The 101,967-nt window shown below is 60.7% G+C and carries 105 protein-coding genes, 2 tRNA genes and 1 other RNA gene; 61 read left to right on the forward strand and 47 right to left on the reverse strand.

Features of this window, described 5'->3' with window-relative positions:
- Positions 1-294: 294 nt before the first annotated feature.
- The gene (locus NW855_RS05180) at positions 295-1,845 is read left to right on the forward strand and encodes a TolC family protein (protein ID WP_099812091.1); all 1,551 of its coding nucleotides are present in this window, start codon (positions 295-297) and stop codon (positions 1,843-1,845) included.
- A gap of 242 nt (positions 1,846-2,087) precedes the next feature.
- On the opposite strand, the gene rpsD is transcribed toward NW855_RS05180, so the two are convergent.
- The 3 genes from rpsD to NW855_RS05195 all read right to left on the reverse strand — a co-directional run bounded on the left by rpsD (position 2,088) and on the right by NW855_RS05195 (position 5,508).
- Positions 2,088-2,699 (reverse strand): 30S ribosomal protein S4, encoded by a 612-nt coding sequence (rpsD, locus tag NW855_RS05185; RefSeq protein WP_011430362.1) that lies wholly within the window; start codon positions 2,697-2,699, stop codon positions 2,088-2,090.
- Between the two features lie 164 nt (positions 2,700-2,863).
- On the reverse strand, positions 2,864-4,000 hold the full coding sequence (gene gmd / locus NW855_RS05190; RefSeq protein ID WP_011430363.1) for a GDP-mannose 4,6-dehydratase: 1,137 nt from the start codon (positions 3,998-4,000) through the stop codon (positions 2,864-2,866).
- A 146-nt stretch (positions 4,001-4,146) separates the two neighbouring features.
- Entirely contained in the window at positions 4,147-5,508 is a 1,362-nt protein-coding gene (locus tag NW855_RS05195; protein WP_011430364.1) for a nicotinate phosphoribosyltransferase, read from the reverse strand.
- 152 nt (positions 5,509-5,660) lie between these two features.
- On the opposite strand from NW855_RS05195, the gene NW855_RS05200 reads away from it, so the two are divergent.
- Both NW855_RS05200 and NW855_RS05205 read left to right on the forward strand, forming a co-directional pair.
- Positions 5,661-6,737, forward strand: a complete 1,077-nt coding sequence (locus tag NW855_RS05200) for an isochorismatase (protein WP_099812090.1) — start codon at positions 5,661-5,663, stop codon at positions 6,735-6,737.
- A gap of 53 nt (positions 6,738-6,790) precedes the next feature.
- Positions 6,791-8,050 (forward strand): ATP phosphoribosyltransferase regulatory subunit, encoded by a 1,260-nt coding sequence (locus NW855_RS05205; protein WP_414402349.1) that lies wholly within the window; start codon positions 6,791-6,793, stop codon positions 8,048-8,050.
- Here the strand turns inward: NW855_RS05205 and gyrB are convergent.
- The 3 genes from gyrB to NW855_RS05220 all read right to left on the reverse strand — a co-directional run bounded on the left by gyrB (position 8,001) and on the right by NW855_RS05220 (position 11,651).
- The gene (gene gyrB / locus NW855_RS05210; RefSeq protein WP_414402348.1) at positions 8,001-9,929 is read right to left on the reverse strand and encodes a DNA topoisomerase (ATP-hydrolyzing) subunit B; all 1,929 of its coding nucleotides are present in this window, start codon (positions 9,927-9,929) and stop codon (positions 8,001-8,003) included. The genes NW855_RS05205 and gyrB overlap by 50 nt on opposite strands.
- 181 nt (positions 9,930-10,110) lie before the next feature.
- Positions 10,111-10,671 carry a ribosome maturation factor RimM gene (gene rimM / locus NW855_RS05215; RefSeq protein ID WP_011430368.1) on the reverse strand — a complete coding sequence of 187 codons (561 nt, stop codon included), beginning with the start codon at positions 10,669-10,671 and terminating at the stop codon, positions 10,111-10,113.
- A gap of 11 nt (positions 10,672-10,682) precedes the next feature.
- Positions 10,683-11,651: an SPFH domain-containing protein gene (locus NW855_RS05220; protein ID WP_414402347.1), complete on the reverse strand. Its 969-nt coding sequence runs from the start codon at positions 11,649-11,651 to the stop codon at positions 10,683-10,685.
- A gap of 204 nt (positions 11,652-11,855) precedes the next feature.
- Between NW855_RS05220 and NW855_RS05225 the strand changes: the two genes are divergently transcribed.
- The 3 genes from NW855_RS05225 to NW855_RS05235 all read left to right on the forward strand — a co-directional run bounded on the left by NW855_RS05225 (position 11,856) and on the right by NW855_RS05235 (position 14,754).
- The gene (locus NW855_RS05225) at positions 11,856-12,848 is read left to right on the forward strand and encodes an NAD(P)/FAD-dependent oxidoreductase (RefSeq protein WP_011430371.1); all 993 of its coding nucleotides are present in this window, start codon (positions 11,856-11,858) and stop codon (positions 12,846-12,848) included.
- Positions 12,849-12,927: 79 nt separating this feature from the next.
- Positions 12,928-14,016, forward strand: a complete 1,089-nt coding sequence (locus NW855_RS05230) for a polysaccharide deacetylase family protein (RefSeq protein WP_414402346.1) — start codon at positions 12,928-12,930, stop codon at positions 14,014-14,016.
- A 72-nt stretch (positions 14,017-14,088) separates the two neighbouring features.
- Positions 14,089-14,754, forward strand: a complete 666-nt coding sequence (locus NW855_RS05235; RefSeq protein WP_011430373.1) for a hypothetical protein — start codon at positions 14,089-14,091, stop codon at positions 14,752-14,754.
- A gap of 166 nt (positions 14,755-14,920) precedes the next feature.
- Here the strand turns inward: NW855_RS05235 and NW855_RS05240 are convergent, their stop codons facing one another.
- Positions 14,921-15,721 carry a peptidoglycan DD-metalloendopeptidase family protein gene (locus NW855_RS05240; protein WP_414508503.1) on the reverse strand — a complete coding sequence of 267 codons (801 nt, stop codon included), beginning with the start codon at positions 15,719-15,721 and terminating at the stop codon, positions 14,921-14,923.
- 337 nt (positions 15,722-16,058) lie between these two features.
- Between NW855_RS05240 and NW855_RS05245 the strand changes: the two genes are divergently transcribed.
- Positions 16,059-16,934 (forward strand): carotenoid biosynthesis protein, encoded by an 876-nt coding sequence (locus NW855_RS05245; RefSeq protein ID WP_414508504.1) that lies wholly within the window; start codon positions 16,059-16,061, stop codon positions 16,932-16,934.
- A gap of 5 nt (positions 16,935-16,939) precedes the next feature.
- Here NW855_RS05245 and lspA read toward each other — a convergent pair whose 3' ends face one another.
- From lspA to cysC, 3 genes are all read right to left on the reverse strand, one after another.
- On the reverse strand, positions 16,940-17,410 hold the full coding sequence (gene lspA / locus NW855_RS05250) for a signal peptidase II (RefSeq protein WP_011430376.1): 471 nt from the start codon (positions 17,408-17,410) through the stop codon (positions 16,940-16,942).
- Between the two features lie 237 nt (positions 17,411-17,647).
- Positions 17,648-17,872 (reverse strand): hypothetical protein, encoded by a 225-nt coding sequence (locus tag NW855_RS05255; protein WP_011430377.1) that lies wholly within the window; start codon positions 17,870-17,872, stop codon positions 17,648-17,650.
- Positions 17,873-17,949: 77 nt separating this feature from the next.
- Positions 17,950-18,480, reverse strand: coding sequence for an adenylyl-sulfate kinase (gene cysC, locus NW855_RS05260; RefSeq protein WP_414402343.1), 531 nt, complete (start codon positions 18,478-18,480; stop codon positions 17,950-17,952).
- A 90-nt stretch (positions 18,481-18,570) separates the two neighbouring features.
- Between cysC and NW855_RS05265 the strand changes: the two genes are divergently transcribed.
- Positions 18,571-19,827 carry an aspartate aminotransferase family protein gene (locus NW855_RS05265; RefSeq protein ID WP_099812087.1) on the forward strand — a complete coding sequence of 419 codons (1,257 nt, stop codon included), beginning with the start codon at positions 18,571-18,573 and terminating at the stop codon, positions 19,825-19,827.
- On the opposite strand, the gene NW855_RS05270 is transcribed toward NW855_RS05265, so the two are convergent.
- Positions 19,824-20,108, reverse strand: coding sequence for a hypothetical protein (locus tag NW855_RS05270; RefSeq protein ID WP_240527364.1), 285 nt, complete (start codon positions 20,106-20,108; stop codon positions 19,824-19,826). The two genes, NW855_RS05265 and NW855_RS05270, sit on opposite strands and share 4 nt — an antisense overlap.
- A 283-nt stretch (positions 20,109-20,391) precedes the next feature.
- Here NW855_RS05270 and NW855_RS05275 point away from each other — a divergent pair, with 283 nt between their 5' ends.
- From NW855_RS05275 to NW855_RS05285, 3 genes are all read left to right on the forward strand, one after another.
- On the forward strand, positions 20,392-21,216 hold the full coding sequence (locus NW855_RS05275) for a creatininase family protein (protein ID WP_011430381.1): 825 nt from the start codon (positions 20,392-20,394) through the stop codon (positions 21,214-21,216).
- 126 nt (positions 21,217-21,342) lie between these two features.
- Complete coding sequence (locus tag NW855_RS05280) at positions 21,343-22,005, forward strand: Uma2 family endonuclease (protein ID WP_414508505.1); 663 nt, start codon at positions 21,343-21,345, stop codon at positions 22,003-22,005.
- Positions 22,006-22,028: 23 nt separating this feature from the next.
- Positions 22,029-22,694, forward strand: coding sequence for a Uma2 family endonuclease (locus NW855_RS05285; RefSeq protein WP_414508506.1), 666 nt, complete (start codon positions 22,029-22,031; stop codon positions 22,692-22,694).
- Positions 22,695-22,699: 5 nt separating this feature from the next.
- On the opposite strand, the gene NW855_RS05290 is transcribed toward NW855_RS05285, so the two are convergent.
- The gene (locus NW855_RS05290; RefSeq protein ID WP_414402341.1) at positions 22,700-23,338 is read right to left on the reverse strand and encodes a Crp/Fnr family transcriptional regulator; all 639 of its coding nucleotides are present in this window, start codon (positions 23,336-23,338) and stop codon (positions 22,700-22,702) included.
- A gap of 257 nt (positions 23,339-23,595) precedes the next feature.
- Between NW855_RS05290 and atpC the strand changes: the two genes are divergently transcribed.
- Both atpC and NW855_RS05300 read left to right on the forward strand, forming a co-directional pair.
- The gene (gene atpC / locus NW855_RS05295; RefSeq protein WP_011430385.1) at positions 23,596-24,003 is read left to right on the forward strand and encodes an ATP synthase F1 subunit epsilon; all 408 of its coding nucleotides are present in this window, start codon (positions 23,596-23,598) and stop codon (positions 24,001-24,003) included.
- 82 nt (positions 24,004-24,085) lie between these two features.
- Complete coding sequence (locus NW855_RS05300) at positions 24,086-24,592, forward strand: heavy metal-responsive transcriptional regulator (RefSeq protein ID WP_206336901.1); 507 nt, start codon at positions 24,086-24,088, stop codon at positions 24,590-24,592.
- On the opposite strand, the gene glmS is transcribed toward NW855_RS05300, so the two are convergent.
- The 8 genes from glmS to rplI form a co-directional block, all read right to left on the reverse strand.
- Entirely contained in the window at positions 24,553-26,400 is a 1,848-nt protein-coding gene (glmS, locus tag NW855_RS05305) for a glutamine--fructose-6-phosphate transaminase (isomerizing) (RefSeq protein ID WP_414402340.1), read from the reverse strand. The two genes, NW855_RS05300 and glmS, sit on opposite strands and share 40 nt — an antisense overlap.
- 73 nt (positions 26,401-26,473) lie before the next feature.
- Complete coding sequence (locus NW855_RS05310) at positions 26,474-27,718, reverse strand: MlaD family protein (RefSeq protein ID WP_414402339.1); 1,245 nt, start codon at positions 27,716-27,718, stop codon at positions 26,474-26,476.
- Positions 27,718-28,455, reverse strand: a complete 738-nt coding sequence (locus tag NW855_RS05315) for an ABC transporter ATP-binding protein (RefSeq protein ID WP_240527653.1) — start codon at positions 28,453-28,455, stop codon at positions 27,718-27,720. Before NW855_RS05315 ends, NW855_RS05310 begins: the two co-directional genes overlap by 1 nt.
- Before the next feature lie 310 nt (positions 28,456-28,765).
- Complete coding sequence (locus tag NW855_RS05320; protein WP_228375215.1) at positions 28,766-29,587, reverse strand: TerC family protein; 822 nt, start codon at positions 29,585-29,587, stop codon at positions 28,766-28,768.
- 252 nt (positions 29,588-29,839) lie between these two features.
- The gene (gene larB, locus NW855_RS05325; RefSeq protein ID WP_099887115.1) at positions 29,840-30,646 is read right to left on the reverse strand and encodes a nickel pincer cofactor biosynthesis protein LarB; all 807 of its coding nucleotides are present in this window, start codon (positions 30,644-30,646) and stop codon (positions 29,840-29,842) included.
- A 23-nt stretch (positions 30,647-30,669) separates the two neighbouring features.
- Positions 30,670-31,563, reverse strand: a complete 894-nt coding sequence (locus NW855_RS05330) for a universal stress protein (protein ID WP_414395103.1) — start codon at positions 31,561-31,563, stop codon at positions 30,670-30,672.
- 143 nt (positions 31,564-31,706) lie between these two features.
- On the reverse strand, positions 31,707-33,464 hold the full coding sequence (dnaB, locus tag NW855_RS05335) for a replicative DNA helicase (protein WP_414402351.1): 1,758 nt from the start codon (positions 33,462-33,464) through the stop codon (positions 31,707-31,709).
- Positions 33,465-33,592: 128 nt separating this feature from the next.
- Complete coding sequence (gene rplI / locus NW855_RS05340) at positions 33,593-34,054, reverse strand: 50S ribosomal protein L9 (protein ID WP_011430393.1); 462 nt, start codon at positions 34,052-34,054, stop codon at positions 33,593-33,595.
- Positions 34,055-34,413: 359 nt separating this feature from the next.
- Here rplI and pstS point away from each other — a divergent pair, with 359 nt between their 5' ends.
- The 7 genes from pstS (at position 34,414) to NW855_RS05375 (ending at position 40,123) form a co-directional block, all read left to right on the forward strand.
- Positions 34,414-35,493, forward strand: a complete 1,080-nt coding sequence (pstS, locus tag NW855_RS05345; protein ID WP_414402338.1) for a phosphate ABC transporter substrate-binding protein PstS — start codon at positions 34,414-34,416, stop codon at positions 35,491-35,493.
- Between the two features lie 24 nt (positions 35,494-35,517).
- A complete protein-coding gene (gene pstC, locus NW855_RS05350; protein ID WP_414402337.1) occupies positions 35,518-36,510 on the forward strand; it encodes a phosphate ABC transporter permease subunit PstC in 993 nt (330 codons plus the stop codon).
- Positions 36,511-36,516: 6 nt separating this feature from the next.
- Positions 36,517-37,416 carry a phosphate ABC transporter permease PstA gene (pstA, locus tag NW855_RS05355; protein ID WP_414402336.1) on the forward strand — a complete coding sequence of 300 codons (900 nt, stop codon included), beginning with the start codon at positions 36,517-36,519 and terminating at the stop codon, positions 37,414-37,416.
- A gap of 36 nt (positions 37,417-37,452) precedes the next feature.
- Positions 37,453-38,280 (forward strand): phosphate ABC transporter ATP-binding protein PstB, encoded by an 828-nt coding sequence (gene pstB, locus NW855_RS05360; protein ID WP_414402335.1) that lies wholly within the window; start codon positions 37,453-37,455, stop codon positions 38,278-38,280.
- A 65-nt stretch (positions 38,281-38,345) separates the two neighbouring features.
- Entirely contained in the window at positions 38,346-39,173 is an 828-nt protein-coding gene (locus NW855_RS05365) for a TlyA family RNA methyltransferase (RefSeq protein WP_099887110.1), read from the forward strand.
- A 43-nt stretch (positions 39,174-39,216) separates the two neighbouring features.
- The gene (locus NW855_RS05370) at positions 39,217-39,651 is read left to right on the forward strand and encodes a hypothetical protein (RefSeq protein WP_011430399.1); all 435 of its coding nucleotides are present in this window, start codon (positions 39,217-39,219) and stop codon (positions 39,649-39,651) included.
- A gap of 295 nt (positions 39,652-39,946) precedes the next feature.
- Positions 39,947-40,123: a hypothetical protein gene (locus tag NW855_RS05375; RefSeq protein WP_168173350.1), complete on the forward strand. Its 177-nt coding sequence runs from the start codon at positions 39,947-39,949 to the stop codon at positions 40,121-40,123.
- Between the two features lie 298 nt (positions 40,124-40,421).
- Here the strand turns inward: NW855_RS05375 and sat are convergent, their stop codons facing one another.
- The 3 genes from sat to NW855_RS05390 all read right to left on the reverse strand — a co-directional run bounded on the left by sat (position 40,422) and on the right by NW855_RS05390 (position 42,999).
- Complete coding sequence (gene sat / locus NW855_RS05380; protein WP_168173349.1) at positions 40,422-41,603, reverse strand: sulfate adenylyltransferase; 1,182 nt, start codon at positions 41,601-41,603, stop codon at positions 40,422-40,424.
- Between the two features lie 113 nt (positions 41,604-41,716).
- The gene (locus NW855_RS05385; protein ID WP_011430402.1) at positions 41,717-42,088 is read right to left on the reverse strand and encodes a hypothetical protein; all 372 of its coding nucleotides are present in this window, start codon (positions 42,086-42,088) and stop codon (positions 41,717-41,719) included.
- Positions 42,089-42,216: 128 nt separating this feature from the next.
- Positions 42,217-42,999 (reverse strand): ParA family protein, encoded by a 783-nt coding sequence (locus NW855_RS05390; RefSeq protein ID WP_011430403.1) that lies wholly within the window; start codon positions 42,997-42,999, stop codon positions 42,217-42,219.
- A gap of 117 nt (positions 43,000-43,116) precedes the next feature.
- Between NW855_RS05390 and NW855_RS05395 the strand changes: the two genes are divergently transcribed.
- The 5 genes from NW855_RS05395 to NW855_RS05415 all read left to right on the forward strand — a co-directional run bounded on the left by NW855_RS05395 (position 43,117) and on the right by NW855_RS05415 (position 48,597).
- A complete protein-coding gene (locus tag NW855_RS05395) occupies positions 43,117-44,403 on the forward strand; it encodes a glucose-1-phosphate adenylyltransferase (RefSeq protein ID WP_011430404.1) in 1,287 nt (428 codons plus the stop codon).
- Between the two features lie 152 nt (positions 44,404-44,555).
- On the forward strand, positions 44,556-46,328 hold the full coding sequence (locus tag NW855_RS05400; RefSeq protein ID WP_011430405.1) for an ABC1 kinase family protein: 1,773 nt from the start codon (positions 44,556-44,558) through the stop codon (positions 46,326-46,328).
- Positions 46,329-46,370: 42 nt separating this feature from the next.
- Positions 46,371-46,745: a hypothetical protein gene (locus NW855_RS05405; RefSeq protein WP_011430406.1), complete on the forward strand. Its 375-nt coding sequence runs from the start codon at positions 46,371-46,373 to the stop codon at positions 46,743-46,745.
- A gap of 162 nt (positions 46,746-46,907) precedes the next feature.
- Positions 46,908-47,237 (forward strand): YggT family protein, encoded by a 330-nt coding sequence (locus NW855_RS05410; protein ID WP_011430407.1) that lies wholly within the window; start codon positions 46,908-46,910, stop codon positions 47,235-47,237.
- Complete coding sequence (locus NW855_RS05415) at positions 47,230-48,597, forward strand: cytosine deaminase (RefSeq protein WP_414402334.1); 1,368 nt, start codon at positions 47,230-47,232, stop codon at positions 48,595-48,597. The genes NW855_RS05410 and NW855_RS05415 overlap by 8 nt, the downstream gene beginning before the upstream one ends.
- Here the strand turns inward: NW855_RS05415 and NW855_RS05420 are convergent.
- Complete coding sequence (locus NW855_RS05420; RefSeq protein ID WP_011430409.1) at positions 48,594-49,763, reverse strand: lipid-A-disaccharide synthase-related protein; 1,170 nt, start codon at positions 49,761-49,763, stop codon at positions 48,594-48,596. The two genes, NW855_RS05415 and NW855_RS05420, sit on opposite strands and share 4 nt — an antisense overlap.
- Before the next feature lie 127 nt (positions 49,764-49,890).
- On the opposite strand from NW855_RS05420, the gene NW855_RS05425 reads away from it, so the two are divergent.
- The 8 genes from NW855_RS05425 to NW855_RS05460 all read left to right on the forward strand — a co-directional run bounded on the left by NW855_RS05425 (position 49,891) and on the right by NW855_RS05460 (position 57,678).
- On the forward strand, positions 49,891-50,196 hold the full coding sequence (locus tag NW855_RS05425) for a hypothetical protein (RefSeq protein ID WP_011430410.1): 306 nt from the start codon (positions 49,891-49,893) through the stop codon (positions 50,194-50,196).
- 67 nt (positions 50,197-50,263) lie between these two features.
- A complete protein-coding gene (locus NW855_RS05430) occupies positions 50,264-51,310 on the forward strand; it encodes a thiamine phosphate synthase (RefSeq protein ID WP_414508507.1) in 1,047 nt (348 codons plus the stop codon).
- 154 nt (positions 51,311-51,464) lie between these two features.
- Positions 51,465-52,988, forward strand: coding sequence for an AAA family ATPase (locus NW855_RS05435; protein WP_414402350.1), 1,524 nt, complete (start codon positions 51,465-51,467; stop codon positions 52,986-52,988).
- A gap of 171 nt (positions 52,989-53,159) precedes the next feature.
- Positions 53,160-55,268 (forward strand): NAD(P)/FAD-dependent oxidoreductase, encoded by a 2,109-nt coding sequence (locus tag NW855_RS05440; RefSeq protein WP_049749753.1) that lies wholly within the window; start codon positions 53,160-53,162, stop codon positions 55,266-55,268.
- A gap of 401 nt (positions 55,269-55,669) precedes the next feature.
- Positions 55,670-56,008: a hypothetical protein gene (locus tag NW855_RS05445; protein ID WP_011430414.1), complete on the forward strand. Its 339-nt coding sequence runs from the start codon at positions 55,670-55,672 to the stop codon at positions 56,006-56,008.
- A 48-nt stretch (positions 56,009-56,056) separates the two neighbouring features.
- Positions 56,057-56,398, forward strand: coding sequence for a histidine triad nucleotide-binding protein (locus tag NW855_RS05450; RefSeq protein ID WP_011430415.1), 342 nt, complete (start codon positions 56,057-56,059; stop codon positions 56,396-56,398).
- A gap of 81 nt (positions 56,399-56,479) precedes the next feature.
- A complete protein-coding gene (locus tag NW855_RS05455; protein WP_011430416.1) occupies positions 56,480-57,130 on the forward strand; it encodes a precorrin-8X methylmutase in 651 nt (216 codons plus the stop codon).
- Between the two features lie 173 nt (positions 57,131-57,303).
- Positions 57,304-57,678, forward strand: coding sequence for a hypothetical protein (locus tag NW855_RS05460; protein ID WP_041438360.1), 375 nt, complete (start codon positions 57,304-57,306; stop codon positions 57,676-57,678).
- A gap of 80 nt (positions 57,679-57,758) precedes the next feature.
- Here NW855_RS05460 and NW855_RS05465 read toward each other — a convergent pair whose 3' ends face one another.
- Positions 57,759-59,489: a diflavin flavoprotein gene (locus tag NW855_RS05465; RefSeq protein WP_099812067.1), complete on the reverse strand. Its 1,731-nt coding sequence runs from the start codon at positions 59,487-59,489 to the stop codon at positions 57,759-57,761.
- 114 nt (positions 59,490-59,603) lie between these two features.
- Positions 59,604-61,346, reverse strand: coding sequence for a GTPase HflX (gene hflX, locus NW855_RS05470; RefSeq protein WP_414402333.1), 1,743 nt, complete (start codon positions 61,344-61,346; stop codon positions 59,604-59,606).
- A 146-nt stretch (positions 61,347-61,492) separates the two neighbouring features.
- Here hflX and NW855_RS05475 point away from each other — a divergent pair, with 146 nt between their 5' ends.
- Positions 61,493-62,767, forward strand: coding sequence for an amidohydrolase family protein (locus tag NW855_RS05475; protein ID WP_414402332.1), 1,275 nt, complete (start codon positions 61,493-61,495; stop codon positions 62,765-62,767).
- On the opposite strand, the gene NW855_RS05480 is transcribed toward NW855_RS05475, so the two are convergent.
- The 4 genes from NW855_RS05480 to NW855_RS05495 form a co-directional block, all read right to left on the reverse strand.
- Complete coding sequence (locus NW855_RS05480) at positions 62,764-63,204, reverse strand: FxLYD domain-containing protein (RefSeq protein WP_011430429.1); 441 nt, start codon at positions 63,202-63,204, stop codon at positions 62,764-62,766. The two genes, NW855_RS05475 and NW855_RS05480, sit on opposite strands and share 4 nt — an antisense overlap.
- Positions 63,205-63,229: 25 nt before the next feature.
- The gene (locus NW855_RS05485) at positions 63,230-63,808 is read right to left on the reverse strand and encodes a 5-formyltetrahydrofolate cyclo-ligase (RefSeq protein ID WP_240527650.1); all 579 of its coding nucleotides are present in this window, start codon (positions 63,806-63,808) and stop codon (positions 63,230-63,232) included.
- A 108-nt stretch (positions 63,809-63,916) separates the two neighbouring features.
- Positions 63,917-64,381 carry an FKBP-type peptidyl-prolyl cis-trans isomerase gene (locus tag NW855_RS05490; protein WP_041438366.1) on the reverse strand — a complete coding sequence of 155 codons (465 nt, stop codon included), beginning with the start codon at positions 64,379-64,381 and terminating at the stop codon, positions 63,917-63,919.
- A 58-nt stretch (positions 64,382-64,439) separates the two neighbouring features.
- Entirely contained in the window at positions 64,440-65,081 is a 642-nt protein-coding gene (locus NW855_RS05495) for a hypothetical protein (RefSeq protein ID WP_011430432.1), read from the reverse strand.
- A gap of 55 nt (positions 65,082-65,136) precedes the next feature.
- Here NW855_RS05495 and cobJ point away from each other — a divergent pair, with 55 nt between their 5' ends.
- Positions 65,137-67,005 (forward strand): precorrin-3B C(17)-methyltransferase, encoded by a 1,869-nt coding sequence (cobJ, locus tag NW855_RS05500; RefSeq protein ID WP_099812059.1) that lies wholly within the window; start codon positions 65,137-65,139, stop codon positions 67,003-67,005.
- A gap of 31 nt (positions 67,006-67,036) precedes the next feature.
- Here the strand turns inward: cobJ and NW855_RS05505 are convergent, their stop codons facing one another.
- Positions 67,037-67,177: a hypothetical protein gene (locus tag NW855_RS05505; protein ID WP_414401526.1), complete on the reverse strand. Its 141-nt coding sequence runs from the start codon at positions 67,175-67,177 to the stop codon at positions 67,037-67,039.
- Positions 67,178-67,432: 255 nt separating this feature from the next.
- On the opposite strand from NW855_RS05505, the gene NW855_RS05510 reads away from it, so the two are divergent.
- From NW855_RS05510 to NW855_RS05535, 6 genes are all read left to right on the forward strand, one after another.
- Positions 67,433-69,292 (forward strand): NAD(P)H-quinone oxidoreductase subunit F, encoded by a 1,860-nt coding sequence (locus NW855_RS05510; protein ID WP_011430435.1) that lies wholly within the window; start codon positions 67,433-67,435, stop codon positions 69,290-69,292.
- A 13-nt stretch (positions 69,293-69,305) separates the two neighbouring features.
- Complete coding sequence (locus NW855_RS05515) at positions 69,306-70,823, forward strand: NADH-quinone oxidoreductase subunit M (RefSeq protein WP_414402331.1); 1,518 nt, start codon at positions 69,306-69,308, stop codon at positions 70,821-70,823.
- 53 nt (positions 70,824-70,876) lie between these two features.
- Positions 70,877-72,136: a CO2 hydration protein gene (locus NW855_RS05520; protein ID WP_414402330.1), complete on the forward strand. Its 1,260-nt coding sequence runs from the start codon at positions 70,877-70,879 to the stop codon at positions 72,134-72,136.
- Positions 72,137-72,414: 278 nt separating this feature from the next.
- A tRNA-Cys gene (locus tag NW855_RS05525) sits at positions 72,415-72,486 on the forward strand.
- Between the two features lie 30 nt (positions 72,487-72,516).
- Positions 72,517-73,677 carry a pyridoxal-phosphate-dependent aminotransferase family protein gene (locus NW855_RS05530; RefSeq protein ID WP_011430438.1) on the forward strand — a complete coding sequence of 387 codons (1,161 nt, stop codon included), beginning with the start codon at positions 72,517-72,519 and terminating at the stop codon, positions 73,675-73,677.
- A gap of 142 nt (positions 73,678-73,819) precedes the next feature.
- Positions 73,820-74,488, forward strand: coding sequence for a PHP domain-containing protein (locus tag NW855_RS05535; protein ID WP_011430439.1), 669 nt, complete (start codon positions 73,820-73,822; stop codon positions 74,486-74,488).
- Between the two features lie 18 nt (positions 74,489-74,506).
- Here NW855_RS05535 and NW855_RS05540 read toward each other — a convergent pair whose 3' ends face one another.
- Positions 74,507-75,556, reverse strand: coding sequence for a potassium channel family protein (locus NW855_RS05540; protein ID WP_011430440.1), 1,050 nt, complete (start codon positions 75,554-75,556; stop codon positions 74,507-74,509).
- A gap of 88 nt (positions 75,557-75,644) precedes the next feature.
- Between NW855_RS05540 and NW855_RS05545 the strand changes: the two genes are divergently transcribed.
- A complete protein-coding gene (locus tag NW855_RS05545; protein ID WP_011430441.1) occupies positions 75,645-75,857 on the forward strand; it encodes a DUF2997 domain-containing protein in 213 nt (70 codons plus the stop codon).
- A 39-nt stretch (positions 75,858-75,896) separates the two neighbouring features.
- Here NW855_RS05545 and NW855_RS05550 read toward each other — a convergent pair whose 3' ends face one another.
- The 3 genes from NW855_RS05550 to NW855_RS05560 form a co-directional block, all read right to left on the reverse strand.
- Positions 75,897-76,127 (reverse strand): hypothetical protein, encoded by a 231-nt coding sequence (locus NW855_RS05550; RefSeq protein ID WP_011430442.1) that lies wholly within the window; start codon positions 76,125-76,127, stop codon positions 75,897-75,899.
- 151 nt (positions 76,128-76,278) lie between these two features.
- Positions 76,279-76,689: a plastocyanin gene (gene petE / locus NW855_RS05555; RefSeq protein ID WP_011430443.1), complete on the reverse strand. Its 411-nt coding sequence runs from the start codon at positions 76,687-76,689 to the stop codon at positions 76,279-76,281.
- Positions 76,690-77,510: 821 nt separating this feature from the next.
- Complete coding sequence (locus NW855_RS05560) at positions 77,511-77,678, reverse strand: hypothetical protein (RefSeq protein ID WP_414508508.1); 168 nt, start codon at positions 77,676-77,678, stop codon at positions 77,511-77,513.
- A 402-nt stretch (positions 77,679-78,080) separates the two neighbouring features.
- Here NW855_RS05560 and NW855_RS05565 point away from each other — a divergent pair, with 402 nt between their 5' ends.
- The 12 genes from NW855_RS05565 (at position 78,081) to NW855_RS05620 (ending at position 86,155) form a co-directional block, all read left to right on the forward strand.
- Complete coding sequence (locus NW855_RS05565; protein WP_011430445.1) at positions 78,081-78,467, forward strand: hypothetical protein; 387 nt, start codon at positions 78,081-78,083, stop codon at positions 78,465-78,467.
- Between the two features lie 54 nt (positions 78,468-78,521).
- The gene (gene ndhO, locus NW855_RS05570) at positions 78,522-78,740 is read left to right on the forward strand and encodes an NAD(P)H-quinone oxidoreductase subunit O (protein WP_011430446.1); all 219 of its coding nucleotides are present in this window, start codon (positions 78,522-78,524) and stop codon (positions 78,738-78,740) included.
- Between the two features lie 42 nt (positions 78,741-78,782).
- Positions 78,783-79,622, forward strand: a complete 840-nt coding sequence (locus tag NW855_RS05575) for a cell division protein FtsQ/DivIB (RefSeq protein ID WP_011430447.1) — start codon at positions 78,783-78,785, stop codon at positions 79,620-79,622.
- A 21-nt stretch (positions 79,623-79,643) separates the two neighbouring features.
- Positions 79,644-80,369 carry an energy-coupling factor ABC transporter ATP-binding protein gene (locus tag NW855_RS05580; protein ID WP_011430448.1) on the forward strand — a complete coding sequence of 242 codons (726 nt, stop codon included), beginning with the start codon at positions 79,644-79,646 and terminating at the stop codon, positions 80,367-80,369.
- Positions 80,370-80,900: 531 nt separating this feature from the next.
- Positions 80,901-81,209, forward strand: coding sequence for a carbon dioxide-concentrating mechanism protein CcmK (locus tag NW855_RS05585; RefSeq protein ID WP_011430450.1), 309 nt, complete (start codon positions 80,901-80,903; stop codon positions 81,207-81,209).
- 91 nt (positions 81,210-81,300) lie between these two features.
- Entirely contained in the window at positions 81,301-81,642 is a 342-nt protein-coding gene (locus NW855_RS05590; protein ID WP_011430451.1) for a carbon dioxide-concentrating mechanism protein CcmK, read from the forward strand.
- Positions 81,643-81,942 (forward strand): EutN/CcmL family microcompartment protein, encoded by a 300-nt coding sequence (locus tag NW855_RS05595; RefSeq protein WP_011430452.1) that lies wholly within the window; start codon positions 81,643-81,645, stop codon positions 81,940-81,942. It abuts the gene before it with no gap.
- A 48-nt stretch (positions 81,943-81,990) separates the two neighbouring features.
- Positions 81,991-83,955, forward strand: a complete 1,965-nt coding sequence (locus tag NW855_RS05600; RefSeq protein WP_414508509.1) for a ribulose bisphosphate carboxylase small subunit — start codon at positions 81,991-81,993, stop codon at positions 83,953-83,955.
- A gap of 74 nt (positions 83,956-84,029) precedes the next feature.
- Positions 84,030-84,725: a hypothetical protein gene (locus tag NW855_RS05605; protein WP_228375217.1), complete on the forward strand. Its 696-nt coding sequence runs from the start codon at positions 84,030-84,032 to the stop codon at positions 84,723-84,725.
- Between the two features lie 31 nt (positions 84,726-84,756).
- Positions 84,757-85,473 carry a BMC domain-containing protein gene (locus NW855_RS05610; protein WP_099812055.1) on the forward strand — a complete coding sequence of 239 codons (717 nt, stop codon included), beginning with the start codon at positions 84,757-84,759 and terminating at the stop codon, positions 85,471-85,473.
- 129 nt (positions 85,474-85,602) lie between these two features.
- An RNA gene (gene ffs, locus NW855_RS05615) (signal recognition particle sRNA small type) lies at positions 85,603-85,700 on the forward strand.
- A 41-nt stretch (positions 85,701-85,741) separates the two neighbouring features.
- Positions 85,742-86,155, forward strand: a complete 414-nt coding sequence (locus NW855_RS05620; protein ID WP_011430456.1) for a hypothetical protein — start codon at positions 85,742-85,744, stop codon at positions 86,153-86,155.
- 261 nt (positions 86,156-86,416) lie between these two features.
- Here NW855_RS05620 and NW855_RS05625 read toward each other — a convergent pair.
- Both NW855_RS05625 and rplS read right to left on the reverse strand, forming a co-directional pair.
- Positions 86,417-86,489 (reverse strand) — tRNA-Trp (locus tag NW855_RS05625).
- 62 nt (positions 86,490-86,551) lie between these two features.
- Entirely contained in the window at positions 86,552-86,935 is a 384-nt protein-coding gene (gene rplS, locus NW855_RS05630) for a 50S ribosomal protein L19 (protein WP_011430457.1), read from the reverse strand.
- A 171-nt stretch (positions 86,936-87,106) separates the two neighbouring features.
- On the opposite strand from rplS, the gene NW855_RS05635 reads away from it, so the two are divergent.
- The 3 genes from NW855_RS05635 to thrB all read left to right on the forward strand — a co-directional run bounded on the left by NW855_RS05635 (position 87,107) and on the right by thrB (position 90,705).
- Complete coding sequence (locus tag NW855_RS05635) at positions 87,107-88,504, forward strand: efflux RND transporter periplasmic adaptor subunit (RefSeq protein ID WP_011430458.1); 1,398 nt, start codon at positions 87,107-87,109, stop codon at positions 88,502-88,504.
- Positions 88,501-89,712: an ABC transporter permease gene (locus tag NW855_RS05640; RefSeq protein ID WP_011430459.1), complete on the forward strand. Its 1,212-nt coding sequence runs from the start codon at positions 88,501-88,503 to the stop codon at positions 89,710-89,712. The genes NW855_RS05635 and NW855_RS05640 overlap by 4 nt, the downstream gene beginning before the upstream one ends.
- 72 nt (positions 89,713-89,784) lie before the next feature.
- The gene (gene thrB, locus NW855_RS05645) at positions 89,785-90,705 is read left to right on the forward strand and encodes a homoserine kinase (protein WP_011430460.1); all 921 of its coding nucleotides are present in this window, start codon (positions 89,785-89,787) and stop codon (positions 90,703-90,705) included.
- A 228-nt stretch (positions 90,706-90,933) separates the two neighbouring features.
- Here the strand turns inward: thrB and NW855_RS05650 are convergent, their stop codons facing one another.
- From NW855_RS05650 to NW855_RS05660, 3 genes are all read right to left on the reverse strand, one after another.
- Entirely contained in the window at positions 90,934-91,476 is a 543-nt protein-coding gene (locus NW855_RS05650) for a diacylglycerol kinase family protein (RefSeq protein ID WP_099812054.1), read from the reverse strand.
- The gene (gene ybeY, locus NW855_RS05655) at positions 91,460-91,951 is read right to left on the reverse strand and encodes an rRNA maturation RNase YbeY (protein WP_041438372.1); all 492 of its coding nucleotides are present in this window, start codon (positions 91,949-91,951) and stop codon (positions 91,460-91,462) included. The genes NW855_RS05650 and ybeY overlap by 17 nt, the downstream gene beginning before the upstream one ends.
- Positions 91,952-92,336: 385 nt before the next feature.
- Entirely contained in the window at positions 92,337-93,077 is a 741-nt protein-coding gene (locus NW855_RS05660; RefSeq protein WP_011430463.1) for a bifunctional 4-hydroxy-2-oxoglutarate aldolase/2-dehydro-3-deoxy-phosphogluconate aldolase, read from the reverse strand.
- An 814-nt stretch (positions 93,078-93,891) separates the two neighbouring features.
- On the opposite strand from NW855_RS05660, the gene NW855_RS05665 reads away from it, so the two are divergent.
- Positions 93,892-95,025: a murein hydrolase activator EnvC family protein gene (locus NW855_RS05665; RefSeq protein ID WP_071813517.1), complete on the forward strand. Its 1,134-nt coding sequence runs from the start codon at positions 93,892-93,894 to the stop codon at positions 95,023-95,025.
- Here NW855_RS05665 and NW855_RS05670 read toward each other — a convergent pair.
- Both NW855_RS05670 and NW855_RS05675 read right to left on the reverse strand, forming a co-directional pair.
- Positions 95,016-95,666 carry an ABC transporter ATP-binding protein gene (locus NW855_RS05670; RefSeq protein WP_011430465.1) on the reverse strand — a complete coding sequence of 217 codons (651 nt, stop codon included), beginning with the start codon at positions 95,664-95,666 and terminating at the stop codon, positions 95,016-95,018. The genes NW855_RS05665 and NW855_RS05670 overlap by 10 nt on opposite strands.
- 58 nt (positions 95,667-95,724) lie before the next feature.
- Entirely contained in the window at positions 95,725-95,973 is a 249-nt protein-coding gene (locus NW855_RS05675) for a hypothetical protein (protein ID WP_011430466.1), read from the reverse strand.
- A 151-nt stretch (positions 95,974-96,124) separates the two neighbouring features.
- On the opposite strand from NW855_RS05675, the gene NW855_RS05680 reads away from it, so the two are divergent.
- On the forward strand, positions 96,125-96,625 hold the full coding sequence (locus NW855_RS05680; protein WP_011430467.1) for a low molecular weight protein-tyrosine-phosphatase: 501 nt from the start codon (positions 96,125-96,127) through the stop codon (positions 96,623-96,625).
- Between the two features lie 22 nt (positions 96,626-96,647).
- On the opposite strand, the gene nuoK is transcribed toward NW855_RS05680, so the two are convergent.
- The 5 genes from nuoK to NW855_RS05705 all read right to left on the reverse strand — a co-directional run bounded on the left by nuoK (position 96,648) and on the right by NW855_RS05705 (position 100,556).
- Positions 96,648-96,953, reverse strand: a complete 306-nt coding sequence (nuoK, locus tag NW855_RS05685; protein WP_041439067.1) for an NADH-quinone oxidoreductase subunit NuoK — start codon at positions 96,951-96,953, stop codon at positions 96,648-96,650.
- A gap of 79 nt (positions 96,954-97,032) precedes the next feature.
- Entirely contained in the window at positions 97,033-97,641 is a 609-nt protein-coding gene (locus tag NW855_RS05690) for an NADH-quinone oxidoreductase subunit J (RefSeq protein ID WP_414347733.1), read from the reverse strand.
- Between the two features lie 105 nt (positions 97,642-97,746).
- Positions 97,747-99,075: a TPM domain-containing protein gene (locus tag NW855_RS05695; RefSeq protein ID WP_414508510.1), complete on the reverse strand. Its 1,329-nt coding sequence runs from the start codon at positions 99,073-99,075 to the stop codon at positions 97,747-97,749.
- 282 nt (positions 99,076-99,357) lie between these two features.
- Positions 99,358-100,089: a lipoyl protein ligase domain-containing protein gene (locus tag NW855_RS05700; RefSeq protein ID WP_099883913.1), complete on the reverse strand. Its 732-nt coding sequence runs from the start codon at positions 100,087-100,089 to the stop codon at positions 99,358-99,360.
- The gene (locus NW855_RS05705) at positions 100,089-100,556 is read right to left on the reverse strand and encodes a YbjN domain-containing protein (RefSeq protein WP_011430472.1); all 468 of its coding nucleotides are present in this window, start codon (positions 100,554-100,556) and stop codon (positions 100,089-100,091) included. Before NW855_RS05705 ends, NW855_RS05700 begins: the two co-directional genes overlap by 1 nt.
- A 123-nt stretch (positions 100,557-100,679) precedes the next feature.
- On the opposite strand from NW855_RS05705, the gene NW855_RS05710 reads away from it, so the two are divergent.
- Both NW855_RS05710 and NW855_RS05715 read left to right on the forward strand, forming a co-directional pair.
- Positions 100,680-101,027: a (2Fe-2S)-binding protein gene (locus NW855_RS05710; RefSeq protein WP_099812050.1), complete on the forward strand. Its 348-nt coding sequence runs from the start codon at positions 100,680-100,682 to the stop codon at positions 101,025-101,027.
- 28 nt (positions 101,028-101,055) lie between these two features.
- Positions 101,056-101,808: a 5'-methylthioadenosine/adenosylhomocysteine nucleosidase gene (locus NW855_RS05715; protein WP_099812049.1), complete on the forward strand. Its 753-nt coding sequence runs from the start codon at positions 101,056-101,058 to the stop codon at positions 101,806-101,808.
- The last annotated feature ends 159 nt before the right edge of the window (positions 101,809-101,967 follow it).

A 101,967-nucleotide genomic window follows, 5' to 3' on the forward strand; every position in this document is an offset into this window, starting at 1 on the left:
CTATGAAACTATATCAACGACCCCCATCATGGGTAAGCGACCAAAGTCGCTAGCGGGCTTTTCCGGCGCGCACTCAAGTGCGGGGCTACCAAGCTATCCTTTTGTGTCTCGAGACCTGTTGGGGCTGGTAAAGAGGGGCCCTGATGGCGCAGAAGATTTTCCTGCGGGCTGTCTGAAGGTTCGGCTTCCTGCCACCGGCCCAAACAGAGCGGCAATCAAGCCTGTGGAAAACCGTCTTATCTTCGTCCCTTCCTTTGCGATACTGCTAGAGGTGATGTTGAGAGTGATAACGCGATGGCGATGCAGCATCTAGCCAGGGGCCAGCTTCGACGTCCTCAACGACAGCCAAGCTCGGCGGGATCCCGGTCGTCCCTTAGCCGGTTTGCCCCCTGCGGCCTCCTGTTCAGCCTGCTCTGGGCTGTGCCTGCCTTTGCCCAAGAAACGAAAGCGCCTGATCCTGCCGCCTTGGTTCTCCCAGATAGCCGAGCCATCCGCACCCCCAACCTGCCTCCCACCCTGTCGATCCCGCCCGAGGCCCGCCCTGCCACTCCTGCCCCGGTCTCGCAGGGGGCTGCTAGGGCCGAAGAACTGGTGGTGCCTCAATCCCCTTTGGAGGTGCGCATCGAGCGGACGGAGGGCTTGTCCTTACAAGAAGCCCTGGAGATTGCTGTTGCCCAAAACCCAGCGGTGCAGCAGGCAAGGCTGGCTGTAGAACGGGCTGAGGCTGGGGTTGCCCTGGCGCAGGCAGCTTTTGCCCCCACCCTCTCCACTCGAGCCAGTTACCAATACAGCGAACCTCCCTCGCCTGGTGGCAGGCCAAGCCGCGAAGTTCACACTCTCTCAGCTAGCGTGGTGCGGGTGGACTACACCGCTTTCGACAACGGGATCAGAGAACAAAACCTAAGACTGGCCCAAGAAGCTCTGCGCGTCGCCCAACTGCAACTGGAGCAAACCCTGCAGACAGTGAAACAAGCTGTGGCCAACGCCTACTACGATCTGCAGAGCGCCGATGCCCGAGTGGCCATCAGCCAGGCTGCCGTTGCAAGTTCTGAAGCCACCCTGCGGGATGCCCAAGCCCGAGAGCGGGCTGGGGTGGGTACCCGCTTCGAGATTCTCCAGGCGGAGACCGAATTGGCCAACAATCGACAAACCCTACTGGTGGCCCAAAACACCCAACAACTGAGCCGCCGCCGCCTGGCCGAGCTGCTGAACTTTCCCAGTCCCACTGATGTGCTGGCCAGGGATCCCATCGAGCCTGTGGGAGAGTGGGACCTGAGCCTAGAAGAGACTATTGTTGCCGCTTTTGCCCAAAGGCAAGAGCTGGAGCGCCAACGCCGAGAGTTGGAACAAGCCCAAGCTCGTGTGCGCCTGGCGCAAGCCAGCAACGGTCCCCAGATTGGTTTGTTCGCCACCCTCGATGCGGTTAACGATTTCAAGGCCAGCCGCGACAGCTTCGATATCGGCTACTCGGTCGGCGCCAATTTCAGTTTGACTTGGCTGGACGGGGGTAAGGCGGCCGCCCAGGCTCGCCAAGCCGAGATCGACGGGCAGGTGGCCGTGAACAATTTCATCGGCAGCCGTAACGAAATCCGGCGCAGTGTGGAAGAGGCTTTCCTCACGCTCAGCTCCAGCCGCGAACAGATCGACTCAGCCAAGGTAGCGATTGCCTCGGCAGAGGAGAGCCTGCGCCTGGCGCGGCTGCGCCTTCAGGCCGGGGTGGGCACGCAAACAGAGGTGATCAACGCCGAAACTGCCCTCACCACCGTCCGTGGCAACCTCTCCAATGCTGTAATCGCCTACAACCGCGCCCTGGTACAACTGCAGCGGGCCGTCGGCAGGCTTTGATCTCTGCTCGGTTCTTTCTCCCTCACCCCCAACCCCTCTCCCTCTGGGAGAGGGGAGCTAGGGCAGCTCGTTCGCGACAGCGTTGCGTAGTAATAAGGATGTGGAGAAACGTTTCGAAATAGCCATGGTGCCAAGTACCGCTGGCGCCAGCAGAAGAAACGCGACGAACTGAGAAAAATCGCCCCCTCTGGGCTTAGCCCCTGAGGTTTCCTCACGATCCGCAATGACGGCAAAAGAGAGGCCTAGAGTTTACGGGAATAGAACTCGACAACCAGCAGCTCGTTCACTGGTGCGCAGATCTGCTCTCGGGGAGGCAGTTCTTTGATACGCCCGCGCAGCTTCTCTTTGTCAAATTCCAGGTAATCGGGCAGGAACAGCCCCGGATACTCAGCGTAGGCGGCCACCAATTTGCGAGAAGACTCCTTGTTCCTTACCGTGATCACATCCCCAACTTTGCAGCCATAGCTGGGGATGGTGACTTTGCGGCCGTTGACTTCGATGTGGCCGTGGCTTACCAACTGCCGAGCCGCCGGAATGGTTGGAGCCATGCCGAGGCGAAAGACGATGCAATCCAGCCGCATCTCCAGCATCTGCAGCAAGGCTAGCCCGGTGGATCCCTTGGAGCGCCGCGCCTTGCGCATGTAGCGGAGCATCTGGCGCTCGCTCACCCCGTAGTTGAGGCGCACCTTCTGCTTCTCTTCTAGGCGGATGGCATACTCGGATTTTTTCTTGCGCTCGGCCCCGTGCATACCAGGTGGATTGGTATTTTTGGGGCGCTTGCGCGTCAAACCGGGCAGATCAAGTCCCCCGAAGCGACGAATGATCTTGAGGCGGGGACCTGTGTAGCGGGACATGCGGGCGTTTCTCCGAAATCGGCAAAGATACTCAGCAGAAGAGCACAGGCGAAAACATTGGCCGTGCGCCAAAAGAATTGGCGATCTCCTATATTAAGGTCTTAGCCCGGCCTTTAAGCAAGGGGTGAGAGCCGTTTTTTAGCTGACTTTGGGGAGCGGTGCCATTAGTCGTAGCGAACCCCCAGTTGGGTGCGGATGAAGGCGCGATCCTCGCTCAGCAGGCCGTTGAGGGTGCGCCGCTCCCCCAGGATGGGATCCGGATCCAAGCCGATGGCCTCCAGATCCGCCAGCACCATCAGCTCCACCAGTTGGGCAAAGGTCACCTTGGGCTGCCACCCCAGTACCCGCTTGGCCTTGGAGGCGTCCCCCAAGAGCAGATCCACCTCCGTGGGGCGGTAGTAGCGGGGATCGATCTCGATCAGCACGCGATCTTTGTAGAGTCCCTGTTCTTCCAGTCCGGATCCCCGCCAGGTAATGGGCATGCCCACCAAAGCAAAAGCGCGTTCGGCAAACTCCCGCACGCTGTGGGTTTCGCCAGTAGCCAGCACGTAGTCGTCCGGCTGGGGTTGTTGCAGCATCATCCACATCCCCTCGACGTAGTCCTTGGCGTAGCCCCAGTCCCGCTTGGCATCCAGGTTGCCCAGGTAGAGCTTGTCCTGCTTGCCGGCCACGATGCGGCTGACGGCGCGGGTGATCTTGCGGGTAACAAAGGTTTCTCCTCGCCGTGGGCTCTCGTGGTTGAACAAAATGCCGTTGCAGGCAAAGAGGTTGTAGGCTTCGCGGTAGTTGACTGTTTGCCAGTAGGCGTACACCTTGGCGCAGGCGTAGGGGCTGCGGGGGTAGAAGGGGGTGGTCTCCTTTTGCGGGATCTCCTGCACCAGGCCGAACATCTCCGAGGATCCCGCCTGGTAAAACTTCACCCGGATCCCCGTGCGCTGCTGGTAGTCGCGGATGGCCTCCAGGAGGCGTAGGGTGCCCATAGCCACCGCATCGACGGTGTATTCTGGCGCCTCAAAGCTGACCCGCACGTGGGATTGGGCCCCCAGGTTATACACCTCCGTCGGCTGCACCTGTTCCAGGATCTTGCGCAGGGTGGTGCCATCGGTGAGATCCCCATAGTGGAGAAACAGCCGGGCGTTGGGATCGTGGGCATCCACATAGATGTGGTCGATGCGGTCGGTATTGAAGGTGCTGGCGCGGCGGACAATGCCGTGGACTTCATAGTTTTTTTGCAACAGCAGCTCGGCCAGGTAAGAGCCATCCTGGCCGGTGATGCCGGTAATTAAGGCACGTTGGGTCATAGAGCTGGAGGCGAAAACAAGCACTTGTAAGACTTCAGCCAGAGCGGGGACTTCAGCGCCTTGCCAAGCACAAACTCGCAAAGCTGAAACCCCAAAGCCAGAATATTATAGAGCAGCGGGAACCCCTTCTCTGGGGTTCTGCTTGCTTAGGAAGAGCCCAGGTGACGATCCTTAACCTGCTGCAGGGCAGGGGTCAGGGCCATAGGCCAGGGAGCCGGCTGGCGCAGTTGCCGCACTGCCTGGGGCAGGCGCAGGACCGAGGCACGGCTGGTGCGGGCAATCGCCTCCAGATCCGGCAGGGGCTCCAACAGCACACCCTTGCGCAGGATCGGGCGCAGCAGCGGCTGGTAGCCAGGGGGCGGGCTCTCGTCGGCCTGGCCGAGCAAGTCCCCTGTGGGACCGCGGAAGATCTGCTTGCGCCCCGGCAGGGTGGCTTTGGCAAAGGAGGCCTTGGCCACTGGGATCCCGTTAATCTCCACCAATTTGTACACTCCGTTCACGCCCTCGCCGGTCACCAGCCGCGTCCCCACTCCATAGCCGCTGATAGGGGCTTGGGAGCGGTGCAGCCGTTCGATCTCGTACTCGTCCAAATCGCCGCTGACAAAGACCGGCGCCCCCTGGGGCAGGATGGCCTTGACCTGGTGGGAGAGGGCCTCCAGGTCCCCGGAGTCGATGCGCACGCCGCCGATCTCGCCTTGGGATCCCAGTTGATCCGGATGGGTGGCTGCAAAGAGCTGGGCCGCTGTGCGCGCTCCCTGGATGGGATCGTAGGTATCGATGAGCAGAACCGCCTGGGGAAAGTAGCGCCGGAAGGCTTGAAAAGCGCGGGTCTCATCGCCGGAGAGGGCGGCAATGGCCATCACCAGAGAATGGGCCATCGTGCCTGCCGGCTTGCGCCCCAGCTTGAGAGCTGCCAAGACGTTGGAGGTGGCGTTGAACCCCGCCGCCAGCGCTGCCCGCGCTGCCCACAGGCCCGCCTGGGGGCTAAAGGCTCGCCGCGTGCCGAACTCCAACAAAATGGCCTCATCCCCGGCAGCATCCCGCATGCGGGCCGCCTTGGTGGCAATCAGGGTTTGGTAGTTGAAGGTGGTCAGCAAGTAGGTTTCCACCAGTTGCGCCTGCCACAGAGGAGCCTCTACCCGCAGCAGCGGCTCGTTGGCGAAAACGGCCGTTCCTTCCGGCACTGCCCACACATCCCCCTCGAAGCGGCAGCTAGCCAGCAGCTCCCAGAAGCGTTGCGGTGCCTCGGCAAAAATGCCCGTCTCCCGCAGCGCCTGCAAGGCTTGCGGCGGAAAGTGCAACTGCTGCAGGTATTCCACCGCTTGGGCCAGCCCCATGGCGATGAGGTAGCCATAGTCGCTAGGCAAGCGCCGCACAAACAGCTCAAAGGCCGCCGGCTGATTCTCCAGCCCCTCCCCCACATAGCAGGCAGCCATTGTGAACTGGTAGAGATCCGTCAACAGGCCGTAGTCCTGGGGCTGCAGGGAGGAGAAGTCTGAATTCACCATGGAAACCTCAAGGGACAAGCCGCTGAAAAGCTAGGGGAGCGGGCAAAGAAGTCCTTGCCAAAGTTGGAGCTACTATGGTAACAGGTTTGGCCTGCCAGGGATCCCGGCGAGGTGGCCCCAGCGATAAGAGCTTGACTGCACTCTAAAAAGCCATGAACACCACTGTCCAGGGAGTAACGACTCAAGCTCCGCCGACACTTCCCTTGCCTGTTCATTTTGATCCCGAGCGGGTGGGGGAGATTTGGCGGGTGCCCTACCAACAGCGGGCCCTAGAGGCGGAGCAGTGGGCCCAAGAGCACCGCATCCCATCGGCAGAATCCGACCAGGTGCGGGTAGGCTTGTTGCTCATCGATGTGCAAAATACCTTCTGCATTCCTGGCTTTGAGCTGTTTGTGGGTGGTTCTAGCGGCCTGGGGGCGGTGGAGGATAACCGGCGTCTGTGTCAATTTATCTACCGCCACCTCGCCCACATCACCCAGATCGTGGCTACCCTGGACACCCACACCGCCATGCAGATCTTCCACCCCATCTTCTGGGTGGACGCCCAGGGATCCCATCCCGAGCCAGCTACAGCCATTTCTGCCGCCGAGATCCGCTCCGGGCGCTGGCGGGTCAACCCCGCGGTGGCCGCCAACCTCACCCAAGGGGATCTGACGCGGCTGCAGGTCTACGCCCTCCACTATGCCGAGCAATTGGAGAAAGGGGGGAAATATCCTCTCATTGTCTGGCCCTACCATTCCATGCTAGGTGGGATTGGCCATGCCCTGGTGCCGGCGGTGGAGGAGGCGATCTTCTTCCACACCATTGCCCGCTGCAGCCAGCCCAGCTTGCAGCTCAAGGGGGCCAACCCCCTGACGGAAAACTACTCCGCCCTCAGCCCGGAAGTCTTGACCGGCCCGGAAGGGGATCCCATCGACGAGAAAAATGAATCCCTTATCGGCCACCTACTGGAATTCGATGCCCTGATCGTGGCTGGCCAAGCCAAAAGCCACTGCGTCGCCTGGACGGTAAGCGACCTGCTGCAGGAGATCCAGTCCAGGGATCCCGCCCTGGCCAAGAAGATTTACCTTCTGGAAGATTGCACCTCGCCGGTGGTGATCCCCGGCGTAGTCGATTTTAGCGAGCAGGCGGAGGCGGCCTTTGCCCGCTTTGCCGCCGCGGGGATGCACCGGGTGCGCTCCACCGATCCCCTCTGGACGTGGCCTGGCTTTCCGTGGCGGAAGACTTGATCTCCTCTACCCCAGTGCTAGGATGCGGCAGGACAGGCTGTGGGAGTTTGCCTGTGGACGATCGTCCTGGCGGTGCAGATTTGCTTTGGGAAACCAGTTCCCTGCGCCCTCCCACTGGCGCCCGCGACTTTTTGCCGCGGGAAGTCCAGCGGCGGGAAAGGCTAGAGGCGCAGCTAACCCAGGTTTTTCGCCGTTACGGCTACCAACGTATCATCACGCCCACCCTGGAACGGCTAGAGACGCTACTGGCTGGGGGATCCATCCGCGCCGAGGCAGTGCTGCAGTTGCGGGACGGGGAAGGGACAATGCTGGGGTTGCGCCCGGAATTCACCGCTTCCATCGTGCGGGCAGCAGCCACGCGTCTGGCCAGCGGGCCCCTGCCGCTGCGGCTTTACTACCACGGCAACGTGTTCCGCAATAGCCGGCGGGAGGAGGGCTCCTACAGCAGCCAGGAGTTTTTCCAGTCAGGGGTGGAGCTCATCGGCGCGGGCGGATGGCTAGCCGACGCTGAGATCTTGCTGCTTTTGGCCGATTGCGTGCGCGCTGTCGGCCTCAGCAACTGGACGTTACTTTTGGGAGATGTGGGCTTGACCGAGAGCCTGCTCAACCCTGTTGCTCCCAAGGCCCAGGCGGCAGTGCGCCGCGCCATAGCCCAGCTTGACTACGTCTACCTGGAGTCCGCCCCTTTGCCAGAAGCAGCCCGCCAAATTGGCTTGCAGATTCTGGGGCTGCGCGGCCAGCCTGACCAGGTTCTACCCCAGCTTGCCCAGCTTCCGGTGCCGTCGGAGCGGCTGCGAGATCTGCGGCAGTTGTGCCAGATTCTGGAAGCCCAGCAAGTGCGGGTGGTGTTGGATCTGAGCTTGCTGCAAACCTTGGCCTACTACACCGGCATTGTCTTCCAAGCAGTGGTGGGGGGAGAAATCATCGCCTTAGGCGGGCGCTACGACCGGCTCTATGCCCTCTATAGCCCACAGCAACTGGAGCAGCCAGGGATCGGCTTTACCCTCCTGCCGGATACCCTGCTGCGGCTTTTGCCCCCCACTCCCCAGGACGAGGCAACGGGGTGCAAGCGGTTGGTGGTGCCACTGGTGCCGGCAGGGATCCCGGCGGCGCTGGCCTTGGCCGCCCGCTGGCGCGAGTCAGAGGCGGTGGAGCTGGAATTGCTGGACCGCTCCCCCGAAGAAATCGAGGCCTACGCCCGCCGCTGCCGGATCCCGGAGATTGCCTGGGTGCAGGCCGATGGCAGCTACCACATCTCCCCCGTCAAATATCCAGAGCCGCCAGATCCAACTGGGCACTGTGGGCCTCGATGAACTCCCGACGCGGCCCGACGGCATCCCCCATCAGGATGGTGAAAATGCGATCGGCTTCGGCTGCGTCTTCGATGGTGATCTGCTTGAGGACGCGCGTTGCCGGGTTCATGGTGGTTTCCCAAAGCTGCTCCGGCATCATTTCCCCCAAGCCCTTGAAGCGCTGGATGGTGTACTTGGCGTTGGCCGGCAGGCTGCGCAGAACTTGCTCCTTTTCCGCCTCGTTGTAGCAGTAGCGCACATTGTTGCGGCCCCACTCAATCTTGTAGAGGGGCGGACAGGCAATGTAGACGTAGCCCTGCTCCAAGAGCGCCTTCTGATAGCGGTAAAAGAAGGTGAGCAGCAGGGTGCGGATGTGGCTGCCGTCCACGTCGGCGTCGGTCATGAGGATGATGCGGTGGTAGCGCAGTTGGCTGGGATCGAACTCCTCGCCCTTGACCCCCAGGCCCAGCGCTGTGATCATGGCCTGAATCTCGGCGTTTTTGTAGATCTTGGCGGGATCCGCCTTCTCGATGTTGAGGATCTTGCCCCGCAAAGGCAGCACCGCCTGAAACTGGCGATCCCGTCCCTGCTTGGCGCTGCCCCCTGCCGAGTCGCCCTCCACCAAGTACACCTCCGACTCCGCCGGATCCCGGCAACTGCAGTCGGCCAGTTTCCCCGGCAGGGTGGAAGATTCCAGGGCAGACTTACGGCGCACCAGCTCCCGGGCCCGACGGGCCGCCTCGGCCGCGTTGAAGGACTGGATGGCCTTCTCGACGATCCCCCTGGCCACGTTGGGGTTGAACTCTAGGTATTCTGTAAGGGCTTCCGAGACAAGGGTCTGGACAATGCCCCGCACCTCGGTGTTGCCCAGCTTGGTTTTGGTCTGCCCCTCAAACTCAGGGTTGGGCACCTTGACTGCAAGGATGGCGGTCAGCCCCTCCCGCACATTTTCTCCCGCCAGGTTGCTGTCGGAGTCCTTGAGTTTGTTGAGCTTGCGGGCTTGGCTGTTGATGGTGAGGGTAAGGGCGGTCTTCAATCCCTCCAAGTGGGTGCCCCCCTCAGTGGTGCGGATGTTGTTGGCAAAGCCAATCAAGGTATCGGTGTAGACATCCGCGCACCACTGCAATGCCGCTTCTACCTCGACGCCATCCCGCTCCCCGCGCACATAGATAATATCGGGGTGGATGGGGGTTTTTTCGTGGTTGATGAAGGCCACATATTCCTTAATGCCGCCGGCAAATTGATAGACTTCGCGGTGAGGCGGATCCCGCCGCAGATCGCTGAAGATGATTTTCAAGCCGGCATTGAGGTAGGCCAGCTCGCGCAAGCGGGCCGCCAACAGGCTGTAGTCAAACTCCCGCTCCGGGAAGATGAGCTCATCCGGCTTAAAGCGCACCTCCGTGCCCCGCCGCTGGGCACCGGCAGGCTGCGGCTCGGACTGAAGGGATCCCACCACCGCCCCTCGCTCGAAGCGCTGGAAGTAAACCTTGCCCTCCCGCCAGACTCTGGCCTCCAACCACTCGGAGAGGGCATTCACCACCGATACCCCAACGCCGTGCAGCCCCCCGGAGACCTTGTAGCCGCCGCCGCCGAATTTGCCGCCAGCGTGCAACACAGTCATGACCGTCACCAGCGCCGACTGCCCGGTCTTGGGGTGGATGTCTACCGGGATGCCGCGGCCATTGTCCAGCACCGATACCGAGCCATCGGGGTGGAGAGTAACCTCAATTTCGTTGCAGTAGCCAGCCAGAGCTTCATCGACGGAGTTGTCCACCACCTCGTACACCAGGTGGTGCAATCCCTTCGGCCCAGTGGAGCCAATGTACATGCCAGGCCGCCTGCGCACAGCCTCCAAGCCTTCCAAAACTTGGATCTGCTCTGCACCGTAGTTCTCCGTCATTCGTAACTCCAATCCCGAAGAGAGATCCCGGCCCCCGCCGACCTAAACCCAGAGAAATTGACGCCAGAAGCCAGAGATAATCCAAATGCCAAAAACCTGCCCCCATAATAGCACAAAAGGCTAAAACGGCCACACAGCCGCTTCTGAGGGCAAACTTTGGCAGGGGATGCAGGGATGGAGATCAGTTTCTTGCCCGATCCTGGCCGAGAAAGCTCTCCACCAATCCCGGTGGCGGCTGCACCTGCAGCTCACCTTTTTCCAAATCCACAACCGGCACCAGAGCCTTCACAAAGGGGATCAACACCTGCCGCTTGTCGGGGGTGGCGATCTCCAGCACATCTTGGCCAGCGGCCCAGATGGCCGAGACATGCCCCAGCAGCCGCCCTTGATGGTAAACGGCCAGGCCGATGAGATCGGAGTAGTGGTACTCCTCCGGCTCGAGGGGCAGGCGCTGGGAAGCCGGCACCAACACCTTAGCTCCCACCCAAGCCTCTGCCGCCGTCCGATCGGGAATTCCTTCCAGCCGCACCAGGTATAGGCCCTTGGCGGGAAAAAACTGCCCCTCGATCAAAGGATGCAACAGAGGCTCCGGATCGCTATCCCGCTGCAGCCAGCGCGGCCCTGGCTCGGTAAGGCGCTCCGGAAAATCCGACCAGCACTTAACCCGCAGCCAGCCCCGCAGTCCATGAGCAGCCACCACCTGCCCCACCAGCAGCCAAGCGGTATCCCTTGAAGCTACCATAGCTGTCGCTGCTAGTCGAGCTGAGGAAAGTTCACCTCGGTCGGGAAAGCTGTGGAGCTGCCCAACTTTTGGGAAGCCCCGGAAGCGCGGGATCCCTGTTCTCCCTTGGCCACATCCACCATAGAGAGCAACCCTTGCAGGGTAGCGGGGATGGAATTGGGATCCATAAAGATCACCTTCGAGCTGGGGCTACTGCCCACCTTGAGACCCATATCGATGTAGTTTTGCGCCATCAAGTATTGCAGCGCGTTGGCTGCCTCTGGGTTTTCCTGCAAAGTGGCGGCAATGGTTTTGATGGCCTCAGCCGTGCCCTCGGCTAGGAGCAGCCGCTCGCGCTTCTCAGCTTCTGCTCGCAACAACTGCGCCTTGGCAGCCCCCGCCGCTTGGTTGATGCTGGCCTGCTGCTCCCCCTCGGATTTGAGAATGGCCGCTCGCTTCTCCCGCTCGGCAGCCATCTGCTTTTCCATCGAGTCCTGCACGGTTTTGGAGGGCTGAATCTCTCGAACTTCCACGCGGGTGATCTTGATCCCCCAGGGATCGGTGGCCTCGTCCAGTTCTGTCAAAAGGCGGGCGTTGATCTCGGCGCGGGAGGAGAAGGTCTGATCTAGATCCATGCGGCCAATTTCGGCCCGCAGGGCCGTCAGCACCAAGTTCACCAAAGCCCGCTGTACATCCTCTACTGCATAGCGAGCCTTGATCATATCCGTAATGCGCCAATAGACCACCGCATCCGCCATCAAAGAAACGTTGTCGCTGGTGATGCACTGCTGCGGCGGCACGTCCAACACCTTCTCGCGAATGGTTTCCTGGAACACAATCCTGTCGATGGGAGGAAAAATGACGTGCAGCCCGGGTGTTAGCTTGCGGTGAAACCGGCCCAGACGTTCTACCAGCGCCTCATAGCCCTGGCTGATGATCTTGACGGAGTTAAACAGGTAACCGAGGAAGATCAGGGCGATTGCCGCTAAGATGCCTGGCATAAGACGTCTCTCCTGAGTGGGAGCTTTGCCTCTTATCTTAGACGATTGTTCTCTGGGCTTGTCGGCCTTGACCTCGAGGCCCCTGAAGGCGGAGACTCTTTCTGGCTTTTTCCTAAAATTTTAAGGTTTGATGTCTTGACCCATACCTCATTGACCGGTGGGGGCAACCGGAAAGACTGAAAAGCACCTAAAGGGAGTCTGTCTATGAAACTAAACAGCAAGAACCTAGAAGTTGGCTTGAACAAAACCTACGACGTCATTGTCGCCGGTGGCGGCGCAGGGGGGCTGTCGGCGGCAATCTATCTGGCTCGCTATGGCTTGAGTTGTCTGGTGGTGGAAAAAGGCAAAGGCCGATCTTTTTGGATGCAGGATCTGCGCAATTATCTGGGCCTGCCGCCAAACACGCCAGGACGAGAGCTGTTGCGACAGGGAAGGGAGCACGCCCTCAGCTTGGGGGTGGACTATCTATGGGGCTATGTGGAAAATGTGAAGGATGAGGGAGACCTTTTTGCCGTCAAGGTCAAGGTGGGAAAAGTCAACAGCCTCTACCCCGTTTTTCGCAGCAAGTATTTGATCGCGGCAACAGGCATCATCGATCATCTGCCGCAATTGCCGGACATGCAAAATGTTTACGACTATGCCGGCTATTCATTGCATGTCTGTATGATTTGCGATGGCTACGAAATGCGGGATCAAAAGGCAGTTTTAATCGTCGGCTCAGAGGCTCAAATCAACACTGCCTTTGTCCTCAACTGGTTTACGCCTTATATCTCGGTGTTGACTCACGGCCTCTGCTCGGTCGGCCCTGAAATGCGCCAAAAACTGGCCGAGCACGGCTATCCCCTTTACGAATCTCCCATCCGCCGCTTTCTGGGCGAGAACCACCAGATGCGCGGTGTAGAGCTCGCGGATGGCACCTACATCGAGGCAACTACCGGCCTGGTGGCCATGGGAGCCAAGTACCACAACGACTATTTGAAAGGGATCCCCAACTTGCAGTGGCAGGGCGAAAACCTCGTGACCGACGAGTGGTGCCGCACCACCCATCCGCGGCTGTTCGCGGTAGGAGATTTGAAGCAAGGCCTCAATCAGGTGGCGATTGCGGTTGCTGACGGAGCGCTGGCGGCCACAGCCATTTGGCGGGACATCCGCCGAGCCTCCCCTGCTCGTCAATGGGAAGAGCGCCTGCGCTCTTAGTTTGGGCTCATTCCGCCCTCTTGAGGGAGCTGGGATGGCCCTTTGCCCTATGATTGTTGCGAAGCCCCGAGAAACTCCCATGCGTTCTCTGAAAGCGGCGATCTTTTTTTTGGTTTTCCTATTGGTGGGGCTGCAGTACTGCGCGGTGGAGGCCCAGTCTTTTTTTGATCTAAAGCTGACTCTAACCTCAGAATACGATCCTGTTCTCCCGATCGAGAGCGTTCGGGTTGTGCTCGGCAGCCCTCCCCAAGACCTGCTGGTTTACCTATCGGCTCCTTCTGCTGCCTGGGTTTACCAAGAGCGGGTAAATGGGCATTACTTGATCGATATTCCCTATGCGGTGATTACGCCCTCGACCGCTGTTGAGGTTCCTAGGGAGCTGCCCTACCGGCTGAGCTGGGGCAACCGAGACGAACAGACTGGGCGCCTGCTGATCACCCCTGCACCTGCCCAGGTAGAGGTCTTTTTGCAGCATGGCTGGACAGCGGATCCCACTTTGCTCGATCCGCTGGAAAATAGCCGGCCTTTGCAACTGCCTTTGGAAGAGGCGCTCGGGCCTTTGTTGGAAGTGCCACCTCGCTCTGCCTTTCTCACCATTGACGATGGACCTTGGCCGCAGTCCACCCCTCGCCTTTTAGAGGTTTTGGATCAGCTACAGATTCCGGCCACCTTCTTTCTCATCGGCAATCACGTTTCTCGCTTTCCAGAGTTGGCCAAAGCCATTCAAACCCACGACCACACTATAGCCAACCACACGTTTACTCACGACTATCGACGCCTCTATAGCAGCGACGAGATATTCTATGCCGAGGTGGATCAGACAACCCAACTGCTCAAGACGTTGGGCTTGGATCCCCAACTGGTGGTTCGCCCACCGGGCGGTTTTCGCTTAGACTCTGCTTTGCGTCGCGCTTTGGAACAGGCAGGGTATCAGGTTCTCTACTGGAACCTTAGTCCTGAGGATGCCTATGCCGGCCAAACAGTAGACCAGCTTTTGCAGCGGGTTCGATCCCAGTTGTCGGTGATGAAAGCCTCTGAACAACCCCTGGTTTTGCTGCTGCACGACCGCTGGCCCCATACTGCAGAAGCTTTGCCGGAGATCGTTGCTGCCGTTGAAGAGGCGGGCTATCGCTTTTTGCCCTGGCCCACTTCTAGAGATTCTGCTTGAGGGAACTGCCAACTGTCTCTTAAGCAAAACCGGGCAATCTCTTAAAATCTTAGGGTCGAGGAGTGGGGAAGTATGCGAAAGCCCTTGGATTTCTGGGGTCGGATAAGTTGGGGAGCAGCCTTGGCTCTGGCGCTACCCCTTGCTGTTAACTCTGCCCACCCCCAGCCGCTGCTTCCGCTGTTGCCGGCTGTTTCTGAGGGAGGCACCGCGCGCGAGGGAGTAGTTGCCCTCTTTCGTCAATCCATCTGGTGGGAGTTCATCCGCGGCAATCGCGGCCAAAACCTGCGCCTGTTTGCGGCCAGCCTCACCGCTTCCGATCGGCAGGATGTGGTGGCCGTGTTTGAAATCCAGCGGCAGCCGACAGTGGAGCCGGTGGTGCGCGTTCTCAGCTTCGCCCATCAGGGAGGATACGATTTTCGCCTGCTCCATGCGGCTGAGCCGATCCCCGGACGGCTGGTGGAGGCGCACCTGCGCACCGACATTACCTCCAGCGCCCAGCCCAAGCTGGTACTGCTCACCGAGCGAGGGGGAATCAGCCTGCTGCGGTCTGTCTTGATCTTGGAACACCAGCCGGAGGGGTTTGTGCCGCTGCTGAGCGTAACCGATTTAAGCAATGCCAGCTTGCGGGTCAGCTCCCAAGGGCTCCTGGTCATCTCCAGCGTGCCGGGATCCAACCGCGACTCGCGCGCCACCCTCTACCAGTGGGAGGGAGATGGCTTTGTCCGCCGCGATCTGTAACATCCCAAGTCTTCCGATTGGCGACGAGACAATAGACCGCTGGGATTCGTTCCAAATTGCCACAAAGCAGTCCCTTGCAACTCCCCTCTCCCACTGGGAGAGGGGTCGGGGGTGAGGGGAGACTCCCACTGGGAGAGGGGTCGGGGCTGCGGGAAATGTCTCTAGTCTATTGAGGAGGGCCAGAGAGCTGTTGAGCCTGCCAGCAGGCGCCTAGGCTGGGCGCTTGGCCCACCTGCCAGAGAAACAGGCTTTCGGCTCCCAGGGGATGCAGGCTCCAGGGATCCAGGTCAGCCCCAAACCAGCCGTAGGGATCGACAGGGGCGGGCTGGCCGGAATTGGTTTGGTCAAAGCGGCGCACCTCAAAGTGGAGATGGGGCCCGCTGGCACAGCCGCTGTCGCCCGACAGGCCGATCACCTCCCCGGCGGCTACCCTCTGTCCCTCCTGCACCTGGATTTGGCTGAGGTGGGCGTAGAGGGTTTCCAAGCCAGCTGGCTCGTGCAGAATGCGCACCCGCAACCCCCTGACCGGGCGACCCAAGGCAGGGCAGAAAAACGCTGGCTCCGGACGCGCTACGGTAACCCGTCCTGGGGCGGCGGCCAGGATGGGGGTGCCCACCGGCATGGCCCAGTCATAGCCGGCATGGCCATCGCTTTTGCCGCAGGGGTGCAGCGGGCCAGGGATCCAGACTTGGCCTTGCCCACTGACAAACCGTCCGTTGCCATCCTCCTCCCCCAAGGGCAAGTCGTGGTCGAAGAGGTTGGTGACGGGAAATTCCCCGACAAAGGGCTTGTGCAAAAACGGCCACTGGGGCGGCGGCGGATCCCCATTAGAAGAGCGATGGCTCTCCAGCGCCAACCGATAGTGCTCCAGATCCTGACGCTGGGCGGGATCTGGGGACCGCTGCAGCAGAAGATCCACCAGGCGCAAGGCCTGAGCCCAGTCCCGGCGCTCCACAGCCCGCCTCAACTGAGCGTACACTCCCCTCAGGGATCCCTCTGACCAAGAGGAGCTCTGCGGAAAACCAGGCAGGATGTTTACGAATTGATACAATAGGCAGCAAAATATCAGCAGGCCTACCCTGGTCAGGCCAGGCAGTTTGCTTTGGCCATCCGCTTTTCTCCTCAGCCGCTGCTCAAGCGGTGGGGTAGCGAGGCGGCTCTGATCAACCACCCTACGGGAGCTTCTCATGCGTTGGCTGTTCTCCTCGTTATCCTCTGGTGTCCTTGTTAGCCTGCCTTTCCGGTTTTCTGATAGGCGAGGTGTTCTCCTTGGGTTTGGGTCAATCTGGCAGCGGTTGGAGGCTTTGGCGCTGGGCTTGCACATTCTCTCCTTGCTCTTCGGGCTGGTGGGCCTACTGTGGGTAGTACCGCATCCCGAGTGGGTGGCCAGTTTACCCCCCATTGGTCTGCAGGCCTTCTCTTGGAGCATGGGCAATGGCGGCGTGGCCTACATGGTGTCTGGAGCGCTGGCGGCGGCTTTGATGGGATCCCGGCTGTTGGGGGTGCGGCGCCTGTTGATGTTTTTGATCCCGGCGGTGGGCATTTCCTTGGCCAGCGAGCTGCTGGGCACCAGCACCGGGATCCCTTTTGGCGACTACGGCTACCTGAGCGGGCTGGGCTACAAGATCGCCGGACTGGTTCCCTTCACGATCCCTTTGTCTTGGTTTTACGTGGGGCTGTCGTCCTACCTGTTGGGGCGGGTGGCGTTGCAAGCGGGGCGCCATTGGCTGATCCACTGCGAGGCCATCCTGTTGGGGGCGCTGCTGCTCACCGCCTGGGACTTCGTGCTGGATCCGGCCATGACCCGCGGCCTGATCCCCTTTTGGACGTGGTTCCAGCCGGGGCCCTTTTTCGGCATGCCGCTGCAAAACTTCGGCGGTTGGATGCTCACCGGAGCTGCCTTTATGACCGCGGCCAACCTCCTTTGGGGGAAAGATCAGCCGGTCTTGAACCGCCGCCAGTTGCTGGGGCCGCTGCTGCTCTATGTAGCCAATTTTGCCTTTGCCCTGCTGATGAGCGTAGGATCCGGCATTGTCGCGCCAGCAGGGCTGGGGCTCTTGCTGGGATTGGGGCCAGCTGTGGGGTTGTGGTGGAGCGCTCCGCCGGATCCTGAGGCTCCCTCGCAGCCTGAGTTGGCCGCGCAAGAAGCTGGGGATCGCCAGTGGGCGGGGGCGAAGTAGGTCGCCTAGGGTCTCGGCGCCGTTTTTTTCGGGCTGCCCTGCCACAGGCCAACCAACAAGCAGGCCACCCCCACGTTGATGGCCACGTCCGCCACGTTAAAGACGGGGAAGCCAATCCAGACGAAGTTGAAAAAATCCACCACATAGCCGTTGAGAAAGCGGTCGATGCCGTTCCCCATCGCTCCTGCCCAGACCAAGCCGTAGCCCACCTGTTCCCAACGGCCCAGGCTGCTGCCGCGAATCGCCAGCAGCGCCAGCGCCACCGCTACCCCCAGCGAGACCCACTTGAGGAACTCTGCCGAATCGGCAAATAGGCTCCAAGCGGCGCCGGTATTTTCCACATAGGTAAGGTGAAACACCCCTGGCCACAGCTCGATTTCCGGCCCCGGCAGCAGCCGCTCCACCGCCCAGCGCTTGCTCGCCTGATCCAGGAGCAACCCCAGGATCCCGGCCAGCCAAAAGCCCGTGTTTTTCATGCTTTTTCACCTCACTACGTCCACCGGCAAGAGCGCTCAGAGGAGCACTTTTCCCATCCTGACATCCTCTCTTCTTTTGTGAGCGGCAAACCGCAGGAGCAAGGTTGGGGAGGGTGGAATAGAAAGCCAGGGAGCCTCAGGCCAGCAATTGTCTGCCTGGAGGGCAAAACAAAGAAAAGCGTCCGGCTAGCTGAGCCGGACGGGGATCCTACAGTCTAGAGGAGAGGAAAAGAGCAGCTACCGCCCCCGCTGCTCCAGGGATCGGCGCAACTCGCTGGCCATCTGTATAAACTCTTGCGGATTGCCCGCCTTGCCGTAGGAGGAGCGATCTTGAACCTTTTTGCCGCTACCTTGGCGGGTGCGGGTGTTGATCAGAGAGCTGGCCATTTCCAGAAACTTGGCAGGGTTCCCTTCGCTGCTGCCCCGCATCACAAAGGTTCGTCCGGCACGAGTCACTGCCATAGCTACCTTGATTCTCAGAAACGAAATGCTTGTTCACATCTTCCCACAAGGATCCCAAACCCGCCAGGCCCAGCGCCCTATTGGAGATAGCCGTGGCTTCTCAGGCTTTGCATCACCAAGTCGATACATTCAGAGATGCTTTGCTCGGCGGTTTTGCAGACCACCTCTGGATATTCTGGCGGCTCGTAGGGGTCGTCGATGCCGGTGAAGTGCCGGATGAGGCCTGCCCGCGCTTTGCGGTAGAGGCCTTTCACATCGCGCTGTTCACAAACTTCCAGGGGGGCGTCCACAAAGACTTCGATGAAGTTGCCGATCTGCTGCCGCACCTCCTGCCGGGTGGCGCGATAGGGGGAGATGGCCGACACCAGCACGATCACCCCGTGGCGGGTCAGCATCTCTGCCACAAAGCCGATGCGACGAACGTTCTCATCCCGATCCGCCCTGCTGAAGCCCAGTTCCTTGCTGAGGTGTTGCCGCACCAGGTCTCCATCGAGCACTTCCACCGGCAACCCCAAAGCCTGTAACTGCTGGGCGACACCGCAGCTCAGGGTGGTTTTGCCCGCGCCGCTGAGCCCCGTAAACCAGACCGTTACCCCCCGCCGCCTCATGGGTGTAGATCCCTTCTCCTTGGGCTTTGCCAGAATATCATCCCCCGCCCAGAGTGATACACTCGAGACATTGTCCATTCTCCCTCTGCCATGCCGCCGCTAAGCGCTTCTCTTGTCGACTTGGGCTCCGGGACAACCGCCGAGCTGTTCGACCGGCATGTGATGTCCACCTACGCTCGCTATCCTTTGACCCTGGTGCGGGGGGAAGGCTGCCGGGTTTGGGACGAAGAAGGGCGCGAGTACCTGGATTTTGTGGCTGGCATTGCCACCTGCACGCTGGGCCATGCCCACCCCGCTTGGATCCAGGCGCTGACTCAGCAAGCGCAACAGTTGCACCATGTTTCCAACCTCTACTACAACCGGCCCCAGGCGCAACTGGCCCAATGGCTGACCCAGCACTCCTGTGCCGATAAGGTTTTTTTCTGCAACTCAGGGGCAGAGGCCAACGAAGGCGCCATCAAGCTGGCCCGCAAATATGCCCATACGGTGCGCGGGATCCAAGATCCGGTGATCCTCACCGCCCAGGCTAGCTTTCATGGACGCACCCTGGCTGCCCTCACCGCTACCGGCCAGCCGAAATACCAAAAAGACTTTGCCCCGCTGGTGCCCGGCTTCGACTACGTTCCCTACAACGATATCGAGGGTACGGCGGCAGTGCTGGAGCGTTGGGGCGAGCGGGTGTGTGCCGTGCTGCTGGAGCCGCTGCAGGGAGAAGGAGGGGTTGTGCCCGGGGATCCCGCCTACTTTCAGTGGCTGCGCCGGGTCTGTAGCGAGCGGGGCATCTTGCTGATGTTGGACGAGGTACAGGTGGGGCTGGGCCGCACCGGCAGGCTCTGGGGCTACTGCAACCTGGGGATAGAGCCGGATGTGTTTACCCTGGCCAAGGGCCTGGCGGGCGGGATCCCAATTGGCGCCCTCCTGGCCAAAGACTTTTGCGCCGTGTTCCAGCCGGGGGATCACGCCAGCACCTTCGGCGGCAACCCCCTGGCCTGTGCGGTTGGCCTGGCGGTCTGCCACACCCTGATGGTCGAGAGCCTGGTTTGGAATGCCCAGCAGACAGGAGCCCATCTGCGCCAGGGTCTATCTCGCTTGGCCAAGCAGTTCCCGCAGCTTGTGCAGGAGGTGCGCGGCTGGGGCCTGATCCAGGGCCTGGTGATGCGGATCCCGGCGGCTGAGGTGGTCAGGGCGGCCCTGGAGCGAGGGCTGTTGCTGGTGCCGGCGGGATCCCAGGTGGTGCGCTTGGTGCCCCCCTTGATCGTCACGCCTGCGGAAATTGACGAGGCGCTGGCGCGGCTGGAATCGGCTCTGCAGAGCTTGGCCCTTGGCAATAGCGGGACGGAGTCCTAGCCCTGGCAGACCTGCTGCAAAAAGGCTTGCAGCCGCTGGCGGGCCTCCTGGGGCAGGGGATCCCCGGCCTGCTCCAGCAGCGGCAGCACCTCCTCGGCGTAGGCCGGGACAAAGCCGGCAGCCGGCCAGAGCAAATCCGAGGTGGATCGCAGGTTCCAAACTTGGGATCCCTGCTTGAGCAACAGGGGTCGCACCCAAAGCAGAGCTGGGGATCCCGCCTCAAGATTGTGAAGAGAAACCTGAATCAGCTCCACGTAGAGGGTGGCCTGCGACCCCGGCAAGGCTAGGATGGGGCGGGGTGAGGTGAGGACACTCCCTACTTCCGTCCTCCCAGCAGGCAGAGGACGTCCCCTAATGGGGAGATCCTCACCAGAGCCACATTGAGCGGGCAGACAGGGCCACAGGGTCATGGAACGGCTGGCTTCCGCTTAGGAAAGTTGAGACCAACTACACCTGATCTTAAGGGATGCCTTCTCAGGTTCTGCGAGGGGATCCCAGATTGCCCATGGTGCTAGTCTTGCAGGCAAGGCTCCTCCAAATTCCTGGAAACCGGATCCCGCCATGATGCACACCTTTATCCCGCCCCACCGTTTCTTTCCCTACCTGACCTGGACGGAGATCCAGGCCATGCCCGACAAAGAGAACGTAGTCATCATCCAGCCGGTGGCCTCAATCGAGCAGCACGGTCCCCATTTGCCCCTGGTGGTAGATGCCTGCATCGGCACGGCAATCATCGGGCGGGCCATGGAAAAACTAGAGCCGGAGATCCCGGCCTATGTCCTGCCCACCCAGTGCTACGGCAAGGCCAACGAGCACTGGCATTTCCCCGGCACCATCACCCTCTCGGCGCAAACCCTGATGGCGGTGTTGACCGAAGTGGCCGAAAGCATTTACCGGGCTGGGTTTCGCAAGCTGGTGTTCCTCAACTCCCACGGCGGCCAGCCCGAGGTGCTGCAGATTGTGGCCCGCGACCTGCACCAGAAGTACGAAGATTTCCTGCTCTTCCCGGTGTCCGTCTGGCGCGTTCCCCACCAAGGCCAGGAGCTGATGACCGCAAAAGAGCAGGAATTGGGCATTCACGCCGGAGACGGCGAGACCAGCATGTTGATGTACCTGTTGCCCGAGACGGTGCGCACCGACCGCTTGGTCTGCGAGTACCCCTCGGATCTGCCGCAAGATAGCTTGCTCAGCCTGGAAGGGCGGATCTCGTTTGCCTGGACAACCCGCGACCTCAGCCGGAGCGGCGTCCTGGGGGATGCCACCGCCGCCACGCCCGAAAAAGGCAAGCTCCTGGTCGAGTCGATGGCCGACGGCTGGGTGCGGCTGATCCGAGATCTGCACAAGTTCCAACAGCCCCAGGCCTGGCGCAAAGCCCCGCTGTCGGTCTAGGGATCCCGGCAGGTTTCCTGACCTTTTGAGGCTTCTGGCCGGCCCTAGCCTGCTTCTCTGGAGCGGGAGGAGCGACTTCTCGAGGGCTGATGATAGGCTTGAGGGAAACCCCCTGAGGGAAGAGCGATGGTTCTTGCCTCAAAGCCAGCCACCCCCCCTGTCCTTGAGCGGCACGACGCCACTTGGCAGGACTATGTGGCCATTCGCAGCCATCCTGACCTGGAGTGGCAAAAACTCTCCTTTCATCGGGGTTGGTTGTGGGTCAACATGGGCAAAGAAGGGCCAGAGCACGCCTCCGTCAGCGATTTGATGACGGCCATTTTTTTCGCCTGGGCCTTTTTGCACCCGGATGTGCCGCTGCAGTCCTATGGTCGCTGTCTGATTGAGTACCCAGAAACCCACGCCTGCGCCCCTGACCTAGTGCTCTACAAAGGGGAGAACATCCCCAAATACCAAGCCGGCGAGCCGCGGCGGATTGATTTGCGTTTCCAAAGACCTCCCGACCTGGTGGGCGAAATTGCCGACACCACCCTGGCTCTTGACCTAGACGAGCAAAAGCAGCTCTACGCCAGCCTGGGCATTCCTGAGTACTGGGTCATCGATGTCAAGGGGCGGCGCGTTTTTGCCTTTGCCCTGGCCAAGGACAGGCGCTATCGGGCCATTGCCCAGTCACAGGTGCTGGCAGGCTTGCCGATAGCCCTGCTTGAACAGGCTCTGGAACGCCTGGCCAGCCAGACCAACACTGCTGCCGCCAACTGGCTCCTCCAACAGCTCCAACGCCAGGCTTAAGATTCCCAGCTTCAGGATGGACTATGACTGTAATCTCTCTCAAGACCTCGACTTCCCCCATCCTCGAGCGGCACGACGCCACTTGGCAGGACTATGTGGCCATTCGCAGCCATCCTGACCTGGAGTGGCAAAAACTCTCCTTTCATCGGGGTTGGTTGTGGGTCAACATGGGCAAAGAAGGGCCAGAGCACGCCTCCGTCAGCGATTTGATGACGGCCATTTTTTTCGCCTGGGCCTTTTTGCACCCGGATGTGCCGCTGCAGTCCTATGGTCGCTGTCTGATTGAGTACCCAGAAACCCACGCCTGCGCCCCTGACCTAGTGCTCTACAAAGGGGAGAACATCCCCAAATACCAAGCCGGCGAGCCGCGGCGGATTGATTTGCGTTTCCAAAGACCTCCCGACCTGGTGGGCGAAATTGCCGACACCACCCTGGCTCTTGACCTAGACGAGCAAAAGCAGCTCTACGCCAGCCTGGGCATTCCTGAGTACTGGGTCATCGATGTCAAGGGGCGGCGCGTTTTTGCCTTTGCCCTGGCCAAGGACAGGCGCTATCGGGCCATTGCCCAGTCACAGGTGCTGGCAGGCTTGCCGATAGCCCTGCTTGAACAGGCTCTGGAACGCCTGGCCAGCCAGACCAACACTGCTGCCGCCAACTGGCTCCTCCAACAGCTCCAACGCCAGGCTTAAAGCCGTCAGGGCGTTTGGGCCAGCTTGATGATGAGATGGCGGTTTTTGTCCACCGCGATCCAGCCCTGCTGGCGGAAACGGTTCAAAAGACGGGTGATGGTGACGCGGGTAGTGCCGATGGCATTGGCCAAGTCTTGGTGGGTGAGGCGCACCTGCAGGCGCACCCCCGTCGCCATTGGGGATCCCAACTCCACCGCCAATAGGCAGAGCAACTGGCGCAGCCGATCCTCCACCCGCCGCCGCCCGGCCAAGGCCAGCAGCGCTTCGGTTTGGCGCAACCGCCGCACCAACTGCTTGAGCAGCCCCTGGCTCAGGGTTGCTGAGGCTTCCACCTCGGCTGCCGGCAGCCGCAACACGTCAACCGCCGTCAACGCCTTGGCTTGGTAGGGATCCAACATTGTCAGCGGGGATCCCAGGGGCATGGAGGGGCCAGCAAATCCCAACAGCGCCTCGCCGCCATTGGGATAGAGGGTAGTCAATTGCACCACACCCCGACAGACGATCACCCACTCCTCGGGAAACAAAGGGATGACCTGGCCGGGACTGTAGGGAGATAAACTGCGGCCTCGGTAGAGGTCTTCTAGCAATTGCCGCTCCCGTGTAGGCAGGCCGGCAGCAAAATGGCCGGGCATCGTTTCAGGCATAGGCTAGCTCCGCTAGGGCAAACTGGGCACACTGGTCGTTGGGCTTTCCCCTACCAATAACAGCATGGGGTTGGCTTCGCGGCTGAGTTGGGGTAGAGGACAAGTGTTCCCGACAACACCTTACCGCTTGCCTCTTCGACGGAAGTAAAGGAGAGGTTATGCCCAGGTTAAGTCTCGCCACGCAGAGGGGCAGAACCGAGAGCAACCGCGATCCGGTAGGATAGAAGTGCCAAGCTCAACCCTTCAGGAGACCTGCTGTGACGCTGATGGTTCGCGTGATCACCCCCGACCGCACGGTTTGGGATGCCCCCGCCGAGGAAGTGATCCTCCCGGCTACCTCAGGTCAGTTGGGCATCCTCACCAACCACGCCCCTCTCTTGACGGCCATCGGCAACGGCGTGATGCGGGTCAAGGCCGGTGGCAAGTGGTCGGCCATTGCCGTGATGGGCGGGTTTGCGGAAGTGGAAAATAACGAGGTAACCGTTCTGGTCAACCGCGCCGAGCGGGGAGAAAAAGTGGATAAGGCCGCAGCTCAGGCCCTCTTGGACAAAGCGAGCCAAGTTTTGAACACCAGCAGCGACAAGCAAGAGCGCCTGCAGGCCAAGTTGGATCAACAGCGGGCCAGGGCCTTGATCCAAGCCGCCGAGATGGGCCACAAAAGCTGAGGGATCCCCGCTTTTCTTGGCAGGGGATCCGGCTGCGGGGCTGGCTTTGTTAAGCTGAAGCTCTTGGGGAGCTGGTGGTGCTATGTTCAGTCCTGCAGTTGCCGATGGCGCATTGGGCAGCTTGAGAATTAGCCAGGTGGCGGCGGCGGCGGGGTTGCCGGTGCGCACGGTGCGCTACTACGAGTCGCTGGGCCTGCTGAAGCCAACGGTGCAGCGGTCGGAGTCCAGCTATCGCCTCTTCCATCCGGCAGTGCTGGGGCGGCTGGCTTTCATTCGCCGCTGCCAAAGCCTGGGCCTGAGCTTGGAGGAAATTCGCCAGATCCTGCAGTTGTACGACCGGGGGGAGCAGCCCTGCCCAGAAATCCGCCAACACCTGCAGGAGAAGCTGTGGCAAATCGAAGAGCGCATGGCCGAATTGCAAACTCTAAAAGGCCAAATTGAAAGCCTCCTTTCCGATTGGCGGATCCCAGCGGAACCGACGGCCCAGGAGGACGTGATCTGCCCGATTTTGCAAAAGCCAGAGGCCGGCGGTGACAAGGTTGGCAGACGCTACTCGACGGTTACCGACTTGGCCAGGTTGCGGGGCTGATCCACATCGGCCCCGCGGCGCAGCGCCATGGCGTAGGCAAACAGCTGCAGGGGGATGACGTTCAAAACCGCCGACAGCAGAGGTGTGGTGCTGGGCACCTCGATGACGTGGTCGGCTTTTTCCCGGACCTGGGTATCTTCCGGATTGATCAGGGCAATGACTCGCCCGCCCCGCGCCCGCACCTGCTCGATGTTGGAGAGCATTTTTTCGTAGACGGGATCGCGGGTGGCAATACACACCACCGGCATGCGCTCGTCGATGAGGGCAATGGGGCCATGCTTCATCTCCCCTGCTGGGTAGCCCTCGGCGTGGATGTAGCTGACCTCTTTCATTTTTAAGGCCCCCTCCAGGGCTATGGGGGCGTTGACCCAGCGGCCCAGGTAGAGCATGTCGGTGACGTGGTGGTACTGCTCCGCCAACTGCTCGTAGAGGGCGGCGTCTTTCAACAACAGGCTGATCTTGCCCGGCAGCTCGATTAAAGCTTGCAGGTGGGATCGGATCTGGGCCGGGCTGAGGATCCCTTTGGCCTGGGCCAGTTGCAGGGCCAGCAGGTATCCTGCCACCAGCATGCCGGTAAACACCTTGGTGGAGGCGACGGCGATCTCCGGCCCGGCGTGGATGTAGATCACCCCGGCATCCGCCAGACGAGTGGCCTGGGATCCGATGGCGTTGACGATGGCCAGGGTGGGGATCCCTTGGCTGCGGGCCTCGCTCATGGCTGCCAGCGTATCCACCGTCTCCCCGGATTGAGTAAGAGCCAAAAGCAGGCTGTGGGGACGCAGCACCGGCTGGCGGTAGCGAAACTCGGAAGCATAGTCCACCTGCACCGGGGTGCGGGCCAGGCTCTCAATGAAGTACTTGAGCACCAGGCAGGCGTGCCAGGCAGTGCCGCAGGCCACAGCGTGGATCTGCTCCACCTGGGCCAGTTGCGCTTCTGCCAGGGCCAGCCCCTCCAAGTTCACCCGGCCTGCTTCCAGATCCACCCGCCCCCGCAGCGTCTCGGTGATGGTGCGCGGCTGCTCGTAGATCTCCTTTTGCATGAAGTGCTTGTAGCCCCCCTTGGCCGCCGAGACGGGATCCCAGGCTACGGTGATGGGAGTCTTGCGCAGCTCTTCGCCGGTAATGCGCAGGTAGCGCACGCTGGAGTCGGTGAGGATGGCCATCTCCCCATCTTCCAGAAACACCACCCTGCGGGTGTGGCGGACGATGGCGGGCAGATCCGAGGCCACAAAATTTTCCCCTTCCCCTTCGCCAATCACCACAGCCCCGGCATTGCCCAGGCGGGCGGCAATCAGACGATCCGGCGCCTCCCGATCCAAGGCCACCACGGCATTGCCTCCCCGCAGTTGTCCCATGACTTTGGCAAAAGCTGCCTCAAAGCAGCCCAGCTCCTCCGTGTACAGGCCCAGCAGGTGGGCGATCACCTCGGTATCGGTTTGGGAGCGAAAAGGGATCCCGCGCTGCAGCAGGTGCTCCTTCAGCTCCAGGTAGTTCTCCACAATGCCGTTTTGAATAACCACGACGCGCCCCTGGACGTCGCAGTGGGGGTGGGCATTTTCTTCGCTAATGCCGCCGTGAGTGGCCCAGCGGGTATGCCCAATCCCCACCCTGGCTGTGGGCATGTTTGTAGTGAGTTTCACCACCAGGTTGTGCAGCTTGCCGGTGGCCCGCACGATCCTCAAGCCTTCTTCTGGATCCACGGTGGCAATGCCTGCGGAGTCATAGCCGCGATACTCCAAGGTGCGTAGGCCCTCCACCAGAATGGGGGCAGCCCACTGAAAGCCCACATAGCCGACAATGCCACACATTCCTCACACCTCAACCCTGGTCGACGGCGCGGCGTCCTATACCCGCAAAGCCTACCCCAGCTTCGGGATCCCTTCAATGGCTTTTGCCGCTGCTAGGGGAGCGGATCTCGGCAGGGATCTTGGCTTCCTCTTGGGGAACCGGCTGCTGCCCCATAGGGGCGAGGGTAAAAGAAACGGGCGCGACTTGGACGGCAGCGGGCTGAATCCCGTTGTTGGAAGGGGCGCTGGAGACCAAGTTGCTCAGCCCCAACACCAGTTCCCGGAGAGCGCGACGAAACTGGGGATCCCCGGTCAGCTCGTCGATATCGGCAGTGATCTTTTGCGCGTTTTGAAAGGTGATGCGGGCCGAGTCCAGAGTTTGGCGCAAGGTCGCCAGGGTGCCCGGATCGTTGAGGCTGGCGGCAAGCTGCCGCAGATCGTCGGTAGCTTGGGACACGTTCTCCGCCGCCGCTCGCACCTCGGCCAGGATCTGGCGCACATCCGCCTGCAGTTGCGGATCGGTAAGCAGCGGGCGAACCGCGCTCGACATGGCTTGCAGATCAGCGCTCACCTGCTGGATGTTTTCCAGGGCAGCCTGGAGGGAGGTGCGGTTCTGTTCCACCAGAACGGTGAACCGATCGGCAGCCGCTTGAAAACTGCGGGCCGTTTCCCTCACAGCTCCAGCCGCGTCTTGGATAGCCACAGCAGCCGAGGTAAATTGCGACAAGTCCAGATCTTCGGTGCGCAGGGCTGCCACCTGCTTCTCCACAGTTTCCGAGAGGTCGGCCACGCTGTTGGCAACACGGGTGATCCCTTCTAAGGTGGCGTTGAGGGTATCGAAGAACTCATCGTTGTTGATGCGCGTCACCAGCCGATCCACCTGAACCAGCAACTGGCCGAAACCCACGCCCGGCTCGCCCTCCACCCTATCCCCATCGCAGATGATCTGGCTGCGGTCGCAATCGGCTGCCAAGGGAGATCCTGTTAGCTGCACAGCCGCCTGCGGCAGGATATCCATCACCGTCTCCCCCACCAGCCCCGTCTGGGTGGTAACAAACAGGGCGTCGCGCGGGATGACCAGCGGCTGGTCGATAGCCACCTGCACCTCCACCTGGGCTGCCTGGGGCAGGATGCGCTCCACCCGGCCCACAGCTACTCCCCGCAGCCGCACGCTGGAGCCTTCCGCCAGGCCGGCCACATTGGGATAGGTGACGGTGAACCGAAAGCCGCGGCTGCCGAAGCGCAAGTTGTAGATCCACAAAAACAGCCCGGCAAAGCCCAGTGCCCCCGCCAAGATCAACAGGCCCACCGCCCCTTCTCGGATTGCTCGCGAACGCATCACACCTGCCCTGCCACTTGAATTGGCCCTTCTACGCTACCGCTGAAAAATTGCCGCACAAAGGGGTTGTCGCACGTTTCGATCTCTTGCACGGATCCCTCCCACTGCACCCGCCCCTGGGCCAAGAGCACAATCCGGTCGGTGGCGCGGTAGATGGTGCTGTGCTGGTGGGTCACCACAATGTAGCTCTCGCAAGCTTTTTTCACGCGCTGCAGATCCCGGATGAGATCTTCGATCACGGTGGAAGCAATGGGATCCAAGCCTGCTGTGGGCTCGTCGTAGAGCAGCAGTTGCGGCTCGTCCTGGGGCAGCGACGGATCCTCCATGATGGCGCGGGCGAAGCTGGCCCGCTTGCGCATCCCCCCAGAAAGCTCCTCCGGCAGGCTGTGCTCCTTGCCCGCCAGCCCCACCGCCTCCAGCTTGGCCGCCACCAGCTCCCGAATGCGTGCCCGCGGCAGCCGCGAGTGCTCATAGAGCAAAAAACCGACGTTTTCTTCCACCGTCAGGGAGTCGAAGAGGGCCGCTTGCTGGAATACCATGCCTACCCGCAGGGGGGGAGTCTGATGGCCGGCCTGAATTTCCGGCAGCGGGATCCCACACCAGAGCACCTCGCCAGCCTCCGGCTCCGTCAGGCCGGCAATAATGCGCAGCAAGGTCGATTTGCCGGTGCCGGAAGGCCCCACCACTCCTAGGGCATCGCCCCGGTACACCTTGAGGTCAATCCCATCCAGCACCACCGTAGACCCAAAGCGCTTGCAGACCTGCCGCAGCTCTACCAGAGGGATCGGATCGTTTACCTTGGCTGGAGAGGAAAGGGGCTGAGGTTGACCATTCTCTACCCCTGCTGGCGGCTTCTGCTGGCTGTCCCTGCTTGTGGCAGTGGCTTGCTGGCAGCACTTTGCCCACCACTTCTGGCAAAACTGCGGAATCAGGATACCTTCCTCCGGTGGCTTGCCTCCACTACTAGTCTACAAGGCCCTCCCGTTGCCCGAACAACCTGCCGGCGTTCACCGGCCCCAGGGATCCGAAATTCCTCCCTGGGCTCCCTTAGTCCAGCTCAGCGGCAGACTCAACCTCAGCAAGAGCGGCTAAGCCGGCAGGGATCCCTTCCGTCGAACTGGGCAGAGTCGAATCTGGCTGGGCCACGGCTGGAGGAGAAGGACTGCGGCGCTGCGAAAAGCCCCAGACAAACAAAGGCAGCACAGCCAGCACCATCCCCCATTCCGGGAGCTCAATTTGGGGGAAAAACACCTCCAGCAGCATGAGGCTTCCCACCAGGGCGATGATGGCAAAGGCAGCATCTTCCAGGCGGGAAAACTCATCCAGCCAGCGCAAGAACAAAGAGGCCATGTAGCGCATCAGGGTGATGCCGAGAATGCCGCCGAGGATGATCACCCAAGCCTTGCGGGAGACGCCCACCGAAGCGGCGATGCTGTCGAAAGAAAAGACTAGATCCGTCAGCTCTACCATCACCAGAGTTTGCCAAAAATTGGCCTGGCGAGTGATGTCTTGCTCGGGTCCTTCTTCTTCCCCGCGAAAATGCTGCCAGGCCAGCCAGAGCAAGTAACAGGCCCCAAGAAACTGAGCGGGCGGATACTCCACCAGCCAAACCGCTGCAAACACAATGGCGATGCGAAAACCATAGGCGCCAATGATGCCCCAGCGCAAAGCCCGGTTCTGTTGCTGGGGGGTGGGCAAATGCTTGACCAAAGCAGCTAGGGCGACGGCGTTATCAGCAGAGAGGGCTGCTTCCAAAAACACCAGAGCCACCACCAAAAAGAGATCCGTCCAAGTGAAGGACTGAACGATCCCCTGAACAAGAGCCACAGCGGTATTTATTGCCTCGATGGACATAGCAGCAAGCTTCATGTACCCCGGCTAAAAAATCGTTCGTTCAGTGCAGCCAACCCCAGACTGCTATCCTATAATCGACAACTCCTTTCATTTGCTTTCATTTTTATGGTCGTTTTTATGGTCGTTAGGGAGCGCCCCAAGAATGATACCTGAGGAAAGAACCCACCCCTCAATTCTTGGAAACAACCTCCCAGCGGAGACAGCCAAAATCCCGGCCTAGCCATGGCCTGAGTATAGCCTGTCTGGCTTAGGATTGTTTTACATTTCTTAACCTTCTCCCTCTCCAGGGGATGCAGGCGAGGGCAATCGCGACGCCAGCCGCTGGCCACAGCGCAGGATCTGGCCGGCCAGAATCGCAGCCCCAAAGCCGTTGTCGATGTTCACTACCCCCACCCCAGGAGCACAGGAGTTGAGCATGGTCAGTAGGGCAGCCAAGCCCTGGAAGCTGGCCCCGTAGCCAACGCTGGTGGGCACAGCGATTACCGGACAGTCTGCCAGGCCCGCCACCACGCTGGCCAAGGCTCCCTCCATGCCCGCCACCACGATCAGCACATCGGCTTCCAGAGCGGCGCGGTGGTGCAGCAGGCGATGGATCCCGGCCACTCCCACATCCCAGAGGCGGTTGACCTGAAACCCGGAGAGCTCGGCGGTGAGAGCGGCCTCTTCAGCCACCGGCACGTCGGCAGTGCCAGCGGAGATCACGCTAATCTGGCCGGGATAGCTATGCACCTTTTGGGGAGGGATCCAGCACAAGCGCGCTACAGGAGAATACTGGGCCTGGGGCAAGCGGCAGCGAACTTGGGCATAGACCGAGGGATCGACGCGGGTGGCCAAAGCTAGGGATCCCTGGCGGTGCAGCCGCTCCAGAATCTGGGCAATCTGCTCAGGAGTTTTGCCCGGCCCCCACACGGCTTCGGGAAAGCCGGTGCGCAGAAGGCGATGGTGATCCACACGGGCGAAGTCTCCTACCGCCTCAAAAGGCAGGAAGCGACAGGCTTGCAGGGCCTGCTCGGGGGAGAGCTTCCCCTGAGCCACCGCCTGGAACAGTTCCTTCAAGGTTTGGTCAAGCGGCATAGAAGGGGGGTTGGGCAGCTCTACTACGCTAAGGAACCGCGCGGGAAAAACAACACCGGATGCCAACTTTGCCGTAGAATCTCGCCGGTGAGGCTACGGATTGACCACTCCCAAAAGGTCCCCACCCGTGGGGAGGCGGTGGCAATGGCGGTCATGTCCTCCTCAGCAGCGGTGGCCAGGATTTCCTGAAGCGGGGATCCCACCCGCACCAAGGCCCGCAACTGCACCGGTTTTACCTGCTCGACCAGCGGTTCGACTAACCGGGCCAAGTCGGCCTCGGCCCTGCGCTTGAGCTCTTCTGCCGGCGATCCCTGGTTGCGGCGGGCGCTGGGATCCACCACATAGAGCAGCGTAATGGCCTGACACTGGGAAGTTCCTGGCAGCAGTTGGCCAAGACGGCTGAGGAGCTGCCGGCGGGGCTCCTCAAAGTCAAAAGGCACTAGGAGGGAGCGAAATAGGTGGCGGCTGCGCAGGCGCAATTCTTCCAGAGTAAAGGCGGCGATGAGTTGCGGACGCATCACCATTACCGGGATGGTCAGCTTCGGCAGCAGCTCCAAGGTGGTGCTTCCAAACAGTTTTTCGGTGAGCAGATTGTGGATCCCCATGCCTGTGATTAGCAAGTCGGAGCTGCAGGTTTGGATCCCTCTTAAAATCAGATCCACCGCCTTGCCCGCCTGCACCAAGACTTTGACTTCCAGCCCTGCAGGAACGGCGCTCAACACCTCTTGTAAGCGAGCCTGTTGCGCCTGCACTTTGGGGGTGAGGTCTTCGGGAAGGCCAATGTCGTCGTCCTGCCGAGCAACGCTATGCACAAAAGCAACGCGCTCAATCCCATTCAGGTAAAGCTCTTCTAGGCATTTGCCAAAACGCTGCAGTCCATCGCGGCAATCGGTGGCGATCAACAGGCTTTTGAACATATGGCTTTAGGCAGAGGGAGGTAGCCAGCAACAGCAACCTGCCCTAGGGGGGCAATCTCAGGCTAACACCTCGCACCCCGGACCTGTCCTTGAAAGGAGTCCCGATCTACTTCTGCTGCGGCTTTTTCTGCTGCGGCTTTCGCTCACCGATAGGGATCCGCCAAGTTGCGAAACTGGGTGTACTGGCTTTCAAACAAAAGGCGCACCGTGCCCGTGGGGCCGTTGCGATGTTTGGCAACAATTACCTCCGCAATTCCGCGATCGCTGGTGTTGGGATCGTAGTACTCGGGCCGGTAGATCATCATCACCACGTCGGCATCCTGCTCGATGCTGTTGTGCACCAGCAGGCCGTTGGCCACAAAGTTGTGGTGGCGGGGCATCTCGATGTCGTAAACCGGTTGCGGCTCCCCCGGCTCGCTAATGAAGACGACGGGATCCCAGATCAACCCCTCCTGCACCACCACCGCCACCTCCTCCTCCAGTTGCAGCTCGTCGAGGGTTTTCCAGCCGTCCCGAGTTAGGAAAGGGTGGTTGCCAGTGGCACGAATGGAAAAGTTGAGGCGGGTTTTTAGAAGACATGTGGGCTGCCGCCCACTGCAAAATACCCTCACTGGCTGTTGGGGCACCAGCCGCCCGCGCCCATTGAGGCTAAGCAGGCGCGGCAGTTCTGCTGAAGGCGGCAGGGCTGCCAGTTGCTCCAGCCGCCAGATCTTGCCGCGATCCACGTCCCTCACGCGGGTATCGCCGGCTAGACAACCCGACTCCCGCAAATCTGCCAGTTGCGGACGCTTGTCTGAGCGCGACTCCACTGCCCGGCTGAGCTGAGATAGCACCAGCACCGGCACCATCAGCTCTTTGGCTAGCGCCTTGAGGCCGCGGGTAATGCGCGACAATTCCTGCACCCGGTTGTCGGACTCAGATCCCTGGATTAGCTGCAAGTAGTCGATCAACACCAACCCCAACGTCCCTCCTTGCTCCACCTGCAGACGCCGCGCCTTAGAGCGAATTTCTGTAACCGTGCAGTTGGGCGTGTCGTCGATAAACAAAGGCAGTTGCGACAAAAAGCCAATCGCCTGCCCCAGGCGTTGCCACTCATTCTCGCTGATGCGCCCGGATCGCAGACGGCTACTATCAATGCGCGCCTCGCTGGCCAAGAGCCGCTGCACCAGTTGCTCCCGCGACATCTCCAGGCTGAAGATGGCCACCGGTTGCTTGACGTAGGCAGCCACATTTTGGGCAATGTTAAGAGCCAGGCTGGTCTTTCCCATCGAGGGACGGCCGGCTAGGATGACCAAATCCGACCGCTGCAAGCCCTGGGTCAGGTTGTCGAGGTCAATGAATTTGGTCGGGATCCCAGGGATCTGAGCCCCGCTCTGGAACCTCTCCTCCAACTCTGAGAAGATGTTTACCAAAACTTCCGAGGCTGGAACAAGGCTGCGCTGCACCCGTTCCTGGGTGAGGCTGAACACCTCTTGCTCGGCTCGATCCAGGAGCTGAGGGAGAGGCTGGCTAGTGTCGTAGGCCAGACGCGCCAAGGTGTTGCTGACTTGAATCAGCCGGCGGCGCATGTATTTGTCCACCACCAGACGGGCATACTGGTCAATGTTGACACTGCTAACCGTCTGCTCCACTAGGCGGCGAATTGCCGCCGTTCCTCCCACCCGCTCCAAGAGCTGGTGATCTGCCAACCAGGCAGAAACAGTGGTCAGGTCAGTGGGCTGGCCCTGGCTGTACAACTGCAGAGCAGCCCGGTAGATCTCCTGGTGGGCGGAGAGGTAGAACATCTCAGGCCGCAAGAGCCCCGCCACCCGCGCCATCGCCTCAGGGTCAAGGAGGATGCCGCCCAAGATCTCCTCCTCAGCTTCGATGTTCTGAGGCGGAAGCCGATCCCCACCGCTCAGGTCGTAATCGCTAATCACCACCAGCCAGGGTAGAAAAACCAAGCTCTCCCCCGCTCTCCGACTGCTAGGCTGCACACCCTAGCGCAGCGGGCCAAGTGGGCATAGCCGTCTGAACCAGAACCTCTTTTCTACTCAGGCGTGACCTGAATGCGCAGCGTAGCGGTAACCTCGGGGTGTAACTTCACCTGCACCAGGTAGACCCCAGTTTTCTTGATCTCCTCATCGAGTAGGACATTGCGGCGGTCGATATCGAGGCCACTGGTAGCCAGCACCACCTCGGCAATATCGCTGGCAGTTACCTGTCCAAAGAGCAGGTCTTTTTCGCCCACCTTCTTGCGGATGACAAAACGGCCAATCGTCTCCAAAGCCTTCTTGTAGTTTTCCGCCTGTTGCTTCTCAGCCAGCTTGCGGGCTGCTTCCTGCTCCCGCCGCATCTGCTGCTCCTTGAGAAGTCCAGGCGTAAGCCGCACCGCCATCTGCCGCGGGAAAAGGTAGTTGCGGGCATAGCCCGGCCTGACACTCACCACCTCTCCCGGCTTGCCGAGCCCAGGAACCGCCTGGCGCAGCATCACCTGCACATCTTTTGCCATAGGAGGAAGGCACCCACTCTCTTGACAGACCTCTATTCTAGGCATTCCCCCGACCAATGTCAGCCCAGCCCCAGCCTCCCCCTGGGGTCTCTACCCTGATTAAGCCCGACAGTCGCGACCTCGGCTGCTGGGCCTAGAAATAACCTAGAAATAACCTGAATTTAACCTCTTGTTGACCCAAAAAGGGTTGACCTTACGTTACACTTAGCGACCGATTAGCGACTGAGTTGCAAGGGCTGGGGTCTCAACGAGATCCTGTGCTTTCTTCGGCCCGGTGGACTGAACTCTTGGAGTTAGGTTTCACAGTTGCAGCTTTTTGACCTGGGCTAGGACACGCTCTTCAGTGGAGAGATCTCTGTATGTCGATGTCGCATTCCTTGGGTCGTCGTTCTTTCCTTAAGTCCTTGTCGGCAGTTGCTGCTGGTTTTGCGGCAAGTCAGGCCGGCTGGCAGCGAGTGTTTGCCCAGCAGAAGACGATAACCATCAACGGCGCTGGAGCTACCTTCCCGGCCCCCCTCTACCAAACGTGGGCCCAAGAATTTGGCAAGAAAAACCCCAACATCCAAGTCAACTACCAATCGGTGGGGAGCGGCGCTGGCCGTCAGCAATTTGTGGCCCGCACTGTCGACTTCGGCGCCAGTGATAGCGTGCCGCGTCCTGAGGAGATTAGCAAGATTGAGGGTGAAGCCAACCCTCCCAAGGGCATGGTGGCCGTGCCTATGGTGGGCGGGGCATTGGTGGCAGCCTATAACGTCCCCGGCGTAGGTCCTGAACTTCGCCTCTCTCGCCTGGCGCTGGCCAATATCTTCCTGGGCAAGATCAAGAAATGGAACGATCCGCTGCTGGCTGGCCTTAACCCAGGCGTGACTCTCCCAGATCTGCCGATTACTGTTGTGCACCGCTCTGATGGCAGTGGCACCACCGACATCTTTACCACCCACCTCAGCGCCATTAGCCCCGAATGGCGGCAAAAAGTGGGCCGTGGCTCTTCCGTGAACTGGCCAACTGGCGTGGGAGCTCGCGGTAACGAAGGCGTTTCTGAACAAATCAAGCAGATTCCTGGCTCAATCGGCTATGTGGAGTACGGCTTTGCTAAGCTCAACAACCTAAATTTCGCTCGCCTGGAAAACCGGGCAGGCAAGTTCGTCGTCCCCAAAGTTGAGACGGAGCAGGCAGCGCTGGCGAGAATCAAGCTCGACGAGCGGCTGCTGGGGGTTGACCCAGATCCCGAAGGGGAAGACTCCTACCCCATTGTGGGCTACACGTGGATCTTGGCTTACCAAGCCTACCCCAAAGCTGAAACCTCCAAGGCTGTCAAAGAGTTTCTTCGCTACGGCCTCACCGAAGGGCAATCCTTTGCGGAGCCGCTGGGCTATGTGCCTTTGCCGGAGGAAACGCGGAAGAAAGCTCTGGCTGCCCTGGAAAAAATCACTCCGTAGAGGTTTGTACCCCCTACCCAGCAGATGACCACTACCCCTACCCAGCAGATGACCACTACCTTTTCGGAGAGCAGTTCTCTATTTCGGCCCCGGCCCGTCTTCCAGCGCCGGCGCGACTGGCTATTCATTTGGGCAACGCGGATCGCCGTCTTTTTCTCGGCTTTCCTACTGTTGTGGATTGCCCTGGAGATTGGGATTCAGGCGCTACCTGCCATTCGGAAGTTCGGGCTGGGCTTTTTCTGGGGCACCACCTGGGATCCTGTTGAGGACATTTACAGTGCTTGGCCCCAGATCTACGGCACGCTGGTAACTTCTCTGATTGCTCTGATCGTGGGCGTTCCCTTAAGCTTTGGCATCTCCATCTTTTTGAGCGAGGACTTTTTGCCCAAGCCTTTGCGCACAGCCTTGATCATCGTGGTGGAGCTGCTGGCAGCCATTCCCAGTGTGGTCTACGGCATTTGGGGGTTGTTTATCTTCATCCCCTTCTTCCGCCCTATACAGATGTTTTTGTTCCAGCACTTCAACTGGCTGCCCATTTTCAGCACACCACCAGTAGGGCCTGGGATGTTGACATCGGGGGTTGTCTTGGGGATCATGATCATCCCCATCATTACTGCCATCGCCAGGGAAATGCTGGTGTCCGTTCCGCCAGAGTTGCGGGCGGCTGCCTATGCGATGGGAGCCACTCGCTGGGAAGCCATCTTTGGTGTCGTGCTGCCGGCAGCAATTGGCGGCCTCCTGGGAGCGGTGGTTTTGGGTTTGGGACGCGCCATGGGGGAGACGATGGCAGTAGCGATGCTGATTGGGAATGCCCGCGGCATTAGCATCTCGCTTCTGGCTCCTGCCAGCAACATCCCAGCCCTATTGGCCAACGAGTTTGCGGAAGCGGGCCCCGAGCAGGTTGCAGCACTTATGTATTTGGCCTTGATTCTGTTAGCCATCACTCTGGTGGTTAACATTGCGGCGGAGCTGATGATACGCCGTGTCAAGTTTGCGCTAACAGCTTCGTGGGAGTAGAGGAACATGACGGCGCAAGTGCAGGCGGTAGAGCAAGGCAATTTGTTTAAGCGCAGAGCGAAGCCCTGGCAGCGCATCTTCTTGGATGTAGGAATGACAGCGCTGACAACTATCTCCAGCATCTTCGCCATTTTTGTGCTGGCTCTCATCCTCTACTACGTTTTCACCAGGGGCATCGAGCGCCTGAACTGGCAGACGCTGACCCAGCTTCCCCCTCCTCCGGGCGATCAGGTGGGCGGATTTGGCAATGCGGTGCTGGGGACGATTATTGTGGTGTCGATTGCTATCTCCATCACATTCCCCATTGGTCTATTCGCAGCCATCTATCTCTCGGAGTTTGGCAAAAACAGCCCCACGGCCTCCTTTCTGCGCTTCGTTATCAAGGTGTTGACGGGGGTTCCCTCCATCATTGCCGGGGTGTTTGCCTATGGGGTGCTGGTGCTTTCCTCCAAAACCTTCTCGGCCCTTGCCGGCGGGATGGCTCTATCGGTGCTGACCCTGCCTATCATCATTTTGTCCAGTGAAGAGGCGCTGCGCCTGGTGCCGGCCGATACGCGGGCTGCTGCCTATGCGTTGGGGGCTTCGCGAGTGCAGACGGTGTTTCGCGTGGTGTTGCCAGCGGCTCTGCCGGTGATCCTGACGGGGGTGACGTTGGCCATTGCCCGCGCTGCAGGTGAGACGGCGCCCCTGATCTTCACGGCTTTGTTTAGCTTTCTCTGGCCCAGCGGTTTGTTGAAGCCAGTGGCCTCGCTGGCTGTGTTGATCTACAACTTTGCCCTTGTCCCCTTTGAAAACCAGCAGAAGCTTGCCTGGGGAGGGGCTTTGGCTCTGGTGATTTTGGTCCTGATTACCACCGTCAGTTTCCGGCTCCTTGTGAGTCGTCGCCAAGAAGCCATCACTATCTAAGCCTTGCAGCAACGTTATCTTCTTTTCAACACGCCTATGCGCTCTCCACTCTCTGACAAGTCGGGCTCTCCTAAGCAACCCACCCGGTTGGAGGTTGAACTAGAGACGCGGGATCTGAGCGTCTACTACGGCTCCCACCTGGCGGTTAAGCAGGTTTCCCTGAAGATCCCGAAAAATCACATCACAGCCTTTATTGGACCCTCAGGTTGCGGCAAGAGCACTATTTTGCGCTGCTTCAACCGCATGAATGACTTAATCCCAGGGGCAAGGGTAGAAGGCTCCGTTATCTTCCACGGGAAAAACATCTACGACCCGGATGTGGATCCCTCTGAGGTGCGGCGGCGGGTTGGCCTAGTGTTTCAGAAGCCCAACCCCTTCCCCAAATCCGTCTACGACAACATTGCCTTTGGGCCCCGGATTAATGGCTACCAGGGGGATCTGGACGAGCTCGTGGAGCGGGCACTGCGCCAGGCCGTTCTCTGGGATGAGGTGAAAGATAAGTTGAGGATGAGCGCCCTTTCCCTCTCCGGTGGACAACAGCAGCGCCTCTGCATTGCCCGCACCCTGGCCATTCAGCCGGAGGTAATTCTAATGGACGAGCCTTGCGCCTCGCTGGATCCTATTTCTACGCTGCGCATTGAGGAGCTGCTTAAGGAATTGGGCCGTCGCTACACGATCATCATCGTCACCCACAACATGCAGCAGGCAGCTCGCGTGTCCGACTTCACTGCCTTCTTCAACACTGAACTTGACGAGAGAGGGATCCGCTACGGACGAATGGTAGAGTTTGACCGCACCGAGAAGATCTTCAACTCTCCCGCCAACCGCGAGACGGAAGAGTATGTGAGCGGGCGCTTTGGCTAAGTCGCGGCTGACAGAAGGGATCCCGGTCGTCTATCTTGATGGAGTGGAAGGCCAGTGGCTAGGGCATGGCCGATCGAGTCCGCCTGGATACCTGGCTGGTGGAGCGAGGGTATTTTTCTTCGCGCCAGCAGGCGCAGCGGGCTATCTTGGCGGGAGAAGTCTTCCTCAACGGAGTACGGGCGGAAAAAGCCGGGACGTGGGTAAGCGGAGATCCTGTAGTCCACATCCAGGCCAAGTCTGCTTTTGTCTCGCGAGGAGGAGAAAAGCTTCAGGGGGCACTGCAAGCTTTTCCCATTCAAGTCCAGGGTCGCATCTGTTTGGATGCTGGCATCTCCACTGGGGGCTTCACCGATTGCCTCCTGCAACGAGGGGCGCAGCGGGTCTATGGGGTGGATGTGGGCTATGGCCAATTGGCCTGGTCTTTGCGAACTGACCCGCGGGTAATCCTTAGGGAACGAACCAACTTGCGCTATCTTCAGCCAGCCGATCTCTACGGAACCGAGGTGCCCACTCCCAACTGGCCGGATCTGGCAGTGGTGGATCTCTCCTTTATTTCCCTGACTAAGGTGTTGGATCCTCTGTGGAAGCTGTTGCGCTCGCCGCGGGAAGCCTTGCTGCTAGTCAAGCCGCAGTTTGAGGCGGGCCGAGGCCAGGTGGGCAAAAGGGGGGTAGTGCGGGATCCGGCCGTCCATGCCCGCGTGCTGCAGACAGTAATGCAGGCGGCGGTGGCCCGCGGCTGGCAGGTGCAGGGCTATACGTGGTCGCCCATCACCGGCCCTGCCGGCAACATCGAGTACTGGCTCTGGCTGGCGGAAGGAGAAGGGATCCCTCTCCCCGACACCGGTGCGCTACAACAGATGAGCGAACAGGCAAGAGCAGCCTTACACCCATAAAGTAGTGCACTTGTCAATACGTCATTATGCCGAGTTGAGAACGATGAGCGCAGCCATTGAAGAATTGTTTCAGGAAGGGATCCGGCGCTACGAGGCGGGGGAAGCGGCCAAGACGCTGATCCCTTCCTTCGAGGCCATTTGTAAGGGATCCCCGAAGGCGGCAGCAGCCTGGACTTGCTTGTCCTGGCTCTATCTTTTGGAGGGGCAAGCGGAAAAAGCCCTGAAAGCTGCCCAAACTGCTGTGAAGCTAGACCCGGTGGACGCCCAGCCGCGGGTGAACTTGACTTTGGCGATGCTGGAGCTGAAAAAAACAGGGGTACGCCAGCAGGTGGAGATCATCAAGCAAATCTTGGCGCGGGATCCCGAGCAGATCGAGGGGGTCAAATCTAACTTGGCAGAGGGAGGGAACCGCCGTCCCAATTGGCCTCAGTTGAGCAAGATGCACCAATGGCTATTTGAAGTAGACCAAGCAGGTTAAGCAGGCTTAACCCGATTTTGCAACAAGAATTTAGGAAAATCTAGAGCTTGTCAACTTAATCCGCAACTTTTAACAATATTCTCATAGAGTTGGTGCTAGACTTCTCTTACCAAATCGCAAGACGGTATTCGGGCACCGCTGTGAGTTAGCTTGCATCCCACGCAAGCCTGTGGATTTGTTGGGCTTTGAGGAGATGCAAGGGTTTCTGTTTGGTGTGACACTTCTTGCATCGACTTGCATTGAAATTGAGTTCTGCTTTTGATTTTCTTTGACTGTAAATTGGAGGAACTTGAAGATGAACCGTCAGACCGTTTGGGTTAAAGGCGAGACCCGCAACCACCAGGGCCACTTCATCCCTCAATCCGAGTATACGTTGGTCGATGTTGACCAAAATGGCTGGGCGTTGATCTGTGTTGACAATGCCCGCTGCTATTATGTGGATCCCGACCAGCTCCGCTTTGAGGCGGGATGAGGTCTGTTGCTGCCCATGGAGGGCTTCCTGGCGAGAGTTTCCTAGGAGAGCAGCATCCTTCCCCTGCTTTTGGGCGTGGGTTTGTTTATGGTTTGGTATCCCTGAGGCTGCGCCAGAGGACTGGCCGGTGATGCCCATGTACAGAACCGGTTTTAAGCTGATACCTGGGGGCTCTGCGACCGCAACCCAACGATCAATCTAGCGGAGTCAGCCTAGGCAAGGAGGCAGCGCCCTATTTCAGCTTGGCCGACTCCCCAAGAACACAGAGGGCCTGGGCTGGAGCAGGCTCTTTTTGCCCCTACTCAGGCTGTCCCCGCTCACGCATAGCTTCGGCCAGCAGTTGGGCTACCTCGGGGCGGGAGAACTCCGGCGGGGGGATCTCGCCGCGGCGCAGCATTTCCCGCACCTTGGTGCCCGAGAGGTGGATGCGCTGGTGGGGCTGGCTGGGGCTGGTCTTGGCCGTGGCCATGGTGCCGGTGACGGTGCAATAGAAGGCATGTTCAAACTTGAGGGGGATGATGCCCAGTTCCTCGGGACGGAACTCATCGAAAATATGCTGGGCATCATAAGGGCCGTAGTAGTTGCCCACCCCGGCGTGATCCCGGCCCACAATAAAATGGGTGCAGCCGTAGTTTTTGCGAACGAGGGCGTGGAAGATGGCCTCGCGCGGGCCGGCGTAGCGCATGGCCGCAGGGTTGATGGCCAGGATCACCCGCTCCTTGGGGAAGTACTTTTCGATCAGCACCTCGTAGCAGCGCATGCGCACCTCGGCGGGGATGTCGTCGTTTTTGGTGGCCCCCACCAGCGGGTGGAGAAACAGCCCGTCCACGATTTCCAGAGCGCACTTTTGAATGTACTCGTGGGCGCGGTGGATGGGGTTGCGGGTTTGAAAGCCGACAATGGTTTTCCAGCCTCTTTCCCGAAACAGTTGCCGCGACTGGGCCGGGTCGATCTGGTAGGCCGGGAAAAGGGGATGGGGATCCCGCTGCAAGAGAGTTACAGGGCCGGCCAAATAGACGGATCCCTGTTGGTAGAGCACCTTCACCCCCGGATGCTGCTCATCGGTAGTGCGGTAGACCTGCTGCGCTTCGCGGGTTTTGTCGTAGGTGAACTTCTCGGTCAATTCCAACAGGCCCAAGAGCCTGCCCTCGGCATTGGCCAAGGCAATGGTCTGCCCTTCCTTGAGATCGGCAGCTATCTCGGCAGAGACCGGCAGCGTTACCGGCAGCGACCAAGCCAGGCCGTTGGCCAGGTGCATCGTCTCCAGAACCGACTGGTAATCTTCCCGCCCCATGAAGCCGGTGAGCGGGCTGAAGCCCCCGATGGCGATCATCTCCAGATCCGACTGGGCCCGCTCGTCGAGGTGGAGGATGGGGCAGTGTTCAGCTTTGGAGCGCAGCTCCTGCGCCTGCTCAGGGGAGGCAATGCGGTTGACCAAGGTGCCCCCGTGGGGCGGAATGGCATCGCCAGAAACAGTCATCTTCGCCTGGGATGGAGTCATAGCGTGCAGACCGGAACGGCAACCGAGCAGACAGGGATCCCTAACCCTACACCCTCCTTTCCTCCGGCGCAATCCAGACTAGTACCAACTGCCTAGTCCAGCATGTAGGGGGGCATATCTTCGTCGGTGGGCGACACGTTGTCAAAGATGGGCCGATTCATGATCTTCTTTTGCGCGTGCAGAGGCGAAGGCTGGGGTTGCGGCTTGGGTAAAGGTGCGACTTGCCCTCGGCGGCTTTGCAGTTCCTGAATGGTCTTGGCCCGCTCCTCGGCCACCGCCTGTAACTGGGCCAGCGCCTTCTGCAATTCGTCGCGGTGGGCAGTGACTTGCTGTAGCTGAGCTTGCAGGGCAGAGACTTTGTTTTGGTAGTCCTGCAAAAGTTGTTGAGCTTCGGCCAGTTGGCTTTTGAGGGTTTCAAGGTCCGGCGATTCTGGGGCTGGTTCTGTAGGAGACTGAGAAGACATCGTTGTCGGCTCCTCGCCCGTGGGAGTAGATTCTGCAGGGGTGGGCTCTGAACTGGTTTTAGCACTGGCCTTGCGCCGAGTGCGGGAAGTTTCTCCCGAAGAAGGAAAGAGGCTACGGTCCGATCCAGTCACAAGAGCACCTCATGTTCGACAAACTGCTCCAATCGCTGACACACCACCGAGCCAGGCCGATAGTCCATGACCGTCAAGCCGTAGTCAAAAGCGGTGCGCAAATCGCTGCTATCTGGAATGGTAACGGGTGAAAGCACATCCGCAAAAATCTGTTGCGCTTGCACATACAATTGCCCGGTATGGGATCCGGACCAGATGCCCCCTGGCAAGTAGCGGTCGTCCAGCATGGTCAAGATGGCGCGGACTTGGCTCAACTCGCCCTTCAGGGACTCGACATAGCGCAGGGTCACCTCTGTACAAGAGAAGTCGACGCGGTTGAGCCGTGTCGGGATCAACACGCGCCGGGCCGCCCGCAGGGCGTTGGCGGTGAGGGCGTTCAGTTCCCCTGGCGTATCGAGAAAGACAAAGTCGTAATCCGGCAGCAGGGGAGCGAGCTGATGCTGCAACAGGTCTTGCCCGGAGTCGCCAGCAGCCGCCAGTTGGGCCGCCACTTCCGCCATGGTGCTGTGGGAGGGCGCCACATCCACCCCCTTGTCGGTGCAATAGATCACCTCTTCCAAAGGACGTCGGTACTGCGGGTGCAGGCTGGCCCAAACCGTTTCCTCGGGGGGCAGGGATCCGGCCTCTTCCAGGTAAAGGCTGCTGGCGGTGGCTTGGGAGGTGAGATCGATGAGCAGAACTCGGTAGCCCCGTTGAGCCGTTAACTGAGCCGCGTGGACGCAGAGGGTGGACTTGCCGGTGCCCCCTTTGTTGTTGGTAAAAGCCAGGACGCGTGCCATCAGCTTCCCCAGGGTTTGTTTCAGGCGCTTCCGATTTCCCGATTCCCCTTGGCCAGATTGGGTCAGGTGCCGCCGCAGCAGTCTATGCTATTGGGTGTAGCCTGGTGGAGGACAACCATGCGCGATGTACTGGCGATTATCCTGGGCGGTGGGCGTGGCACCCGACTTTATCCCCTGACCAAGCGCCGTGCTAAACCTGCTGTGCCTCTGGCAGGCAAGTATCGCCTCATCGACATCCCGGTCAGCAACTGCATCAATTCTGATATTGATAAAATCTACGTCCTCACCCAGTTCAACTCCGCCTCCCTCAACCGCCACATCATCAACACCTACCGCATGTCTCCCTTCACAGGCGGCTTTGTGGATATTTTAGCGGCCCAACAGACGCCCGATAACCCGGATTGGTTTCAGGGCACCGCCGACGCTGTGCGCCAATATCTCTGGCTGATGGACTCCTGGAAGCCGCGGGACTTCCTCATCCTATCGGGGGATCACCTCTACCGCATGGACTACCGCCCCTTTATTCACTATCACCGGCAAACCGGAGCCGATGTGACGCTGGCGGTGCTCCCCTGCGAAGAAAAAGTGGCTTCGGGTTTTGGCTTGCTCAAGATCGACGCCGATGGACGGATCGTCGATTTCAAAGAAAAGCCGCAAGGGGAGCTGCTGAAAGCCTGTCAGGTGGATACCCAAGCCCTCGGCCTCAGCCCGGAAGAGGCCAAAGCCAAGCCCTACATCGCCTCGATGGGCATCTATGTATTCAGGCGGGAGGCCCTCATCGAGATGCTGAAGGTGAAGGAGCACACCGACTTCGGCAAAGAGGTGCTGCCGTCAGCCATCGGCAAGTACCATCTGCAGGCCTACCCGTTCAAGGGCTACTGGGAGGACATCGGCACCATCGAGGCTTTTTATCGAGCCAACCTGGCGCTGGTGCAGCAGCCCAACCCTCCCTTCAGCTTCTTTGACAGCGAAATGCCCATCTACACCCGCCCACGCTTTTTGCCCCCCAACAAAATCCTCGATTCCCAGATCGTCAACTCCATGATTGCCGACGGTTGCATCATCAAAAATGCTCAAATTCGCAATTCCATCATCGGCATTCGCAGCCGCCTGGAGGCCAATACCATTGTAGAGAATACCCTGGTCATGGGGGCCGATTACTACGAGTCGGCAGAAGAGCGGCAGGCCAAGCTGGAGGCTGGGATCCCACCGGTGGGCATCGGCGCCAACTCCCACATCGTCAACGCCATCGTGGACAAAAACGCCCGCATCGGGCGCAATGTCCGCATCCTCAACAAGGATCACGTCAGCGAAGCGCAGCGGGAAGAGGAAGGGATCTGGATCAGCAACGGCATCGTCACCATCATCAAGGACTCGGTGATCCCGGACAACACCGTCATTTGATCGGGGGAAGCCGGCTTTGGCCGAGAACCTGGCTGGCGAACGCTGAGGAGGCGCTGTTAAGCAAGATAAGAGAAAACAAGAGGCTTTTGCCATTACGATAGATTACGATAGATATTAAGAGCTTTAAAAACAGATTGTGAGATCCCTTGAGCGTGGTTAACAGGATTTCCTCCATTGCCGACCTAGAAGTTTACGATCCGCAATTCATCACTCGTTACTACCGCTGGCGCCTGCTCCGGGTGATGGGTCGGGCGCTGGCCATTCTCTGGCCCCTCCTCTGGTTTGTTCTCTGTCTACGCTGGGATCAGCTTTGGGGACAGGGCGATCGCAAAGTGCCCCAGCGGGCAGAGCAGTTGCGCAAGCTGCTCACTGACCTAGGGCCTACCTTCATCAAGGTGGGGCAGGCCCTCTCGACGCGACCGGACTTGGTGCGCAAAGACTACTTGGAAGAGCTCACCAAGCTGCAGGATCAATTGCCCAGCTTTCCTTCCCAGGAGGCGTTTGCCCGCATTGAGTCAGAGTTGGGCCGTCCGATCACCGAGATCTACGCCCAGATCTCGCCCGAGCCGGTGGCTGCCGCCAGCTTGGGCCAAGTTTACAAAGCGCAACTGCACAGTGGCGAATGGGTGGCGGTGAAGGTGCAACGGCCCCACCTGCGGGAGCGGCTGAGCCTGGATCTGTACCTCATCCGCTGGGCCTCCACCTGGCTGGGGCCTTGGCTGCCCCTGAACCTGGGCAACACCTTGACGGCGGTGGTGGATGAGTTTGGTCGCAAGCTGTTTGAGGAGATCGACTACCTGCAGGAGGGACGGAACTGCGAGCGCTTTGCCGAATACTTTCGCGGCGATCCCGATGTGTATGTGCCGCGCATCTTTTGGGCCTACAGCACCCGCCGGGTGTTGACCCTGGAGTGGATTGACGGCATCAAGCTCACCGATGTGGAGCGCATTCGGGCGGCCAACTTGGAGGTGAAACAACTGGTGCGCATCGGCGTGGTGGCCGGACTGAAGCAGTTGCTGGAATACGGCTTTTTCCACGCCGATCCCCATCCGGGCAACCTGTTTGCCCTCCCCGATGGCCGCCTGGCCTACATCGACTTTGGCATGATGGATCAGCTCACCGAAGAAATGAAGGAGTACCTGGTGGACGCGCTGGTTCACCTGGTGGATCGCGACTACGACGCCTTGATCGACGATTTTATTCACTTGGGCTTTTTACAGCCGGATGTCAACCGTCAAGAGCTGATCCCTGCTTTGGAGACGGTGTTGGCGGATGTGTTGAACCAGGAGGTGGGCAACTTTAACTTCAAAACCGCCACCGACCAGTTCTCCGATTTGATGTACCGCTACCCCTTTCAGGTGCCCTCCCACTTTGCGTTGGTCATCCGCTCTTTGGTTACCCAAGAGGGGGTGGCCCTCAGCCTCTATCCGCAGTTTCGCATTGTCGGCGTGGCCTATCCCTATGTGGCCAAGCGCCTGCTGACGGACGAATCGCCCCGCATTCGCCAGCGGCTGCTGCAAGTGCTAATTAAAGATGGCAAGTTCCGCTGGAACCGCTTGGAGAACCTGATCCAAATTGCCCGCAGCGATGGGGGGCTGGATTGGGTACCCACCGCCCGCATGGGTTTGCGCTACCTGATGTCGGAGGAGGCCCGTGAACTGCGCCGCCAGTTGGTGCTTTCTCTCACGGAAGATGACCGCCTTCACTTTGAGGAGCTGCAGCGGCTGTGGCATGTGATCAGCCCCGACTTGTCTCCAACTCACCTCTGGCAGGCGGCACTGGGATCCCTGCCCTCAACCAGCGATCTGCAACATACTTTGGCCGAGTTGAGGGAACAGGTGCAGGCCCACCTGGAGCGGCTCAGCCCCTGGCGACTTCCCCAGCCCTGGCCGAATTGGCTGGCGGGAGTGGGACAGGAAAGGTAAAACGGAAAAAGATAGCTTAAGTTTGGTGAGCTGGACAAAAGCGTGGCAGATCAGAAAGGCGACTTCATTGCCGGTGTGGTAGCCGGCGCTGTGTTGGGCGGGATCATCGGCGGGGTGATCGCCTTTGTGCTGGCCCCCCGACTAAGCAAGGGATCCGCCGAAGGCCAGCGCCGGGATCCCGACCGTCTCAACGGCACCTCTGTCCCTCCTGAACGACCGCGCCTCCGAGCCTCGGGTGAGCCGGCTGTGCCCAGCTCCGGCGACTGGAGGGAGTGGGAACAGGAAACAGAGCGGATTGCCCAGGCCCGCCGCACCCTCGAAGCCAAGATTGCCGAGTTGAACGAGGCGATCCAGGCCACCCGCGCACAACTGCTCGTCAAGGAGATATCTTCTAGCGCTGTCGAGGAAAAGCCTTAAGCAGGGGACCCCTGTCCATGCCAAACTAGAGGCGGCACTGGCTTTCTCCTCTGGGGAGTGCCAGCGTTCTCGCCTCTCGGCTGAGTTGCTCTCCTGGATCAGGTCTGCCTCTGCCGACAGCGCTTAAGTTGTTGAAGAGTTGTTCCCTCGCTGTTTCTAACCATGATGCTCAGCCCTTTGTTGCTCCCTCTCCCTTGGACAGACGGCCTCTCTCTGGGGCTGGTCTACGGCAGTGCCGCGTCTTTGCTGTTTCGCTCCCTTTACCAGTTCATCGTCATTTACAACGCGCTGTTGATTGTGCGGATTTTGCTGAGCTGGTTCCCGCAACTGAACTGGTCTAACCCCATTCTGTCGGTGCTCAGCCAGCTCACGGATCCCTATCTCAACCTCTTCCGCGGCCTCATCCCCCCCATCGGCGGCCTGGACTTCTCCCCCTGGTTGGCCTTTATTTTGCTGAGCTTTGCCATGCAGGTGGTGGGCCAGTTTGCCTAATTGCTGTACCACTGTGCAGATCCCTGGCGCTGCCCGCTACTGGCTGCTGAATGCCCAAGTTCCCATCTCGGTGCTGAAGGATGTGGTGCCAGCGGCGGTTCCCAACCGAGAGGGCTTGGTGCTGCTGGATCTGGAGATTAGGGAAGGGCGAATTGGCCATATCCGAGCGGCCACAGGGATCCCGCCCCAGGGAATCCCGAGTGTAGCTCTAAGGCGGGGCCAGGTGTGGCCCTGTTTTGTCGATATCCACACCCACCTGGACAAAGGGCACGTGTGGCCGCGCAGCCCCAACCCCGACGGCACCTTTGCCGGGGCCACCCGGGCCGAGCAGGAAGACTGGGCCAAGATGGAGCGGGCCTACGCCGGCAGGCGAGAAAAACTTTGGCAGGATGTCTACCGCCGCTGCAACTTTGGCCTGCGCTGCAGCTACGCCCATGGATCCCAGGCGGTGCGCACCCACCTGGTTTGCGAGGGCCCTCAAGCCGAGGTGAGCTGGGAAGTCTTTGCCCAGTTGCGCCGAGAGTGGGCGGGCAGGCTAGAGCTGCAGGCGGTGACGCTGACCTACTTGGATGTTTTTCTCACACCGGCAGGGGAGAAGCTGGCGGACAAGGTGGCGGAGCTGGGCGGGATCCTGGGCGGAGTGGCGGCGATGGGGCCGGAGCTGGATAAGCAGTTGGAGCGGGTGTTTGCCCTGGCCCAGGAGCGGGGGCTGGATCTGGATTTTCATACCGATGAGACAGACGACCCTGAATCCCTGACGTTGCGGCATGTGGCAGCGGCAGCCCTGCGCCATGGGTTTGCAGGCCAGGTGGTGTGCGGCCACTGCTGCAGTTTGGCGGTGCAGCCGCCGCAGGTGGCCCACCAGACCATGGCCCTGGTGAAGGAGGCGGGGATCGCCGTGGTCAGCCTGCCCCTGTGCAATCTCTATTTGCAAGACCGCCGCCCCGGCCACACGCCCCGCTGGCGGGGGGTGACGCTGCTGCACGAGCTCAAAGCCTTGGGCGTGCCGGTGATGATCGCCAGCGACAACTGCCGGGATCCCTTCTACGGCTTTGGAGATCACGATGGCCTAGAAGTGTTTCGGGAGTCCACCCGCATCCTGCACCTGGACACCCCCTATGGGGATTGGCCGCAGGCCATCACTGCCACCCCGGCCCGCATGATGGGCTTGGTAGAGGCCGGGGCGATTGGGGTGGGCCTGCCGGCAGACTTGGTGCTGTTCAAGGGGCGGGGGTTTGACGAGCTGCTTTCCCGACCCCAGCACGACCGGGTGGTGCTGCGCCAAGGTCAGCCCATCGACACGGCGCTGCCGGACTACGCAGAGCTGGACGACTTGATGGAGAGGGTGGGGCGGACTTAGCCAGCGGGGTTGGGGAGCCAGGCTTTAATCTGGGCGGCAATGCGCTGAGCAGCGCCAGGGGATCCCATACGCCGCTGCCCGTGGGCTCGCAGTTGGTCGGCGTAAGCGGGATCGCTGGCCAGGCGGCTCAGAATCCGGCAGAGCACGGCAGGGGCCTGCTGGGGTGAAGTGAGGTGGACTGCGGATCCCAGGAGACGGGTTTGAGCTTCGGCAAAGCGGGGGGTAAATTGCGGCCCCTCCCCCGGCAGGGTGACCACCGGCTTCCCTAGGCCCACGCATTGTTCCGTGGCCGTCCCCGCCATGGCCAGCACCGCTGTTGCCCGGTGAGCACAGGTGCCAAAATCTCCCCACACCAGGAGCAGGTCGCGGCGTCGAGCAGGGATCCGCTCTTGAAGGGGGTTCCGCTCCAGGTTAGGGCTGAGGGCGGCGTAAACTTGGATTTCCGGCGGCAGTTGCTCTACCACCTGCATCATCAAGGCCCAGTTGCGGTAGGCTTCCGGCGGGCGGGATCCCGGCAGCAGCAGCACCGCGGGCCGGTCGGGATCCAAAGGCAATTCTCCCCGCGGCTCCAGGTCATCCATCATCGGGTTGCCCAGGTAGAAAGCCCGGAGGCCCCGTTTTTGCAGAGCGGTGGCCGTCAGCTCATCTCGCAAGAAGGAGCCGCGACAGCGCCTGCGGGCCATGAGCCAGCGCTCCCAGGGCAGGTAATCGGAAACCGGCTGTCCCAGCCAAGCGCGTCGGTAGGGCCCTTGTTCGTCCCGCCAATAATAGTCCGACTTGGCTGTGCCCACGAAGACGTAGGGGCTGCCGCTCCACCAGGCCATTAACAAAGGCACAATGTCCCCCACCGCCAGCACCAGCTCGACCTGAGCCGCCGCCCGGCGAACCAAAGCCAGTTGCCGCCCCGTCAGGCCCAGCAAGCCAGCGCGCAGATCCCGCCACAACTGCCGCCAATCTTGATAGATAAATCCCCCTGAAGGCATCACCTGGGTCAGGGGCAGCAGCGGGATGCCGCGGCGGCAATAGGCGGTGCCTTCCCCCACAATCGGCAGGGCTTGCACCGAGATCCCCAGGCCGGTCAGGGCCAGGGCGATGCGACTGCCCACCTCATCTTCCCCGTGGCCATTGCTCAGGCACAGCACCCGCGACAAATTCTGTGGATTCATTGGGTAGAGGATGGGAGTTCAACTCTGGGGTGTTGCCGCCTCCATTCGAGCTAAACGAGCAGAACCCTGTAGCTTACCAAAAATCTCTTCTTAAAATAGAGCCAACCTGCGAGGGGAAGCCAGGGTAATGATTCGAAATGAGCGACAACGAGCCGAGTTTATTGCAGCGGTGGAAGCTTTGCGCCTGGAAGGCCCTTACTTCGTCGAGACCCGTCTTACCCGTCAGCGGGGGTATTTTTGGCGGGCGGTGAAGGATGTGGCCGCCGGCCAGCCCTGGTGGGAGATCCGCTACTTTCCTGCCTGCGAGTGCTATGCTTGGGCCTACCTGCCGGAAGGGATCGGCCCCCGTGAGTTTGCCTGGGGACACACGCCACAGCAAGCTTTCCTCAACGCCCTTTGGCAACAGCCTGCCTCCTTTTCGGACAAAGGCTAGGACAGGTGCCAGAGAAACCGTTTCAACTTACAGTAAAAAAAGATTAAAACTCCCACGCGCAGGGGACATGAAACCGCAGGCCGTCGCCCGTATCCTGGATGCCAACCTCGACCGAGCTCGTGAGGGATTACGGGTGCTAGAGGAGTGGTTTCGCTTTGGCCTAGAAAACGGCGAGCTGGCCAGCGAATGCAAGGCCATGCGCCAAGCCCTGGCCCGCTGGCACAGCGACCCGCTGCGGTTGGCCCGCGACACCCCTGCCGATCCGGGCACCCAGATCTCCCATCCGCAAGAGGAGCAACGGCGGGATCTCGGCCACCTGCTGCAGGCCAATTGCAGCCGTGTGCAAGAAGCGCTGCGGGTCTTGGAAGAATACGGCAAGTTGGCCGAGTCCAGTCATTGGGTAGCACCCGGCCTGGCCAAGCTGGCCAAAGACATGCGTTATCGGCTCTATGTTCTAGAAAGCGAGCTGCTGGGGGGATCCCTGCGCCAACAGCTGTTGGCGGCCCATCTCTACCTGGTCACCAGCCCGGTGCCCCACTGGCTGGAGGTGGTGGAAAAGGCGCTGCGGGGAGGGGTGACGCTGGTGCAGTACCGCCGCAAGAACCTCACCGATAGGGAGATGCTCTGGGATCTCAAACAGTTGCGGCAAGTGTGCGACCGCTACCAGGCGTTGATGATCGTCAACGACCGGGTGGACTTGGCCTTGGTCAGCCAAGCGGATGGGGTGCACCTGGGCCAGACGGATCTGCCGGTTGCCCAGGCGCGGCACCTGCTGGGATCCCAGCGCCTGATTGGCCTGTCGACCACCAATGCCGAAGAGCTGGCCCAAGCCCTCAATAGCGGCGTGGACTATATCGGTGTCGGCCCCGTCTATGCCACCCCCACCAAAGCGGAAAAACCCCCCGCCGGCCTGGAGTACGTGCGCCTGGCCGCTGAGAAGGCCCACTTGCCCTGGTTTGCCATCGGCGGCATCGACCTCCACAACCTGGCCGAGGTGCGCCAGGCAGGCGCCAGCCGCGTAGCCGTGGTGCGGGCTCTCATGGAGGCGGCGGATCCCACCCAGACCGCCCGTGCCATGCTGGCCGAACTGCAACGGATCCCTGCTCTATCCTGAAGTTAGACACAGAATCTTCTCAAAACCCTCCTAACTCCCGATGGCAGAAGCCGTAAAAGATCTCACTGACCCCACTCGGCAAAGCGGCGGGGATCCCATCCTGAGCGGGATCGCCACCGAAGTGCAAGGGGAACTGGTGCGGGAGCTGGATCTGATGATCCGGGCTCGCTACCCCCTGATCTACTTGGTTTCTCCAGAAGAGGAGCCAGCGGATGCTGTGCTCGTGCAAGTAGCCAAGAGAACCGATCCGCCGCGGCGGCTGCTGTTTTGGGACGTGGTGCGGGGCTGGCAAGATAGCGGCGAAGATCGCGGCTCCATCATGGCCGCCCTGGGGCGGGTGTGGCGCTCGGCTCCTCAGGAAGACACCCTGTTTGTGTTGCGGGATCTGCACTTTGTGCTGCGCAACGCCAGCAGCGACAAAAACGCCCCTATCCTGCGGGAGCTGAAAAACCTCAGCCGCGAGCTCAAGCGCACCCGCAAGACGCTGATCCTGCTCAGCCACATTCTAGAAGTGCCCAGCGACCTGGCCGAGGAGATCACCGTCGTCGACATTCCCCTGCCCAACAGCGAAGAGATCAGCCGCCTCATCCAGCTCTATGTGGCCCCGGAAAAACTCAAGCTCACCCCCCTGGCCCGCGAGCAACTGGTCAAAGCCTGTCAGGGGCTGAGCCGGGAGCGCATCCGCCGCGTCTTGGCTCGCGCCCTGGCCGCCAAGCAGGAGGTGAACGAGGCCGACATCGACCTGGTGTTGGAGGAGAAAAAGCAGGCCATCCGCCAGACCGGCATCCTGGAGTTTTTCACCGCCCGCGAGACCCTGAAAAGCGTGGGCGGGCTGGACAACCTCAAAGCTTGGGTGCGGGTGCGCCAGGAAGCCTTTACCGAAGAGGCGCGGCGCTACGGCCTGCCCAATCCCAAGGGCGTGCTGCTGGTGGGGATCCAGGGTACCGGCAAGTCCCTCTCCGCCAAAACCATCGCCAACGAGTGGCGGCTGCCGCTGTTGCGGCTGGACGTTGGGCGGCTGTTTGCCGGCATTGTTGGCGAATCGGAAAGCCGCGTGCGCCAGATGATCCAACTGGCGGAGGCCATGGCCCCCTGTGTGCTCTGGATTGACGAAATCGACAAAGCTTTTGGCAACATCACCAGCAGCGCCAACGGGGACTCGGGCACCAGCCGTCGGGTGTTTGGCAGCCTGATTACCTGGATGCAGGAGAAGACCAGCCCCGTTTTCATCGTGGCCACCGCCAACAACGTGCCCCTCTTGCCGCCGGAGCTGCTGCGCAAGGGCCGCTTTGACGAGATTTTCTTTCTCAACCTGCCCACCCAGGCCGAGCGCAAGGAGATCTTCCGAGTGCACCTCCAGCGGCTGCGCCCCAGCCGGCTGCGGGAGTTTGACCTAGATGAGCTGGCAGCAGCCGCCCAAAACTTCAGTGGCGCCGAGATCGAGCAGGCTATCGTTGACGCTATGTACAACGCCTTTGGAGGCAGCGGCAGCGGCGCTCGGCGAGACTTTACCCAGGAAGACATCCTGCAGGCCATCCGCGAAACTGTGCCCCTGGCCTCCATTGCCCGCGACCAGATCGAAAGCCTTAAGTGCTGGGCCGCCCAGGCAGGCGCTAGAACCGCCTCCCAGGATGCTCAGGTGCTGCAGGAGATGAAGCAGTGTTTTGCAGCTTCCTAGAGGGGATCCCCGATTTTTCCTGCTTGAGGGGAGCGAGTGGGAAGCCCCCTAGGCTCGGGTTTGGGCCTTGGAGTCGGATCCCGTCACTGAGGCATTAGTTCGCCTCTTCCCCTTCGTCTCTGGGAATGGATGGTCGAGATAACCCCACCTCCGGCATCCCCTCGTGTCACAATGGGTAAAGATCGGCTTTTTTTGTGTCTTGGCGCTGTGCTCAAGCTCCTGTACTACCGCGAGATCCCTTGCCCAGATACCGCTCAAGTGCTGAGCTGGCTGCAGGAGCACCTGCCTCTGCCTGCGAGCAGCCAAAAGGTACTCACCCCCACTGGGCTACGCCTAGAGGGATCCGGAGCGCAGCTGGCCGTTTTCCTCTGGTCGGGGCTGAACACCACCTATCTCAAGATCTTTCAGTGGTCAGAGCGGCCTTTCCCCCAGCAGGGCCGCTGGCTAAAGGAAGTGGAAAGGGCTATCCAAAGCCAATTTCCCCACCGCTACCCGCAGTTGCCAGATGTCGATCTCAGCCAGGGATCCATCTTTGAGCAACTGGAGCCCTTTTACCCGCAGACGGTGAAGTATTTCCGCCGCATCCCCAACGGGGAGTTTGACCTGCAGCGGGTTTACTGGTGGGAGAAACGCTGGCGGGAAGAAGTCCAATCCCCTCACGCTTGCCGGCCCCCCGTGCTATTTCGCCAGCCTGCCCCAGAGCCCGCCCCCCAAGAGTGGGACTTGGTGATCGTGGGCGGGGCGTTGGGGGCTATCTACGGCGCGGCCATGGCCCGCTTAGGTTACCGCGTGGCCCTGGTGGAACGGCTGCCCTTTGGCCGCATGAACCGGGAGTGGAACATCTCGCGGCGGGAGCTGCAGACGCTGGTGGAGTTTGGCCTCCTCAGCCCTGAGGAGATGGAGAGCCTCATCCTCAGGGAATACACGGATGGTTTTAACAAGTTTTTTGATGGCAACAGCCCCGTGCGCGCCCCCGTCCTGCACACGCCGACGGTGCTCAACCTGGCCATTGATGCCGAAAAGCTCCTGCAGCTCTGTGGTCAAATCTTGAGATCCAGGGGTGGTGCCATCTACGAGCGCAGCGAGTTTCAGCGGGCCTACATCGAGGAGCAAGGCGTCACGGTGGTGGTTAAGGACCTAACCACTCAAGAAGAGTTCTCTCTGGGATCCCGCCTGTTGGTGGATGCCATGGGGACGGCCTCCCCCATTGCCCAGCAGCTCTACGGCCGCCGCGCCTTCGACAGCGTTTGCCCCACGGTAGGGGCCACCATTGCAGGGGGGTTTGAGCCAGGAGTTTGGGATCCCCAATTTGGCGACATCCTGGCCAGCCACGGCGACATCAGCCGCGGTCGGCAGCTCATCTGGGAACTGTTCCCTGGGCCGGGGGAGGATCTCACCTTCTACCTGTTCCACTACCACCAGGTGCATCCGGAAAACCCGGGCTCCCTCTTGGAGCTGTACGAAGACTTTTTCACCATCCTGCCGGAATACCGCCGCTGCGACCCGGAGCGCCTGCAGTGGAAAAAAGCCACCTTTGGCTACATCCCCGGACGCTTTGGCCAGCAGCCAGCTCCCCAAGAGCCCTTCGACCGCCTCCTTTTAATTGGGGATGCGGCAGCTCTGCAATCGCCCCTGAGCTTTACGGGGTTTGGATCCCTGGTGCGCAACTGCCCTCGCCTGTGCGATTTGCTGGACACAGCCTTGCGCCATAATCTCCTCAAAGCCGCCGACCTAGCCCAGATCCGCGCCTACCAGGGCAACTCCGCCGTCACTTGGCTGTTTTCGCGGGGGATGATGGTGCCCACCGGCAAGGTGTTGCCGCCCGAGCGCATCAACGCCATCCTCAACAGCTTTTTCGGTATTCTCGCCACCGAGCCGCCTGAGGTGGTGGACGACTTCATCAAAGACCGGGCTGGCTGGCTGGCCTTTAACCGCATGGCTATCAAAGCGGCTCTGCAGAACCCGCGGCTGCTGCTGTGGATCTGGGAGGCAGTAGGAGCGGAAGGCTTTGCCCAGTGGCTACCTACCTACTTCAGCTACACCGGACTGGCTTTGCTCTCGGCCCTCCTGGGAAGTTGGTTTCCCAAGCTGGTGCGGCGCCTGCAGCCCTGGCTGGAGTCCCGCTACCCCCGCCTGTGGTTGCGCTGCCTGAGCTGGAGCTACACCCTCACCTACGGGGTAGGCCAGCCGCGCCTGGAGTTTCATCTCCCCGCTCCCAGCTCTCCTGCCGCGCAAAACCTGCAAAACCCAATACCGACCTGGATAGAAGAAAGGGCCTAGGCCGGAGACTTTCACCAAGCCGTTGTTTCCACCGTCTCTCTGGCGCCTCCAGGAAAGGCGGGCGTCAACTGTTTTGTCGGCAGAGTCAACTCACAAAAAATCTCGAGGAGTGCTGGCAGTCCTTGCTTTGGTTTGCTAGCAGTTTTCGGCCTTATCTGCACAAGATTGTTTGCCGCAGCAGCCGATTCCCAGGTAGTGGCCAGCGGCAAAAGAGCTGTGTCCACCTGCTCTTTACCTTGGCAATTGGCTCAAGTTGAGTATAATCAGTGCCTACCATCCACTAACCTTCAGGTTCAGGCCGAAGAGGGTTGGGAAGGGATCCCAACTTGAATCGGTCGAGGAGTTTCTGAACCTCTTTTTGCAAGGTCTCTATTTTGGCAAGAAAACTAGGACCAGATCCAATGGTTTATACTTTTGAAATCATCGGCATTGCCCCTGCCCTCGATTTTTTCTGGCAGCAGCAGGAGCTGGCAAAGCGGCCTTGTCGGGTAGAGTACCTGGGCACCCGCCCTTGCACCCTGGATGCGCTGCTGGGATCCTTGGAGGAGGTGCCGGCGCGGCGGGGCTGGGATTTGGATCAGCTAATCGAAGCGGTTATTCGCTTCTGGTGCAACAATCCCGACTTGGTCAGTTTGTGGCGGTCTCGCTTTCAGGATGCCGGAGAAGATGTCCTGCTGATCTCGCGGGTGGGGCCCATTCAATCCCTACAGCAGGAGTTTGAGTGGCTGCTCAACCAATGAGATCCCTAAACCGGGTAGGCTAAGGGCAGGATTGTTTCGTAACTACCCATGAGCGACACCGTTTTCAGCAAGATCATCCGCAGGGAGATCCCGGCCCAGATTGTCTACGAAGACGAGCGAGCCATCGCCTTCAAAGACATTGCTCCCCAGGCTCCTGTCCACATCTTGGTGGTGCCCAAGGAGCCTATCCCCGGCATTGCCCAGGCCAAGCCCGAACACGAAGCGTTGCTAGGGCACCTGCTGCTGACGGCTCAGCGGGTGGCTGTTGAAGCTGGCCTAAGCAGAGGTTATCGCTTGGTCATCAACCAAGGAGAAGACGGGGGTCAAACCGTCTTTCACCTGCACATCCACGTTCTGGGCGGTCGGGCGATGGGCTGGCCGCCGGGCTAGCTTCGGGTTTTGCCGCCAAGTGGGGCCTCTACAGCTAGAATGCTGCCATTGAGGGTGGCTGGCAGGCGAGGTTTAGAGGCGATGGAGTGGCATGTTACCGATGCGGAAAGCCTGATGATCATCGACCAGGAGGTGGGCAAGCACGAGCTTTCCCCCGCCGAGTATGAGGTGGTTCGTCGAGTTATTTACGCTACTGCAGATTTCGAGTATCTCCACCTCATCCGTTTTGGCAACGAAGCCCTGCAGGCTGGGGCGGCGGCTTTGGCGGCGCGCACCACCATTGTGGTGGACGAGCCGATGGTGCAGGTAGGCATCGCGCGGGCCGTGCAGAACACCTTCTCCAACCCCATCTACTGCGGCAGCGAAGCTGTCACCCGCCCCCAGAGGGACAAGACCCGCTCTGCCTGGGGCCTGCAAACCCTAGCTCAGCGCTACCCTGAGGCAATCTTTGTCATTGGCCAATCCCAGACGGCTCTTTCCACCCTGGTGCAGTTGATCGCCGAGAAAGAGGTATCCCCTGCCCTGGTCATCGCGACGCCGGCTGGGTTTGTGGATGTGGTGAAAGCCAAGCAGGAGCTGGCCGATTCCATGGTGCCCCACATCCGCACTGAGGGACGGAAGGGCGGCCCTGCAGTGGCGGCGGCGGTCTTGGATGGCCTGCTGGATTTGGCTTGGCAGGCCTATGTGGGAGCCAGCAGCCCAAGCCCTACTGGCAAATCAGTTAGCGGATAGAGGGGAGCTCCGTTGATCTGATGATCTAAATGGTTCTGATCCAGATCACAGGCTTGGCAGGATCTCCGTCATGCTTCCCTCGGTCTGGCTTCGAGAAGATGGGAGCTATCTTCTCAGTGCCGGACAAAAAAGCCCGAGAAGCGGCTAGTCGAGGCAGAGCGAGGGATCCGGTCATGCAGCAGTTCATTTGGGTTTGGGGAAGCGGCTGGCTTTTGGCTATGGCCTTGGCCAGGGGAGGATGGGCCCAAGCGGAGGTAGCGGCTCTTTTGCCCGCCGGACAGCCGGCTATATCGCCCTCTCTCCCTGTGCCGTCGAACATCGACCAGAGGGAAGCTCGACTCAGCCCCTACCAGCGCTGGCAACAGCAGCATGCTGCCGCGGAGATTCCCTCTTCTGGGTTTGGGGAGGTCTTCTACCGCCTCGCTCAGAAAGCGGAACAGAGCCCAGAGGGGCTGCCTTTTCCACTGCGGCCAGCCGGGATCCCTCTGGGAGAGGGTAGCCCTTTTTTCCTCCATGTCAACGGGCTGGTCTACCAACTGTCCTATTGAAATAGGCGGGGAGGTTTTCGCGTTAGCAGGACGGCTATTTCAAGCCCTGCTGAACCTCTCCTCTCCCTGGGGGTGAGGGATCAGTAATGATTCCCCACCTTGCGGTGGTGGACGGCGGTGAGGCCCTCCAGGTTGGAGACCCGCCCGGCTTCTAGGGTGCTGTAGACCACCCAGTGGTCGCTGGTTTCTAGGCGGCTGGCCACGCGGCACTCCAGGTAGGCCAAGGCATCGGCCAAGATGGGGGATCCGTTGGCGGCGGGGTAGGTCTTGATGCCGGCAAAGCGGTCGGCTCCCGGCGGGAAGCGCTTCAGGAAGTGGCGCATTAGGGACTGGTGATGGCCTTCCTGCAACACGTTGAGGACAAAGGTATCGCCCACCTGCAGGAAGGACTCGATGGCCCGGTCTTTGGCCACGGCAACGCTGATCCCCGGCGGATCGCTGCTGGCCTGGGCCACCCAGGAGGCGAGCATGGCGCTGGTGGCCTGCCCTTTGCGGGCGGTGAGGATGTAAAGGCCATTGCTGATGCGGCCTAGGGCGCGATCCAAGTCGGCATCCAGGGCTTTCATCTGCTGAATGGTGCGATCCCGCGTTAGCCACTGCCCCAGGTCGGTGCCGGCTTCCTCCGCCAATTGCAGCAGGGTTTCGTCTAGGGGTTGCTTGAGGAGAATAGGAGGGAACACTTCTTTGGCGCCCATCTCCTGCAGCGTGTTGCGGCAGAGGTAGACCGACTCGTCATCTGCTCCCCCCGACTCGAACAGGCCAAAGCCTTGTTTGCTGTGGGCAGCAGCCAGGAGGGTTTTCAGCAGCACCTGGGTGGAGGCCGCATCAGGCCCCGCTTGGGGCGGCATGCCTATCACCACACCAGCGGCCAAGCTCATCAGCTCGCGCACCTCGTGGGCATCCAGCAGCCGCAGATCCGCCAGCTCTACGGCAACGCCGGTTTTTTGGATGCCGCGGGCAATGGCTTGGGCCAATGCTTCCGCCTGGCCATAGCCCGATAGGTAGAACACCGCCACCATTCGTTCGGCTTTGGCCTGCTCCAGGCTCCAAGTGCGGTAGTGCTCCACCCAATCAGACAGGTGGTGGCGCAGCAGGGGGCCGTGGCCGGTAGCAATGGCGGCGATGGGGGGCAGGGACTCCATGCGCTTCAGGGCCGAGAGTACCGAGCGGGCGTTGGGCCCCATGAGGCAGTCGTAGTAGAGCTTGAAGTCGGCCTGTAGCAGGTGGGGATGCTCGTCCCAGGCAAAGTCATCGCAGTAGTGCATCCCAAAGACGTCGCAGGTGTAGAGGATCTGCGTGCCGTGGTCGTAGGTGAGGATGGTGTCGGGCCAGTGCAGGTTGGGAGCAGAGATGAACTCCAGAACATGTCCCTTGCCCAGATCCAGGCGATCCCCCTGCTTGACCACCAGGTGCCGGAAGGGGCGATGCACCAGGTTTTCCAAAAATTGCACGGCCACTTTGGAGGCCACTACCGTCATTTGGGGCGCCAGCTCCAGCAGATCCCCGACTAGGCCGCTGTGATCCGGCTCGGTGTGGCTGACCACCAGGTAGTCGAGGGTGGCGGGATCCAGGAGGCCTCGCAGCAGATCCAGGTACAACTGGCGAAACTTCTCGTGGGAGGTGTCGATGAGGGCCACCTTCTCCCCGCGAATTAAAAAGGAGTTGTAGGTGGTGCCGTTTTCCAGGGCGAACTCGATATCAAACCGATCCCGATCCCAGTCCTGGGAGCGGATGGCAAGGGTATCGGCTCCAATGAGCAGCGTCTGCAGCGTAAGATGGCCTGAACGCGGTGCAACTGCCGTAACGGCCATGTTTTCCCCCTCTGCCAAATGGCAACTTTACCTAACTGCCCTCTGCACTCATCGTAACCGTGATGTAACTAAATGTTGAGGAGCCGCCAAGTTTTGATTTTCTGATGAAATGCTTCAGGGATCCCCAAACTGCCGACCCCCGCAGGGTCTGGGAGCAAAAGCTGCGGCAAACTGGGCCAGGGTGTGGCGCAGTTGATCCAAGTTTTGGCCGTTGGCGGCGGACACAAACAGGGCCTTGGGGTAGAGCAGGCGCACGTCCTCGACCCATTCGGGATCGAGGCGGTCAATTTTGTTAAACACCAGTTGTCGCGGGCCGGTGGCCAGGGGCATCTCGTCCAGCAATTTTTCCACCGCCTCGATGTGCCCTTCCCAGTTGGGGTGGGAGAGATCCACCACGTGCAGCAGGGCATCCGCCTCCGTCACCTCCTCCAGCGTGGCCTGGAAGGCCTCTACCAATTGCTCAGGCAGCTCGGTTAAGAATCCCACCGTGTCAGTCAACAGCACTGCCTGCTGGCCGGGCAGCTCCAGCCGCCGCGTGGTGGGATCCAAGGTGGCAAAGAGTTGATCGGCCACATAGACCTGGGCCTGGGTGAGGGCGTTGAGAAGGGTGGACTTGCCGGCGTTGGTGTAGCCCACCAGGGCCACCACGGGAATTTGGGATCCCTCCCGTCGCTGGCGCAGCCGTTGCCGGTGGCGGCGCAGCTCTTCCACTTCTTGCCGCAGCTTGGCGATGCGCCGCTGAATGGCCCGCCGCTCCATTTCCAGTTGGGTTTCCCCGGGGCCGCGGGTGCCGATCCCACCCCCCAACCGCGACATGGTGCGCCCTCGGCCGGCCAGGCGCGGCAGCAGATATTGCAGTTGCGCCAGCTCCACCTGCAATTTCCCGGCCCGGGTTCTGGCCCGCTGGGCAAAGATATCCAGGATCACCTCGCTGCGATCCACCACCCGCACCCCTACTGCCTGTTCCAGGGTGCGCACCTGGCTGGGGGTGAGCTCGCGGTCGAACACCACCAGGTTGGCGCCCAGATCCTGCACCAGCAGGGCCAGCTCCTGCACCTTACCGGAGCCGATCGCCGTGGCCGAATTGGGACTCTCCCGCCGCTGCCAAAGGGTTTGCAGCACCTGGCCGCCGGCGCTCTCCACCAGGCGGCCCAGCTCGGCCAGCCTGTCTATGAGGTCTTCGCTGCTCTGTCCCGGCTCCTGCAGTCCCACGAGGATGGCCCGCTCCTGCTGGGGATCCACCTGGCGGGCAGTGAATTGGCGACGAAAACTATCTTCCAACTCCGCCACCAGCTCCTGCAGATCCTGCTCTGCCAGGGTCGCCAGCGGCAGAGGCTCGGAGACCTGCCAGCGGCTCTCTCCCTGGGGCACTAGGTGGGCCAGATAAGCGTAGTTGACAAAGCCCGTGGCCCCTCCGCCGCGGCGCAGCCGTCCTCCTGAGGGAGATACCGACAGGAGAATGAGGGCGTCCAGCCGCTGCAGGGCCATGGCCGTCAGCGCCTTTTGGCTGGGGCCGCCCTCGCCCACCTGGGTGGTGATGCAGCGGATCCCGGATAGGCGCTCCGCCCCTTGGCGGGGCAATTCCCAGGCCGGGATCTGGGTCTCAAAAGGGGATCCCAGCCCCACCCGGATGACTTGGCCGCGCCGGTTGAGGTAAACGCTAATGGGCTGGCCCTCCAGCTCCTGGGTCAGGGATCCCAGCCGTTGGGCAAACTCCACCGTCACCAAGCGATTGGGGGGCAGGCGCAGTTGGTAAAGCCGTTGCAGTTGCTTTCGCTGGTAGGGCTTTAGCCCCTTGGCCTGGGCAAGGCTGAAACGGGGGTCGGTCTGCTGGCAAGCGGTGCTAACCCTGGGCATAGGGACGGGGAAATACCCGAAAACAGGCTTTACCTACCATATACGCTAGTGGCCAGCAGGAACTTGCGGGGATCCCTGTCTCGAGCTTGCCATTGAGGCAGCTACCGCTGGCGAGAAAAGGGTCAAGCCGAGTTTGGAAGAGGTGGATGGATGTAATCTTGCGCCGGGCCAATTTGCCGGATGGCCGCAAGGGGGTCGATATCGGCATTGAGGGGGAGCGCATCGTTGCCCTGGAGGTGAATCTGCAGGCCACTGCCTGGCAGGAAATTGATGTGAGCGGCCGCTTGGTGTCGCCCCCCTTTGTGGATGCCCACTTTCACCTGGATGCCACCCTCACCTATGGGATCCCGCGCGTCAACCAATCGGGCACCTTGCTGGAAGGGATCGCCCTTTGGGGGGAGTTGAAGCCGCTGCTGACGCCGGAGGCAGTGATGGAGCGGGCCTTGACCTATTGCGATTGGGCGGTGGCGCGCGGGATCCTGGCCATCCGCGCCCATGTGGATGTGTGCGATCCCAACCTGTTGGCGGTGCGGGCCTTGCTGGAGGTCAAGCAAAAAGTGTCCCCCTACCTGGATTTGCAACTGGTGGCCTTTCCCCAAGATGGCTACTACCGCTCGCCGGGGGCGGTGCAGCTTTTGGAGAAGGCCTTGGATCTAGGGGTGGAGGTGGTGGGCGGGATCCCCCACTTTGAGCGGACGATGGCCGAAGGGGCAGCTGCGGTGCGGGCCTTGTGCGAGATCGCGGCGGCGCGGGGTCTGCGGGTGGATCTGCACTGCGACGAGACAGACGATCCGCTTTCGCGCCACGTGGAGACCCTGGCCTACGAGACGCAGCGGCTGGGCTTGCAGGGGCGGGTGGCCGCCTCCCACCTCACCTCGATGCACTCAATGGACAACGCCTACGTGAGCAAACTCATTCCCCTGATGGCCGAAGCAGAGCTGGGGGTGATCGCCAACCCGCTGGTGAACCTGGTGCTGCAGGGCCGCCACGATACCTATCCCAAGCGGCGGGGGCTGACGCGGGTGCCGGAGCTGATGGCCGCCGGGCTGACCGTAGCTTTTGGCCAGGACTGCGTGATGGATCCCTGGTATCCCCTGGGCAGCGGCAACATGCTGGAGGTGGCCCACATGGGGATCCACGCTGCCCAACTGACAGGCTATGAGCAGATGCGGCAGTGTTTCTTGGCGGTTACGGAAAACCCGGCCCGCATTCTGGGGTTAGAAGGCTACGGACTAGAACCCGGCTGCTATGCCGACTTGGTGGTGCTCCAGGCTGCCGATGCTGTCGAAGCCATTCGCCTGCAACCGGCTTGCCTGTACGTTTTCCGTCGGGGACGGCTGATCGCCCAAACCCCGCCGGTGGTTGCCCAGCTCCATTTGCCGGGGCGCCCGGCCCAGGTGGACTTCACCCGCCAGCTTTAACGGCGCACGGTGCCGCTGAAGCCGCTGGCTTTGAACTGCTCCATAGTCAGAGGCAGCGGGCTGGTCACGGGCACGGAGATGCGAATGGAGAAGGGGCTTTCGCCGGGGGGAACCTCCTCGATGGCTCCCAGGCGGGTGCGCTCCGGCAGAACCTCATTGCCGTTGGCATCGTAAAGGCGACCGAAGACATCCGCATTCAGCACAGTATTTCTGGAGCGGTTGACCACCGTGCCTTCAATGAATAGGCACCTGGCCGGTATGGGGTTGCCGTTGCTGGTAACCAGGTTGGTGTATTCGGGGGTATCCGGGCAGGGGGTGAGGTGCAAATCCTTCAGTTGCAGGGGGATGGCTCCAAAACCCAGCAAGAGCGCCGCCAAAGCTGCACAACCCAGGCTCCAGCAGAGGGAGCGAAGCCCCTTCTTCCAAACTTGGCTCATGTTTTTTCTCCAAGGCCCATCTCCCCTAGTCTAGGGGATCCCCCGCCCGGTAAAACCCCTCCTCGGTCTGGATCCCGTCCAAGCGCTGATCCCAGGGATCCTGAGGCAGAGGCTGCTCCAGTAGGCAGGCCTGCGGGACAATGCCCCACTTGGGCACGCCGGGATCCGGCAGCGAGGCCAAAAAGCGGTCGTAATAGCCGCCGCCATAGCCCAGGCGCCTCCCCCAGCGATCGCAGGCCAGGGCGGGCACAAGGATTAACTCGGCTTCGGCGGGATCGATGACTTCGCTGCTGGGAGAGGGCTCCAGCAACCCCCAGCGGTTGGGAACAAGCTCAGCTGGGTGGTAGCGGTGCCACCGCAACTGCCGCTGCGGCAAGCAACGAGGGATCCCCCAGCGCTTTTCAGGGAAAAGGGCGAACAGGGATCCCAAGTCCACCTCGGAGCCGAAGGCCACGTAGGCCAGGATGGTCTTGGCCGCCAAAAGCCGGGGCTGAGAGGCCAGATGAGCCACTATCTTCTGCTCGACCAGAGAGCGATCCACCCCTTGCCGCACTTGGCGGAAGTGCCGGCGCAAGCGAGCTTTGGGGAGAAAATTGGGCCCCACAGACGGAGACAGGTTTGTAGCGTAGAAGGGAGTTGCCGCAGCGCCATGCCATCTCCCTGCCTTGACTTTCCCCACCCCCAGTCAAGCTTAGGGGTGGATATCCAGAACCTACTGGATGGCCAGGAGCTCCACTTCAAAATCGAGAGTAGCGTTGGGAGGGATCACGCCGCCGGCGCCGCGGCTGCCATAGGCCAACTCCGGCGGAATGCGCAAATACCGCTTGCCACCCACCCGCATGGTGGCCAGACCTTCCTCCCAGCCACGGATCACCTGCCCTACCCCGTAGGTGAAGGTAAAAGGTTGATTGCGCTTGTAGGAGCTATCGAAGACGGTGCCATCCTGCAGCTTGCCCACGTAGTTCACCACCACCGTTTGCCCCGGCTGAGGTGAAGGCCCTGTACCTTCGACAAGGTCGTAGTACTGCAGACCCGACTCGGTGGTGATAAATTGCTGGGCTTGAGATTGCACAGTAACTGCTGGGTGATCTTTGGCTCGCGACAGAGCCATGGCCGGCTGTCCAGCCCACACCCCAATCCACAGCAAACCCAGCAACAGCAGCAGCATCTGTTTCATCCGTTGGCGTCCCCCCGGTGCCGACTTTTTGCCTCCCCAACAATCTTAGGGGATCCCCTCATCCTATTTCGGCAAATTCGACGATCTGCCCTTGATGGTCGCGCACCCAGAAGACAAAAGGCTTTTCGGAGCGGACGCTGCTGCGGATCCCTTGCTTGTTGATCCGCTTCAGGAGGGCTTTGAGGGCTTCCCGTTCGTAGGTGGTGTGGCGATAGCGGACGCCGCTGCTGCGACCGGCTGCCGCCCCGTAGGCAGGTACAAAGGGAGTTCTGGAGAGACTGCCGTAGGGATCCGTGGTACCGGGGATCACGTGCAGTTGCACGGTGTCGGAGAGCTGATACCAGAGGCCAGCGGTATCGAGAGGTGTCGAGGTGGAGCGGGCTTTGGCATCAAGGCGGGAGCTGAGGCCAATATCCGCCGGGAAGTAGGCAGATCCCAGGCTGGAGCCGACCATGCTTTGCTCATAGCCGTAGTAGTACTGCAGCGGCAGCTCCGCCTCCGGCAGCCTCAAGACCTTTTCGTAAAACCCTCGCGCCTGCTCCAGATCGGGCACGATGATGGTGTAAACCCGCGGTGCGCCGCTCAGAAACGTCCACATGGCCCCGCCGTAGGCCGATAGCAGCAAAAACATCAGCCCCTTCGTGGAGAGCAAAACCTCCAGGGGGATCAGCGGCAGCATCAGTCCAAGGGGGGTTGGCATTGGCGCTTGTCCATTTGCGGGTGGCTCTGTAGTCCAGTATAGGATCCCTAGGCTGATGAAGCTTGCCCTGTTTGCCCCCACCCCGCGCGGTCGCCGCTTGGCCCAGGCTCTGCTGTCGCTGCTGCCAGAGGAGTGGATCTGCTGGAGCAAAGCCAATCCACAGGGAGAGCCGCTGCCTTGGCCCTGGCAAGCCTATGGGGATCCCAGCCATCCCACAGCGCCCAGATCCCTGGCGGCAGCGGTGGCCCAAACTTGGCCCCAGGTGCAGGGCTGTCTTTTCATCTTGCCAGTTGGGTCGGTGGTGCGGCTAATTGCCCCCCTCTTGCAGGACAAATACCGGGATCCGGCGGTGGTGGTGGTGGATGAATCAGGCCGCTGGGCCATTAGCCTCTGCGGGGGACATGTGGGCGGGGCCGATGCGCTGGCGCGGCAGGTGGCGGCTGCTTTGGGAGCCGAGCCGATCCTCACCTCTGCCTCCGAAGGGCTGGGGATCCCGCCTGTGGATGTGTTGGGGCATCCCTACGGCTGGCGGCGGGGCAGTGGCGATTGGAACGGGGTAGCTGCTGCCCTGACGCGGGGAGAGCCGGTGGCCGTAGAGCAAACCTGCGGCACGCAGCTCTGGCGGCGGGCCTGGCCAGCGGATCATCCTCTTTTGACTACGGCTCCCGACCAAGCAGTGGCCCAGATCCGGATTGGGGAATACACAACGCCTTGCCCCCACATCCCCACCGTCCACTGGCATCCGCGGGTGCTGTGGGTGGGGGTGGGCTGCGAGCGGGGCACCAGCCGCGCCTGGCTGGAGGGATCCCTGCGGCGCCTGTTGCAAAACCAGGGGCTGGCCCTCGAGGCCGTTGCCGGCTTGGCCACTCTGGAGCTGAAACGGGATGAGGCGGGGCTCTTGGAGCTGGCCCAGGCCCATGGCTGGCCCATCCAGTTTTTCTCCGCCGCGGCCCTGGCAGGGATCCCGGTTCCCCACCCTTCAGAGGCGGTGCGGCAGGCGGTGGGCACCCCTTCGGTGGCGGAGGCGGCTGCTCTTTTGGCGGCCCAGCGCTGGTCGGGAGAGGACAATCCAGCCCAGGGGAGAGCCACCCTTGTCTGCCCCAAGCAGATCTTCACCTCAGAAAGCGAGGGAGCTTGTACCCTGGCCATTGCCCGCGCCGCCCGCGAGTATTCCCCTCGCGCCGGGCACCTGTGGCTAATTGGCATCGGCCCTGGGGATCCCGCCCAATTGACCTTGGCCGCCCGCCTGGCCCTGGCCCAAGCCGAGGTGGTGATTGGCTACCAGCTTTACCTGGACTTGGTGGCGCCCCTCCTGCACCCCGGCCAGATTTGCGAAGCCTTTCCCATCACCCAGGAGGTGCAGCGGGCGCAGCGCGCCATCGCCCTGGCCCAGCAGGGGCTGCAGGTGGCGGTGATCTCTTCGGGGGATGCGGGGATCTACGGCATGGCCGGCCTGGTGCTGGAGTACTTGGCCCGCAGCGGCTGGGATGGGATCCGCCCCTCCCTGGAGGTGCTGCCGGGGATCTCCGCCCTTCAAGCTGCTGCCGCTCGCCTAGGAGCCCCTCTCATGCAGGATTTTTGCGCTATTTCCCTCTCGGATCGCCTCACCCCCTGGCCGGCCATCGAGCAACGCCTGCAGGCGGCTGCCCAGGCCGACTTTGTGGTGGCCCTGTATAACCCCCGCTCGCGGCAGCGGTTGGATCCCTTCCTCAAGGCGCTGCAGATCTTTCGCCGGGCCCGCCCCACCCACACCCCGGTGGCGGTGGCCCGCAACCTCTACCGTCCCGGCGAGGCCATCCACCTCACCACGCTAGGGGAGTTGGATCCTGAGCAGGTGGACATGTTTACCCTGGTCTTGATCGGCAGCTCGCAGACCTTTCGCTACGGCAGCCGGCTGATCACTCCCCGCGGCTACCGCTTGTGATGAACCCACCTGATGGCCGTTGGATTTCGATTCAAAACACCGTGAGATGGCGGGGATCCAACTGCAGCCACCAGGGGGATCCCCAAGCTTCCACCTCGTGCCACACCTCGGCTTGCAGGCGATAGTCCTGGCTGTGGTCAGGAGGGCTGCCCAGCCTAAAGAGGAGAATCAATCGGTGAGGGGTCTCACTCCCCCTGGCGCCAATCCGCGATAGCCCCAGCCGGGGTCTGGGCAAGGTATTCGGAGCGCCGCCATTTTCTGTCCAAAAGAACCGGGAGCTCAAAGAATCTAAGGGCGCCGCCTGCTTGCCTAGGCAGAGGCAGAAGCTGTGTCCAAGTGGGGAGAGACGCTGCCGCTGGAAAACTCCTAGTATATTGGACTGTAGCTGTTCATTAAAAAATGCTTAACTACTTGTTGCAAGCAGCAGATGGCGGGTTTTGAAGACTGGGCAATTGGGCCAGAGAGCGCCTGGTGTCTCCCCTTTTATGGCTGGGTAGGGACAGCGCTGGCTCTTCCTTGGGCCGCTGGCTGGATCAAGCGCAGTGGCCCACGTCCGGCAGCCTACCTCAATATCCTGCTGACCTTTGCGGCCCTTGCTCATAGCTTTTGGCTGTTGCGACAAGTTTGGGGTCGGGATCCCCAGCTCCTGAACTACCTCTGGTTTCGGGTGGCCGATTTGGACTTGTCCCTGGCTTTGGAGGTCTCGCCTCTGACGCTGGGGGCGGTGGTCTGGGTAAGCGGCTTGAGCTTGCTGGCCCAGATCTACGCCCTGGGGTACCTGGACAAGGATTGGGGGTTGGGCCGCTTTGCCGCCCTGATGGGCTTTTTTGAGGGGGGGATGACGGGGATCGCCCTCAGCGATTCGCTGTTTCTCAGCTACGCGCTGCTGGAGATGCTCACGCTTTCCACCTACTTATTGGTGGGCTTTTGGTACGCCCAGCCGCTGGTGGTCACGGCGGCGCGGGATGCTTTTCTCACCAAACGGGTGGGAGACCTGCTGCTGTTGATGGGGGTGGTGGCGGTTTCCAATTTCTCCGGCTCCTTGACCTTTTCCGGCCTGCGCGATTGGGCGGCTACGGCCAGCTTGGATCCAACTTGGGCGGCCTTGATGGGGTTGGCTTTGATTGCCGGGCCGCTGGGCAAGTGCGCCCAGTTCCCGCTGCACCTGTGGCTGGATGAGGCCATGGAGGCGCCCAACCCGGCTTCGATCCTGCGCAACTCGGCAGTGGTGGCCGCTGGAGCTTTTGTCCTCATCAAGCTGCAGCCAGTCTTGGCCCTCTCCCCTTTCACGGATGGGGTGCTGGTGGCCATCGGCACCATCACAGCCGTAGGGGGATCCCTGGTGGCCTTGGCGCAAATCGATCTCAAGCGCACCTTCTCCTATTCCACCAGCGCCTACCTGGGCCTGGTGTTTGGGGCGGTGGGGACGGGGCAGCCGGATTTGGCGCTGGAGCTGCTGCTGCTGCACGGCCTGGCCAAGGCGCTGCTGTTTATGGGGGTGGGATCCCTCATCTACACCACTTCTACCCAAGATCTGACGGAGCTGGGGGGCCTAGGGGGCCGCATGCCGGCTACGGTGGCCGCCTTTGCTGTGGGATCCCTGGGGATGGTGGCCCTGTTGCCCCTGGGGTGCTTTTGGATCCTAATCCGCCTGGCGCTGGTGTACAGCGCCCTGCAGCCGGCCCTGTTGGGGGTGTTGCTGCTGATGAATGGGCTGACGGCTTTGAACCTGGCGCGGGTGTTTGGCCTGGTCTTCTTGGGATCCCCGCAGCCCAAGACGCGCCGTGCCCCTGAGGTGGGCTGGCCGATGGCCCTGCCCATGGTCATTCTGACGGTGCAGAACCTGCTCATGCCCTGGCTGTTTTGGCGCTGGGGGCTTTATCCCGGTTGGATCCCAGAGCTGCAGCAGATGGCGGCTCTGCTGGCGGCCTCGGGTTTGCTGGGGGCCGGTGTTGGTGCTTGGCTGTACTGGGGGGGCCGGCGGCGGCTGCGCCTACCCTGGCCGGAGCTGCAGGATCTGTTGGCGCAGGATTTCTACACCGGGCAGCTCTACCAGGCTTTGGTGGTGCAGCCGGTCGGCGCCCTTTCCCGCGGACTGGAGTGGCTGGATCGCAACGGGGTGGATGGCCTGGTGAACGGAGTGAGCCTGGCTTTTTGGTTTAGCGGCGAAGCCCTCAAGTACACCCTGTCGGGGCGGATGCAGCTCTACGTGTTGCTCATTGTCATCGGGGTCGTGGTGGTTACCGCTTGGCTGCTGCGCTCGCCCCTGGTGGGATTGGCCTATTGAGACGGGAGGAACCATGCTCAGCCTTCTAATCGGGATCCCCCTATTGGGTGGCCTGCTGGTGGGGCTGATCCCCGAGCAAGCGGGGAAGGGCCTGCACCGAAGTTTGGCCTTGGGCTTCGGCCTGGCTTGGTTGGGGCTGAGCTTGGGGCTGCTGCTGCAGTTTGATCCCCAAGCGCAAGGGATCCAGATGGCCGAACAGATGGCCTGGATCCCGCAGTTGGGCCTGGTTTACGAGCTGGGGGTGGACGGGATCTCCCTGCCGCTAGTGGTGATGACCGGCTTGCTGGTATTGATTGCCCTCTGGGCCAGCGGCCCGGTGGAGCGGCCCCGCCTCTACTACAGCTTGGTGTTGCTGCTAGCAGCCGCCATTGTGGGGGCTTTTCTGGCCCAGAACCTGCTGCTGTTTTTCTTGTTCTACGAAGTCGAGCTAATTCCCCTTTATCTGCTGATTGCCATCTGGGGCGGGCCGCGGCGCACCTATGCCGCCACCAAGTTTTTGGTCTACACCGCCCTCTCGGGGGTGCTTCTGCTGATTGGCTTTTTCGGCCTCAGTTGGCTGAGCGACGCCCACAGTTTTACCTACACCGTTTTGCAGGCCCACCCCTTGCCGCTGCTGCCCCAGATTCTCATCCTCATTCCCATCCTGCTGGGGCTGGCCATCAAGATCCCCTTGGTGCCCTTCCACACCTGGCTGCCGGACGCCCACGTGGAGGCTTCCACCCCCATTTCTGTGCTCTTGGCGGGGCTCTTGCTCAAGTTGGGCACCTATGGCCTGGTGCGCTTTGGCCTGCAGCTTTTGCCCGATGCCTGGGAGCAAGCCGGGCCGTGGCTGGCCAGTTGGGCGGTGGCCAATGTGCTGTATGGATCCCTGAACGCCTTGGTGCAGCAAGACATGAAAAAGCTGGTGGCCTACAGCTCCATTGCCCACATGGGCTACATTCTCCTGGGCACGGCGGCGGCCACCCCCCTCTCCTTGGTGGGATCCGTCTTCCAGATGGTGAGCCATGGGCTGATTTCCTCGCTGCTGTTTTTGCTGGTGGGTGCTGTCTACGCCAACACCGGCACGCGGGATCTCAAGCGGCTGCGGGGATTGCTCAACCTGGAACGCGGCCTGCCACTTGTTGGAAGCTTGATGGTGTTGGGGGTGATGGCCAGCGGCGGCACGCCCGGCCTGGTGGGCTTTATTGCCGAGTTCACCCTCTTTCGGGGCAGCTTCCCCGTCTTCCCCCTGCAGACGTTGCTGTGCATGGTGGGGACGGGATTGACGGCGGCCTACTTTTTGCTGATGGTGAACCGCGTCTTTTTCGGGCGCCTCTCGGAAGTGGCCATTGCCATGCAACGACGCGCCACGGGAGAACGCCTGCCTGCTGTAGTTTTGGCCTCGCTGGTGGTGGTGCTTGGCCTCCAGCCTGCCTGGGCAACCCACTGGGTGGAGTCCACCGCCGCCCATTTGGCCAAGCCGGCGGCCCTCAATCTTGCCGAAGCAGGCGGGCCGACCACTGCTTTCGAGCCTGGGTTCTTTTCGTTGTGACGATTTAGTGATACGACTGAGTTTTTGTTGTTGTCTCAACCCCTCCTTCTCCCATGACGGCCACCCTTGTTCCCGCTCCTTCCCGTTTCTTTCTGGCTGGCTTAGATCCTCTAGAGCAACGGCGACTGGCTCCCATCGTCCAACGCCTAGAAGCAGGGGGAGCCCTTGTGCCGGATTCTTCCAGCAACCGGCTGGAGGTCATCGGCATCCTCCACAGCTACGGCCAGGTGCTGGATGCCTACTCCCAGAATTTGATCTTCATAGCCGACCACCAATTTTTGGAGCTCTTCCCAGTTTTTAAGTACTTCAACGGCGAAATCACCCTGGGCAAATGGCTGCGCTACCTCTGGCATGACCGCATCAACTACGAGTTTGCCGAATACTGCATGAAAGCCATGCTCTGGCATGGAGGGGGAGGCCTCGATCGCTATCTGGATACTCCCGAATTTGTCGAGCGGGCCAAGGTGGCCATCCGGGCCAAGTTCCGCTTCAACCCCCTTCTGCAGGGCCTCAACTTCCTCTGCCCCGACTTTGCGCTGGAACAGGTGCGCATGCTGGCCATGTACAGCGGCCTGGGCCAGTTCTGGCGGGTGATGAGCGATATCTTCCTGGCCTTGGCCAAGCGCCGCGAGAGCGAACCGCAGCTCACGCTTCCCGACGTAGTAGCCCACATTCAGCAGGGGTTGGTGGCAGCTGCCAACAAGCCCATCACCTACGCCCCCTGCATCTGGGGCCGCCGCTACGAGATCATCCCCCTGTCGGCGGGGCTGACCTTCCTGCCCGATACGGCCCTGCCCTACGTGGAAGCTGTGTTTTTCCGCTCCTTTCCCTTCATGGGCACCGTCTCCTACAATGCCCAGGCCCACCAGATCCCGGCCGAGCAGGCGGACTTCGCCTACGGCGCTTTGTATGCCGATCCGCTGCCGGTGGGGAGCGCCGGGATCCCCCCTACTCTCTTGATGCAGGATATGATGCGCCACCTGCCTGGCTATTTGCGGGAGCACTACCGCCGCCAGCCGCGCGGGGAAGATGACCTGCGGGTGAAAATCTGCCTCAGCTTCCAAAAGGCCATGTTCTGTGTTACCACCGCCGCCCTGCGGGCCCTTGCCCCCTTTCCTCTGGAAACCCAGGATCCCCAGCAGCAGTTGGCCAATCGCGAGTTTCTCGCCCCCTGGCTGCAGCGGCTGCTGGGATCCCGCCTGCTGAGGGTACAAGAAGAAGTTGACACTCCCACCCAGCGGATTCTTACGCAGCCCAAGATGGACTCGCGAAGGCGCTGTCAAGACGCCCCTAGACAGTCCTTTGAGGCATAACCTCAAAGTTCTGCTTACTTCGGACTTAAGTTCCTCCAGGTTAGTTATTGCCGCGCGGGTTTTGCACCGCAGTAGGTTGTTTTCCTGGAGAAGCTCTGTACTAACTATAACAAAGAAGCAACTAAAGTGGCTCAAGGGCTTTTTCGCCCCGCACTCAAGTACGGGGCTACCAAGCTATTGTCGATGCCTAGCGAACCCGAGCGCTGTTGCCGTTGGCTGCAGCAAGTGGAAGCGGGATCCCATTTTCGGATACAATGTTTTGTCCGATTGAGGAGTAGGGTGGCGTAGCCAAGTGGTAAGGCAGAGGTCTGCAAAACCTCTATGCGCCAGTTCGAATCTGGCCGCCACCTCTCAAACCTGACATCCCCAGCGGGACCCGCATGAAAGACAAGTTGATGTTGATGATCCCCGGCCCCACTCCCGTTCCCGAGAGTGCGCTGCTGGCCATGGCGCGGGGGCCCATCGAGCACCGCAGCCAAGAGTTCAGCGCCATTCTGGAAGAGGTGACGGAGGGGTTGCGCTGGCTGCACCAGACCACCTCCGATGTGTTTGTCTTTGCCTGCAGCGGCACCGGGGCCATGGAAGCCGGGATCCTCAACACCCTCAGCCCCGGGGAGCGGGTCTTGGTGGGGGTCAACGGCAAGTTTGGCGAGCGCTGGGCCGAGATGTCGGAGCAGTTTGGCCTGCAGTGCGAGCGGATAGAGACCCCCTGGGGCGTGCCCTATCCTGTCGAAGTCTTCCAAGAAAAGCTGGCCGCCGACCGGGAGAAGACCATCAAGGCGGTCATCCTCACCCACTCGGAAACCTCCAGCGGCGTAGCCAACGATGTGCAGGCCATCGCGGCTGCTGCCCGCGAGCACGGAGAAGCCCTGGTGATTGTGGATGCGGTCACCAGTTTGGGGGCCATGCCGGTGCCTATGGACGAGTGGGGCCTAGACGTGGTGGCCTCCGGATCCCAGAAAGGCTACATGATCCCGCCCGGGCTGGGGTTTGTGGCGGTGAGCCCGCGGGCCATGGCTGCTGCCGAGCGCTCTCGCTTTCCCAAGTACTACTGGAGCTTTAAACTGGCCCAAAAAGCCCTGCGCCAGGGCACCACTCCCTTTACGCCCGCGGTGAACCTGTTTTATGCCCTGCAGGTAACCCTGCGCCTGATGCGGGCCGAAGGGTTGGAAGCCATCTGCCGCCGCCACGCCCGTTTGGCCCAGGCCACCCGCGCCGGCGTCAAGGCCCTGGGGCTGAAGCTTTTGGTCAACCCGGAGTCGGCAGCCAGCCCCTCGGTAACTGCTGTGCTGGCGCCTGAAGGGATCAACGCCGATACCCTCCGCAGCACCCTGAAGAAACGCTTCGACATCGCCCTTGCTGCCGGTCAAGACCACCTCAAGGGCAAGATCTTCCGCATCGGCCATCTGGGCTTTGTGAGCGACCGCGACATTCTCACCACGCTGGCTGCCCTGGAGTCGACCCTGCACACGCTGGGTTATGGCGACTTCCCTCCTGGAGCGGCCATCAAGGCGGCCGAGGAGATCTTGGCAAGCCCCTAGGGATCCCTTGCCCATTCTGTAGTTCTTGACACCTGGCGCCCCTCCCTTGCCCTGGCTAGAATGGGTGAGCGTTCTTAACAAAAGATAAAATTCCAGAGTCGACTGCTCTGGAGAGCTATCTGTTCCCAACCCAAGGGTTGACATGCTGGTTAGTTTGCAACGGGATCCCTGTCAAACTGCCTCGGCGGCGGAGCTGCGGCGGGTGCTGCAGGGGATCGGCCCTCTCTCCTGCCCGCTGCAGTACAACTTTCACCTGCACACCTGCTGCTCCGATGGGCGCATGGATCCGGCAGACTTGGCGGAGCAGGCGCGCCGGCACGGCCTCAAGGGCCTGGCCATCACCGATCACCACACCCTGAAGGGCTACGAGCAAGCGCAAGCCTATCTGGATCGCCCCGAGGACCCCCTGCTATGGACGGGGATCGAGATTACAGCCAACCTGCTGGGCTGCGAGGTGCATATTCTTGGCTACGGCTTCGATCCGGCGGATCCTGTTTTGGATCCCTACATCCAGGGGGAGCAAGTTCCCGGCCTGCCCGCCGCTGAGGCCATTGGGGCCATTCAAGCAGCAGGCGGCCTGGCGGTGTTGGCCCATCCCTTTCGCTACTGGCTGCCTGCGGAAGAGCTGGTGCCGGCAGCCGTGGAGTTGGGCCTGGATGGCCTTGAGGTCTACTACGCCTACAAAAACCCCGACATTTGGGCTCCCAGCCCAGAGGAGGCGGCGATTGGGGAAAAGCTGGCAGAGACCTACGGACTTTTGAAAACCTGCGGCACCGACTCCCACGGCCCCAGCATCCTCAGGCGTATCTAGCCGACTTGTCCAGCCCATCTAGGGGCGGGGATAGAGCAACTGGCCCAGGCGGCGCAACTGCTCGGCCGTGCCCATACACAGCAGCAGATCCCCCGGTTGCAACAGGGTGTCACCGCTGGGGCCGCCAATCAGCTGGCCATCGGCTCGCCGAATTGCCACCACCAACGCGCCGGATCGCGCCCTTAGATTGGCTTTCCCCAGGGTCTGGCCAACATAGGGGCATTCTTGCGCCGCCAGCTCGTACTCTTCCAAGTAAAAAGTGCGATCTCGACCCGACAGGATCCCATCCACAAAGTCCACCACGCGGGGGCGCAGGGCAGCCGCTGCCATCCGTTTTCCACCGGTGATGAAGGGAGAGATGGCGTGGGCAACGCCCGCTCGCTGCAGCTTTTGCAAAGCCTCTTCCGTGTTGGCGCGGGCAATGGTGCGGATACGAGGGTTGAGGGTGCGGGCCGACAGCACCACATAGAGGTTTTCGGCATCGCTGGAGAGGGCGGCAATCAACCCCTCGGCCTGCTGCACCCGCGCCGCCAGCAAGGTGGCATCGAGAGTGCTGTCTCCCTGGAGAGCGACATATCCCAGCTCTTGGGCCACCTGAATTGCCTCGGCCGATTGATCGATCACCAAAAAGGGCACCCCCTCTGCCTGAAACTCCTGGGCCACCTGTCGCCCAATGCGCCCAAAACCGCAGACGATGTAGTGGTTGTTCAGCGCTTCCATCTGTTTCTTCCACTTCCGCTGCCGGATCCCTTCCTGAAAATGCCCCTGGATGAGGGCCTCTGTAAAGCGGTTCACCATGAACCCGATGCTCAAGACCCCCATCAGGATCAAGGCCACCGTGAACAAGCGCCCCCGATCCCCCAGCGGCTGCACCTCCATGAAGCCCACAGTAGTTAGGGTGATAACGCTCATGTAAAAAGCTTCCACCCAAGGCCATTGCTCCACCCCGTGGTACCAAAGGGTGCCGATCAGGACAACGCCCAGCAGCGCCCCTACTCCCAAACTCAGATCCCGCTGGATACCGGGATCCCTTTTGGCAGGAGGAAACGGGGGACGAGCAGAAGCCATACGGCCCAGCCAGATCGAGCGGGGAAAAAGCGAGAACTACAATGGGTAGGAGAAAGTCAGTTGTTGAGCAGCAGCGAGTGGAGTGCAGATGCCCGAGTACATCAAGGTGGAATATCGGATCGACAAAAAAGGACAGGTGACCGAGACCGTATTGAACGGATCTGGCTCCAGTTGTACTCTAGCCACGGCAGAGCTAGAAGCAGCCCTTGGAACGGTGCAAGAACGAAAGCTGTTGCCGGAGTTTCATCAGCCAGCAGAAGCCGAGATAGAATCACAAGTTTCTTTACAGCAAACCCGCTGACTCCATCCCCTTCCCCCCAGTTTTCCCGTATCTACCTGCCTACTTTCGCTTCTTGCCCCCCTTGCCGGCAGCGCCGCTGGCTCGTGCCGCCCCAACTGCCGATTGAAACAGCCAAACCGCCAAGGGAGCAGCGACGATCAAGATAATGCTGGTGGGGCCGACGCCAAAATCCGGCTCACCGGAAGCCAACTCGAAAATCGAACCCACAGCGGCAATGGCACTGATGCAGGAAACGGCCAGGAGCAGGTAGCCTTTAACACTGGTGGTCATGGGGAACCTGTCTAACGTCTATTCGCGAAAAAGCCCTCCCACTCTCGAGAGGGCTACTTTCTATGCTACGGGCAGGGATCCCATGCCAGCAAGCCAGAGCCGGAATCTCCCTCTTAAAAAGCAACCAGAGAAGTGGAATTGGAGCGCCAGCCTAGCCCTTGACGATGATCTTGCCGACCATGCCAGCCCCCCGGTGGGGAGTGCAGTAGTAGGTGTACTCACCCAGAGGGACATCGACAAAGGCCGATTCCACCACTTGGTTGGGAGCAGTGAGCAGGGCCTTGTGGGACAGCTTGGCTGCCAGGGCCGCATCGCCACCAGGTACCTTGTCAAAGACAACGTTGTGAGGATAGACCTTGTTGTTGACCCACCGAACAGTATCTCCCTGATTGATGGTGAGGGTGGGGGGATCATAAATGAGCTGGGCCTTGTCAGAGCCCATCTTGACCGTGTAGGTTTCAGCAGCAGCAGGGTTGGACAGGAAAGCTACCGCAGCCACCCCGACTACGAGAGCGAGGAGGATGCGCTGCAGACGCTTCGCTAGGTTAAAAATGAACAACATGGATTCCTCTCAAAACGTAACGGCCGTCGCCCCCGCCTCTGCGGCTGGGCCCCCCCTTTCCAAGTTGTAAAGGAAAGGCACCCAGTCCAGCAGGGACGTTCAACTCCTATCTTAGGATCTTAAGGCGGAACAGGAACACCCATTCCCTTGCTAGAGCGAGGGGCTGTTCCAGACGGCAAGGCCACAGGGAGGGATCGGGCGACGAGATTGCCTCGAGCCTCTACCTTTCTCGTTGCCTCTCACCGCAAGGCGGCGATCCTTCGCCCGTGGGATCTCGGAGAAAAAACCGGCCATCTCTGAAAAACTGGGAGTGCCTTGCCGGCCAAAATCCGTAGGGTCGCCGATGCGGGAGAGGGACAAGCCGCTCTAGTCTTTAAGCAAAGAACGATGCGGTATTTCTTTTGCTGTTCTCCAATTACTTTCCAAGTCGCGTATAAGATATCAACCCGCTGAACAAAATTGAGAGCTTGCTTAAGATGAACAGCCGGTATTCGTCCATCGCCAGCCCGAGCAAGGCCTCTACCAGGATTTTAGAATCGGCGGAGCAAAAGCAAAACATTCAAATCTTGGCTCGCTGCATCGGCACAGCCTTGAATTTAGGCAGTCCGCTCAGGGTTGCCATACATTACACCTCGCAGGCAGAGGGGTAACGCTTGCTCCCCAACGCCTGCCAGGTAATTTCGCTCGCACTTCTGGAGATGATCTCAGAAGCTTCTTGAGCCTAAAGGGTTTCGCAGAGGAAGGGATCCCAAAAGTTTTTGGGCCCTCTCCGTAAGACGGGCATCCGGAGTGCCGCCTGTAATTATTTAGGGATCCCGAGGCTAGTGCTGAACAATTCCCTGAACCATAGCGTCGCTCAGGTAAGCCAATGCCTTCAAATCGGCCTCGTCAAAACACCGATTGCACAACAGGCGGTAGATTAGGCTCTCGTGTTCTGAGGTAAAGTGGCGAGTTTGCAAGACTTCTTCAACGATGGATCGAATGGTCATAGTTTGCCCCTCCTGGGATCGGGCCTAACACTGCTTGCCCATACTGATTGTGAAGAGTCAAGCCATAGCTCAAAAAGGGAGCCAACACGGATTTTCCAGCAAAAAAACTGTACATTGGCCAGTCATTGGGATCCCCAAACTTACTAAAGAGCCGTGACTGAGGATGTGCTCGCTGCCCTTGGCCAGACTACTTGCCTAGGGTCGAAGGTCCTCCCCTGGCAGAGCCTCCGAGAGTTGAACATGTGGCCGAGAAAGCCGTCCTGCAGCCAGGGAGCATGTTATCCTGAGTTGGCTTAACATGATTTCATAGCCGGGCTCAGCCGTCACCTTTCTAGCTGCGGCTGGCTGACCCGACGTCTAGGGATCCGGCTCAACTTTCTTCGCATTGCAGGCAAGACACCAATGGTGGGCATCTTCAGGCGCTTTTTCGGCTCTCGTGGTCAGGCAGATTCCAAACCTTCATCAGGGACGGCTGCTCAGCCGGCCAAAAAGAAAGACAACACCTTCTTTCTCGACCCAGATGAGGCCAAAACCCTTGGCAACATCGAATACATGCGCACTCCTAGGATCGTGAAGCACACCTTCCAGGATTTCGGCTCTACGGAGAAGGTGGAGGTGGTGGAGCAGGTTTCTTCCCTAAGCAAAGTTAAGTTGGCCGTAGAACAGGCCAAAGCCCCTGAGCAAAGCTCTTCCACCTCAAACAGCAGCAGTGGAGCAGGCTCACGCCGCCAGGGGGGATCTGACATGGACATGTTTCGCAACATGGCCCGCAGCCTGAAGCGCAAGTAGGCTGGACCCGGCTTATTGGCGGCACAGGATACAACGGCTATCGAAGGAGGGGCAATGGCGATTAAGCGAGGCACTTTGGTGCGGGCCATCCGCGAGAAACTGCAAGGCAGCCTGGAAGCCCAGGCCAGCGACCCTTTGATTCCCAACTACGTCTTCGAAACTCCTGGAGAAGTGGTGGATATCAAGGACGACTACCTCCAGATTAAGTTTGGGGCTGTTCCCACCCCTCCAATTTGGCTGCGGGCGGATCAGGTCGAGGAGATCGCGAGTTGAATAGGAGCATGGAATGCTCCCCTTTGGCTTGAGGGAGGGCTAATGGTACCTCTGGCTTCTCCCACGCGCGACCAACTTCTGCAACGCAGGCGACTTTTGCGTCAGCAACGGCGCAAGCGCTTTTGGCAGGGATCCTGGCGCTTGGCCAGCTCGATGGGCGTTCTGACGCTGCTGGTGTTGGGCCTGCAGCAGCCCTACTGGCAAATTCGCCGGCCGGAGCAAATTCAGGTAAAGGGCAGCTACTGGGTCGACCCCGACTGGATCCGGGAGCAACTGCCTCTGACCTATCCAATGAACCTCTGGCAGGTGCAGCCGGCTGTGTTGGAAAGAGCCTTGCTGGCATCCCCGGCCCGCCCTTCTCCCATCGAAAGCGTCCAGGTACAGCGGCGGCTGCTGCCGGTGGGGGTGATCGTCCAGGTGCGGGAACGGCAACTGGTCGCGCGCGCCCGTCGGGGCGACCAGACAGGCTGGGTGGATCGGCAAGGCCATTGGCTGCCCCCCGATCCCTTTCGACGCCACAGCGGATCCTCCCTTTCCTGGCCTGAGCTGGAGTTGCTGGGCTGGGAGAACCACGCGCCCGAGCAATGGGCCTTGTTGCTCGAAGCCCTGCAACAGGCTGAGATCCAGATCGAGACCGTAGATTGGCAGTCGGGAGAGGGAATCACGCTCCACACTGAGCTGGGCAACGTCTATCTGGGGCCGATTTCTGACCGCCTGCCTCTGCAAATTCAAACCCTCAACCAAATGCGGGATCTGCGCCGCCACTGCGAGTGTACACCCGACGAAATTCTCCAGATCGACCTGACCAGCCCCAGCGTACCCACCCTGCAGCTCACCCCTGCCGCCACCCAGAAGCGCTGGAAGCATTGGGAGCAGCGCTAGCCCTGGGATGAGCTTGCTGCCATGAACACAGCGCCGGCGGTGGAGGTCAAACAGTTGTGGGTCGCCTATCCCGGTTGTCCGCCGGTGCTGCAAGGGCTGGATCTACGGGTTGAGGCCGGGCAGCGCCTAGGAATCATTGGCCCCAATGGCGCCGGCAAAACCACCCTGTTCCTGGCCCTCGCTGGCCTGTTGCCCCCCTGTTCCGGCCAGATCACTTTGTTTGGGCAGCCGCTCCAGCCTGGCCAGTTTCGCCCTGAGGTGGGGCTGGTGTTTCAGGATCCCGACGATCAACTGTTTGCCGCCTCGGTGGCCGAGGATGTAGCCTTTGGGCCGCGCAACCTGGGACGTTCTGAGACAGAGGTCGCGGCTGTGGTCCAAGCAACCCTGGCGATGACCGGCACCCTGAATTTGGCCAACTGTCCCCCCCATCATCTCTCCGGCGGTGAAAAACGCATGGTCGCGATCGCCGGGATCCTGGCAATGCAGCCGCAGTTGGTACTCTACGATGAGCCGACTGCCAACCTGGATCTGCGCGCCCGTCGCCGGCTAATCGCCTTTTTGTTGCAAGCAACGCACACCTTTCTGCTCGCTTCCCACGATCTGGAACTCATCCTGGAAGTGTGCGATCGGGTGATCCTCTTAGATCAAGGCCGGATTTGCGCCCAGGGATCCCCGGCCCATCTGATGAGCCAACCCGACCTCATGGAAGCCCATGACTTGGAAGTGCCCCCCTCGCTGCGCCGATAACGGCAAAAGCTGAAAAGATGTCAAGAATTATTTTTGAGTTGATAACAATTTTGTCTCTCTTAATAAAAAGCTATCGTGCTAATTAAAAATATTGATTTTCGTCCAGGATTGAATGGGGATATCATTTTGTTGAGTCGGGGGATCCCTTCTCTGGGGCGTCCTCGTCGATTTTGTATGATCGATTTTGTGCAAGAAAGATGGGGACTTGGCCTGGAGTTGGCAGCTTTGCCCGCCTGAGCGACAGTTGTGGTTAACCCGGATGGCTCCCACAACCTTTTCTGGCCTCCGTCTGATTGAGTCTGAGGTCGGGGGTTGGGCACGGCCTTCTCTCCAGGGGGAGGTCTGTGGTGGCTGGAGTCGGTGTTGCCGAGAAGAGCTGTCCACTGAGGGTTGGGCAGAGGATCTCTTGGATGAGTTCGAGGGAAATTGCAGGATCGAACCCAATAGGCGAGATCAATTTGGAGATCGATTGGCCTTATTGCTGGGTTCGGCAACGTTCAGGAACTGAGTGTTCAAAAGTGGAGAGTTGATATGCCTATTGCAGTCGGAATGATCGAAACCCGCGGGTTCCCGGCAGTAGTGGAAGCTGCCGACGCCATGGTAAAGGCCGCGCGCGTCACCCTAGTGGGTTACGAAAAAATTGGCAGCGGGCGCGTCACCGTGATCGTACGGGGCGATGTCTCCGAGGTGCAGGCCTCGGTGGCCGCTGGCTTGGAGTCTGCCAAACGGGTGAGTGGGGGCGAGATCCTCTCCCACCACATCATCGCCCGTCCCCACGAAAACCTGGAGTTTGTGCTGCCCATCCGCTACACGGAGGCAGTGGAGCAGTTTCGTACCTAACTGAGTAGTTGCACTTAGCCTGGAATTGACCCGATCCAGAAAATCTGGACAGGTTCCAACCCCCTCCACAATTTCAGCGTAAGGAGTCCCTATGGCTATTGCAGTCGGAATGATCGAAACCCTGGGCTTCCCGGCAGTGGTGGAAGCTGCCGACGCCATGGTAAAGGCCGCGCGCGTCACCCTGGTGGGTTATGAAAAAATCAGCAGCGGGCGCGTCACCGTGATCGTACGGGGCGATGTCTCCGAGGTGCAGGCCTCGGTGGCCGCCGGGATCGAGTCGGTGAAGCGGGTCAATGGCGGCCAGTTGCTCTCCTGGCACATCATCGCCCGTCCCCACGAAAACCTAGAGTACGTGTTGCCCATTCGCTACACCGAGGATGTGGCTCAGTTCCGCGAAGGGGTCAACGCCATCCGTCCCTTCACCCGTCCCTAGATGCGTATCGCGATTGTGCGGGGCACTGTTACCAGCACCCAGAAGGATCCCAGCCTGACAGGCGTGAAGTTTCTGGTGGTGCAGTATGTCGATCTCGAGGGCCGACCGCAGCCCGACTACGCTGTAGCTGCCGATCCGGTGGGGGCCGGCGCCGAGGAGTGGGTGCTGGTCAGCCAGGGCAGCGCAGCTCGCCAGCCGCAGGGAAACGAAACCCGTCCGCTGGATGCAGTGGTGATGGCGATCATCGATACCGTCAGCATCGGCGGTCGCTCCCTCTACAACAAGCGCGACCAACGCTAGCTGGGATCCCTCCTTCCTCTCTCTGACGTGTTCTAGAGGCTCACGGTTATGCCTGCTCACACCTATGCTGCGCCGCCAACGCCCTGGTCTCGCCGCCTGGCGGAGCCGACCATCCATCCCTCTGCCTACGTGCATTCCTTTTCCAATCTCATCGGGGATGTGCGCGTGGGCGCCCAGGTGCTGATTGCCCCAGGAACTTCCATCCGTGCGGATGAGGGCTCTCCCTTCTACATTGGCGACGGCTCCAACGTCCAGGATGGGGTGGTAATCCACGGCCTGGAGCAAGGGCGGGTCATTGGGGAAGATGGCCAACCCTACTCCGTGTGGATTGGCAAGAACACCTCCATTGCCCACATGGCCTTGATCCACGGGCCAGCCTATGTGGGCAACAACTGCTTTATCGGCTTCCGCTCCACGGTGTTCAACGCGCGGGTGGGGGATGGCTGCATCGTCATGTTGCACTGCTTGATCCAGGATGTGGAGATCCCGCCGGGCAAGTATGTGCCCTCCGGCTCCATCATCACCACGCAAGCTGAGGCGGATCGGCTGCCCGATGTGCAGGATAGCGATGCCAAGTTTGCCCAACATGTGATCGGCATCAACCAGGCTCTGCTGGAAGGCTATCACTGCAGCGAAAACCTGGTCTGTATTGCTCCCATTCGCAACGAACTTCTGCGGTCGCGCACCTCTAACCCAACGGCTACGGAGACGGCATCCATGACTCATTCCTCCTCTCGCGCCGACGGCCGGAACGGCGGCGGATCCCTTCTCAAGCCGGAGGTGGTGGAGCAAGTTCGCGCCCTGTTGGCCCAAGGCTATCGGGTAGGGCTGGAATATGCCGATGCCCGCCGCTTCCGTACCTCTTCCTGGCAGAGCGAAAGCCCGATCACCAGCACCCGCGAGGCCGAGGTCATGCAATCGCTGGGGGCTATTTTGGCGGAGCACCGCGGCGAATACGTGCGCCTGTTGGGGATCGACCCCAAGGCGAAACGACGGGTGTTGGAGCAGATCATCCAAACCCCGGAGGGGCCGGCGACCGTTTCTGGATCCCCCAGCCACGTCTCGGTTACGGCCCCAGGTTCCGGCGCAGCCAATCCGCGCCCTGACGCCAGCTTGGAGGAGGAGATCCGGGCGCTATTGGCGCAGGGGTATCGCGTCGGCCTGGAGGTGGCCGATGTCCGCCGCTACCGCACCTCTTCCTGGCAGACTTTGGGCAATTGGAGCGGCTCGGCCCAAGAGATCCTGGCGGCTGTGCAGGCGGCCTTGGCCGAACATACGGGAGAGTATGTGCGCCTGCTGGGAATCGATCCCAAGGCCAAACGGCGGGTGCTGGAGAAGGTGATTCAAACGCCCCAGATGAGCAGCAGCGGCGGGACAGCCTCGCCCGCAGAGGGGGGCAAGCTGGGAGGGAGCGCTGCTGGCCTCGACCTGGAGTTACAGGAAGAGGTACATCGGCTGCTGGCCCAGGGCTATCGCATCGGCTACGAATATGCTGACGAGCGCCGCTTCAAAACCTCCTCTTGGCAGACCGGGCCGACCATTCGCGCCAGCCGCGGGTCGGAGGTGTTGGCCGAGCTGACGGCTGCTTTGGCGGAGCACCAAGGCCACTACGTGCGCCTGTTGGGGATCGATCCCAAGGGGAAAAAGCGGGTTTACGAGCGCGTCATTCAAACCCCCGGCGGCAAGTCGCCTGCCCCTGCAGCCCAGGGATCCCCGGCGGCTACTCCTGTTTCCACCGTTCCTGCCAGCACCCGACTCAGCAGCGAGGTGGTGGCACAGGTGCAGCAATTGCTCAGCCAGGGCTACCGCATCGGCACCGAACATGCGGACAAGCGGCGTTTTCGCACCTCCTCTTGGCAGAGCTGCAGCCCTATCGAGGCCACCCAGCTGCCCCAGGTGGTGGCGGCTCTGGAAGCCTGCCTGGAGGAGCATCGCGGCGAGTATGTGCGCCTGCTGGGCATCGACCCCAAAGCCAAACGACGGGTGCTGGAGCAGATCATCCAAACCCCTTGAGGGATCCGCCTGTTCTCTGATCACTGTCGGTTCAAGGTTGGTTTTGATCCGACCTCCTAGCGATGAGGAGCACCTTGGCTTTGCCTCTGCCCACCTCTACAACGCTGCGCTCCTGGCCCAGCCAGAACGGCGAAACTCGCTACTATGTCAGTGGCGAGGTGCAGGTGGAGGCAGGGGCAGGCATTGCAGCGGGAGTGCTGTTGCGGGCCAACCCCGGCTGTCGCATCGAGATCGGGCGAGGCGTCTGTATTGGCATGGGATCCATCCTGCACGCCTGCGGGGGATCCCTCGTCGTGGAGGCGGGGGCCACCTTGGGAATGGGGGTGCTGGTGATCGGGCAGGGCACCATCGGCAAAAACGCCTGTATCGGCTCGGAAACCACGCTGCTCAACTGTTCAGTGCTCAGCCAGGCGGTGATCCCTCCCCGCTCGCTGGTCGGGGATCCCACCTATCCCAGCAGGCAAGAGGCGGAGGTGGGCATGGCTAGCGAAGCAGAGCCCGTGTCGGCGGCGGCCCCGCAAGAGCCGATAGAACCCCCTGAGGAAACCTTGCCTGAGCCGACCCCTCCCTCTCCCCCCGACTCGCCGCTGGCCCAGGTGGAAAAGCAAACCCGTCGTTGGCAGGAGGCGGCTGAGCAAACCCAAGAGAACTCGAGATCCCCTAAGACCCGCAAGCTAAATGGGATCCCGGGCTATTCGGAGCTGGATCGGCTGCTGGGCAAGATCTATCCTTACCGGCAGATCCTATCCTCTGGGGGTGGCCAGTCTTGAGGGCTACACTGGCATAAAGAAGTAGGGTGCTATGTCCACCTCTTTGGGCCTTATTCAGACACGCAGCTTTCCGGTCATTGTGCGCATTGCCGACGCCATGACCAAGTCGGCGGGGGTGACGCTGATCGGCTTTGAGAAGATCTCAGGAGGCTACTGCACGGCAATCGTACGGGGAGGGATTGCCGATGTGCGCATTGCCATCGAGGAGGGGATCGAGGTGGCCCGCCAGTTTGAGCAAGAGGAGATCTCCAGTTTGGTCATTCCACGGCCTTTGCCTAACTTGGAGGCGGTGCTGCCCGTCAGCAGCAAGCTGTCTCAACTGGCACAAAACCGCGGCTACAGCCGCCTCAGCAACTTGGCCGTGGGCCTGCTGGAAACCCGCGGCTTTCCGGCTATGGTAGGGGCCGCCGACACAATGCTGAAAACGGCGGATGTGCAACTGGCCGCCTACGAGACCATTGGCGACGGCCTGTGTACGGCCATCATTCGGGGCACGGTGGCCAACGTGGCCATCGCCATCGATGCCGGCATGTACGAGGCAGAGCGCATCGGCGAGCTGAACGCGGTGGCTGTGATCCCGCGCCCTCTCGACGAACTGGAGCAGGCTCTGCCGGTGGCCAGTTGTTTCGTTGCCCAACCGGTTACCTTGCCGGTGGCTATTCCCCAAGCCCAGGGACAAGAGGTGCGGCGCAGCGATACCGTTGTGGAGCGGATCCCAGTTTATCTGGAGCCGCCGGAAACCCCTTAGGTTTACCTTGCAAGACGGGAAGGCTCGCGCTGTACTCTGCCCCCTCCCGCCGTCTACAGGGGGAGAAGATCTGAGATCACCTCCAGAAAGCCGAGCGGGGCAGAGAGGAAAAATGTTAGGCTACTGGAAGACCTGGGTCCGTGCAGCTCCGACGCCCAAACCGTGTCAGGATCGGAAGATAGCAGCACTACGGGATGCTCTGAGCAGGCGCGTCAACCCGGGTCGCCCTCTTCCAAGTTTTACCTCTGCCCTGGCAGCGCACACCTGTATGGCCGAGACAGACAACCCCCTCGCCAACTTTGCTCAGAAGGCTTTCTACTTCGGCATGGGTTTGGCCGCGGTGGTGGCAGACAATGCTGCAAAGGTGGCCGGGAGAGCCAACAGCCGTCTGCTGGAGCTGCGCAAGCAGGTCCAGGCTTTGGTGGATGAATTGGTGGAGCGGGGGGCGATGACCGCCGAAGAGGCGCGGGCCTACATGGACGCCATCGCTGCCAACGCCAACCGTAGGGGGGGGGAAAGGTCTGCTGGCGCCCCTCGCAAGATCAACATTGACGACATGGGCGACGCTGAAGACAAGACTGGCACTGCCCTTGAACTTTCGGAAGCTGCCCGTTTGCGCCAACAGATTGCTGAGCTACAGGCAGAGTTGGATCGCATCAAGAAGGAAGCGAGGAAGTCCTAGGTTTGGCCCGGGAAAAGTTGGGATCTCTATCTCTTTAATCCTCGTTCACGGGGAACTGGAAGACTCTCCGCAGCGCCCTCAGCCCGATTGCGAACGGCTGCCGCCGAAGTTCCTTGGCCGCAGCGGCGAGTCTAAACAGGCTCGTCCAATTTTTGTTGGAGCGGTTGGCTTGGATCCCTGACTTCTCTCTGAAAATTGGCAGCTCGGGGCGCTTAAGCTTGAGAATCTACCCCAAGCCACCTCAAAATGCCGAACCGCTGACGCGTCCTGGAGGACTCGAACCCCCGACATCCGGTTTTGGAGACCGACGTTCTACCAACTGAACTAAGGACGCAGGAGTAGTAAAGGGTCAGCCCCTTACCTAGTTTACCTAGTGTAGCAGGTATGCCCAAAGCCTTAGAGGGTTTCTTCTTTAGAATCCGTTTTGGCTTTGATGCGAGTGGCCTTGCCCACTCGGTTTCGCAGATAGAACAGCTTGGCCCGCCGCACCTTGCCACGCCGCAACACCTGGATTGAGTCGATGCGCGGCGAGTGAACTAGGAAGACCCGCTCCACTCCAATTCCCTGGAAAATCTTGCGCACCGTGATGGTGCGGTTGCATCCAGAGTGACGCATAGCAATGACCGTGCCTTCAAAGGCCTGCACCCGCTCTTTGCCGCCCTCTTGAATGCGCACCCCCACCCGTACCTGATCGCCAACATGGATCTCTGGCAGATCCGACTTCATGTGGGCCGCTTCGATGGAGCGGATGATCTCTTCGGCGTTGATGCGAGCGTTCATGGCTTTCCCGCGTTATCGGCAGCTAATCAGTGTAGCAATCCCCCCTTTTTTTGTACAGAGCTTGCCAGCCGTCCGAACCCAATGGCCATGCGGGAAACCGCGTTTGCACCCCCTCTCCTTTTTCAATAGGCTGGATACAGAGAAAGCCCTTGTTAAAGGCGAGAGACTTTTGTGATCCTGCGCACCAATGAGCCCCAGACGGGATCCCCAACCCCTGCCAAATCTGCTGACCAACCTCTGCCACAGACCGGATCCCACAACAGAGGACTGCCCATCGGCTGGATCCTTGTGGGGATATTGTTAGCCGGCTTGGGCGGCGGCATTCTCGTTCAGCGTCAGCTCCGGCAACAGACGGCCCAGCGCCTGGAGAGGCTAACGGTGCCCGTGCAGGTGACAGATCTCGCCCAACGCCTGCGGGTGAGCGGCCAGGTGCAGCCGATCCGGCAGGTGAATGTCAGCCCCCGCGAGTCCGGTCGTCTGGCAGAGCTGCTGGTGGATCAGGGAGATGAGGTAGTGGCAGGGCAAGTGTTGGCTCGGATGGATTACGGGGATTTAGCCAGCGGCATTCGCCAAGCCCAAGCCCGCATCCAAGAGCTACAGGCCCGCCTAGCGGAACTGCAAGCTGGCGAGCGACCCCAGGTGATCGCGGCGGCCCAGGCCAGGGTGGATGCGGCGCGGTCGCAAGTGAGGTTGGCCGAAAGGGAATTGGAGCGGATTCAGACCCTGGTGCAGCAGGGGGTGGTGGCCCGTAGCGAGCTGGATCAACGCCTGGCCCGCCTGGAACAGGCGCAGGCGGACTGGCAAGCGGCTCAACAGGAGCTGGAGCGATTGCGGTCAGGTAGCCGCCCAGAAACGCTGCAGCAGATCCAAGCCCAGATTGCCCAAGCGGAGGCAGAGCTGGCCCAGCGGCAATCTCGCCTGGCTGAGGCCGAGATCCGGGCGCCCTTTTCCGGCGTGGTTGTCCAGCGCTTTGCCGAGGTGGGATCCTTTGTAACTCCCACTACCGCAGCTTCCGATGCCACCGCCGCTTCTTCCAGCTCTATCTTGGCGCTGGCCCAGGGGATCGAGGTGCGAGCCGAGGTGCCGGAGGCGCAGATTGCCCAGGTGCGGGTGGGGCAGCCGGTGGAGATCCGCTCCCTGGCCTATCCGGATCGGGTGGTGCAGGGGCGGGTGAAGCGGATTGCCCCTGCCACGGTGGTGGTGCGGGAGGTCACCGTCTTTCGGGTCATGATCGAACCGGAGGCGGGGGCAGACTTTTTGCGCACCGGCATGAACGTCTCGGTGGATTTTATCGGGGAGCGGCAGCCTCAGGCGCTCACGGTGCCCTCGGTGGCCATCTTGCGGGAGCAGGGCCAAGAGGGAGTGATCCTGCTGGATCCGCGAACCCAGCGGCCCGTCTATCGACCGGTGGAAACAGGCCTCACCCAGGGCGGGATCACCCAAGTGCTCTCCGGCTTGCGGGCGGGGGATCGGGTCTTTACGGCGCTGCCGCCGGGGGTGAACCTGGAGACTTTGATCCGACAAGAGCAAAATCGCAGCGAAACCGCTCAAATCAAGCCACACCCATGAGCCTACCGATTGCAGCCCGAATGGCCTGGCAAATGGTGCGCCGCTACCGCCTGCGCACCGGTTTAAGCATGTTAGGGATCCTCATCGGCAACGCCGCCGTCGTGGCCATTGCCGGGTTTGGCCATGCTGCCCAGGAGCTGGCCGTGGATCAGTTCCGTTCTTTGGGCACCAACTTGCTCATTGTCTTTTCTTCCAGCTTGGGCCTGGCGGACGCCAGCAACACCCGTCCCATTACCCTCGACGATCTACGGGCAATTGCCGCGGAAGTGCCCGCTGTGTCGGCAGCCGTCCCCAGTCTTGTGGTCAATGTGCGCGCCGTGCGGGGGGGAGTGGATCGCCGCTATGAGGCCACAGGCACCTGGCCGGAGTATTTGTCGGTGCTGAATTTGGAGATCGAGGAGGGGCGCTTTCTCTTGCCAGCGGATATTGAGGAGCAGCGCCCGGTGGTGGTGCTGGGCAGCGAGGCCGCCCGCGAGCTGTTCGGCTTGGATCCCGCTGCCGCCATCGGGGAGACGGTGCTGCTGAACAACCTGCCCTTCGAGGTAATCGGCACGTTGCGTTCTAAGCCAACGGTGTTTGGCAACAGCGATGCCGGCCTGTTTTTGCCGGTGGATGTGGTGGCCAACCGGTTTGTGGGGCGGCGCTCCCCCTATGGCCTGGAACTGACGGCGATCTTCGTCTCGGCCCGCTCCGAAGCAGATCTGCCGGCTGCCGAGTTCCAGATCCGCAACTTGCTGCGGCAACGGCACCAACTGGTGGGGGAGGATGACTTCGTCGTCCGCAACCAAAAGGTGTTGCTGGACGGGGCGGCCAGGATCTTAACCTTGCTGCGGGTGCTGCTGACCGGCACGGCGGCCCTCTCGCTGCTGGTGGGCGGGGTGGGGATCATGAATGTGATGCTGATCTCGGTGTCGGAACGCACCTCCGAGATCGGGTTGCGCAAGGCGATCGGCGCCGATAGCCGGCAAATTTTGCAGCAGTTTGCCACCGAAGCTATTCTCATTGCCGTCAGCGGGGGCGTGGCCGGGATCCTCCTCAGCAGCGGCCTGCTGGTGGCGCTGCAAGTGTTCACCCCCCTGGCCACCCGCGTGGATGCAGTGGCGGTGGCGGTGTCCTTTTCCCTCTCGACGGGGATCGGGGTGGTTTTCGGCATTTTCCCGGCCCGCCAAGCGGCGCAACTAGATCCCATCGAGGCCCTGCGAGCCTGAGATCTCCCATTCGTAGGATAATGGGGGCTTACAGGTATTGAGTTGCCCGCCGTTCGCTAAGGAGCTTCCCCCTTGGTTAGAGAGCGAGTAGAGGTGATCGTCCCCGCCACCACCGCTAACTTGGGGCCGGGGTTCGATTGCATCGGTGCAGCCCTGGAGCTCTACAACCACTTCCAATTTCGCGAGATTCCCACCGGCCTCAGCATCCACTATCGCGGCAGCGATCACATCAGCCAGAGCAAGGACAACCTGGTGTACCGCGCTTTCTGCCGTGCTTTCGAGCTGCTAAGCAAGCCGGTGCCGGGGGTGGAGATTGAGATCACCCTCAACGTGCCCCTGGCGCGGGGCCTGGGCAGCTCTGCCACTGCCATTGTCGGCGGCCTGTTGGGGGCTAATGCTCTTGGATCGCTGAACCTGGCTCCTGAGACTCTCCTGCAGTTGGCCATTGCCCTTGAAGGCCATCCCGACAACGTGGTGCCCGCCCTCCAGGGCGGCTGTCAACTCTGTGTGCAGGGGCAGCAGGGGCAATGGGTATTTTGCCCGGTGGATTGGCACGAGCGCATCGGCCTAGTGGCGGCGGTGCCTAACTTTAAGCTGTCTACCCAGGCGGCCCGCGAGATCCTGCCCAAGTCCGTCAGCCTGGCGGATGCTGTCTTTTCCGTCAGTCACCTGGGGCTGCTTATCCGCAGCCTGCAGTCGGGGCGGGCGGACTGGCTGAAGGTGGCCTTGCAGGATCGACTGCACCAACCGGCGCGCATGGAGCTGATTACCGGCTTCAAAACCGTCCAGGCAGCGGCTCTGGCTGCCGGGGCCTATGGGGTGGTGATCAGCGGGGCTGGCCCCACGCTTTTAGCCTTCTGCGCCCCGGAGGAGCGAGAACGGGTGGGATGCGCCATGGTCGGCGCCTGGGAGCAACTGGATATCGAAGCAGAGGCCAAACCCCTGAATTTGGATCGACAGGGGGGACGGGTGGTGATCCATTCCCAAATATAGAGGAGGCCCTTGGGTCAAGCTGGTCACCCCGATTACAAAGGGGTCGTGCTTTTAGGCGTATAGGCCTTTCGCAGACTAGGACACCGCCCTCCCACTCAAGTTCCCGACCCTCCTTATCCCTCACCCCTTAACCCCTTTCCCTGCGGGAGAGGGGAGCCAGGAATCCACAGCACAAACCTGTTTGGGATGGGATCCCTTGAGAGGCTGGGCAAAACTTTTTCGGCGTCCCTACCCTGGCAGCAGCAGCAGCAAGGGGGGGAGAAACAGCCAAGCTGCCACAGCCAAAGCCGCCATCGCTGCCACTAACACCGCTCCAGCAGCGCAATCTTTGGCAATTTCTGCCAGCAGGTGATAGCGGCTGCCCAGGGTCAGATCCACCACTGCTTCCAGGGCAGTATTCACCAGCTCCAAGGCCATCACCATCCCGCTGGTCAAGCTGATCAGGGCCATTTCTACGGCGCTCAGCCGCAGGGCCAACCCTAAGACAAAGGCCACTACCGCCATAGCCAGGTGGATGCGAAAGTTGCGCTGGGTGCGGGCGGCGTACAGCAGGCCCTTTCCTGCATAGTAGAAGCTTTTACTTAGGCTAGTGGCCACCTGCCACGAGGGGGGGCGCTGCCAGGGATCCTGCGCCGCGAGGTCAGCCTCGGCTCCCGGGTCTGGTGCCTCGGAGGGATGGGCCGAATCGACCTGCGCTGAAGTGAAAGGGGCTCGCCGTCGCAATGCCGCCAAACGCAGCGGCTGGGGAAAACGGCTAGGGCTGCTGGCCATGGGTCACCTCCAGGTCTTCTTGGATGGCGGCAAGCAGGTGGTGCTGTTGCTGCAGCATGCGCTGTAGGGAAAGCTCATCGGGGTGATCCCATCCCAAGAGATGCAGCAGGCCGTGGCTGGCCAGCCAGGCCAATTCCCGCGACAGCCGCTGCCCCTGGGCTTTTGCCTGCGCGCAAGCGGTGGGTACCGAAATCACGATATCCCCCAGCAGGCGCACCCCTGTTATCTTCTGCAGCTCGACAGGGGTGGACGTCTCCTCGGCGGCAAAGGCCAGGACATCGGTGGGAGCGTCGATGTGGCGAAACTCGCGGTTGAGCTGGCGGATGTGCTCGTCGGAGGTGAGGCAAAGGCTGAGCTCGCAGGGATCCGTCACCCCCAGCTCCCGCAGCCACACCTCAAACCAACGGTGCCAAGTGGCTTCCTCAACTGGGCTGGGGACGTTTAGCTCCAGGTACAGATCCAGGAATCCCTCCATGCAGGCCTCACTCACACCCAAAATTGGCTCGCTGGCCCCATTGAGTACGGAGCGGAACGGCCACCCACGACTTGAGTCGCCCTTGCCAGTGGTACAAACCTTCAATGTACTGTAGCGCTAACATTGCTGGCTGTGCTAGGGTGCCGCTGCGATAGCCATAAAAGACGCCTCCCCAGGCAAATACGCTGCAAACCCTGGAAGGGGGAAGTCAAGGAACCCCATGTAAGGGGAGCGGCGGCCAAGGTGATAGGGAAATCAGACGCAACTCTCGGACTTTCTTTGTCTGAGGGATGTCGGGGGTGCGGCTGGGCAGCGCCCTCCAAAGTTTGCTGCCAGGGTGCTCGGCCATCTCCCCACTCAAGTGCGGGGAGCGTCAACGCGCCCCCTACTCTGGGGGTTCACCCGGAAGTTCGGGCCAGGCTGCGGCGACCCTCTGGCTGGCAAGCTGTTGTAGCGTTTGCCGCAGCCGATTTTCCAGCTCTTGCCGGCAACTGTCTGGATCAACCCCTTGCTGGGAAAGAAGCTCCGCCGGGAAGAGATCCCCGGCGATGCCGACAGCCCAGGCCCCTGCCTGCAGATATTCTGCTGCATTGGCCAAGGTAACCCCCCCAGTTGGGATCAAAGGCAGGGATCCCAGCACCGGTTGCAGATGGCGCAGGTAACGGGATCCGCCAAGGCTTTCTGCCGGAAACACCTTTACTGCCGTTGCCCCGGCCTGCCAGGCCCTCCAGATCTCGCCGGGGGTGAGGGCGCCGGGCACAATGGGCAGCCCTGCTTCCCGACCCCAGCGGATGATGCTCTCGTCCGCAAAGGGGCAAACATAGAATTGGGCTCCCGCCTGCCAAGCCTGCTCTGCCATCTGCCGATTTAAAACCGTGCCCACCCCTACCCAGCAATGCGGGTAGTCTTGCCGCAGTTGGGCAATCAACTCCAGATACCGGGGAACTTGGGGAGTGATCTCAATGTGGCGGATCCCGGCCCGGATGGCCAGGGTGGATCCCTCAAGGGCTTGGGCCGGGCTGGCCGAGAGGCGGATCACCGCGATCAGGGGCTGCTGCCACAAATGGAGTAGCCAGGGGTGCCGCCATCCCTCTCTGAAGCTCTGTTCAGAACCCTCAAACACCATCTGTGGAAAAGCCCTCTCTCATCGATTTCTACCTTGCTTGGGTTGATTTTAAGTTTAATTGCAATTAAAAATAACCAAACAGCCCGACGGTAAAACAATGACAAGCTATAACAAATTTCCTTTTGAGAAGAAGGCTAAAATAGAATAAAGAACAGGCAAAAGTGGTGTTTATAGGGGCAACTGTTTGCGGGTTTGTAGCACTCGTTGGAGCGCTTACTTTTCCCATCCTTTCATGGCGTCGCTGGTCTCTCATTTTAGTAGCTATCTGCAGCCTTGTTAGCTCCTTAACCAACATTGAACTCGGCAGAGGAGAGGAGGAAGCTCCCTCAGGGGAAAGGTGGCGCATGGTAGCCCATCTCTACGAGGTAACTTTCTGGTTGGCATTGATCGTTTTCATCTTACTGGCATGAGGTTTTGCCGGCAGGTGAGCGGCTAGTTTATCGCCATTGTCTGGATGTTGTGTCGAGGTTGCTCTGGCTTGCCGGTTGTTTAGGTTGGGCACCGATTAGACCTGTGGGATCTGGAGATCGATACGAACCTAGCCGCAGTGAGGATCCCTCGCCCCCAGCCCCTCTCTCAAAGGGAGGGGGAAGTCAGGAATTGAAGGAATGAACGGTTTTACTGGTATTGAAAATAACCCAGCCGTTTTGCTTGTATCTTGTAACGATTTGGAGTAACGACAGCGGGCAACAGCGCGATTGGGCTCGATCAGTCCTTGCGAATCTTTGTATTCTTAGGGTCGGTAGGTTGGTTGCCGAGGGTGTGGGGAGTGGTCAAGCTCAGTTGTGGGACACACAGCCTGAAGGCATGGGTGATGGTCGGGTTGCTCGCCCTCCTGGTGCTGGGGGGACTGTGGCGGGTTGCTCCATCTCAGGCGCAGAATCTCCACCAACTGCAACAGCGGCAGCAACAGATCCAGCAACAAATCCGGGGCACCCAGCGACGCCTGGGAGAGCTGCGCCAAGCGGAAGAAGAAGCCCGTCGCCGCATGGGATCCCTGCGGCAAAACATCCAACAGACAGAAGCTAGCCTTCGCGACAACCAATATCGTCTGGAACAGGCCCAGAGGGCGCTAGAGCAAGCGCAGAAGGAGCTCCAAGAGCTGGAAGACCGCCTGAGACGGCAGCAGCAGGGCACGGCCGCCCGCTTGCGCTACATGCAGCGGCAGGGGGCGGAACATTGGTGGGCTTTGCTGCTCACCAGCCGCGACCTCAACGAGTTTTTCGATCGCCGCCACCAGTTGCAATTGCTAATCGAAGCCGACCGGCAGTTGATCCGAGAGCTGCAGGTGATGGCCAAGGAGGTGGATCAGCAGCGGATCGCCCTGGAAGCGCAGCGCAACGAGATTTCTTTAATCTTGCAGGAGCTGGCAGCCCAGAAAAACCAACTGCAGCAGCAGGCTGCCGCCCAAGAGCAACTGGTGGGCCGCCTGGCCAACGAGCGCGCCGCCTATGAAGCAGCCCAACGGCGTTTGGAAGCCGATTCCCAACAGTTGACCATCCTCATCCAGCAACTGATCGCCCAGCAGGCTCAGCAGCGGGGGGGCAGAGATCCGGTTCAGGGGACAGGCCGGTTGATCCCACCAGTGCGCGGGCCAATCACCAGCGGCTTCGGCTGGCGGGTTCACCCCATCTACGGAAGCCGCCGCTTCCATGCGGGGATCGACTTCGGTGTGCCCACCGGCACGCCAGTTCGGGCATCAGACCGGGGCACCGTCATCTACGCCGGCTGGTATGGCGGCTACGGCTACACGGTGATTGTCAACCACGGCGGCGGCATCACCACCCTGTACGCCCACAACAGCCGCGTCGCCGTTGGGGTGGGTCAGCAGGTACAGCGGGGGCAGGCCATTGCCGCTTCCGGCTCCACCGGCCTCTCCACCGGCCCCCACGTTCACTTCGAGGTGCGGGTCAACGGCCAGCCGGTGGATCCCCGCCGCTACCTTTGAAGCAGCGCATCTGTCGGCAACGGCTGCAGGGATCCCGCCTGCAAGATCCACCGCACATCGGCAATGGAGGATAGCTCCTCTGGGTCGTGGGAAACCACCAACACCGTCCAGGTGGATTTCAGCCGGGCCAGCAGCTCGATCAACTGCCGCCGCACCGACCAGTCCAGCCCTGCCGTCGGCTCGTCCAGCAGCAGTAGCAGCGGGCCGCGAATAAGCTGTACCGCCAGGGCCAAGCGCCGTTGTTGTCCGCCACTGAGATGGTTGGGGGAGGTGCACAGAGGGATCCCTTCCAATCCCACCTGTTTGAGAACGTTTTCAATCTCCTTTTGTTGCAGCTCCGGGTGGCCGAAGCGCATTTCCTCTAGCACCGTCAAGCCACAAAAGTGACGCTCCGGGAACTGAAACACCAGCCCCGCCATGCTGCGCAACTGCTGGGGGGAGAGCTCTGTTCCTCCCCAGGCAATCCGCCCGCGCGTGGGCCGCGCCAAGCCGGCCAAAATTTCCAGCAGGGTGCTCTTGCCGGCCCCACTTTTGCCCACGATCAGCCCCAACTGATTCAGGCCCAGCTCAAAGGAGAGATCCCGGAGAATCGGCTGAGGGAGGGTTGCCGGGTGGTAGCAGAGATCCTGAACCTGCAACATGAGCGGCGCCCCTGGGAAAGTTGTCGTTATTTTGGCACTGGAAAGCTCTGCCGGACAGCTACAACCATTCTTCTAGGCGCCCCAACTGATCCCGAAAGCCATAGGTGAGTTCGCGGTACCACTCCCGCAGCTCCAGTTGATCTACAGCTCGCCGCAAAGCCTCTTGGGAGCGCTCGATGGGGCGCAGAGCCGCAGACGGGATCCCTTCTTGAGCAGCCCATTGTTCAAACAGAGCCAGCTCCGTTTGCAAGTAGAGAATGAGGTTGGCCACATCCTGCGGGTGGGGGTAGCGGGTGGCATCTGGCATAAGACATCTCACCAGGGGAACTAGCTCCATTCTGGCCAAGAATCTGTCCCGCTGCCGCCTGAGGGCCCTATCCCCTCTCGCCTGCTTCTGTACTCTGGGCCGCAAAACGCAGATAATGCGGTGGGAAATGTTCACTGCCGTCGAGGGATCCATGAGCCAAAAGCTGCTGTTTGTGTGCCTGGGCAACATCTGCCGTTCTCCCGCTGCCGAAGGGATCACCAACCACCTGCTGCAGAGCAGCGGCCATGAGGGGGACATCCTCTGCGATTCGGCAGGTACAGCCGCCTACCACCTCGGCAGTCCCCCAGATCGCCGCATGCGACAAGTTGCCCAGCGCTATGGACTGGAGCTGCACGGCCAAGCCCGGCAAATTCATCCTTTGGATCTGCGGGAGTTCGACCTGATCCTGGCCATGGATCGGCAAAATTACCGCGATATCCTCAGCCTCGATCCCCAGAGAAGATATGCCGACAAGGTACGCCTAATCTGTAGCTACTGTCGTTCTCACACCGATGAAGAAGTTCCGGATCCCTACTACGGGGGCGAGGCAGGGTTTCACTACGTGATCGAGCTGCTCTGGGACGCCTGCAGCGGCCTGCTGGAATCCCTGATCCCTGGGATCCAATGCCCGCCGCTGCCCAGCCGCACCTGAAAGTCATCGATCAAGAAAACAACTACCACCTGAGCAGGTTAAAGCTCTCCATGTCGATGGTGGCGCGGTTGCGGTAGATCCCCAACACAATGGCCAAGCCCACTGCCGCCTCGGCAGCCGCCACGGTGATGACAAATACCGAAAACACTTGGCCGCGAATCAAGCCCGAGTCGACAAAGTTGGAGAAAGCCATAAAGTTCAGGTTGACGGCGTTGAGCATCAGCTCAATCGACATCAACACCCGAATGGCGTTGCGACTGACGATCAAGCCGTAGATGCCGATGCAGAAAAGAATTGCCGCGACCACCAAGAAAAACTGCAGTTGCAACATCACAAGAGGCTCCACTGGATACAGATGAGAGGGGCATCAGGAAAACGCTGGGCTGTATGGCCGAGAGCAGGCAGCTTCAACGCGTGCTCACCAGCTCTGCTGGGCGTTCCGACTCCGATTCAAGCTGTGGCCGGGCCCGCTCCAGCAAGCTGAGATCCCCTTCTTGGGCTTGGGGAACGACAAACTCTCGACGCGCCAGCACAATGGCCCCGATCAACGCCATCAGCAGCAAAACAGAAGCCAACTCGAACGGCAACAGATAGTCGCTAAAGAAATGCCCACCCATCACCAAAGCACTGCTCGTGGGCTGGATCGGCTCCAACTGCCAGGGGGTATTCAGGGCCATTGCCGTCAGGAGGGCAAACAGCCCCAAACACACCGCCGCTGTCACTCCATTGCGCAGCCAGCCCAGCTTCAGAGGGGCAAAGGTGTAGCGCCGGTTCACCAGCATGATGGCGAACAGGATCAGCACGTTGACGGCGCCGACGTAGATCAACACCTGAGCTGCAGCCACAAAATCGGCATTCAAGAGAAGGTACAGCCCAGCTATGCTCAGGAAAACGCCCCCCAAGAGAAAGCCGGAATAGACGATGTTAGGGGCCCAAACCACTCCCAGGGCAAAGCCAATGGCCATTGCCGAGAGCACCCCAAAGCTAACCAGTTGTACGCCTTCTGCAAGGGTCATGGGATCTTCTCTATCGCTGCTCCCTTACCACTGTACTGCCCTGGCGGATTTAAGAGAAGCCCGACTCCTTTTTCAGATCGATAGAGAAATCTCTAGAGTTGGGTCTCACCAACTGCCGCCCGCTCCGCCACCTCCGCTGCTACCGCCACCGAAGTCTGAATCTCCACCTGAATCTCCACCGAAGTCTGAATCTGTGTCTGTGTCGCTGAGCTCGGGGATGACCACCTCTCGCTCGCTGCGGTACCCGCAGATAGGACAGCTCAGGATTTCCAGCTTCAAGCCGCTAGAGGAATAGGTGGCTTCCCTGAGAACCTGGGTGGTGAGGTCGAGGGTGAGAGCTTGACACCGGGGGCAATAGAGGTGGCGATAAAATGCATTCTCGCGAACAACCACAGCTGCCCCCTGACAGCTAGGGCAAAACCAGCCGTAGTAGCTGGCTCTGCCCCGGCTTTTGGCTAAGCGATCTCCCGGGGAGAGGCACGTATCGAGAACTTGCGCCTGGATGGGGCGCATGGGTCGACCGCAGCTTTGGCAGACCACGGGCTGAAAGGGGATCCCCCGCTTCTGGCACAGGGTGCCGTCGGTCACCACAGCCGCCAGGAGGGGCAGCGTCAGCACCAGCCAGTTGCCACTGGCCGACATCAGGAAGAGGCCAAGGCAAAGGGAGCCGGAATAGAGAAACAGTCGAATGGGATCGCTCTGGAGCGAAGAGAGAGCAGCCGCCTCTTGAGTTCGACGGGTCAGGGGGATAGCTCGTCTTGTCCCTCGCTCGGCCTTTAGGTAGACCGGCAAGCGGGAGCGCTGCCACCCCACCCCTAGGATGATGATCCCCAATAGCAGCAGGATCCCTTCCAGGGAGCTTTGGGCAACAGCCAGGGATCCCGCTCCAACCGCTTGAGGAACGGTTGCAGGGGAAAGAGAGGTGGAAGCCTGCTGCCCCTGCAGGGCTGAGGCCAACTGCCGTACTCCCGCTAGGGTGCCGCCGTCGAAGTCTCCGGCGCGAAACCTGGGCAGGATTTGCTGGTCGATAATCTGCTGAACCTGGCTGTCGGGGAGGAGGGTGGTCAAGCCTCTGCCTGTCTCAATCTCTATCCGCCGATCTCCTACCGAGACGAGGAACAACACGCCGTTGTTGCGGCCAGCCTTGCCAATGCCCCAGTAGTTGAATAGTTGCGTAGTGAACGCTTTCGGTGTGGCATATCCCTGGGTATTGGGTACCGTAACCACCGCCATCTCGGCACCGGTGCGCTGCTCAAGCTGGGTGATAAGGCGGTTCAGCTCGTTTTCAGTGCTACTGCTGAGGATATTGGCGGTGTCGGAAACCCACCCTCCATACTGACGGCGGGGGTTGGGCACTTGTTCAAGGGTAATGGCCCAAGCGGGCTGCGGCAGTAAGAAAATGCCTAGCAAAACTGCCGCCCAAACTTTTGGCATGGCTTACCTGGCTGAGCGCTGCCTTGGTTTTAGCACAGCTATTGGGGATGGAGAGGGTAGCAGTCTCTTGCTGCTTTGCCTTTGGTGTTTGTCGACACAAAAAATAGCGCTGGGACGAGTCTTGGCTTTCCTCTTTTCGCAGGGGAAAGAGGCTAGAGCTCTAAGCAAGGGAAAATCTTCTTCGGTCTAGCTGCAAAGCCTTCCGGATTTTTCTGCACAACTCTTTTTCAGCAAGAGTCAAGCTATTTCTTGCTCCCTCGATGGTTGATTAGAAACCAGAAACTAAGCCAGCAGTGCGGGCCAGGCTTCTTCTTGCCATTCCACCTCAAAGCACTCCTGGGCCATGCGGAGAAAATGCTCAATCAACTCAGGGATCCCCGGCGCTGTTGGGCAAAGGTCGTACACGCCAATCACTTGCGATCCGGGCAGGTACCGTTCCCACAGCTCGGGATTGGGCCGCAACAGGAGGGATCCCTGTTGCAGGATCCCCCAGGGTTGCCACAGTTGGGCGTTGCCCATCAGCTTTTTGCGCTGCCAGCTTAGATCGGCACGGGTACGGGCGGCAAAGCAACTGATTTTGTTGCGGTAGCCCCGATCCTGGCCACCTTGGCCGCGGACAGAAGCGGGAGCATCCACCTCAATGCCCAGCGCCGCCAGCCCCTCTACCCAAAAACGGCAGCAGAAGTCGTACACCTGGGCTCGCCGCAAATTGGGCAGCCGAGCTTGGAGGTAAGAGAGGGGCAACACCAAGCTGTAGGTCAGCTCTGCTGCATCTTCCGCCGCCTGGTGCAACACCGCCCGTCCTCCGGTGGGCCGGCGCACCATCGGGATCCCTGGCGGCAGATCTGGCCAGGCCTGGTGACGTCCCAGAGAGAGGGTAAGCCGATCCCAGCCGTAAAAGCGCAAACAGGGCCTGGGATCCTGGCGCAGCCGCTGCAAAAGCCAAAAGTCCTGCTCCATCTGCCAGCCGCCAGCGGCCACGCGATAGGGCAGCCAAGAGCCCTGGGATCCCATCAAGCTTTGGGAAACTCAGCCTGGAGCTGCTCATCGTACTCATCGGCCAAGCTGGCCACAAGGGTGATGGCGCGCGAGATCTCGCCAGCGCTGAGCCCTTCCAGAGTGCGGTGGTGGTTTAGCACCACTTGGTTGTTCCAGATGCAAAAACGGGCTTCCAGAGTTTCGCTCCAGTTTTTCTCCAGCAGCTTCTGCATGAGCTTAGCCGGCTCCGCCACCGGCAGAGAGAGCACGGGAGACCACACCAACAGGGTATCTTCGGGGGATTCGCCGCTCAGGTGGACGAACACTTCCACGCTGCCGTAGGTGAATTTCCAGGTGTGGCCCTGCTCGTGGTTCTCGTAGGCGGCATCTTCTTTGAGGCTGGAAACTACTGCTGAGACAACTTCAACGTAGCGAGGGGGCTCTTCCATCAGGCCTGGAAAACCTTCTGGAGAACGGTCGATGAGCGGCTCGCTGTAGACCATGGTCTTTCCCCTACTCCCTGTCTAACCACCTTAACTATACTGCCTAGCCCTCCCACCTACCTGCCATGCTGCCGGATCCGGCTCAGGCCAGAATAGAACTGTTCGCGGTTGGGAAGGTTACCTATGCCCCAGCCTGACGTTCAAGGACGCACCCTCGCTTATGAGGCGGGCGCCAACCTGCGCCAGGTGCTGCTGCAAGCCGGGATCCCGCTCTACAACCCGCCGGCTCCTATCCTCAACTGCCGCGGTCTGGGCACCTGTGCCGTACAAATCGAAGGGGCTGTTTCCCCTATGGGCTGGCGAGAACGGGCCCGCCTGTCTTTGCCACCCCACCAACTCCCGTCCACGGCGGCGGCCCAGGACGGCAACGGGCTGCGCTTGGCCTGTCAGGTGCAGGTGCTGGGAGATCTCAAAGTCACCAAATGGCCAGGCCTGTGGGGACAGCGGATCCCGCCCGCCTCTCAAACCTGAGGATTCTCAAAAACCTAAGGGAAGCCCTATGGAAACTCCATCCCACCCCTCCCAAAAGGCTGTCGGCATTTTGGGGGCCCTGCCGGAAGAAGTGGCCATGCTCACCCAAGCAATGGAGATCAACTCTGTCCATACCCATCTGGGGCGGCAGTTCCATCAGGGATCCCTGGCCGGACAGCCGGTGGTGGTAGTTCAAGGGGGGGTGGGCAAGGTGCGAGCGGCAACTACGGCAGCCCTGTTGGTGGCCCACTTCCCTTTGCGGGGCATTATCTTTACCGGCGTGGCCGGCGCCTTGGCCGATCACCTGCAGATGGGGGATGTGGTGCTGGCCCATGCCGCCATCGAGCACGATTTCGGCACCGGACGGCCCGAAGGCTTTGTCTTGGGGATCGACTTTATCCCTGAGTTGCGCCATCCTCTAGCGGAGGCCGATAGTGCCCTTTACGACCTGATCGTGGCCCAAGGGGAGCGGATCCCTCTTCACCCGCTGCAGGGGCGGCAGCCGGTCATCCACCAAGGCCTGGTGGCCACGGGCGATGTATTTGTGGCCGACGCCAAGCTCCGGCATCAAATTCGCGAGCGCACCGGAGCCCTGGTCGTGGAAATGGAAGGAGCGGCGGTGGTACGGGTGGCGCAAGAAGCTGGGATCCCTTGTCTGCTGGTCCGATCGGTTAGCGACATAGGGAGCGATACCGATTTCCTAACTTTTTTTCAGACAGCGGCTCTCAACTCGGCAGCGGTGGTTCACAGCGTTCTACAGAGCTTGCCTCCCCCTCCTTAGAAAAACGCAGCGCGGCTAGCCGTGGGGAGGAAGCGACGCCTGCCAACAGAGGTCAGATTACTCCCTGTCTGTAAGCTAGCTCCTGCCCCGGCGCGGGCGGCCAAGGTGACATCCTCTCCCGCTAAGCCCTGACGGGCTGTAGACGGGAGCTTCCGAGAA

The organism is Synechococcus sp. RC10B2, assembly GCF_047502635.1.

Excerpts from the sequence above, each read along its gene's own strand:
- NW855_RS05180 (WP_099812091.1), top strand. The coding sequence starts at position 295 with ATGGCGATGCAGCATCTAGCCAGGGGCCAGCTTCGACGTCCTCAACGA.
- rpsD (WP_011430362.1), bottom strand. The coding sequence starts at position 2,699 with ATGTCCCGCTACACAGGTCCCCGCCTCAAGATCATTCGTCGCTTCGGG.
- gmd (WP_011430363.1), bottom strand. The coding sequence starts at position 4,000 with ATGACCCAACGTGCCTTAATTACCGGCATCACCGGCCAGGATGGCTCT.
- NW855_RS05195 (WP_011430364.1), bottom strand. The coding sequence starts at position 5,508 with ATGGTGAATTCAGACTTCTCCTCCCTGCAGCCCCAGGACTACGGCCTG.
- NW855_RS05200 (WP_099812090.1), top strand. The coding sequence starts at position 5,661 with ATGAACACCACTGTCCAGGGAGTAACGACTCAAGCTCCGCCGACACTT.
- gyrB (WP_414402348.1), bottom strand. The coding sequence starts at position 9,929 with ATGACGGAGAACTACGGTGCAGAGCAGATCCAAGTTTTGGAAGGCTTG.
- rimM (WP_011430368.1), bottom strand. The coding sequence starts at position 10,671 with ATGGTAGCTTCAAGGGATACCGCTTGGCTGCTGGTGGGGCAGGTGGTG.
- NW855_RS05220 (WP_414402347.1), bottom strand. The coding sequence starts at position 11,651 with ATGCCAGGCATCTTAGCGGCAATCGCCCTGATCTTCCTCGGTTACCTG.
- NW855_RS05225 (WP_011430371.1), top strand. The coding sequence starts at position 11,856 with ATGAAACTAAACAGCAAGAACCTAGAAGTTGGCTTGAACAAAACCTAC.
- NW855_RS05230 (WP_414402346.1), top strand. The coding sequence starts at position 12,928 with ATGCGTTCTCTGAAAGCGGCGATCTTTTTTTTGGTTTTCCTATTGGTG.
- NW855_RS05235 (WP_011430373.1), top strand. The coding sequence starts at position 14,089 with ATGCGAAAGCCCTTGGATTTCTGGGGTCGGATAAGTTGGGGAGCAGCC.
- lspA (WP_011430376.1), bottom strand. The coding sequence starts at position 17,410 with ATGAAAAACACGGGCTTTTGGCTGGCCGGGATCCTGGGGTTGCTCCTG.
- NW855_RS05255 (WP_011430377.1), bottom strand. The coding sequence starts at position 17,872 with ATGGCAGTGACTCGTGCCGGACGAACCTTTGTGATGCGGGGCAGCAGC.
- cysC (WP_414402343.1), bottom strand. The coding sequence starts at position 18,480 with ATGAGGCGGCGGGGGGTAACGGTCTGGTTTACGGGGCTCAGCGGCGCG.
- NW855_RS05265 (WP_099812087.1), top strand. The coding sequence starts at position 18,571 with ATGCCGCCGCTAAGCGCTTCTCTTGTCGACTTGGGCTCCGGGACAACC.
- NW855_RS05275 (WP_011430381.1), top strand. The coding sequence starts at position 20,392 with ATGCACACCTTTATCCCGCCCCACCGTTTCTTTCCCTACCTGACCTGG.
- NW855_RS05280 (WP_414508505.1), top strand. The coding sequence starts at position 21,343 with ATGGTTCTTGCCTCAAAGCCAGCCACCCCCCCTGTCCTTGAGCGGCAC.
- NW855_RS05285 (WP_414508506.1), top strand. The coding sequence starts at position 22,029 with ATGACTGTAATCTCTCTCAAGACCTCGACTTCCCCCATCCTCGAGCGG.
- NW855_RS05290 (WP_414402341.1), bottom strand. The coding sequence starts at position 23,338 with ATGCCTGAAACGATGCCCGGCCATTTTGCTGCCGGCCTGCCTACACGG.
- NW855_RS05300 (WP_206336901.1), top strand. The coding sequence starts at position 24,086 with ATGTTCAGTCCTGCAGTTGCCGATGGCGCATTGGGCAGCTTGAGAATT.
- glmS (WP_414402340.1), bottom strand. The coding sequence starts at position 26,400 with ATGTGTGGCATTGTCGGCTATGTGGGCTTTCAGTGGGCTGCCCCCATT.
- NW855_RS05310 (WP_414402339.1), bottom strand. The coding sequence starts at position 27,718 with ATGCGTTCGCGAGCAATCCGAGAAGGGGCGGTGGGCCTGTTGATCTTG.
- NW855_RS05320 (WP_228375215.1), bottom strand. The coding sequence starts at position 29,587 with ATGAAGCTTGCTGCTATGTCCATCGAGGCAATAAATACCGCTGTGGCT.
- larB (WP_099887115.1), bottom strand. The coding sequence starts at position 30,646 with ATGCCGCTTGACCAAACCTTGAAGGAACTGTTCCAGGCGGTGGCTCAG.
- NW855_RS05330 (WP_414395103.1), bottom strand. The coding sequence starts at position 31,563 with ATGTTCAAAAGCCTGTTGATCGCCACCGATTGCCGCGATGGACTGCAG.
- rplI (WP_011430393.1), bottom strand. The coding sequence starts at position 34,054 with ATGGCAAAAGATGTGCAGGTGATGCTGCGCCAGGCGGTTCCTGGGCTC.
- pstS (WP_414402338.1), top strand. The coding sequence starts at position 34,414 with ATGTCGATGTCGCATTCCTTGGGTCGTCGTTCTTTCCTTAAGTCCTTG.
- pstC (WP_414402337.1), top strand. The coding sequence starts at position 35,518 with ATGACCACTACCCCTACCCAGCAGATGACCACTACCTTTTCGGAGAGC.
- pstA (WP_414402336.1), top strand. The coding sequence starts at position 36,517 with ATGACGGCGCAAGTGCAGGCGGTAGAGCAAGGCAATTTGTTTAAGCGC.
- pstB (WP_414402335.1), top strand. The coding sequence starts at position 37,453 with ATGCGCTCTCCACTCTCTGACAAGTCGGGCTCTCCTAAGCAACCCACC.
- NW855_RS05365 (WP_099887110.1), top strand. The coding sequence starts at position 38,346 with ATGGCCGATCGAGTCCGCCTGGATACCTGGCTGGTGGAGCGAGGGTAT.
- NW855_RS05370 (WP_011430399.1), top strand. The coding sequence starts at position 39,217 with ATGAGCGCAGCCATTGAAGAATTGTTTCAGGAAGGGATCCGGCGCTAC.
- NW855_RS05375 (WP_168173350.1), top strand. The coding sequence starts at position 39,947 with ATGAACCGTCAGACCGTTTGGGTTAAAGGCGAGACCCGCAACCACCAG.
- sat (WP_168173349.1), bottom strand. The coding sequence starts at position 41,603 with ATGACTGTTTCTGGCGATGCCATTCCGCCCCACGGGGGCACCTTGGTC.
- NW855_RS05385 (WP_011430402.1), bottom strand. The coding sequence starts at position 42,088 with ATGTCTTCTCAGTCTCCTACAGAACCAGCCCCAGAATCGCCGGACCTT.
- NW855_RS05390 (WP_011430403.1), bottom strand. The coding sequence starts at position 42,999 with ATGGCACGCGTCCTGGCTTTTACCAACAACAAAGGGGGCACCGGCAAG.
- NW855_RS05395 (WP_011430404.1), top strand. The coding sequence starts at position 43,117 with ATGCGCGATGTACTGGCGATTATCCTGGGCGGTGGGCGTGGCACCCGA.
- NW855_RS05410 (WP_011430407.1), top strand. The coding sequence starts at position 46,908 with ATGATGCTCAGCCCTTTGTTGCTCCCTCTCCCTTGGACAGACGGCCTC.
- NW855_RS05420 (WP_011430409.1), bottom strand. The coding sequence starts at position 49,763 with ATGAATCCACAGAATTTGTCGCGGGTGCTGTGCCTGAGCAATGGCCAC.
- NW855_RS05425 (WP_011430410.1), top strand. The coding sequence starts at position 49,891 with ATGATTCGAAATGAGCGACAACGAGCCGAGTTTATTGCAGCGGTGGAA.
- NW855_RS05430 (WP_414508507.1), top strand. The coding sequence starts at position 50,264 with ATGAAACCGCAGGCCGTCGCCCGTATCCTGGATGCCAACCTCGACCGA.
- NW855_RS05435 (WP_414402350.1), top strand. The coding sequence starts at position 51,465 with ATGATCCGGGCTCGCTACCCCCTGATCTACTTGGTTTCTCCAGAAGAG.
- NW855_RS05440 (WP_049749753.1), top strand. The coding sequence starts at position 53,160 with ATGGGTAAAGATCGGCTTTTTTTGTGTCTTGGCGCTGTGCTCAAGCTC.
- NW855_RS05445 (WP_011430414.1), top strand. The coding sequence starts at position 55,670 with ATGGTTTATACTTTTGAAATCATCGGCATTGCCCCTGCCCTCGATTTT.
- NW855_RS05450 (WP_011430415.1), top strand. The coding sequence starts at position 56,057 with ATGAGCGACACCGTTTTCAGCAAGATCATCCGCAGGGAGATCCCGGCC.
- NW855_RS05455 (WP_011430416.1), top strand. The coding sequence starts at position 56,480 with ATGGAGTGGCATGTTACCGATGCGGAAAGCCTGATGATCATCGACCAG.
- NW855_RS05460 (WP_041438360.1), top strand. The coding sequence starts at position 57,304 with ATGCAGCAGTTCATTTGGGTTTGGGGAAGCGGCTGGCTTTTGGCTATG.
- NW855_RS05465 (WP_099812067.1), bottom strand. The coding sequence starts at position 59,489 with ATGGCCGTTACGGCAGTTGCACCGCGTTCAGGCCATCTTACGCTGCAG.
- hflX (WP_414402333.1), bottom strand. The coding sequence starts at position 61,346 with ATGCCCAGGGTTAGCACCGCTTGCCAGCAGACCGACCCCCGTTTCAGC.
- NW855_RS05475 (WP_414402332.1), top strand. The coding sequence starts at position 61,493 with ATGGATGTAATCTTGCGCCGGGCCAATTTGCCGGATGGCCGCAAGGGG.
- NW855_RS05480 (WP_011430429.1), bottom strand. The coding sequence starts at position 63,204 with ATGAGCCAAGTTTGGAAGAAGGGGCTTCGCTCCCTCTGCTGGAGCCTG.
- NW855_RS05490 (WP_041438366.1), bottom strand. The coding sequence starts at position 64,381 with ATGAAACAGATGCTGCTGCTGTTGCTGGGTTTGCTGTGGATTGGGGTG.
- NW855_RS05495 (WP_011430432.1), bottom strand. The coding sequence starts at position 65,081 with ATGCCAACCCCCCTTGGACTGATGCTGCCGCTGATCCCCCTGGAGGTT.
- cobJ (WP_099812059.1), top strand. The coding sequence starts at position 65,137 with ATGAAGCTTGCCCTGTTTGCCCCCACCCCGCGCGGTCGCCGCTTGGCC.
- NW855_RS05510 (WP_011430435.1), top strand. The coding sequence starts at position 67,433 with ATGGCGGGTTTTGAAGACTGGGCAATTGGGCCAGAGAGCGCCTGGTGT.
- NW855_RS05515 (WP_414402331.1), top strand. The coding sequence starts at position 69,306 with ATGCTCAGCCTTCTAATCGGGATCCCCCTATTGGGTGGCCTGCTGGTG.
- NW855_RS05520 (WP_414402330.1), top strand. The coding sequence starts at position 70,877 with ATGACGGCCACCCTTGTTCCCGCTCCTTCCCGTTTCTTTCTGGCTGGC.
- NW855_RS05530 (WP_011430438.1), top strand. The coding sequence starts at position 72,517 with ATGAAAGACAAGTTGATGTTGATGATCCCCGGCCCCACTCCCGTTCCC.
- NW855_RS05535 (WP_011430439.1), top strand. The coding sequence starts at position 73,820 with ATGCTGGTTAGTTTGCAACGGGATCCCTGTCAAACTGCCTCGGCGGCG.
- NW855_RS05540 (WP_011430440.1), bottom strand. The coding sequence starts at position 75,556 with ATGGCTTCTGCTCGTCCCCCGTTTCCTCCTGCCAAAAGGGATCCCGGT.
- NW855_RS05545 (WP_011430441.1), top strand. The coding sequence starts at position 75,645 with ATGCCCGAGTACATCAAGGTGGAATATCGGATCGACAAAAAAGGACAG.
- NW855_RS05550 (WP_011430442.1), bottom strand. The coding sequence starts at position 76,127 with ATGACCACCAGTGTTAAAGGCTACCTGCTCCTGGCCGTTTCCTGCATC.
- petE (WP_011430443.1), bottom strand. The coding sequence starts at position 76,689 with ATGTTGTTCATTTTTAACCTAGCGAAGCGTCTGCAGCGCATCCTCCTC.
- NW855_RS05560 (WP_414508508.1), bottom strand. The coding sequence starts at position 77,678 with ATGACCATTCGATCCATCGTTGAAGAAGTCTTGCAAACTCGCCACTTT.
- NW855_RS05565 (WP_011430445.1), top strand. The coding sequence starts at position 78,081 with ATGGTGGGCATCTTCAGGCGCTTTTTCGGCTCTCGTGGTCAGGCAGAT.
- ndhO (WP_011430446.1), top strand. The coding sequence starts at position 78,522 with ATGGCGATTAAGCGAGGCACTTTGGTGCGGGCCATCCGCGAGAAACTG.
- NW855_RS05575 (WP_011430447.1), top strand. The coding sequence starts at position 78,783 with ATGGTACCTCTGGCTTCTCCCACGCGCGACCAACTTCTGCAACGCAGG.
- NW855_RS05580 (WP_011430448.1), top strand. The coding sequence starts at position 79,644 with ATGAACACAGCGCCGGCGGTGGAGGTCAAACAGTTGTGGGTCGCCTAT.
- NW855_RS05585 (WP_011430450.1), top strand. The coding sequence starts at position 80,901 with ATGCCTATTGCAGTCGGAATGATCGAAACCCGCGGGTTCCCGGCAGTA.
- NW855_RS05590 (WP_011430451.1), top strand. The coding sequence starts at position 81,301 with ATGGCTATTGCAGTCGGAATGATCGAAACCCTGGGCTTCCCGGCAGTG.
- NW855_RS05595 (WP_011430452.1), top strand. The coding sequence starts at position 81,643 with ATGCGTATCGCGATTGTGCGGGGCACTGTTACCAGCACCCAGAAGGAT.
- NW855_RS05600 (WP_414508509.1), top strand. The coding sequence starts at position 81,991 with ATGCCTGCTCACACCTATGCTGCGCCGCCAACGCCCTGGTCTCGCCGC.
- NW855_RS05610 (WP_099812055.1), top strand. The coding sequence starts at position 84,757 with ATGTCCACCTCTTTGGGCCTTATTCAGACACGCAGCTTTCCGGTCATT.
- NW855_RS05620 (WP_011430456.1), top strand. The coding sequence starts at position 85,742 with ATGGCCGAGACAGACAACCCCCTCGCCAACTTTGCTCAGAAGGCTTTC.
- rplS (WP_011430457.1), bottom strand. The coding sequence starts at position 86,935 with ATGAACGCTCGCATCAACGCCGAAGAGATCATCCGCTCCATCGAAGCG.
- NW855_RS05640 (WP_011430459.1), top strand. The coding sequence starts at position 88,501 with ATGAGCCTACCGATTGCAGCCCGAATGGCCTGGCAAATGGTGCGCCGC.
- NW855_RS05650 (WP_099812054.1), bottom strand. The coding sequence starts at position 91,476 with ATGGCCAGCAGCCCTAGCCGTTTTCCCCAGCCGCTGCGTTTGGCGGCA.
- ybeY (WP_041438372.1), bottom strand. The coding sequence starts at position 91,951 with ATGGAGGGATTCCTGGATCTGTACCTGGAGCTAAACGTCCCCAGCCCA.
- NW855_RS05660 (WP_011430463.1), bottom strand. The coding sequence starts at position 93,077 with ATGGTGTTTGAGGGTTCTGAACAGAGCTTCAGAGAGGGATGGCGGCAC.
- NW855_RS05665 (WP_071813517.1), top strand. The coding sequence starts at position 93,892 with ATGGTCGGGTTGCTCGCCCTCCTGGTGCTGGGGGGACTGTGGCGGGTT.
- NW855_RS05670 (WP_011430465.1), bottom strand. The coding sequence starts at position 95,666 with ATGTTGCAGGTTCAGGATCTCTGCTACCACCCGGCAACCCTCCCTCAG.
- NW855_RS05675 (WP_011430466.1), bottom strand. The coding sequence starts at position 95,973 with ATGCCAGATGCCACCCGCTACCCCCACCCGCAGGATGTGGCCAACCTC.
- NW855_RS05680 (WP_011430467.1), top strand. The coding sequence starts at position 96,125 with ATGAGCCAAAAGCTGCTGTTTGTGTGCCTGGGCAACATCTGCCGTTCT.
- NW855_RS05690 (WP_414347733.1), bottom strand. The coding sequence starts at position 97,641 with ATGACCCTTGCAGAAGGCGTACAACTGGTTAGCTTTGGGGTGCTCTCG.
- NW855_RS05695 (WP_414508510.1), bottom strand. The coding sequence starts at position 99,075 with ATGCCAAAAGTTTGGGCGGCAGTTTTGCTAGGCATTTTCTTACTGCCG.
- NW855_RS05700 (WP_099883913.1), bottom strand. The coding sequence starts at position 100,089 with ATGGGATCCCAGGGCTCTTGGCTGCCCTATCGCGTGGCCGCTGGCGGC.
- NW855_RS05705 (WP_011430472.1), bottom strand. The coding sequence starts at position 100,556 with ATGGTCTACAGCGAGCCGCTCATCGACCGTTCTCCAGAAGGTTTTCCA.
- NW855_RS05710 (WP_099812050.1), top strand. The coding sequence starts at position 100,680 with ATGCCCCAGCCTGACGTTCAAGGACGCACCCTCGCTTATGAGGCGGGC.
- NW855_RS05715 (WP_099812049.1), top strand. The coding sequence starts at position 101,056 with ATGGAAACTCCATCCCACCCCTCCCAAAAGGCTGTCGGCATTTTGGGG.